The sequence below is a fragment of the Natrialba aegyptia DSM 13077 genome, assembly GCF_000337535.1.
Lineage (GTDB): Archaea > Halobacteriota > Halobacteria > Halobacteriales > Natrialbaceae > Natrialba > Natrialba aegyptia.
In genome coordinates this window covers 1-112218 of sequence record NZ_AOIP01000033.1, presented here as the reverse complement: position 1 = coordinate 112218, position 112218 = coordinate 1, and the positions used below count along the sequence as shown (strand labels likewise).

Here is a 112218-nt window from a genome sequence, read left to right as displayed (position 1 = left end):
CTAGTCTCTCGTGACGCTGCTGCCCTCGCCTTTCAACTCGTCCTAGACCGCCTCGGTTACAGAATTCGTCCTGCAGTCACAGGGGCCAGCTATTTACTTGCCGCCGGAGTGGCCAGTGTCTATGCAAGCCGTCGTTCTCGCGGCAGGAAAGGGGACTCGACTGCAGCCACTCACCGACGACAAGCCCAAGGCGCTCGTCGAAGTCGACGGTCGACCAATCATCGAAGACGTCTTCGACAACCTCCTGGCGGTCGGTGCCGAGGAGTTGATCGTCGTCGTCGGCCACCTGAAAGAGCAACTCATCAATCGCTACGGCGACGCTTACCGCGGCGTCCCGATCACCTACGCCCACCAGCGCGAACAACTTGGCCTCGCACACGCCATCTTGCAGGTTGAATCGCTCGTCGAGGACGAGTTCATGCTCATGCTCGGCGATAACGTGTTCCGAGCGAACCTCGGTGACGTCGTGTCCCGCCAGCGCGAGGACCGCGCCGACGCGGCGTTCCTCGTCGAACAAGTCCCGTACGACGAAGCCTCTCGGTACGGCGTGCTCGATACGAACGAGTACGGCGAGATCGTCGAAGTCGTCGAAAAACCCGACGACCCGCCGTCGAATCTCGTCATGACCGGATTCTACACGTTCACGCCGGCGATCTTCCACGCCTGCCGACTCGTCCAGCCGAGCGACCGCGGCGAGTACGAACTCTCGGATGCGATCGATCTCCTGATTCAATCGGGCCAGACGATCGATGCGATCCGCATGGAAGGCTGGCGCGTCGACGTTGGCTATCCAGCAGACCGAGACCGGGCGGAAGCGTTCTTGCAAGGAGAGGCCGTGCCGCCCGCCGAAGTCAGCGGACGCGCCGTTGACGCGCCCGAAGCGGAGATGGACTAAATCCGTGGCGATCCAGTCAATCGCCAATCCACCGACCTACTCGCGACACTGATCTAAGCTATAAGTCATTTCAACAGATACACATCTCATGGTCTCGGTTCGAAACGCGATTAAACGCGTTAATTCCCGCGTCGACGAGCGTCTCGCTCCCGCGCGTCCCGACAGATCCTCGATCTACCGGTCGTTACTCGCTGACGAGGACTTTTCTCGCGCATTACATTTCGGCTCGGGACGAGATAAAAACGGGGTAGCTGACCGACTCGACTCGGATAAAAACGAGATCGTCTCGATCGACCCTGATAGCAACGGATTAGAACAAAACCCGTCCGAATTGAAGGTGAAAGGGGACGGACAACGACTCCCCTTCGAGGAGAACTCGTTCGATCTGGTCTTTTCCGAGTACGTCTTCGAACATCTTCCAAAACCCAGGGCGGCGCTGGAAGAAATCGATCGAGTACTGCGACCCGCAGGATCGTTCGTTGTACTCGTCCCTAACCCCCGACACTACTACGCGCTCATTGCCGACCGCACTCCGTTCTGGTTCCACAGACTCTGGTTTCGATTTCAGGGCGTCGAATCCGCTGACGACGATCGGTTCCCGACCCAGTACGAGTGGGGAACGTTTTCTGATATTCACGCGACCCAATTCGACTGGTCGTTGGAACAGTTCTACAGTTTTCCCGGGCCTACCTCGTACACCAAACCGTTGCCGATTCATTTCGCATTTACGCTGCTCGACCGGTCAGTAGCCGACTATCCGCAGTTTCACGTCGCGTACATCGCCCAGTACCGGAAACGGGAACCCGTTGAGGCGCGTCAGACGACCGAGATCAACTGAACGCACTCTGCGCACTCGCAGTTTTTATCATATTACCCATAGACGTACACCTAATGGCCGATGAATCGGACCCCGCTGCCGTCGCCGATGCGACAGCTGCCTTCTGTGAAGACCACGACGGCGGTCGCGATGCGGTTGAGGCTGTTCTCGCGGTCGACACCGAACACGACACCTGGTCGTTCGATGACTTACCGCTCGATTCGGGGACGTTCGGTGAACTCGTCTCACGAGGAATCGTGACGAAAGACGGCGGTGAGTACCGTATTGCGAGCCGCAAAGGCGTAACAGCGGCTCTCGAGGGTAACGAGGTGTCGAGTGCGGATGATTCGAGTTCAGGGACGGATCGCTTTTCGGGCCTGCCCGGCGTCGATGTGCGTGCTATCGGGGCGCTTACCGGGGCGCTCGCACTCCTCGTCGTAATGCGGTTGCTCACCTATCGCTCGGTATTCCGCGATGGGCACGTCGTCTTGCGCGGAAACGATCCGTACTACTACCGGTACTGGATGGAGGAACTGCTCGCAGAGTCGGATGGACTCACGGATTGGAGCGTGGTCGGAACCCTCCCCCAGGGCGCAGTTGAACGGCGTCCGTTGACTCACGCGACGAACTGGTTTGTCGCCGAGTTACTCGGCGGCGATCAATGGGCAGCAGATATGGTCGCCGCGTGGTTACCCGTCGTTGCAACGCTCGCACTCGGGATCGTCCTCTACTGGCTCGCCGTCGTCATCACTGACGACGTTCGTGTCGGCGTCACGTCGGTTTTTCTGCTTGCGCTGACGCCAATCCACGCCGTGTACACCGGCGTTGGGTTTCTCGAGCATCGTCTTCATCAGTACTTCTGGCTCGGCGTGACGCTGCTTTCGATTGCCTGGATAGTGATGGATCTCAAGCGGCGGCGAGACTATCAACCGACGGTGGACCTGGCAATCCGACAACACTTATCGGATCCGCGCACGTGGATCGCCGTCGTTGCATTGGGGATTGCGCTCTCCTTCTCAATTTTCGCGTGGGGCGGCTCCGTACTGATGCTCGTTCCCGTGGCAGCGTACCTCGGACTGAAGGCGGCAATCGATGTCCGAGAGGGGATTCCGCCGGTACGAGCGAACGCGTCGCTGTTGGCCGGTGTAGGCGTCTGTAGCCTCATCTCGGTAGTTCTTCACTTTCGGTTAGGCTGGCACGAGGCATTTGCCGGGCTTGTCCCCCTGCTCGTGGTGATTGGCGGCGTTGCCGTAGTCGGACTCGGTGAGGTGTGGCGGCGTTTCGATCGGTCTAGTACGAGCCTCCTCGGCCTCGAGATTGCTATCGCCGGTCTCGGTACCGCTGCGTTTCGCTCCCTTCGACCCGACGACTGGGCGAGGCTTCTCGACCGTTCCGACGATCTGTTCTTCAGAGAGCACCACGATGCAACGGAACTCGGCTCGCTATTCACGACGGAAAATTCGGTGATATTCGAACCGATGGCGCAGATCGGACTTCACTTTTACATCGCGCTCGTCGTGTTAGGCTGGTGCTGTTGGAGCGCCTACAAACGATACGAGCCCGGATGGTTGTTGCTCGCTAGTTATGGACTCGTTTGGCTCGTCTTAGCGACGATTCAGATGCGTTTTGCGGCACAGCTGATGATCCCGTTGTCAGTTCTCGGCGGTATGGGTCTCGTGTACCTCTTTTCGTGGGTCGACCTCGCCCGCCTTCCGAAACCGCTCCGGGAGAGCGACGGGTCGCGTACAGAGCGTCCCGAGCCCGCGGCTGACGGAGGCGAGTACGCACCGAGCATCGTCGTCCCGCGGAACTGGCGAAAACTCGTCACGCTCGTCTGGGTCGCGCTGTTGATCTGCGGAATGAGCCTGATTTTCCTTCCGTCACTGAGCGCGCAGACGACGTACAGCGACACCGAATTCGAGGCGGCGATGGCTATCGACGAGCACGCCGAAACCGTCGATCGGGAATACCCGGAAAACTTCGTGTTGAGCACCTGGGGTGATAACCGGATGTACAACTACTTCGTCAATGGAGAGTCCCAGAGCTACGGATACGCTGCTAGTAATTTCGAGGAGTTCCAAACCGGGAGTGATCCGGACGGCTGGTACGACCAGTTCGGAGACCGTGTCGGCTACGTGGTTTTGACCGACCAGAGCAACGTATCCGCGGAGATGACTCAATCACGACTCCACGAGGAGTACGGTACGGGCGGATCCCAGACTGACCCGCTCACGCACTACCAGGCGATCTACCTCGACGAGGAGGTAACGGCGTTTGCCGTCGTCCCCGGCGCGACGATTACCGGTTCGGGCGAGGCCGGCGAAAACGTTACCGTCGAAACCGAGACCGACGTTTCCGGCGAAACACTCACGTACGAGCGATCGACGACCGTCGGCGATGACGGCACGTTCTCCGTCACCGTCCCGTATCCCGGAGAATACGATGTTGGCACGGCGTCGGTCGACGTTTCCCAGTCTGCAGTCGAGTCGAGGGAGTCGGTTCCGCTGAACTAACGTCGCTGTTCGATGCGAATACGTACCGTCTCAACTCACCGTGTGAGAGCGACCACGGTATTGACGGTTTAGAACCTGCATCTATTCTCCGAATCTCATACTATCTCTCGGACTCCGTGACGGTGCCAATCCGTGATAACACTGGGTGAGCGGAGTTCAACAGGCGAGTGAGTCTCTATGTTTCTATCTCAAATATACACTATCTAACATGAAATCTATTATACCATCCGTAGGTGTGGCATGGAACGAATGGTGACCGGCTGGCAGTATCGAATGGTAAGTGCTTTCGGTGCGATACTTGCCGTATTCGGCGCGCTGAGTGTTGCAAACCATCCGATGGCACAGTCGCTATTCACGACGCACGTGCCACTTTTCAACCGACTGGAGGTCACCGTCTTGGGCGGCGACTCTCTCGTCTGGGCGCTTACCCTCACCGTCCTCGCCATCACTACCAGCCTGTTTCCGCTTTACAAACCCCAGCCGCGGCGCGTTCTCGATACCGTCTTTCTCACTCAAAAGCGCGTCCTCGTCGGCGGCCTCGCGCTCGCCACACTCGGCTATTTCAAGTGGTCATACCGCCTTCCGCGTGCAACGCTCGTGATGACCGTCGGCGTGCTCGGGCTCGTCCTGCCGGCCTGGTTTGTCTGGATCCGACGCCGCCCGACCGACGATCCCGATCGCCTCCTGCTCGTCGGTGACGACCCCGAACAGTTGGCCCAGATCCCGACGACAACCTCGATGCCAATTCTCGGCTATCTCTGCCCGTCAGTTCTCTCCCCACGCGACAACGCCGAGCCCGCGGCCGACGGCGGGCTCTCAGTCTCTGCAAGTTCCCACTCCGAACTCGAGTCAGACTCGGCGGGGCAACCCGGGCTGGAGCGAATCGGCGGTCTCTCCCGGCTCGAAACCGTTCTGGTGGAGTACGACATCGACATCGTCGTCCTCGCGTTCCGCCACGCCGACCGCGCCGAGTTCTTCGGCGCACTCGATGCCTGTCACGCACACGGCGTCGACGCGAAGGTCCATCGCGAGTACGCCGATTGCGTACTGGCTACAGAAGGGACCGTCGGAACGCTCGTCGACGTAGACATCGAACCCTGGGATCCGCTCGATCACCTGTTCAAGCGCGTTTTCGATGTCGCCTTTGCGCTCGCCGGGCTGGTCCTGGCCGTACCGCTCGTGATCGGAATTGCGGTTGTAATCAAACTCGACAGTCCAGGTCCAGTGCTGTACAGTCAGGATCGAACCGCCGGCTTCGGCGACACGTTTTCCGTCTACAAGTTCCGAACGATGATTCCCAAAGGTGAGTCCGCGGCTCCTGCTTCGGATTCGGAAAACGACCGCATCACGCGCGTCGGCCGCCTGCTGCGGAAAACCCACCTGGACGAGTTACCCCAGCTGTGGTCGATTCTGATCGGGGATATGAGCGTGGTCGGCCCCCGTGCCGCCTGGACCGAAGAGGAGGTCCTGCTCGAAGCGGACGCGCCTGCATGGCGAAAACGCTGGTTCGTCAAACCCGGGCTGACCGGACTGGCGCAGATCAACGACGCGAAGAGTACCGATCCACGGCTGAAATTGCGCTACGACCTCGCGTACATTCGCCGCCAGTCGTTCTGGATGGATGTGAAGATCGTGATTCGGCAGGTGTGGACCGTCCTCACCGATCTGTGGGTCACGCTTCGTCGCGGCAACTGAACTCGTCCTGTGGCCCGTGGGCCGGTGTTTCGTCCGCCGGTTCACAGCCAGTATCGTTCGTAGAGGAACACGCTCCCGGCGATGATTCCTGTGAGGACAAGCACGGTAGGGTCCGATGAGACGTAGAGGTTCGGTGTCGGATGGCGGTACCACGTGATCGGATAGAGCCACGTCCCAGCTGCGCCATCGGCGTATGCTTTGAGCCCGTCGATGACGAGGTGTGAGAACGCTCCCGCAAGCAGGAATCCGAATGCTCGTCGATGACGCTCTGTGAGGACGACGGCACCGACACCGGCGAGCAGGCAGACGCCACCGATCGTCTGCATCGCGTCGAGACTAAACGGCACTCCGAGCACCGACTCGAGCGTTGCATCGATGACGAGCAGTCCGAGCCGGTTGAGGTCAGGAAGCAGTGCCCCGATCATCGCGATCGCCACCCAGCGTTTCGTGAACCACTCGAATCGCCAGCTCGCGACGGTGAAGAGCGTGTAGGCCGCAAGGACGTGGGTCAGGAGGTCAGCCATCGTTCGGTCCTGCTGTATCGCGTTCTGTCCGGCCCGTTCGCGGCTCGAATCCGAGTTTCTGCGGAAGGGGCTGCCAGTGTTTGCAAAAATAGCCGATTGCAAGGAGAGCTCCAGCGAGAGAGACGACGTATTTGTACGTCGATGCGCCGTCGCTTCGGTTGACGACAACTGTTTTCTCGGCCGTCATCGTCTGATCCGAGTCGAGCACACCGTACACCTGTACCATGCCACCTGGCTCGACTGATTTGTCGACGTTCGTCACCTCGAGTTCAGCCGCGATGTCGCCGGCGTCGTCGTGGACGTGGATGGCGATCGTGTCTTCGGCCGCGGTCTGGACCTCTCCGAACAGAAGGACCTGCTGGTCGGTGAACTGGCCAGGGTCGTCCTGCAGCTGATCCCCCGTCGGATGGGGCCAGTGCTCGTCGTAGGTTGCGCCGTAATGGACACAGAGCCCGGCGAGGGTTGTGAGGAGCAGTGTTGCAACGATGACTCTGACTGCCGGGCGCATTCGTTTTCGTGCTCTCGGATTCGGTACTTGGTCGTTATGCTTCGGATTGGTGTGATTGGTGTGGATTGTCTGTTTGGCTGCACTCGGGAATGAGGCCCGATTCCACCGGCAGTGATTGAGACGAACGATAACGCATTAGCCTCGTCGCTGTGAATGTCGGACGAATGCGAATTCTTCGGGTCGCACAGAAGGTCTATCCCGACGTGAAAGGGGGCGGACCGTACCACGTCCACGCGATGAGTCGCGACCAGGCGGCGATGGGACACGACGTGACCGTCCTGACGGTGCGGTACGATGACTCTCTCCCTCACGTTGAGGAACGCGACGGATACACGGTGGTTCGGTACGATCCCGCAGTGACGCTTCTGGGGAACGATATCAGCCCCGGACTCGCGCAGTATCTCTCCGCAGCCGAGGACTTCGACGTACTGCACGCGCACTCTCACCTGTACTTTTCGACGAACTTGGCCGCACTGAAGCGCTTCCTCGGGGATATTCCGCTCGCGATCACAAACCACGGACTGTACTCGCAGAACGCGCCGGAGTGGGTCTTCGATCTCTATCTGCGGTCGATCGGTCGATGGACGTTCAACCGGGCTGACGTCGTGTTTTGCTACACGGACACCGACAAGGAACGCGTGCGCGAGTTCGGCGTCTCGAGTCGGATCGAGGTGGTGTCGAACGGGATCGATACCGAACGGTTCACGCCTAACGGTTCAGAGAGTGAGTTGATCGAGAGTGATGGGCCTGTCGTGTTGTTCGTCGGACGGTTAGTCGAGGGAAAGCGACCGACGGTTGCCCTCGAAGCGTTTGCCGCTGTTGCTGAGGAGTTGCCGGATGCAACGCTGTACTTCTGTGGGGAGGGAACACTCAAAGACGAACTCGTGACTCGATCTGTAGAGTTAGGGATCGAGGATGCAGTAACCTTCCTCGGGCAACTTCCGTACGACGAGATGCCGACCGTTTATCGGGATGCAGATCTATTCGTGCTCTCGAGTCGAGCAGAAGGTGTCCCGCGGACGATTATGGAATCACTCTCAGCAGGTGTGCCAGTAGTGTGTTCCGAACTGCCACAGGTTCGGTCGGCTTTCGGCGATACGATCGCATACGAGTCGATCGATACTGTCGACGCATTCGGTGCACAAATACTCGAACTCCTGAAACAGTCACCGGACCCAGAGCTTGATTCACAGTTTCGGTGGGAACAGACGGTCGACGAGACAACAGCCGCACTAGAACGTATTGCTCACTCCTAGTCCACGCTAGTGCTTACTGGAGATAGCCGAGATCTTCGAGTCGTTCTTTCGTTTCATCACGCATCGATACGCTTCCGTCGTGCTCGGCGTGCTCGAACGAGTTCACCCACTCATCGAGTTCCGCCTGCAGATCGGCGACGACATCCGGATGTTGATCGGCGACGTTCGCAGATTCTTCCGGATCGGAACCAACGTCGTATAGTTCGAGCGATCCGTCTGAACCTCGAATGAGCTTCCATTCCTCCGTTCGAATCGTTCGGAGCGACCGGTCGTATTGATCGATCTCGTCCGGGAGGTCCCCGACACGCTTCTCCAGTGCGTCCATCGACGGCTGGGGTGCCATGTACTCCGCGATAATCCGTTCGCGCGGCTCCGTTTCGGCATCGGGATGGAACGAGCGACCCTGTATCTGCTCGCGGAACTCGGGCGCTTTGATCCCGACTTCATCGAGAAGCGTCGGTGCAACGTCCGTGAGTTGCACGAGTTCGTCAATCGTACCGTGATCCGTGAACGAGCCGCCGTGAATCACCAGCGGAACGTGTAACAGCGTATCGTACAGGCAGTACTGGTGGTCCATCAGGCCGTGATCGCCGATGTTTTCCCCGTGGTCTCCCGTCACCACGAAGATCGTGTCTTCCCACTCGTTGTGCTTCTCGAGGAGCGCTTTGAGTTCGCCGATCCGATGATCGAGATAGGCGATCTCGGCTCGATAGAGCCCGCGGAGTATCTCGAAGTCGCGGTCAGACAACTCGACTGTACCCGCAATGTATCCCCAGGCATCCTGCGGGATGTCCATCGCTTCGTCGTAGGACACGCCCGCCGGAAGGAACTGCTCGGCGAACTCTTCGGGTGGACGGTACTCGAGATGCGGTTCGAGGTAGTTGACAAAGAGGAAGAACGGATCGGAGTCGTCTCGGTCGGTGAGCCACCCGTCTATCCACTCGTTCGTGTGTTTCGCCCCGTCATCGTGGTGGTACCGGACGAACTTTCCGTAGATAGCGTTCACGAGATTGACGAGCGGATTCCCCGAAAACAGTTCCCGACCGAGTGTCGTGAGTTTGTCCGTCCCCTCCTCGGTCCGTGCGATTCGTCCAAGGTCGATGTCCGACTGGACGTACTGCCAACTCTTCTGGAAGGTCTGGAAGCCCCGCCCGAATCCGAACTCTTCGCTGATCCAGGTATTGTTCGAGACTGCAACGGTCTCGTAGCCGTTCTTTTGAAAGGCCTCCGGTAACGTTATGTGCGCCTCATTGAGGTGTTTGTATCCTGCATGCGCACCGTGTTTCGTGGAATACGCGCCAGTAAAGACCGATGCATGGGAGGGAAGCGACCACGGGGCAGATCCAAACGTGTTCGTATATTCGGTCCCTTGAGCTACGAGCTCGGTTAAGAACGTGTCCGTCTGTCCGCGAACTACCGTAACCGCTGGGAAATTAGCAGTATCCATCAGAACGACAATTACGTTCTGCTCTGTCATTCGATCATCTACTCAATCACCGGGTTGGACCGTTATACTTTTCCAACTCCCCAGCAACTACGAATTGATAAATGGGTGAACAGATCCGAGTCATTTTCTTTCATATCGGGTCAGACACATTTGGTGGCGGGTCGAAGATGCTATTACGGCTATTACAGTCGTTGGATCGAGATCACTTTGATCCAATTTTGCTTTCGAATACAACTGATGAACTCTGTGAGCGTGCTCGAAACCACGGCATAGCGGTCAAAATAATCCCGTTTCGCGGGGCTCTCGATACTTACAATCGAAAGCTGTTGGCGAATTCGTCTCTCCTCCCCCGAGCAGGCCTTCGTATTTTGCAATTCAATTGGAACGTCTATTCGGTTCTTTATAGTGCAGACATCATTTGGTGTAAAAATCTGCGAGCGGTTCTGACACTCCTCCCTTATATCTCAGTCACCTCTACACCGACTATCTGGAACATTGGACTTGGCCTCGAATCGAACGGGAAAGTGCGATACTTGAACTCGATCGCCTTGAGAGCAGTTGATCACGTTTTCATCGAATCGGAAGAACAAGCACAGCGGATCTTTTCTGCAACACAGTATGAGCGCTGTCGCGACCAATTCACGATCTTCCATAAAGGAATAGATACTAGTGAGTTTGATCCTCGACAATTCGAGGGCACTAGGGAAGAAGAGGAGTTCCGAATTGGTACTGCAGCATCGATCTCTCCCCGAAAGGGGCTTGGCTACCTTATTGATGCACTCCCTACCATCCTTGCAGAAAAGGAGAACGTTACACTCTCGATCGCCGGAAAACCCCCCGATGGTGGTAAAGAGTACAAAGAGCGTCTAAAAGAACGAGTTCATCGGCACAACATCGAAGATCACGTGGAGTTTATCGGATGGATCGATGACATGCCCCACTTCTTGAATACCTTAGATGTGTTTGTGCTTCCGTCGTTGAATGAAGGAATTCCTGGATCAGTACGAGAAGCACTTGCAATGGAGGTTCCTGTAGTTGCAACCGATGTTGGTGGCACATCAAACGTAGTAATCGATGGACAAAACGGGTACCTAATTGAACCTGAAGATACTACTGCTATTATCCAACCTGTGCTCTCGCTTTTAGATAATCCTAGTAAGCGATCGTCAATGGGGAAACGAGGGCGAGAGATAATACAGGAACTGTTCTCGATCGAGAATTACAATTCACAGTACGAGCAATTCTTTAGAAGAGTCAACGAGACTAGTGACTAACAGACGATACTCGCCACAATGGATAATCCACAACCAAATATTCTGTTGATTGTTATGGATACAGCGAGGGCACAAACGGTCCTCAACAGTGAAGAGATAATGCCGAATTTCCATCAACTGGCGAATGAGGGGTCTCTCTTCACCAATGCGTTTACTACAGCGCCGTGGACGCTCCCGTCACACGCCTCACTGTTTACGGGTCAATACACCTCGACTCATGCTACTCACGCCGGCTCGAAGTACTTCGATCCCGATGTCCCTCCCCTAGCAGAACAACTCAACGATTCTGGCTATCAAACTGTTGCTTTTTCGAACAATGTTTGGATTTCTCCCGAATTCGGATTTGATAGAGGTTTTGATCAATTTAAAACGAGCATGAGTTTGGTGGAGAGTGATACCGATCTCATCTCAATCGCTAAAGAAAAAGACGGTCTCCTCGAGCAATCTCAGGCGGTCGGAAAGGCGCTCTGTCGTCGCGACGGGCATCGAACGTTACTCAATGCGGTCTATGCGAAGTTTCTCCGAGAACGGTATGATAGCGGTGCATATCTCACCAATTGGCGAATTCGCCGCTGGCTCTCTTCGTCGCGGAATCCCGACCAGCCGTTCTTTATGTTTGTGAATTATCTCGAGCCGCATCTCGAATACGATCCGCCGAAGAAATTCAGAGACGAGTTCCTTCCAGAAGGAATGGATCCATCGTATGCGGAGGCGGTCAATCAGGATGCGTGGGCCTATATTTGCGGTCAAATCGAGATGAACGAGCGCGATTTTGAGGCACTATCCGCCTTATACAAGGCTGAACTTCGGTATCTCGACTATCGCATTGGGCAGGTCTACGAGTACCTCACGGAGCACGATCTGTTAGAAGAGACAATGATCGTGATTACTGGTGATCATGGGGAGAATATCGGTGATCATGGGTTGATGGACCACCAGTACTGTCTCTACGATACGCTCTTACATGTCCCTCTTCTCATTCGATACCCTGAACAATTCCCTGCCGGCAACACGTGTGACGAACTCGTTGAACTCAAAGACATATATCCCACACTCTTAGAAATAGTCAAGAATGAGGCAATTGAGAATTCCTCACACTCAGTACGAGGCCTGCAAGAACTAATGACAGAAGGCGGAAAAGAATATATCTTTAGTGAGTATATGAAACCTCAGCCGTCAATGAACGCATTGAAAACGCGAACCGGACACTTACCTACCGATATTCGAAAATACGACCGAACGCTTCACGCAATACGGGACACAGATTGGAAATTCATCAAAGGATCTGATGGTTCCTCAGAGTTATATAATATCTCTTCCGATCCATTTGAACAATGTGAAATATCGAACGAATATCCAGAGAAAGTTGACGAACTCACATTAGTTCTTGATAAACAACTCGGATTATTTGATAATGTTTCGGAATCACCTACTGTTGACATGTCCAGTTCAACCCAAGAGCGACTTGAGGATCTGGGTTATCTTCAATAAGAAGCAAAAATGAATCATAACCAGTCTATTCGGCGATGGCTCACACCAATGATTACCATCATTCTGTTCGGTTCAGTTATTGGGGTGACTTTCTTCTTCCTCGGGTTTCAAGGGACTCTCTTATCTATACTGTTTATTCTATGTTTCGTACCCGTAATTGTATCTCTTCAGAGAGGTTCTTTTGACCTCTTAGAGCCGATCATCGTCTACACAGCGTTTATGCTTATGTTTGCAATCGCAATTTTTGATCGTGTCTATCTACAAGATCCATTTCTCCGATATTCAGAGGTAGTTTCCACAGATTTCTCAACTGCATTCCTCCTAATTACGACACTTTATGTTATATTTTTCGCACTGGTTCTAGTGGGATATTATATAGATATCAGCCGATTCATAGCTATTCCCCAAATATATCCAACTAATGTTCAACACAATTCAAATATTCTGAGGAAGATGGGGTACCTCTATATGTTCTTGGGAAGTGTCTTCTATCTCGTATTGGTTTCTTCAGCCCTAGGTGGTAACCTGTTTCTTTTATTCACCTCTACACGCCCTCGTAGCTCGATTTTTGCAGGTTCTTATCATCTTCAGCTTGGCGCTCAGTTGTTACACCTTGGCTATACAGTTTGGTTTGTCTCAATATTGGCTGACAATAAAAAACCAAAAATAAGACATCTAGTTCCGGTCGGGCCTATCGTAGTTGCATTCTTCCTTCTTGGTGGTAGAGGTAGTGCATTAGGTATTATTGTGAATTTCATCGTGCTTATCTACTATTCAACAATATATGGTCTTCTGGATATCAAAACGAGTGGTCTCACGTTCGTTCAGGATAAATTCCATCAGTGGGTGAAAACACTCACAATACCTATCGCTGGGGCGGTGATCGCTGTTACTGTACTTCTCACCGGTTCCTTACGGCGAAATAGGACAATCACAGAAGCAATTGTCAACATGGACCTTGTCCGCCTCCTTACTGCAGGCATTCATAACGATACTTTAGACAGTCTGATCGCTACCCTAGAGGTTGTTCCGGAACAATTCGGGTTTTATTGGGGGACATTTGTTTTTCGTGTGCCGCTAAACTGGATCCCGCGATCGATCTGGTCTGAGAAACCAGTTCTCACTGTTGGCTCAAAATTCAGACGGGTGATCTTACCCAATCAAAGCGGAGGAAGACCTCCCGGGGAAATCGGTCGATTCTATGTGGATCTAGGATATCCTGGGATCGTTATTGGAGCTCTAGTGACGGGATTGGTACTGCGATACTTGTATGAATTGTTGAGGAAAAACGGTCATTCTCCAATGTTTTTATTTATCTACTCTACATCCCTTTTCTTAATCTCTATGAATGGGTTGACGAATAATGTATTATGGAATAGCATGAGTTCCATGATTCTTTTATTACCAATAATATTTTTAGATGGGATTTATTGGAAGTAAGGGCTGCTGACACGCAGTAAAGACTAATATATTGGCTATCACAAGCACAGTCCATGCCACCATTATCTGTATCAACAATACTTCCTACATATAATGATACAGAATATCTAGAACAGGCGATTGACAGTATCGTCAAACAAGATACAGATAGTATGGTAGAAGTGATTATAGTTGATTCTAGTGATCATAGTCAAGTTCAAGAAATAGCAGCCAATTATGGCGAAAATGTGGAATATACCTGGGTAGAACCAGATGGTGTTGCTGCTGCAAGAAATCAGGGAATTGATGCTGCTACGGGAGATGTCATTGGATTTTGTGATGCAGATGATTTCTGGAATCAGGATAAATTATCAAAACAACTACCTCTACTCAATGATGGTTATGACATTGTATACTCCGATGAGTATCTTATCTATGATGGGGCTATTTCGTATATCTCGTCGCCTCCAATTGACGATTATGAAAATCATCACATCAAATATTTCCGTGAAGGGGGAGTTGGATCAAGATCTGTTCTAACCCGAAAAGATGTACTTGATCAAGAACGGTTCGACAACCGATTCAGTGTTCGCGAAGATCCCCATCTTTGGACACGTATTTTCGCTGATTATACCCCGGCTCGAATTGGTGAACCACTATCATATAAACGGAAGCGTTCAGATTCGTTAACGGCAGACCGAGACCAAGCGTTTAAAATGCAATTGTTAGAGATCAATGACCTAGTTGAACGATACCCAGAGTTAGAACCATATCGTGAAGAGAGGGAATTAAAAGCCAAGCTCCTCTATGCAAAAACACTGATCTCTGATGAGAACAGAATCGGTGATGCAAGATCCGTTCTTCTCAATTTATTAAAGAACAAGAAAATAACTATAAGACTATTGATTTTACTTTTCATCTCAACCCTTCCTATTGGAAATAGATGGTTATTAAAATATGTACAAAATAATAAATAATTTGATATCTAAGTATTCATCCGTGACTCTTTTATTGCAACATATATTTGATGCCAGTCCGTGGATTACCAGATGAATGGTTCTTGAAAAAAAGCTCTCCTCTGATATTGTTGTATCAACCTTAATCAATCTCTCACAGAAAGTCCGTGGCCTCGTTTTTATCCCGGTTATTACAAAATCGCTTGGTACGGCCTCCTATGGCGCTTTCACACAACTACTAGTCATCTCCACATTATTTGCTACATTTTCTCGATTAGGTTTTGAACGAGCCTTGATTCGATACGCACAAGAACGTAACACGGCAGATCGTGGTTCTCTTTATATTTCGCTCACATTTGCTGCCCTTGGACTCAGTAGTCTGTTTGCAACTATTGTTTTTGCACTGGCTGCACCTTTTTCAGAACTCTTCTTAGGATCAGATCGCTATACAGAATTATTTCGTATTGGATCACTTCTGATTCCTATTTATGCTTCTCAAGTCATGGCTCAAAATTGGTATCGTGTAGATATGAATGTAAAATTATATTCTGTCTTAGAAGGTGTCAAAACATATATAAATGTTTTCACAGTAATCTTTGTGGTTTTTGTTGCTGGGTGGGGCTTACGCGGGCTAATAATAGCCATCGTTGCTGTTGAAGCGCTTTTTGCAGTTGTTATTCAAATGACTGTGATTCGTGCAACTGGAATCCATCAACCAACTATTTCCGGTTTTAATACCTATCTTCGTTATTCAATCCCGATTTCAGTGACTGATCTACTGGGCATGTTCCAAGACCGTATTGATCGTCTACTTATTGGTTTCTTTCTCGGTGCGAATTTTGTAGGTATCTACTCAGTCGCATATTCTGTTGCCAAACTCCTACGAATGTATATTCTACCCCTTCGACTCACCTTCTTTCCTGAATTTAGCCGTCTGTGGATGGAAGGAAATCAAGCTGATTGCTATCGTTTTCTGTCAAACGGGTCACGATATCTCATAGGGCTTGCTATTCCTTCCATCGTTGGCCTTTATCTAATTGGAAATCAACTGCTTGAATTATTGTCGACAGGCAAGATTGCAGGACAGGCAGTACTACTCCTTCCAATTATCGCTCTTGGAATTCTCTTTATTGGTCTGGAAACTCTTTATCGCCAATTATTCTATGCTGCTGAAGAAACTAAACTCGTATCGATAATACGTATCATAAGCGTTGCCGCGAATATATTATTCAATATAGTTTTGATTCCAATATATGGAATAATAGGTGCGGCACTTGCAACATTAATCGCAAACCTTTTCGCATTCGTTATGATTTACTCATTATCACGTCGAAGATATCAAATTAACTTTGAGAAGGTTTTCACTATCAAGTCATCTCTGGCAGCGATGATAATGTATAGCATTGCAATATTATCTGGATACCAAAATATATTTCTATTGGTTATAATATCTGTTTTTGTATATGCACTTGTTCTTATTCTGTCTCGTGGCATTCGTATAGATGAGATCTTATTCCTAATCCATTCTGTAAAATCCACTTTCACACGATAGCTTAGCTCACGGATTGATACAGAATAATCTCTCTTTTTAGGAATGCTGGTGTACTCTTCTAAGATACAGATCAGATATTGGCGCTTTAATAACTATTCTGGGTTATGATATACATAATTCGAACAACTAACTAATTTCACCACTCATATTAATATATTGTTGTAGTTAGTGTAAAACCTGAATGTCCGATCTAGAGGCGGTTGGATCAGTCCTTATTGACGGGTTCTACGGACATAGGAATGCTGGCGATGAAGCGATTTTAGCAGCCCTCATTCAGCAAATCCGATCATATGATCCAGATGCGGATATTATTGTCTCCAGTTCAGATCCAATATATACTAAAACACTCCATGATGTTGATGGCTGCATAACTCGATATCAACCCCAAAATGGATTCCCGTCAAGAAAGTGGTTATCAACCGTTTGCAATGTCGATCAAGTCTGGATTGGTGGGGGAGGACTTTTTGGTCATCGAAAGATGCTCAAATATTCTATCTTAATTGCAATTGCCCGAGCGGTTGGGGCACGCGTGGCAACAGTGAGTGTTGGATCAGGTCCGTTTGCAAATCAGAGTAATAAATTAGCGCAACCTATGTTATCCCATGCTGCTGCTGTCACTGTTCGAGATAAACAGACAGCTAGTAGACTTCGGAATGTGGGCGTCTCTGGACCTATTGATGTCTGTGTTGATCCTGTCTTTGGATATGAATTTGATGTAGAACGCATCACACTCTCAACATCACTATCTAAGTGTGTTGGTTCAAAAACAATTGTTGTATCAGTTCGAGAGCCATCTGATAGAGAGGTTGATGAGCCTGCTCTCGCAAATGCATTAACGATTGTTGCCAAGAACCAAGATTGCAAAATTATATTTATACCCTTCCACGTTCAGCGGGGAGGGGCCACCTCGGACATTGACATAGCACAACGAATTGCAACTCGAATGCTGGATGTTGAGACAATTGTTTGGGACGACGAACTAACATATGAGGAAATAATAGCAGTGATTGATCGTTCACGATTGGTTGTTGGGATGCGCCTTCACAGCATTATCTTTGCAGCTCTGGTTAGAACTCCATTTGTTGGAATACCGTATGCACCAAAATGTATTGCTCATCTTCAACGCTTACACGCGCCAACATCCCTTAATTGTGATGATCTTGATTCCGCTTCGTTAGCGTCCGAAATAGAAGCCCAATGGGAGACCGGACTTAGTGCAAAGACAAAAAATGCAATTGAAGACTGCGAAATGGCAGCGCAGAATATTATACCAAGGGTACAGTCTAAATCAACTAACTGTTCACGAACTCGAGTACCGCTATTATTTGCCAAAACAGGTATTACTGGTTTTAGAAGGATGATCTAGTTGGTAGTCCGTGGAGAAGAATATCCACTAATAGTTGAAGAGACAGGACTTCATTAGTGCCGTTTCATCGGAGACTACCTTACTCACTTGTTCCGAGCTCACTCACATCAAGCTCCCCCTCAAGATACTCCTCCCCGGTCTCTGTAAGTTGATAGAGTCCAGTATCGACAGCTTCTAACAACCCTGATTCAGAGAGTATCCGACAGCGCTTGCTTACATACTGACGATCGTACTCGATGTTCGCTGCAAGAACCCGCGGGGAAACCTGGATCGCATGCTCATCGAAGAAGAGCATAATTTCGTAGTCGACAGGAGCCATCCAAGGTACCCGGTCAACCATCTATTCACGATATCCCGCTAGCAGAACGGAAAAATCAGTACTATCTGAGAGGAGAAAACCATTTTCGTAGCATTAACAAAACCACGTTCGTAGTCAAGATTTATGTCAGTGGAGCATATGATGTTCAATACGGAAGCTGCACGTGACTCTTAATCTCAGAGTTGCAAAATAGCGGACTGGTGTTAGCGGCACCGAGTCCGCGAGAAGCTCCCGTAATTCCCCTACGGAAGCCATGTCAAACGACGAGACACGGGGTAATGAAAGCCCCGACCGGCAGTACGCGATCGACCCGAACGACCCACTCGAGACCCACCTCGAAGCAATCGACCGGCTCACGAGGGCGCTCCTCGTCAAGACGACGCCACCGGACGCGCCGGCGCTCGACGACCTCGACGCGACACAGCGCCGGGAGGTCCGCCGGCGACTTCGCGAGATCAGAGCCGAGACCAGTCGGATCGGCCTGCTCCTGATCGGCCCCGAGGCGGCGATTCCCTATCGGCCCGAGGGCGTGACGACCTACTCCGGCCCGGACCCGGACCGGTTCGAGGACGACTCGCGACGGACCGACACCCAGGAGGAGCGAGATGACTGACACCCTTCGCGAGCGCGTCGAAACACTGGAGGCCGAACTCCGGCGCAAGGACGATCGGATCGCCACCCTCGAAGCCCGACTCGAAACGGCGATAGACCGCCTCGATACCCTCGAGCCGCGTCTCGCCAACCACGACGACCGCCTGGAGACGCACGAGAACGCCTGCCACGATCACGCCACCCGCCTCGACGCCCACGACGACCGCCTCCAACAAATCGACGCGCTCGCCGACGCCACGCGCAACCGTACCGGCGCAAACAAGGCCCGCATCGAAGAACTCCAGGCGCGCGAACTCGAGAAGGGAGCTCACCTCGAAACCGCCACCGTCGACGAACACGAACTCGAGGTGCAGGGTGATCGGCTCGAACGGATCACCAAGGACGACGGCCGTTCATATTTTCGCGTTCCGGACAGCGCCGACCCGCTCGATTCGGGGCACGTCTCGCTCGCCTACGGTGACTTGCTGCCGATCCAGCAACTCGCCAGGATGGACACGGACAGACGCCGGGCAGCCGCCAACACGGTCCCGACCAGACTCGCGGCCGCACTCTGGCAGGCACGTACCGACCCGAGCATCGGCGACGATCCCTGGGAGCCCGGCTGCAAGAACGTTCGCGCGTTCGTCACGGCGAGCGATCTGAAACACTGGATTCGACGACAGGAACCCGGGACGAGCGAGACCTACGCGAAGAAACTCGTCTCGCGGACCATTGACGCCCTGCTCGATCTTTCGAAGCACCGACTCGCGGTTCGGCGGACGACCCAGCGCAAGAACGGCCTCGAGTACACCGAACGACGGCTGATCCTCCCCGCCGATGCCGCGATTCCGGGCGAAACCGGTCGAACACGGAGCAACCCAAACCGAGACCGGCAGTCGAACGGGACGGACGAAGACGCGTCACCCGAGTCGTCTCCACCGACAACTGATGTCCACGGATAACAGCGTCCATCCGCCGGTTTCGCTCTCGAGTTCACGCTGACTCCTTGGCGAGAGCCGCGCTCTCCACGCGAACACCGACGCCACGGTTCACGAGCGGCTGTCTGCACTGGCGGTAGCTGCGGGTCTCCCTGCGAGCAGTCCGCGGCAGTCCACACGGGAGACGGCTGCCCGTGGCGCTCCGAAGACGACGGCTGTCCACGGGATCGGTTGCTGTCGCCGCTCGAAATCGCACGCCGAGTCGTATCGACGACTCGTTCGAGTGGTATCCAAAGCCGCCGAGAAGACATCGAGTAATCGAGTGCAGCGAGCGGGTGCGATTACCGCTCGTGCTGTTCCGGTGGGGATTCCGTGCCGGACTGGTGGTCGTGCTCCCCTCGCTGTTGCGAGTTCGCTCGGGCCGGCGGCGCCGGCGGTTCGAACGCCGCGACGAGCACCTGCCCGGCGCGGGTATCCAGCAGGGCAGCCAGGCTTCGCCGGGAGCGAGTGCCGACCGCCGCCAGGCCGGCGACGAGCAGGTGGCCGACGACGACGGGCGTCGATATCGATCCCCCGCTCCCGGTGACGATCGACGCGAGCAGCGACACAGCAACCGCCGGAAGAACGACCAGACTCGTCACGCGGATCGGCCGTGCACGAATTGCGTCCCGCAGGTCCCGTCCCCGCCGAGCAACGCCGGACGTTTCCAGTGCGGTCGCGAGTTCGCCCACCACGCGATCGACGAGCCGGATGATCGGGCCGACCGCTCGCGTCTCGCGGAGGTCGATGACGATGACCTCGGGCTCCGGCTCCGTCGTCAGCCAGCGATAGCAGTACGTGGACTCGAGGTGACCCTTCCAGGTCGCGCCGACGGCGGCCAGCCGGGAGTTCGCGACACCGCTCCGAAGCGTGGATCCGCGCCGCGAGAGCGACGAGCCGATGGCAGCGAGCCGGGAGTTCGCGATCCCGTTCCGTACCCGCGAACCGACTCGTACCAGCGACGAGCCGATGGTTGTGAGTCGCGAGCTCGCGACGACTGTCTCGACGTGGTCGCGAACGGACGGCTGCTCATCCTCCGCTCGGGAATCCGCCGGTGGCTCGTCTGATGACTTAGCCACGGATTTCCTCCCGCTCCCGGCGATGTGAACTGGTCAGTGATCGGTGCGAGCGTTCGACTGGCTCCGGAGACCCGATTTCTGAGTCGACCATAGACGACGCACAGACACCGGCGTCACTCGATACCGGTAACGGTTCCGCTGACAGTCGTCGTGTCGAGGTCCAGTGCAATAGTGGTTCCGGCCTCGAGCCGTTCACCCCGGAATCGGGTGCCGGTTTCGCGTTCGTGCTCGGTGGTCCGTAACTCGACCGTGAGGGTGACGCGCTCGTTCCGCGGGTGTTCACGCTCGTAGATGTTCCCGTCGTCGCTTTCGATGATCACGGTCGCCGGTTCGCGCTCGACGGATGTGACGGTCGCGATCGTCTCGCCGCGGGCGGTTTCGCTCGCGTTTTCGACGAGTTCGTCCGCGACGTCGGGATCGACGTTGTCGAGTTCGACATCGACAACGGTCGTTGTCGGTTCGATTGCGAGCGTCTCGCCCTCGGTGCTGAGATCGGTGACGGTGCCGTTCGTGGCGTGCCAGCCCAGATCGAGGCGGAGGTCGTCACCGAGCCGGAGCGGGTCGCCGCCGACGCGGAAGTGGTCGCGATCGTGGGCGTCGTCGTCGGCCAGGCCCTCGACCGCTGCGCGGACGTGAATGGTCTGGGTCTCATTGACCGTCGGCGCGGTCATGAAGACATCGGTGAGGGTGACGTTGTCGTCGGTACCAGCGATGGCAGCGGTTTCGTTCTCGTCGAGTCGGTCCGCGACGTAGTCGGGTTGGGAACCCAACTCGAGCGTGACGTATCGCGTCTCCGGGTCACCGTTCGGACCACCCGCTGCGGCCGGCTCCCCGTCCGAATTTACGCTCATGACGAGGCCGACGCCGGCGGCGACGACCACGAGCAACAGTACGACGACGAGTGCGTCGATGACGTTGATGACGCCGAGGAGGTCGCCGTCGTCGTCAATTAGTGGCATAGATCGGGTCCGCATGTTGCATGTCGTCGCCGGTCACGAGTCGTCGCTGTCTTTCCGACCGATTCGACCGTTCTCATACTCACGCTGGTGAGCGAAACTCGCGGGCGAGCACCGCTTGTTACGGACGTGTGGACGTTCATAGCACAGGTCTGTATGTACGATACTAAATAAGTTATCCTTCGACAATAAGTATTCACAGTCAAACGGCGTGCGGTAGCCAGCGATACAGCCGGCGGGGGGATTGACATCTTATCGACTCTCACACGGTCTGACGAATCAAGTAAAGAATAATCGGTTAGACATCCTCAAGGACGATCCATTTCAACACGAGATCGACGTGTCCGTTTCGATGCCGCCGGTTCCGATGGTCAGCTCCGTTGTCCCGGTCTTGCAATCGTCGGGCGACCAGGTGGTGGTCGTTTCGCTCTCCAGTCCGTCAGCTTCGATCGCCATGTCGTAGGTGCCGCCACCGGACAGTTCGATCACGAGTTCACTTGCGGCCGGGATGGTGACGTCCTGATCGAGGACCGGGTCGCTGTCGTAGTCGAGTCGAAGCGTAATCGGGAGATCCTCGTCGGTCGTGTTTTCGATGCGAATGCCGTATGCACCATCCGCGACGGTCCAGTCGTCGTTGCTGGATCGGCGTTCGAATCGATCGATCACGTCGGAGTCGTCGGAGATCGAGTCGAGGTCGCCTGCCGTCTGGGAGTCCGACGGGGTGTCATTCGATGAGCCATCGCCATCGGGCCATGTGGTGCCGCTGAGACAGCCGGCGAGGGCGGCGAGACCTCCCGTCGCGCTGAGCGTGATGAATGTGCGTCGGTTTAGCTCATGATCATCCGGGTGCAGGGCCATATCGCCAGCACACGAGCGCGCGTAATGGCCTTTTCTCACGGGAGACGAACGGTCAGGACGGGGAAAGTGTCCAACGACGGCTTTCGCTTCGACAGGAGAGCAATTCTTGAGAGGCCGGTTCTGACGGCGCTCACCCAGCGCTGCTGGCTGCAAGATTGTACACAGTCGTTGAGTAGGGACGAATTACGCAGTTACGGCTGGTACAACGGTGCCGCGTTCGATGGTGTGGTCGGGGTAATTTCCGATGTCGACCGTCGGGAGTGGTGACTGCCACCAGCCGTCACAAATGTTCACCTATCGAGATGAAAGGTCACGATAGGCGTGCAACTGCCACGGACGACTATTATCATCGGTGGTGAGCCACGAGTGCCCCTCGGGCAGTATCATATTCATGAGTCAAACACACTGGTTCGCTTCGCGTTCGCGCACAGTTTCACTGGTACTCATCGTTGGTCTCCTTACGGTAGTGATCGGTGCCGGATTCACTGCGGCAGTTTCAGCCCAGTCGTCCTCGGACTCCGTCGAGGTCAACGAGACGATCACCAACGAGAGTTCACAGGAGATACTCGAGGAATCAATTGTCAACGAAACGTCTGAAACGGGAACGGACGTCCCGGAGATACCCGAGTCGATGTCTTCGGCGATCGCCGAGTTCGGTGACGGACTGTTCGATGAAGTGAACAGCGGCGATGAAGGTGGCGACGGCGTCGCTGACGACTGGTTCCCGTTCTGAACAGCCGCGACAACTACCAGTAGCGATCCGTCCTTTCTGGTTGCCGGTCCGGTACTGAATGCTTGAACTCGGGACCGAGATCGAGGCTGACGGTGTGGTGTCAGTTCCGTTATGCGGTATCGGGCTACGAACAGTTCCGCTGCGAGTCGGTTTCGCCGCTGATCAGTATTGTGGTGCTGTCACCGTCTCGCGCGTGCGCATACGCTGGCAGTCAATAACGAGTAGACGCCGACTTGTGACGACCGAGCGGCGGGAAAGAAACAGAAGAAACGATGCTGTTGAATAGTCGAGGTCGCGTTGAATGGGTGCTAACGTAGCGGATTACGCGCCGACCCAGACATTTGTTGCGGCGACAGCGCCGAACTGGACGTTTTCGTTCTCCTGGAGGGCTACCTGTGCGGAGTCAGCGGTGCCACCGTCTTCGGCGACGGCGATGGCGGCCTGCTGCTCGTTGATGTTCTCCTGGAGCACGTACTGGACCTGTTCGATCTGTGCACTCGCTTCCTGCTCGACCTCGTTGGTCTGCTGTGCGTCGTAGTCGAACGCGATACCCGGTGCACCTTCGACGTCGCCGCCGCCGAGGGTCATGCTCGTCGTGTCGGAGTAGATGACACTGTCGTGCATGTAGCCCGGGCCGGCGTAGACGTTCAGCGCGTCAGCGAACCCGACCTGCGTGTTGATGTTCTGCTGGTGGGCCAGCTGGACTGCGGTGGCTTCGCTGCCGTTGGTCGCGATCGCCATCGCAGTGCTCTGGAGGTTGACGTTCATCTGTTCGACTTCCTGCGTCTGGCTGACGCCGGAGGTCGCCGTCTGAGCGGTCTTGTCGCCTTTCTTGTGGTGGTCGTCGTCCTTCTTGTCCGACTCTTCACCGAGCGTCTCGGCCGCCTGTGCGGCTTCGTCCATCATCTCGGGGTTGTCGACGCCCGCGGTGGCGATGGCCATGCCGGGCATCGACGAGAGGATGTTTTCGGCGTCCGCTTCGCCGATCTGCTCGTTGAAGTTGGTCTGTTCGGTGAGCTGGATCGCCGTCGCGGTGCTGTTGTTGCCGACGGCGATTGCGACCGCGCTGTCTTGCTCGTTGTAGTTCATCTGATCGGCGTTCTGGCCCTGCTCGACTGTGGCCTCGGCCGATTGGTCGAGGAACTCGCCGCCGCCAGCGTAGACGTTCGTGGCGTTTGCGACTCCCTGCTGGAGGTTCTGGTTGGTCTGTTGGGACTGCTGGATCGAGAGCGCTTCGCTGTTGTTCGCCGCGAGGGCGAACGCGGTGCTTTGCTCGTTGTAGTTCAGCTGTCCAACGAGCTGGCTCTGGGTGACTTCGGCTTCGGCAGCCTGGTCGGGGTCGACTTCACCCTTGTCGCCTTTCTTGTCGGCGATACCCCAGCCGTCGAACTGCTTGCCGTCACCGTTCCCGATGACGACGTTGACAGTTCCGACGTCCTCGAAGGAGGTCGATTCACCAATCCCGGATCCGGCGAGCGCCTCGCCGAACTGTTCGTTGTCGTTGTACTGGTTCGCCTCTTGGACCGCGGTTGCCTCGCCGCCGTCGATCGAGATGGACGTCGCGTTCGATTGCTGGTTGATGTTAACCTGGTCGACATCCTGGTACTGGCTCACTTCGGCATCGGTCTCCCCCGACGCGTGGGTCTCGATGTATTCGTCGAGTGTCATCCCGTCGAGGTCGGCACCGAAGACGAGATACAGTTCCTCACCATTGTCGAGCGTGTGTACGCCGTTCGAACTCGGTGTAGTGTCCTCACCGGCTGCGGCTGCGGGGGCGCCCACAGCGAGCATCGATAGGGCGACGATACACGCCATCAGGACGGTCGTACATCGTGACCGTCTCGTCGTTGTGGTACTCATGTTTCGTTTGATCTGTGCCGTGAGAGTCTTTTGTTTCTGTACCTCCACGGCGCAAAACGTCGTATCCCGATGATAGACTTTGTTATCTGGTAGTTGCCGGGTCGATGGAAGTCCCTACTGCGTGGAAGCGGGTGGCTTATTAGCCGAAGGAGCAGACTTCGAGCGCAAGAAACTGGACGTGTGTTGTGATAAACCCTCTTTCGAAGCCATCTTGCCAAACAACGCGCGTTCACCGGTACTAAATCGACCCGACGGTTCGAGTTCAGTAACTGTTTCAGCCGGCAAAGTCGGTCGTTAGCGGCGCTGGAACCGTACGACCGCGTTACAGTCAGAAGCGGGTGAGTGATTGTCTCGTGTGGCTGTGTCTGCCGACCGACTCGGGCGTATCACCCCCTCAATCCGCCGAATTACCGGTTTCTAAGGATGTGTAGGTCCAGACACACGACGATAGGTCCGGCTTCAGCGGGCCTAATCGAAGTATTCACCGTGAAACCGTTGTTCGGGTTCAAGTTCCCCTCGATAGTGCGTTGGAACCGGGCAACGCGTCACACCGAGTGGAGGTCGTCACTTACGACCGGAGTCCACCGTGTGTTGCGTGCCTCAGGAACACCAACTACCAACTATGAAGCGAACACTCGCAATTACACTGACGGTAGCGCTCATCGGCGGACTCATGTTTATGGGATTCGCCGGGACTGCCGCAGCACAGAACGACGTTGATCAGGAGACGGGAGACGCAACGGTTGACATCGATGTCGACCAGGAGAACAACAACGCGCAAGTAGGCGTTGCTGAGTCATCATCCAGTCCGTTCTCCGTCGGTTACCACAGCTCCACGTTCAGTTATTCGGATGCTGAAGTGAACCAGGTGCAGCTCGTCGAACAGACGAACGAAAACGAGATCGAAGACGTATCCGCCGAATCCGGTGACAACATCAACGTCGATGTCGGAGACATCGCCGTTGACGGACTTGACGGGCTGTAATCGTATTCAGAAGCCCTGACGTCGACCACACTTCTTCCAATTTTTACCGGCCATAGCTGCGCTTCGTCTCCGCCCTCGTCGTCCGAGTTCACGAGGCGACCGTGCTCACAGCGTCTCCAGCACGGACCGTTCGGTCCGCTCGACAACTGTCCGAATCGCTACTCCCGCCTCCTCGGCGACCGCTGCCGCGTCGTCGTACTCCGCGCTCACGTCGTAGATCTCGCCGTCGCTGTCGCTTGCAACCTTCACCGTCACCTCGTAGGTGTCGCCCGCGAGTTCGACGGCGGCCGTTCTGAACTCGCGCTGGGCGATCCAGCGGTGGGTTGCGCCGGCGTCGCGAACTCCCAGCGTTCCGGTCTCCTCGGCCAGTCGCCTGGCGACCCGCCGTCTGTCTTCGGGTTTGCAGATCACCTTCACGAGGTGGCCGGGACGGGATTTCTTCATCGTGACCGGAACGATTGAGACGTCGCGCGCGCCCGCATCGGCCAGGGTTTCCTGCAGGCCGCCCAGAACCTCGGGCGCGGCGTCGTCGAGGTTCGTCTCGAGGACGGCGATATCGTCTTTCACCAGTCCGCCGCCACCCTCGCCGACCAGGACGCGGAGCACGTTCGGGTGGGGGTCGAGGTCGTAGCCGCCGGCTCCGTAGCCTGCGCTTGTGAGTTCGAGTTCGGGGAGCGAGTCGACGCCGTCGGCGACGTGGGCGAGGATGGCAGCACCGGTGGGGGTGAGCAGTTCGGCGTCGACGGGGCCGCCTCGGAGTGCCCAGTCGGCGTCCGCCGCGAGTTCGACGACGGCGGGTGTGGGGACGGGATACTCGCCGTGGGCCATTGAAGCGGAGCCGCCGCCGGTCGCGAGGGGTGTCGTCACGACGCGGTCCGGGTCCAGATCGTGGAGGAGGACGACTGTCCCGACGATATCCGCGATGGCGTCGTCGGCACCGACCTCGTGGAAGTGGATGTCTTCGAGGGCCGTGCCGTGAACGCTGGCTTCGGCCTCGCCGAGGCGTTCGAAGATGGCGAGGGCATCGCGCTCGACGGGTTCGGGGAGCCCCATCGCGTCGACGATAGCACGGACTTCCCGATAGCTGCGATAGGGGCCGTGACCTTCGGCGTGCGTGTGGTCGTCGTGGCTAGGGTGGCCGTCGTGGCTGTGTTGTCCCTGCGTGTGCTCGTGTGCGTGTTCGTGTCCGCGCTTCTGGTTGTCCTCGGCTGCCTCCGCAGCCGTCTCCGCCGAATCCGCATCAGTATCGGCGTCCGCATCAGCATCCGCGTTCGTCGCACTGTCGGACTCGGACCGTTCGTCGGTGAGAACCACATCGACCGTCGTCCCCGTGATCCCGCACTTGTCCGTCTCGGCGATGCGGTATTCGACCGCGAGTTCGTCCGCGATGAACTCGAGGCGGTCGGGATCAGCGCCGGCATCGAGGAGGGCGGCGAGGAGCATGTCGCCGCTTGCACCCATGCGGCCGTCGAAGGCGAGTAGCGTCATCGTGATATACGTATGGAGTCGGTGCCGAGCGCAAAAAGCCATCTTCTCGAGACCGCCCGGTGACTGCGGGCGCGAGTCCGCGACCGTGAGTCTTTCTCCGATTCTCTCAAAACCCACCGCCGTCGACACTTCTATGTAGCTTCCAGCCAAACATAGATTTGGTAGCACCTAGCAAACTCAGATGAGCAAAAAACCTATCCGATCCGGAATCGGAGTCACAGACATTGCCGTGGATCCTGAATCATGAATGAAGTTCAACTGGAGGTTGCGAAGGCGTACCCGAACGACTCGGGTCGTGGTATCGCCCGGCTCGACCCGGACACGCTGTTGCATTTGAAGCTGAGTCCGGGCGACATCATCGAAATCGAAGGCGCAGATACGACCGCTGCGAAGGTGTGGCGTGCGGACCGGCAGGACTGGAACACGGATACCGTCCGAATCGACGGGTTCACGCGACAGAACGCCGACGTGGGTATCGGCGAGCGAGTGACGATTCGCAAGGCGGAGGCGACCAAGGCCGATAGCCTCGTCCTCGCCCCGCCCGAGGAGGCGTCGGTGCAGTTCGGCTCCGACGCTGCGGGCATGGTCAAACGCCAGATTCTGAAACGGCCGGTCGTCGGTCGCGATATCGTCCCCGTCATGTCCTCGACGAACCACCCGTTCATGCGGTCGCCCGGCCAGGCGATCCCGCTGATCGCAGTCGAAACCGAACCCGAAGGGGTGGTCCTCATCACTGAAGACACCGACGTCGAACTCCGCGAAGAACCCATCTCCGGCTTCGAGAAGACCGGCGGCGGGATCACCTACGAAGACATCGGCGGACTCCAGAGCGAGATCCAGCGGGTCCGGGAGATGGTCGAACTCCCGATGAAACACCCCCAGATATTCAAGAAATTGGGGATCGAACCCCCGCAGGGCGTCCTCCTACACGGTCCGCCCGGCACCGGGAAGACCCTGCTCGCGAAGGCCGTCGCCAACGAAACCTCGGCGTCGTTCTTCTCGATCGCCGGCCCGGAGATCATCTCGAAGTACTACGGCGAGTCCGAACAGCAGTTACGCGAGATCTTCGAGGACGCGAGCGAGGAGTCTCCCGCCATCATCTTCATCGATGAACTCGACTCCATCGCGCCCAAACGCGAGGACGTGACCGGCGAGGTCGAACGCCGCGTCGTCGCCCAACTGCTGACGATGATGGACGGCCTCGAAACGCGCGGCCAGGTCATCGTCATCGCGGCGACCAACCGCGTCGACAGCGTCGATCCCGCACTGCGCCGCCCCGGCCGCTTCGACCGCGAGATCGAAATCGGCGTCCCCGACGAAACCGGCCGCGAAGAGATCCTGCAGATTCACACGCGCGGCATGCCCCTCTCGGACGACGTCAACCTCTCGCACCTGGCCGACGAAACACACGGCTTCGTCGGTGCGGACATCGAGAGCCTGACCAAAGAGGCCGCGATGAAGGCGCTGCGGCGCTACCTCCCGGAAATCGACTTAGACGAGGAGGACATCCCGCCCAGCCTGATCGACCGGATGATCGTCAAACGCGAGGACTTCCGCGGTGCGCTCAACGAAGTCGAACCCTCCGCGATGCGGGAAGTCCTCGTCGAACTCCCGAAGATTACCTGGGACGACGTCGGCGGCCTTCACGACGCCAAAGATCAAGTCAAAGAGTCGGTCGAGTGGCCGCTCAACAACCCCGAACGGTTCACCCGACTCGGAATCGATCCGCCCGCCGGCGTCTTGCTGTACGGCCCACCCGGAACCGGGAAGACGCTCATGGCGAAAGCCGTCGCCAACGAGACCAACGCCAACTTCATCTCCGTGCGCGGGCCGCAACTCCTCAGCAAATGGGTCGGCGAATCGGAAAAGGCCATCCGCCAGACCTTCCGGAAGGCCCGGCAGGTCTCGCCCACGGTGATCTTCTTCGACGAACTCGACGCCCTCGCCCCCGGCCGCGGCGGCGAAACCGGATCGAACGTCTCCGAACGCGTCGTCAACCAACTCCTGACCGAACTCGACGGGCTGGAGGACATGGAGGACGTGATGGTCATCGGCGCGACGAACCGCCCGGACATGATCGATCCCGCGCTCTTGCGCTCGGGTCGCTTCGACCGCCTCGTCATGATCGGCGAACCCGATATCGAGGGCCGCGAACGCATCCTCGATATCCACACCCAGGAGACGCCGCTGGCCGCGGACGTAACCCTCCGCGAAATCGCCGAGATCACCGACGGCTACGTCGGCAGCGATCTCGAATCGATCGCCCGCGAGGCCGCGATCGAAGCGCTGCGCGAGGACCACGAGGCCAACGTCGTCGAGATGCGCCACTTCCGGCAGGCGATGGAGAACGTCCGCCCGACGATCACCGACGACATCCTCGACTACTACGAACAGATCGAAGACGAGTTCAAGGGCGGCTCGGCCGGCCCGGATCCGACAGGCCGCCGTGGCAGCCGGATCGGATTCCAGTAACGGTCTGCCCGTTTCGTCTGTTCTCTGGTGTCCGCTCTCCGGTCTCGTTTTCCTCGGCCACATCATCCGCGGTTCCCCGACCGGTCTCCGTCTCCCCTGCGTACTCCCTCCAATCGCGTTCGGGCGGTAGCTGTGGTGTCCGCTACTCGCGGGCTGTCGTCCGTCTTCGCGGTCGATTGGCCCCGGGCCCCGAGTTCCGGCCACCGTCCCGCGTCGACACCACCGTAATCACTGCTTACTGCAACCACGGATTGCTTACGCCGATCTTACCGACAGGCCACGGCCCGTGGCGCTCGCCTGAACTCGAGTGGGGAGACGAAGATTCGCATGAATTCCGACCAACGATTCGAAACAGTCGCGCTGCTATATGCCGGCCGCAATCAAGAATTGGACCAACGGTGTCTCGATGTCGGAATCTGCATCTCCCCGAGAGTCGTCCGCTGCATCGAACGAGACAACGTCCGGTTCGACGGCGTCGAACGAATCGGCGTCACCACCAGCCACAACGACGGATACGACGCCACCGACGATAGCGGACCCCACAGCAGCAACGACCGTCCGTGCGGACGCGTCACCCACTACCGACTCGGCTTCGTCCGCGTCGCCTTCTTCGTCAACTCGTTCGTCGTCCGCGTCCTCGTCGCTCTCTTCTTCCACTGGATCGGCTTCCGAGTCACCACCACCCTCGTCCTCGCCGGCCGACCCTACCCCCCTGCACACACTCACTTCGTATCTCCGCGTCACGGGATTCTGGGCCGCGATCGTCCTCCCGTTCATCTATATCCCGATCCTGCTTACCGGACTCTCCACGCGCGTCCAGACGACCGCGTTCCTCCTCCTGTTCCTCCTCAACCTCCTCGCCCTCTACGTCGGGCACACCCACCAGCAGGACGACCGGCAAAACGGTACCGGTCCCACCCCGCGCCGTCGCTAGCTCGCTACTCTCGGCTCCGAGCTGCCAACGACCACACGTGACTGAACTCGTCGCGGATCGCCTGGCGTTTGACGAGGACGAATCCGAGTGCGATGAGCCCGAATCCGGCGACCGTCGTGGCGTCGACGACCTGATCGAGGTAGAGCCAGCCGACGACGGCGGTGAAGATCGGCGCGACGTACGAGACCATGTTTATCTCGACGGCACCCAGGCGCTCGAGCAGATCGAAGTAAAGCAGGAAGCCGAGCGCGCTCGCGATCAGTGAGAGGTACGCGAGCGCACCGATCGCTTGCGGGTCGGTCCAGGCCGCCGGGTCGATCGGCTCTCGCAGGCCGAGGCTGACGAGATGCATCAGTACCGCCCCGCCGAGCATCGACCAGGCCTCCATCGTTTCGATCGGGAGCGTCGCCTCGATCCGACGGGTGAGAACGCTTCCGAGGGCGAAGGCGGTCGCCGCACAGAAGACGAGTGCCTTCGCGACGGCGTCCGTTGCGAACAGGTTCGAGGGATTGGGCTGGACGATAACGGCGACGCCGACCAGTCCGAACACCACACCGACGATTCCGGCCCACGAGAGCGCATCGGATGGCAACAAGACGCGGCTAAAGCCCGTCGTCAGGATCGGCGAGAGACTTACCAGAATCGCGGCCGCAGCGGCAGTCGTGTTCAGTTGCCCCGTGAAGAGAAACACGTGATAGGCTGCGATCAGCAGGGTCGCACCGACGGCGGTGACAGCCCACTCGCCACGAGTTCGCGGATACCAGTCGTCGACGGTACTGGCTGCGTACGCGAGCATCACGAGGCCGGCGATATCGTAGCGAAACGCTGCAAAGAGAACGGGCGGGAAGTATTCGAGGCCGGCGCTGATCGCGACGAAGGCCGTTCCCCAGGCCGCTGCGAGCGTCAGGAAAAGTCCGAAGTTCCGGTAGCGACTCACACTCGATTCACAGCAGTGCTCTCGATTCTGAGACACTATGTGTTTCGATTCGAATGGGATAGCGCGAGTCGCTATGTCGCAGAAAGATCGGAACTGAGACGGGTAGCGAGTGGATAGCAGACGGCTAGCGCGCGACCGCCGGATAATTTGAAATCTGGCGTCTCCTGCTGTCTCGGCTGCTACAGCGTTGGCTGCTTGCGGAGCTCGGGGATCTCCTCGGTCTGTTTGAACTGCTCGAGGAGCGGTTTGATGTCTTCGAACCCTTCACTGAGTACGATATCGCCGCTTCGAAGGTCGTATTCGATGATATCGTAGTCAGCGAGCCGTGGCAGGTGGTTGTGTACCAGTGAGACGTACAGCTGTCGGCGGGTGTCGCCGTCAACGGTGTCGACCGTTTCGCCGCGTTTCCAGGCGACGATCTGCGTGAGCAGGTCATCGAGCGTCGTCCGACGGTCGTCCGCCAGCTGGTAGAGCAGGTAGCGACGTTCCGTTTTCGACAGCAGGTCGCAGGCTGCTTCCATCCGGGAGGCGGTCGCGCGGTCTGAGTAGGTCATATCTGTGTCAGGCCCTAGGCGGTATTACACCTGCTGCCAATACAGATTGGTTCTGCATGGTTCTACATGTAACAGATACCGATAATGGTGGCCAGACTCACCGTCCTGCCAATATTCACGCTAGATGATTGTTATAGCAGAGACATCAGCAAAACGGGTGAACCGTACCCTGTCCCTCCGGGAGCGAGTTCAGCCGCGCCACGAGTTCGGATCGACCGCGCTGTCGGAGTCGGCGGCCGTCCCGTAGAGGTGGCAGGCGACCGAATGTGTGTTGTTCCCGAGTCCTGGGTGATCGCGTTCGCAGACGCTCTCGTATTCCGTCCGGAGGATGGCCGCAGCGTCCTCCCAGTTCGAGGCGGCCAGTTCGGTGAGGGCCGTTTCGACGATTTCGTCGTGGTGCGGCGGAAGGGGTTCGTCGAACAGGCGACGCTTCAGGGCCGCCACGAACGCCGGGATGTCGGCCTCGGGAACGGAACCGTCCTCGACGGAGAACTGATCGTCGTCACCGACGGTCTCGAGCGAGATATCGCGGCTCTCGATGCGCTCTCGAACCGTCATAAGTTCGCGGTATGTCTCCTGGTCGATGTCGAGTTCTTCGGGCGGAATCACCATCGGACAGCGCGTCCGGAACCGGCAGCCACTCGGGGGATCGCGCGGCGAAGGCACGTCACCCGCGAGGGTCTCCCGATCGCGCTCTCGCTCGTCCGTCGTCGCCCGGGGGACGCTCTCGAGCAGCGCCTTCGTGTAGGGGTGTTTCGGGTCCTCGAACAACTCTTCGACGGGACCGATTTCGACGATTTCGCCCAGGTACATCACCGCGACCCGATCGCAGATATGACGAATCACGGAGAGGTCGTGACTGATGAGCAGGTAGGTCAGATCGAACTCCGCCTGGAGATCCTCCAAGAGGTTCAAGACCTGTGCCTGCACCGATACGTCGAGTGCGCTCGTCGGTTCGTCTAACACCAGAAACTCCGGTTCGAGCGCGAGCGCTCGCGCGATTCCAATGCGCTGGCGCTGCCCGCCGGAGAACTCGTGTGGATACCGATCGAGCTGGTCCACCGAGAGGCCGACCCGTTCGAGGAGATTACGGACGCGTTCGCGGCGCTCTTCGTCCGCTCCGACATCGTGAATGTCGAGCGGCTGCTGGACGATATCGCCGATCGTCATTCGGGGATCGAGACTCGAAAACGGGTCCTGAAAGACGACCTGCGCTTCCCGTCGGAACGCGGTAAGGTCGCTGCCCTCCATTTCATAGACGTTCGTTCCGGCGAACTCGACGCGTCCGTCGGTCGGCTCCTGGAGTCGCAGTAGCGTCTCACCCGTCGTCGACTTCCCACAGCCGGATTCGCCGACGAGACCGAGCGTCTCGCCCTCGCGGATCTCAAAGCTCACGCCGTCGACGGCCTGCACGGCGACCGGTTCGTCACCGAGCAGGCGGTCGAGTAGCGAGTCGTTCTCCCAGAAGTACTTCTTGAGGTTCTCGACGCGGACGAGTGGCTCCCCCTCGGGTGTGTCCGTCTCGATCCCGGTGGCGAGTTCAGCGGACGCCGAACTCGTCGCACGGTTGTCGTCGGAACTCATCGTGACTCACCTCCCGAGTCACTGATCGTCGTCCGTGTTCGCTCCGCCGGCTGTTCGCCGTCGGAATGCGCCGGCTCAGCGTGTTTCTCCCCGGCCGGTCGCTCCGCGTCGCCGAAGTAGTTCGGCGGCAACGCCTCGCGTTCGGTATAGGACTGCGTCGCTAGCACACAGCGAACGGTGTGGTCCTCGCTGCCCGCCGCGTCGAACTCGGGCGGATGGTCGAGACAGTCCTCCATCGCCATCGGACATCGATCGGCGAAGTGACAGCGGTCCTCCATCTCGTGATCGAGCAGGCTCGGCACGTTGCCGCCGATCGGTTCGAGTTGTCCGTTCGCCCCCCCGAGTTCGGGAATCGATCCCAGCAGCCCCTCGGTGTAGGGGTGGACGTGATCGTCGAAGACGTCCTCGAGCGTGCCGCGCTCGACGATCTCGCCGGCGTACATGACGCCGACGCGATCGCACATCCGCGCGACGACGCCCAAATTGTGCGTGATCAGCAGGATCGTCATCCCCGTTTCGGTCTGGAGATCGTCGAGCAGATCCAGAATCTGGGCCTGGATCGTCACGTCCAGGGCCGTCGTCGGCTCGTCCGCGATCAACACGTCGGGCTCGCCGGCGAGGGCCTGGGCGATCATCGCTCGCTGGAGCATCCCGCCGGAGTACTCGTGGGGGTACTCGTCGGCGCGTTCGACCGGGTCGGGAATGCCGACGAGTTCGAGGAGTTCGATCGCGCGCTCGCGGCTCTCCTCGGTGACGAACTGCTGTGAGGGGAGCACCGTCGACAGCAGGAGATTTCCGAAGGAATACTCGGCGGAGTCCGTTTTGGCCTTCGTCGAGCGCGGGTTCGCGCTGGCCCGCCGTTGGACCTCGACGGCCTCGGCGAGCTGTTCGCCGACCGTGAGACTCGGGTTGAAACTGCTCTCGGGGTCCTGAAAGATCATGCTGAAGGACGTGCCCCGAAGGGATTGGCGAACCGCGGATGATACCGACAGCAGGTCGACGAACGAGCCGTCGACGGCGTCGGGTGCATCCTCGCGAACCCTCTCGGCCAACTCGGCGTCGTCGAACCAGATCTCGCCGTCGACGATCTCGCCGGGAGCGTCGATCAGGTCGATCACCGATCGGGCGGTGACGCTCTTGCCGCTGCCGCTCTCGCCGACGATGCCGAAGACCTCGCCGCGTTCGATCCGCAACTCGAGTTCGTCGACGGCGTTTACCTGTCCCTGTTCCGTGAAGAACCGCGTCGAGAGGTCGTTGACTCGCAAGATATCGTCAGTGTCTGTCATGGTCGCTTAGGCACCTCCACCTTCGCCCTCGATGTTCGGATCCAGTGCGTCGCGAAGCCAGTCGCCGAGGAGGTTGACGGCGATGACCGCGAAGACGATGCCGAGTCCCGGCACCATCGAGATCCACCAGCTCGTTCGCTGGTACCCCTGACCTCGCGAGATGTCGTAGCCCCACGAGAGCGTTGTCCCGGAGAACCCGAGGAACGACAGCGAACTCTCGAGGAGGATGACTGCGGCGACCTGAATCGTCGCCAGGACGATCACCGGGGTGAGGCTGTTCGGCAGAACGTGTTTGAACAGGATCGTCCAGTTGCTCGCGCCCATACTCCGCGCAGCCGTGACGTACTCTTCGTTGCGAACGCTCATCGCCTCGCCGCGGGCGACGCGGGCGAACCAAACCCACGTTACCAGCGCGACGACGACCGTGACCGTTCCGGGGAGCGTCGTACTTTCCGGCATACCATCGATGAGCCCGAATCGGGTGAGCGGATCGGGAATGCCGAACCCGGCCGAACCGAAGACGCCGATAAGCGCGAGCGCGAGGACGAGCGATGGAAACGCGAGCATGGTGTCGGCGATGCGCATCATCACGTCGTCGACCCGCCCGCCGTAGTAGCCGGAGACCAGTCCGAACGGAACGCCGATGAGGACGGCCAGTCCGGTTCCCAACAGCCCGACGAGCATCGACGTTCGTGCACCGTACACCAGTCGGGAGAACACGTCCTGACCGATGTCGTTCGTCCCGAGGAGGTGGTCGCTCGTCGACTCGACTTCGACCTCGACGAACTCGCCGTCCTGGCCGATCTCGGTGGTGTAACTCGTCCCGAGCGGCGGGTAACTGTTCCCGTTCTCGTCGAGGTAACCGGTCCGAGTCGGATTGTGCGTCGCGAGCACCGGCGCAAAGATCGCCATAATGAGGATGCTCGCCAGCAGAACGAGCCCCAGTTTCGGGAGTAAACTCTCGCGAAAGCCCTGCCGCAGATTCGATTCGAGTCTGTCCGGAATCATTCGTTGGTCACCCGTGGATCCAGTGTCGCATAGAGCGCGTCGACCGCGATGTTGATCAGGACGAATCCGAGCGCGATGAAGACGATAATGCCCTGCATGAGCGGCCAGTCGCGCGCGTTGAGCGCCTGAATCAACCGATCACCGAGCCCGGGCCAGTTGAAGACGGTCTCCGTGATCACCGCCCCGCCGATCAGCGTCCCCAGTTGGAGTCCGAGGACGGTGATGATCGGGATCATCGTGTTCCGCAGGACGTGTTTGTACCGGATCAACACGTACGGAATCCCCTTCGCCTCGGTCGCGGTCACGTAGGGTTTGCCGAACTCGTCGATCATGCCGCTTCGCGTCAACCGCGTGATCATCGCCGTGAAGTAGGTGCCGAGCGTGATCGCAGGCAGCGTAATGTGGCGCACCCAGGTGAGCAAATCGCCTGCGTAGCCGGTCGTCACAAGCGTCATCATCGCTTCACCGAAACCGACCGGCCGTCGCCCCTGTGGGATGGTAAATCCGAGGTAGGTTTCCATCGGGTCCTGCAGGAAAATGGCAAACAGCAAGATGAGCATCAATCCGAGCCAGAAGTTCGGCGTCGAGATGCCGAGCAACGAGAACAACGTTGCACCGTAATCGGCGGGCTCGTTCCGTCTCGAGGCGCTGATCACGCCGAGTGGCACCGCGATCACGATCGCGATGATCGTCGCCGCGATCGCCAACTCGAGGGTCGCCGGAACTCGTTCCAGAACCATGGTCGTCACCTCCCGACTCGACTGAAACGAGTAGCCGAAGTCGCCGGTGACCATTCCCTGCACGTAGTCTACATACTGGACGTAGATCGGTTCGTTTAATCCGTACTGTTCTCTGACCTGATCGCGGATCTCGGGATCGGCCGCCGGGCCGACGATCAGATTCGCCGGATCACCCGGCGAAACTGCCCGCAGCGCGAACATAATCGTAATCACTCCCCAGATGACGAGTACCCCCTGCAGGAGCCGTTTTACCAGAAACTTTCCAATAGACATGTACCCTCGTATGCGAAATTTCGTCTGCTCAGTGTGCGTGCATGCGTTTTATTGCCGATTCTTGTTCTTCGGAACCGGTCGGGCGGACTACGGATTCATCTCCCAGACCCAGATATTCTCGTCCTCGCGCGGCTCCCACTCGATGTCGTCGCGAATGCCGTAGATGCTCTCTTGTTGGTGGAGGAAGATCCACGGCGCTTTCTCGCGGGCCATCTCGTTGATGTCCTGGAGCGCCTGTTCGCGCTCGTCCGGCTCGTCGATGCCTTGGCTCTCGGTTATCGCCGAATCAAGCTCCTCGTCTCGGAACGTCTGGACACCGCCTCCCTCCTGGAAGAACCCGGAGACAGCGTAGTCGGTGTCACCCGTAATGACGCCCCACCCGATCAGGAAGAACGGAATCTCGTAGTTGTCCATTCCCGCCGAGTTCGCGTCCGAGACGACGCCGAAGTCGACGATGTTCGGTTCGCAACTGACGTTCTCGAGTTGATCTATCTGGTCGGCTACCCGCTCGGCGACGGCGGCGTCGTTGAGGTACCGGCCCTGCGGGGCGGTCAGTTCGATTTCGACGCCCGCGTAACCGCTCTCCTCGACGAGCTGTTCGGCCTGCTCGATGTCCTGCGAGTAGTACTCTAAGTCCGGGTTATGCCCGTTGACACCCGGCGGTGACGGCTGACTCATCGGGCTTCCGAACGAACTGAGCGAGCCGTCGATGATTGCCTGATTGTCGACCGCGTAGTTCATCGCCTGCCGGAACTCCTGGCTGTCGAAGGGTTCCGACTCGTTTTTCATCACGCAGAAGATGTTCCGGAAGCTGGTCACGCGCCGGACTTCGGTGCCGTCGTTGTCGTTTATCGTCTGTGTATCCTGCGGGAGGATGTTTATCGACATATCACTCGACCCCGTCTCGACCGCGGTGGTACGGCCGTTTGACTCCGTGTCGGAGTTGAACGTCACGCGTTCGAACGGGGCTTCGTCGCCCCAGTAATCGTCGAACCGCTCGAGAACGATTTCGGTATCGGGCGTGAAATCGACGACCTCGTAGGGCCCGGTTCCGTTGAAGATATCGGCCGAACTCCCCGCGATCGCATCCTCCTCGCCGCCCTGCTCGCGGGTCCACTCCGCGTTCATCGCGCGGGCGTAGTTTCCGAACTCGTACTCGGCGAGCGCCGCCGCCCCGCTGTACTGGAACTCAACCGTCGTCTCGTCGACTGCCTCCGCTCCTTCAATGGAGCCGAGTCCTGCGACCTGAGAGGAGGCCGGACCGAACTCGGCGTCGATCTGGCGTTGGAGCGTAAACGCCACGTCTTCTGCGGTCAGATCTTGCCCGTCGTGGAACTGCACGTCATCACGGAGCGTCATCTCGACGGCGCCATCACCGTGGTTCCAGTCCTCAACGACGCGACTTTCCGGTGCCTCGCCAGGTTGGACGTGGAACAGCGGTTCGTAGATGTGATCGAACACGTCGAAGTAGTCGCCGGTAATGTGATCGATCGGATCGACCGTATCCGGGAACTCCGAAAGCGTGATCGTGATCTCGTCGATCTCTTCGTCCCCGCCGTCTCCGAGACAGCCAGCAACCGCACTGAGACCGACCGTCGTCCCGGCAACACCGGTCACCTTCAGCAGCGTTCGGCGATCCATACTCGTATTGTCAGCACCCTGCATACCCTGGACATAGCAGGACTGTTATTTATATATGTTGGTGACCGGCCACACATCACACGGGTGACTGTCTTTCGCGCACGTGAACTGATGGACAAGCGTCCATTGCCAGCGACTCTTTTCGGTTGAAACGAACGTCTGATTTTCAACCAGCAGAACCAGTTTCTGAGTCGCGCCATAAGCTTAAGTTCCCTACAGTCCGTATCACAGATATGGCCGCTCACGGCCGGTCCGCACTGCGGGACCTGTTCGACGAGTCGCCCACACCTCATATTGCACACCCTCCTCGGACGCATCATCGCGACTTCTACGTCGCGACCGACGGCTCGTTCCGGGAGTCCGGTGGTGGATTGGGCGCTGTTATCGAAACGCGCGACGGCACCCGCGTCGCACGCATCGCGACGACGGATACGCCGCCGGACAACAACGTTGCCGAGTATCGCGCACTCCACCTCGGTCTCGATGTCCTCGCCGCACGAGCGCCGCGTGATGCCTCCGTCGGCGTCCTCATCGACCACGATGCCCTCGCGAGCAACGTCAACAACACTATTCTGGCAACGAGCCACCCCGACGGCAAGCCGCCACGGCCCGTCTCGATTCCGGCCGCAACGCGCTATCACTGGCGCGGCATCCAGGCTCGCCTTACCGGCTTCGGTGCCGTCCGCGCCGCACGGATCGATAGCGACCAGAATCCCGCTCATCCGCTCGCCAACACTCCCGGCCGATACCAGCACCTCTCTCACGAACCGGCGCGCTGTGTCCTGCCGGACCCGCCACAGTCTTCCAGTCCCGATCCCGGCGATCCGACGCCATCCGAGTTCCCGCCGCCATCGCGAGCCGACCGCAACAACAAGCAGGCGTCGGACTAACGCCTGATACGGTCTGCTGTCAGTCAGTTTCCTCGCCCCTGCGATCGGTCCTGCGAGTCGTCGGGAACTCGGTACAGCAGCCCGTCTGACACGGTCTTCGCGGCATCCGCGGTATCCAGATATCCGAACGGCTCTCGTTCAACACCCGGAATCGCCATCGTTATTTCACCGCTCCAGAGAGTCGTCCCCGATGAGCCTTCGCGTCGCCGCCGCCGCCCCCTTCGTTCAACACGGCACGAACCGCCTCGAGGAGAGCGAGTTCGTCGTCGCCCTCTCGCTCGACCGCGACTGGTTCTCCCCCGACCAGTCGAAACGCCTGATCGACGTCGCCACCAAGGACGGCCTCCTCGAACCCGACGGCACCGAACTCGTCGCCACCTTCGACCCGTCGTCGATCACGATCCCCGAGGACTTCGTGCCGGACGAGGACATTCTCACCGAACGATCCGCGTTCGAACGCGTCCTCGATGCCCTCGTCGCCGACGGCATGGCGAAACACGAGGCCGTCGGCGCGATTAACGCCCTCCAGAGCGATCTCGCCGTCACCATCGAAACCGCTGCCGTCGTCTACGCCCGCCGCGAGGGCGTCGACGTCAGCGACCTCGTTCCCACCGCCCGCGCCGAACTCGTCAGCGACGGTGGCGATGCCGATTCGAAATCGGAGTCAGAACACACATCAGGAGCCGGAACTGAAACTGAAACCGAAGCCAAAGCCACATCTGAAGCTGAAGCCGAAGTAGAAGCCGAAGAGCGTTAACCCTCGCTATCCCACCACCAGCATGGTCGAAGACCGGACCACCGACGGCACGCGAATCGCACAACTGCTCTCCTCCGAACTCGACGGCCGCGAGGACGGTGAACTCGCGGCTCTTGCCGTCACAAATGCCGATCGGGATATCGATCCGACGGTCGACGGTGTTCGCGCATACGACGTGACGATCACGGGCGACAGTGGAGACGATGACGGCGATATCACTACCGACAACCCCGCCGGTGAGCGACTCGCACAGGTGTTCGTCCACCCCGACCGTTCCCACCTCGAGTTCACTGCGGGACAGGACGTTGCGGCCGAGGCCGCTGCGGACGCCGGGCTCCGCGTTCGACCGAAGGCGACCCAGCCGCCGCGAACGCTGGTATTCGTCGAGAGCGGTGCCGAAGTCAAGCGCGCGACGGATGTCGTGCAGGCGGTCGTGCGCGCGGAGAGAGCGGACGGAGCGAGTACGTAGCGGTCAGGCGCTGGTGCTGGTCAATCGTCGCCCGGTTGCGGTGTCCCGTCGACGGCGTCTTCGAGTCGCGGCACGACGATCGCCTCGATTCGGCCGGAGTGTTGCATGAGCGTCGTCCCGAGCACGCTCATGACGAGTACGTACCCGATGGCGAAGGCGTAGATCGCGTCGGCAGTCCCCGCGGCGAGGCTGGTCCCGGCACCGCCGATGGCGAGACTCGCGATGATCAGCGAAAACTCGCCGCGGGTCGTCATTCCGAGCCCGACTCGGACCGACCGCTGAACATCGAGCTCGTAGAGACGCCCCCCGAGATAGCCGCTGACGAGTTTCGTCGGGGTCGTCAGCACGACGCCCGCAGCGATCGCTGCGAGGACGAACCCGTCGGCGAACAGCATCGGATCCGTCTGAATCCCGATCCAGACGAAAAACACCGCCGCGAAGGTATCCCGGAGCGGTTCGAGCAAGTTCTCCAGATCGTGGACGTGATCCGTCGAGGAGAACGCCATTCCGACGAAGAAGGCGGCGACCGCCTCGCTCACGCCGAGGGCCAGCGCCACACCGGATACGAATATCGTGATGCCGAGCGCACGCAAGACGAAGAACTCGTGAGAGTCCGTTTCGAGACTGCGCTGGATCCAGTCGGTTCCGAACGAGACGGCGAGCAACAAGACCAGGAGAAACCCGACTGCAATGCCGATCTGGCCGAGAGCCTCCCCGACATCGCCGCTACCGCCGACGAGCGCCGACGCGATCGCCAGGTAGACCGCGATAACGAGATCCTCGTAGACCAGCGTCCCGAGCAACGGCTCCGATTCGTCGTTTGCGATCCAGCCCAGATCGATGATCGACTTCGTAATGATCGCACTCGAGGAAATGTAGACGATCCCCGCCGTGAGAAACGCGGGCAGTACCCCGTCGAAAAGCAGCCAGCCGAGACCCAGTCCCGCGCCGAAGTTGATGGCGAAATCGACAGTCCCCGCCTTCCCGATCCGATCTCTCGCCTGGATCAGGCGGTCGAGATTGAACTCGAGGCCGAGAAAGAACAACAACAGGACGATCCCGACCTCGGCACTGACGTGAACGAAGTCCGTGTCGGCGAGTGCACCGTCACTGAGCGACGCGACCAGATCGACGCCACGGACCGTCCACTCCACGCCGAGTGCTCCCGGGAGTTCACCGAGGACGTGCGGACCCAGCAGTATACCGATGAGGATGTACCACGGAATCACCGATTGGTCGATCCGCTGGGCGACGAGTCCGGCGACTCCTGCCGCTCCGAACAGGACTCCCAAATCGATCAGTGCGGTCGATTCAGCCGCCACTCGAGTTCACCTCGGAAACTCCCGCCACCGGAGGCTCAATCCTCGTCTCCGGTCTGGGATTCGAGCAACGTTTCGAACTCGCGACAGTCCTCTCGGTCCCCGACGACGACGAGCGTGTCGTCGGCTTTGATCACCGTCTCGGGATCGGGTGGCGCGATTACCTCGCCCGCACGCTGGACCGCGACGATGGAGACGCCGGTTCGTTCTCTGATCCGTGCATCGGCGATACTCTGTCCGGCGAGTTCAGCGCCCTCACTCACGCTGTACCACTCGAGAAACGTATCGTCGGAGAGAATCGTCTCTACGCGTTCGGTCTGAACCGGCTGGAAGTACGCCCCTTCGAGGATCGTGCCGATCTTCCGCGCGAGCCGGTCCGACGCCTCGAACAGTTTCTCGCTGTCGGCGTCCGGATCCGGTTTTCGATACACCTCCCGCTTTCCCGTATTGTGGGTGACGATAACGAGTCGTTCGTCGTTTTCGAGTTCGACCTCGAACTTCTTTCCAACGCCGGGGAGGTCGCTCTCGTAGATGGTCATACACGAACCAAGCAGGCCGTGATATTAAAATCCGTGACACACCGGGGACGGGTCGATGGCGGGCGGGACAGTGGTGTATCATGGGATTGTCTCATCGGCGTGCTGAACCGTTGTGGTGGGGCGGGGAGGACGAGCGGACAGTCGAATACCGGCCGGATCCACACTTCTTCGGTGAGGTTCTGCGCGCAGTCAGCCGGTCTCTGTAAGTCCCTCGATGAGAAACGTCGCAGACGCGAGGTTCGTCGCCAGCGCCGTGTCGTGGACGTCACAGATCCGTAACAGCGCCGAGATATCCGGCTCGTGGGGCTGGGCGCGAAGCGGGTCGCGCAGGAAGATGACGCCGTCCATCATCCCCGCTGCGACCTCCGCGCCGATCATCAGATCACCGCCGTACGGGCCCGATTCCTTGCGTTCGACCTCGAGTTCAGTTTCCGTCTGGAGGCGCTTTCCGGTCGTTCCGGTCGCGACGAGGTCGCAGGTCGCAAGGGCATCCTCGTAGCGCTCGGCGAACTCGATCAAGGCCGGTTTCTCCTCGTCGTGGGCGATCAGTGCGAGGCGACTCATATCGGATTGTCGAGTGCGGTGACTGTAATAGTATCCCCGCCGTTTGCTTCGGTTCGGACGATGCCGACACCAGCCGCTGTCGTCAGGAACACGGGACGAACTCGTCGATCGAACCAATCCAGAGCCGAACGTTTTTTCGGCCGGGCTTCCGGACGTTCGCTATGCCACCGATCCGCTCCGACACGGACACTCACCACGTTGGGATTACCGTCAGTGACCTCGATACCGTCCTCCCGTTCTACCGCGATGTACTCGGCCTCTCGGTCGCCGACGAGTTCACCGTCGCCGGTCCCGAACTCGCCGACGCGATCGACGTCGACGGCGCGAGCGGGACGTTCGTGCATCTCGAGGGCTCTCGGAACTGCCGCGTCGAACTCGTCGAGTTCGAACCGGCGGTTCGCGAGGTGCCGGCCGCGGGGCTCAATCAGCCGGGTGCGACGCACGTCGGCCTCGAAGTCGGTGATCTCGCGGCGTTCGACGAGGCGTTGCCGGCGGATGTGACGACGTTGAGCGGGCCGCAAACGACGGAAAGCGGGACGACGATCATGTTTTTGCGCGACCCGGAAGGGAACCTCGTCGAGGTGCTCGAACCGTAGCGAACCGACGAACAGCCGTCTCGATACCGCGTTGGCTCCGGTCCCGAACAGCCGTGAGAACCATGCGCTTGCTTCCGATTCCCTCCGCGATTTCGATCGGTGGCGGTCGATTTGCTACCGTGGCTGCTCAGTCGAGAAACCGTTCCGTCCCGGGGATTTCGTCCGCCTCGGCCGGAAGGTCACCGAACCAGCCCGCATCCTCGACCGGGTCGCCCTCGGGGGTAGCCGCCTCGAGGTCGTAGCTACCGGAAACCGGCGAGGCGCTGAAGATGACGAACCCTCGAGACGCCGTTTTCGTCCCGTCTTCCGTCCGGAGGCGGATATCCCAGACGCCTTCGATCGCATCGAGTGCGACGGTGAAGCCGATGGTTTCCCGAATGTGCGTCGTAATTGCCGCGGCGAAGTCCTCCTCGGGGGCGACCGTTGCGACGGGAATTTTCCACGCGCACGTGTCGGTGAGCCGCCGCAAGAGCAGGTCACCATCGTGGTTCGTGATCCCTGCTCCGGCGAGATCAGCGAGGGCTGTGACTTGCTCGACGAGTTCCTCATCGACAACGTTCGTCCGTTCGTGAAACGGGACACCGTCGTGATTGCGCAGCGATTCGTAGTCGATAACTGGTCCGGCGGCTGTCGGTGGAGATTCGTCCCCCGTGTGGTGACGTGGCATTGTGCAGGTGACTGCAATCGATGTCGTTGCTGGTCGCCCCGTGCCGTCGATGGCTCCGTCTCCGTGGATCGTGAACTCGTCCGCTGAACAACGGCGGGATGAACACCGTAATCTCCCTCTACAAGTAGGAATAAAAATGCTTTCATCGAGCGCCGCAGTGGTTCCCTGTCAGTATCGAAACCAGCAGGCCGTGTGATCTCGACTTGGTCGTCGAACTGATACGGACTGCTGTAAGTGCGAGTCTCGGGACTGTTGGTGAACGAGGAGACTGCGCGTAGCTACTACCGCGCCCTATCGCGAAAACGTCGATCGAACCTGTTCGACCTCGGTATTGCACGAGGGACAGGTTTCCTTTTCGTCGTCAATGTAGACCGCATTGCAGGTCGAACACTGGAAGAGATTACCGGCGGCGTCCGACTGTGCCGCCGTCGAGTTCGTTGCCGCCCCGGGTTCATGGTCGCCGCTGTAGTCGGGGCCGTTCTCCTGGCCGCGACTGTCAGTCGGTTTCGGACCGTGAACGGTCGGCTGGCCGGGTTCTGTCGCTCCCCCGCTTGCCTGGGCCGTCCCCCGAAGTGTCGACTGGATCTGGTTGCGAACGCGTCCGAACTGCAATAGCGGCTTCACCTTCCCTCGGATGTCCATACAATGCCTATACGCCATTACCCCGAAGTAAATACCATCTAATATGTTTGGTATTGTCATCTGGTACCGTTCCGTACACTGGGGGGCGCACGCGCCACACCTCGTCCGTGCTCGCAGCGAAACGGAGGGCTATCGCGTCGGTTCGTTGCCGGCCTGCCGCGTTGCTATCGACACCTTCCAGACGACAGCCTGCAATTTGTCCCCGACTGCTCACTGAGTGCTGTCCAGCGGTATAGGAACCTTTTCGACCGTCCGGCGGTCACTCGCGTGCATGAACTTCTTCGATCGACTGCACGACCGCATCCGGACGGTCGACAGCGTCGTGAGCGTCGGCCTCGATCCCGACCCGTCTCGCATCCCCGAACACCTCCGCGAGTACGACCTCCCTCGGTGGGCGTTCAACCGCCGCATCATCGACGCAACCCACGAGCACGCCGCCGCCTACAAACCGAACGCCGCCTTCTACGAGGACCCCGACGGCTGGCGCGCACTCGAGGAGACGATCGCCTACGCCCACGGCAAGGACGTGCCGGTCCTACTCGACGCGAAGCGAGCGGACATCGGCAACACGACCCGCCAGTACGCCCAACTGCTCGAGCGCGCCGACGCGATCACCGTCAATCCTTACATGGGCCGGGACTCCCTCCAGCCGTTCCTCTCGAACGAGGACGCCGGCGTCTTCGTCCTCTGTCGCACCTCGAACCCCGGCGGCGCGGACATCCAGGATCTCGAACTCGACTCCGGCGAACCAGTCTACGAACGCGTCGCCGCCCTCGCCGATCTCTGGAACGAAAACGACAACGTCGGCCTCGTCGTCGGCGCAACCAAGCCCGAAGAACTCGAGGACCTCCGGGAGCAGGTCCCCGACCTCCCGTTTCTCGTCCCCGGCATCGGCGCACAGGGCGGCGACGCCGAAGCCGCCGTCGAGTTCGGCCTGGCCAACGGCGTCGGCTTGGTGAACTCGTCGCGCGGGATCATCTTCGCGGGGGAAAACGACGGCGAGGAGTTCGCCAACGCGAGCGGCCAGGCGGCAAAGCGCTTGCAGCGGCGACTCAATCAGTATCGGGACTGAAGCGAACGGAATCGGGCGCGAAATCGCCAGCCAAGTCTGAACTCGCGCGGGCGGTTTCTCACTGACGATCCTCTCGTGGATCGCGTTGAAGTCGACCGTGCCGTTGCGATGCAGGCTGCAACAACGGCTGCGCGATCGGTGTATAATTACAGGTACGATCGGCTCGGCGTCTGCTGTTTCCGACGAAACGAATCTCATCACCGGCCAGTCCAGAGCGAGGATACAACGGTAGATTGACCGGGTGACAACTTTTATGTGCATATGCGTTTTATTGGGAATATGCGCCGTCGTGCCCTCCTTACCGGTCTCACGGTTGGATCCGCTGCTATCGCAGGGTGGATGACTCGTGGGGCTAGCAGTATAACAGACTCCGTCGGAAGTATGGACGTTGGAGCCAGCACTGGAGCAGATTCCAGCAATACGGAACCCAAGTTCGAGGTGAATGAAGCCGAACCCGGTGCGTTCATTCTCCTGCGGAATCAACCACAGGATCCAAATGGCATTACCGTGGGTGATGAATTTGAAATCGGTATTCACCTTGGAAACCCTGGTGGTGAGCCAGCTACTGGTGAAGTGAGTGTCAAACTCACACCACCGAACGAGGACGAATCCGTGCAAACGGCCTCCACCAGTATTGACGGTGATGCGGAAATCCCGCCAGGAGAAGCGAGATTTTTCACGCTCGGTCGGTTCGATGCGACGGTAGCTGGCGACTGGGAACTCACCGCCGCTTCCGGAATCGAGCGGGTAAGCGATACATACGACAAAACAATCACGGTCGGAGAGCGATCTGATAACTAACGCTTGGCAGCACAGTTGCTCATCAGTCACCTTCATTTCTGAAGCCGGCCACGAACTCAGAGTTCAGTGTACACACACACACATAGCGGCTTATTCATTAGATTGTGAACGAAAATATCGTCCTCGGTCCAGCAACTAACCAAGACACACTTCCTGCAACTCATTCAATACCATCAATCTCTGAACGCGATAGGGTCAGCACATCGGAGAGTCCCACACTGTATCTGGGCTGACCAACCAGATATATTTATAACGATACAAGTAACCAGTACTGGTCCCTAGTCAGGAGCAGGAGGGGTATTAAAACCGCATTCAACCCTCTGTTACTAGATGTGTATAATCACCAATAGTAATTAGACATGTGCCAATTGTGTCCGAGATTATAGACGCTGCCCCAAATTCCTTCTGCTCGATCGGTGATCACCTTGTCCCGTATGATCCTTGGTCCGCGACGACGTGACTGCCGGGGTAGAACCATGATGTTCCATTCCTCGGGATGCCATAATGCCAATCGATACTTGGATCACTGTTGTCAAGCGATTGTTCCACGTCACCGGAGCCCCCAGCGTTCCAACTGAGAGAACCTCCTGCAGGATATCCTATTGAAACAGTGTATCCTTCATCATGCGTGGTGGTTGGACCGGCATTGTGGATTGATTCACTCCCGAGTTCGCTTTCACCCCAGTCATGCGTGGTATCTATCCAGCGGCTATATGGGTTAATGGTATCATCGCTACTCGCGATAAGACTTCGAAATGCATTACGGACTTCGTTATCCTCGAGAACGTAATACCATTCAATATTGTGGTTCAGTTCTCCCCAGTGCGCCGTCTCATTTGCCTGCCAGTCGTCGATAAAGTCCCATTCTGGGCCAGATTCGACGGGGGGTGAGGAGGTCGTCACTTCCGACGTTTGGAATTCGTCTTTTTTCCTTTTACCCTTCGCGTGGGCAGATGCCTCCGTGTCTTCTGATGAGCCACCATAGTACTGGCTGACACGACCGTTAGATCCTATCCGAGCAACGTATTCGACGGTTTCGGAGCCCTCTCGAAACTCCGAGACTCCTTCTGTATCAAGAGCCTTCGAATGAGCACTCGGACTTTTATCGACCAATCTTTCGAGAGCCTCTCGTGCTTCGCTGGACTTGATCGGACTGTTGTAACTACCTTTGAGCCGAATGACCTGCGGTTCATACTGTGACGCTCCGGCAGATGCCGTAGCGCCCAGTCCACCGAGAGCGGCTGCACTCGCGATTTTCAGCACTTTCCGCCGGTCAATTTTGTCACCACTGTGTTTGCCATTCTGTGGCATGACAATATAGGTAACATACACGATTATAAAACTATCGGATATAATTATAAGAACTCTGGTACAGTAGTTACTAGTGGTTTGTCAATGGCTATTTAGTTGAGTCAAGTTGCGAATCGAGAAGCAGTCACACTCTCAAATCCCGCTTGATCGTTTCCATAACTCGTAGATGGATAATAGTCGAGCGTCCGCGAGTAGCTTGAACGGTTCGAGCGCGATTACAACTAGCAGAGAGTCACATCAAGCTCCCACCGAAAGACATCAGTAGAGGGATGGAAACTAGACCCTTCCAGGAAAGAGTATCGCTGATACTCCAGAGCCTCATTCGTTCACACCCGGTATTGTGTAGTATGAACTCGATCGTACAGTGCTTTCCCGATTGAAGGGCTTTCTCACCGGCCGCAATATCCGATCGAGACTAGATGGACGAACGCACCTGATGGCTGTCGATCTACTCGAAGGCTTACGGAAGGTCGGGCGTCGAACAGTCGACTGCGACGAGTCGCCCGACGACGTAGTCCTCGACGATTCGGGGCTCGATTTCGACTTCGACCGGGGTAGCGGGGACCCCCTCAAGTTGGTCGATTCCCTCGACGACGGCGATGTCCAGTGGACTCCCCTCGCGCGGGTGCGTGGCGACGAGCGTTCCTTCGCACTGTGCTACCTCAACGCAGAATCGGTCGCCGACGCCGACGGCGATCGCGAGTTCATCGCGAATGGCGGTCATTTGGTGGAGTGGATGCGAGGGCGGAGAGAGCGGTCAGAACCGGTGTACGTCGACGTCGTCCGAGTTCGGGTCACGTCCCGGTTCGACCTGGGCCGCACAGTCGGCACAGAGCCCTTTCTCGCGGTCGTAGTGTTGCTCGCAGGCGAGCGTGCCGCAGTTGTCACAGCGTTCCTGGGCCGGCCGGGACTCACAGATCTGACAGAGGCCACTGACGCTCATACTGCATACAGGGGCTCGAGACCCTTGAAACCGGCCCCAGTATCTTCCGCCGGTCCATGGTAATTGATACCCATAGACGGGAAGGCTTTTGCCGTGTGGACCGCTATCAGTTGCTATGAGCCGTGACCGGGCTCTTCTCGAGCGAGCCCTGGACCGTGGCGAACAGGACGGTGGCAACGTCGAGTTCAAGGAACGGCTTTCACGCGATGTTCACCTCGAGAGTGGACGACGCGAGAGTCTGGCGGCCCAACTGCGTCACCGACTCCTTTCCGGCGACGGCGAGGCGACGTACGTCGTCGGCGTGACGGACGACGGCGGACTCGCCGGTGTCGATCCCGATACGTTCTCGGAGACGATGGACGTGCTCTCGCTGCTGGCCGAGGAAGCTGACGCACACATCGACGACGTACAGACCTGGGGAATCAACCAGGGGCTCGTCGGCGTCGCGACAATCAACGAAGGAAGCGTCCTTGAGACGGACGACGAACACGTCGTCGTCGGCACGGCGGGTCACGTCGACCACGGCAAGAGCACGCTCGTCGGCTCGCTCGTCACCGGCAACCCGGACGACGGCGACGGCGCGACGCGCTCCTATCTCGACGTCCAACCCCACGAGGTCGAACGCGGCCTCTCGGCGGATCTCTCCTACGCCGTCTACGGCTTCGACGACGACGGCCCGGTCCGCGTTCGCAACCCGAATCGCAAGGCGGACCGCGCCCAGGTCGTCGAGGAGGCCGATCGGCTCGTTTCCTTCGTCGACACCGTCGGCCACGAGCCGTGGCTCCGCACGACGATCCGCGGACTCGTCGGGCAGAAACTCGACTACGGCCTGCTCGTCGTCGCCGCCGACGACGGCCCCACGCGAACGACCCGCGAACATCTCGGCGTCCTCCTCGCGACCGATCTGCCGACTATCGTCGCGATCACGAAGACCGACGCCGTCGACGACGACCGCGTCGAGGAAGTCGAACGCGAGGTCGAACGCCTCCTCCGAGAGGTCGAAAAGTCGCCGCTTCGCGTCTCCCGCCACGGTATCGACACTGCAATCGACGAAATCAGCGAGCGCGTCGTCCCCATCGTCGAAACCAGCGCCATCACGATGGACGGACTCGAGACGCTCGATGAACTCTTCGACAGACTCCCGAAGACGTCTCAGGATACCGGCGAGTTCAGGATGTACGTCGATCGGAGCTACTCGGTAACTGGCGTCGGCGCGGTCGCCTCGGGAACCGTCAAATCCGGCGAGGTCGAGGCCGGCGACGAGCTCCTCATCGGGCCGATGCCCGACGGGCGATTTCAGGAGGTCGAGGTTCGCTCGATCGAGATGCACTACCATCGGGTCGATACGGCCCAGGCCGGCCGGATCGTCGGCATCGCGCTGAAGGGGATCAAGGAGAGCGCGATCGAGCGCGGCATGGTCCTGCTCCCGCGGGACGCCGATCCGGAACCGATTCGCGAGTTCGAGGCCGAGGTGATGGTACTCAACCATCCGACCCGGATCGGCGACGGCTACGAGCCGGTCGTCCACCTCGAGACGATCGGTGAGGCGGCGGCGTTTCACCCCGACGAGGGTCGCCTCCTCCCGGGCGACACGGGCGAGACAACCGTCCGGTTCAAGTTCCGCCCGTACCTCGTCGAGGAAGGCCAGAAGTTCGTCTTCCGCGAGGGTCGCAGCAAGGGCGTCGGCACGGTGACGGCCGTTCACCCCGCGAACGCGGAGTGAGTCGTGTCCACCGTCGACCTCTCGACCCATTTGTCGATACATCTATATGATACTTCAGAAGATTTTTATTGAAACTAACTAGTTATCCAGACGATATTTCCGCGCTCCCCGTCCGGCCGCCTCCGATGGGCGATCCGCGAAGCGCTCGTCTTCGCCGGCATCCTGCTGTTCTGGATCGCTCTCGCCACGGTCATCACGATCGTCTTGCAACTCCTCGTGCTGCCGTTCGAGTTTCTCGGACTCCGGCCCGGGCCGATGAGTGAACTCGTTTCGCTGGCGCGAGGATTTCAAGACCTGGCCGTTCCGATGACGGTGCTCACCTCGGGACTCTACACGCTCGTCCGCGCTGGCACGGTGCTCATCGATCACTACCGCCGGACGAGTTCGTGATCGCGACCGTCCCCAGCCCCACCGGGTGCTCGCCGGTCACCGTTCCGCCGAGGGTCACCGCATCCGGGTGCATGAACAGAATCACGTCGTCGGGCATCGACACGTCCGTCCAGAGCTGCCGCTCGAGAAACGGCATCGATTCGACCGCGAGTTCGTCTGCGAGCAATCGTCGCTCGAGTTCGCGACGCGCGTTTGGATGCAGATAGAACTCGCAGGTCGTCGGCTCGGTTCGCTCGGCGAGCGCACCGTAGAGTTGCTGGCAGACATCGATCACGTCGTCGCCGTCGACCGTGACGAGCGGTGCGTCGTCGGCCGTGCCGGTAGCAGGCCTGTCGTCGCCAGCGCCGTTCGAACCACCGGTTCGCCGAATCTCCGCGACGATCGACTGAAAATTGATCGCGTGGTCGGTCATCGACTCGCACGGACGGCCGTCGCGAGTAAAAGAAACCGGTCTCAGTCTACGCACACTTACAGACGCGCCAGCACGTGCGAACCATCACTATCACCATCACCAGGGCGGCGTCACCAGTTCCTCGAGCGACTCCAGCGTGTGCTCGGGCGCGGGAGTCGGTTGCTCGGGGACCGAATCCGTCGCGGGAATCCACACCGACCGGAGGCCGGCCGCGCTGGCACCCGCGACGTCCGACGCCAGCGAGTTCCCGACGTAGACCGCCCGGTCCGGCGTCGACTCGAGTCGCTCCAGCGCGAGATCGAACGGTTCTGCCGAGGGCTTCGCCGCCGCGTCGTAGCCGGCGCAGACGACCGTCTCGAATCGGTCCGCGAGGCCGATCGCCTCGAGTTTCGTCTGCTGCATTCCCGGCGGCCCGTTCGTGATGAGTCCGAGTCGGTACTCCTCGCCGAGTTGGTCGACGACCCGCCGTGCCCCCGGGAGTGGCTCGACGCTTTCCTGCGCTCGAACCTCGGCGAAGGCGTCCGCGACCGCCTCGCCGATCGAGCGGTCTTCGCCCGCGGCGACGGTCAGGTCGCCAAAACACCGCCGTCGAAGGTCACGAATATCCGTGCTGTCCTCGAGATAGTCGCGGTAGCGGTCGTAGTACGCGTCGATATCCCAGCACTGTGAGACGCCGGCGCGGTCGAACGCGGCTGCGAGGACCTCGTCACCGCCACGACTGTAGGTACACAGGGTATCGTCGAGGTCGAAACAGACGGTCTCGATCGTCTCAGTCACGGCCGCAAAACGGGAGCACGAGCCAATAAAACGACCGTTTCGGTTACGGACTACGATGACGTAGCGATTGCTCGATACCTGATCTCGTTCTCCCGCTCATGGCGCTCGGCGAGTCCGAGCAGGACGGCCCACTCGAGTACCCGCTCGACTCGGTCCGGTTGCACTCGCCGTCGGGACGACGACTGGGACTGGGACCGGGACTGGGGCTGATGCTGAGACTGCACTCGGTCGGCGACGGCTGTAGCAGAAAGCGGTTCTGCAGCGGCGTCCAGCGCCTCGAGTATCGACCCCACGCCGTAGACTCGCTTGCGAAATGCAGTCCGTACCGCTTCCCGCTCGAGTTCACGATCCGTCCGCCGATAGCCATCCTCGCCGTCGGTCGCGAGTTCGAGTGCGCGGAGGAAGGTCAGCCAGGTTGCGGCGTCGTCACGGTCCCGGATCAGTTCGGTTCCGTCCGCGCCCCTCCCGGTTCGCTCGAGAACTCGGACGCAGCAGTCGGCGGTCTCCGCGGCGGCGGCCTTCGTCGCCGGAACCGCGTTCCGAACGGCGGCGAGGGTGTCAAAATCGGCGGGTGGCTCCGGAACCGGCTTGAAGGTAAGGGACATGTACTGTGTGGCGATTACGGGGTGCAGTTACGGGTGTCGTTACAGGTCGAACGACCGTGCGACTAGCTCCTCGTCCGTCTCGCCGTGGACGTACGTCGGCCCGCCGAGCACGTCGATCGTGACCGACGCGGGCGCGAACAGATCCGACGGAACCTCCTCGAAGTCCCAGTCGAGTTCGTCGAAGATGTCGCCGAACGGGCGGCCGTGGTCCTCGGCGGCCACCGACGGTACCGCGTCGAAGATGTCCGCGTCCTCGCGAACCGTGAGGTGAGCCGTGCCGCCGTAGGCGATCGCATCGTTCGTCCGCGCGATCGCCGTCTGTTCGTCTGCGGCGACCGGCGCGACCGGTGCCCGGCCCGTCGCCGAGACGATATCGCGCAGGTCGTAGCCCAGTTCGGCGAGGCGGAACGTCGCGAGTTCCGCCGCTCGCGCGGCGTTCGTAATGCTTCCGGCGAGACTCGCCGTCCGGTAAGCCAGCAGGAAGACGCTACTCGGCTCGACCTCCGCGAGGTCGGCAACCTGTGCGGCCGCGCTCTCGGTCGGGATGGCCTCCGTCTCGACGGCCAGCGCCGTCAGATCGAACGCGTCCGTGTACCCGACGCGCCTGAACTCTTCTTCCTCGGCGACGAGCGCCCTGGCGGGACCGCTTCCGAGTCCCTCGAAGTCCTCGGTGACGAGTTCCCAGCCGGCTTTCTGGGAGCAAAGCAAAGAGAGTGCGGGCTGGTCGGTCGAGAGTTCGACGTAGGGAAGCGATGCCCCGTCGAGATCGCCGAGTTCGTAGCTCGGCGTCGCGAGCCCGGCGGTTTGGATTTCGGTCAGCAACAGTCCAGCTTCGATGCCGCCGTCGAACTCGACGCCGAAGTCGAGGACGGTCGCCTCGTTTTCGAGGTCGTAGCCGCCGACGTTCAACTCCTCGGCGTAGTCGAGGGCCTCGTCGACGAGCTCGATCGCCATGCGATTGAGACTTTCCATAGGCTACGCTTCAGGCTCCGCCGTAAAACAGTTTGCCAGATTCAGTCTGACCTGCGTCTGACACAGGGGTCGAGCACGCCGAACGTAGCGTTCGGCGCGGGTCGCTGCTAGCGGTTAGGCCGCCGGCTCGTAGCCGGCGTTTTCGATCGTCTCGGCGAGCGCCGCCTCGTCGACGGTTGCACCGTCGTGTTCGACGCGGACTTCGTCGGCTTCGTGATTCGCCGTCGCGGAGGCGACGCCGTCGAGCGCCTCGACGGCCTCGATGACGGTCGCTTCACAGCCGTTACAGGACATGCCGGTCACCTCGAGTGTGGTCTGGGTCTGCGCCATGGGCGGTGTAGTTGCGTCGAGCGGTTCAGTGTTCCGCTCAGCGGTCGGCGATCGCCTCGGCCGGTAGCGGTCAGCGCTGGCTCGTCGGCTCTCGGCCGAGTTCGTCCGCAACTGACTCGACTTTCGTCGCTGCGCTCGTCTCGCGCGTGCGCTTATCATCGATCTTGAGAACCGTACTGACTCGATCGCCGTCGACCGCGTCGTGGGCGGCCTGTGCGGCCGCGAACAGTTCGTCCGTGCTTTCGGCCTCGATCACGGTGCCCATCGGATTCGTTTCGTACTTGACGTCGTAGTTCTCGAGTTCGTCGACGGCCGCTGCGACTTCGCTTGCCATACTTCCCTCGATTACGGGGGCGACACTCAAGAGTGCAATCACCGTCATACCGGGTTCGAGGACTTCATCGGTGGTAAACCCGTCCCCTTCGACTTTCAGCCCGGCGTCGGTTACGCGACAGCCCGCCGACGCCTACTGTTGCTGGGCGTGAGGGAGGTGGGGCCGGTCCACACCGGGTCCTGATTCTGCCGGCGGATAGATGATCACGTCCCCGTTCGCGTACACGTAGACAGTATGTTCTAGCGCCGTGAAGGCGACGTGGCCACCGCTGCGTTCGGAACCGTCTGCCGTCGATCGGAACAGCCGATTGAGGGCGTCCGGATCGACGCTATCGTACAGGGAGAACTCGCCCTGAGAAACGTCGATATCCGTGACCGATGCCAGCGCGTGGACGATCGTCGTCGTCACCAGCGCGCTGCTCTCGGTATCGTGGTGGAAAACGTAGCGGTCGTTCGATTGGTCGTACTGGCGGTCAGCCGCGTCATCTGCGGGTGAACAGTCCGTTTGCATAGGAGACGTGATGCGGTCGTCTACACCTCCATATCCCGTTCCAGCATAAAACTCACTCGGTCGTGGTATCTGTTGTCGCTTGTGATGAACTCCCGCACTAACCAGTTGTCCGTCCGTGAACTCGGCGGACCAACAAGCGACGAGTTACCCCGAATTCGGCGCGTACTCACGCTCTATACTACTGGTACGGGCGGTGAGTATGCGCTACGCGGTGCATATCAACAGTGATCACCATAGCAGTACAGATCCGATCCCGTCGTTCACGAGTTCGGTCGTGATAGGAGTGCGCTGGCTGGGATTTGAACCACGCCCAGACGTGCTCGCTTCGCTGTGCGCGACTGGTCTGATTCAAATCCAGATACGATTTCAGTCGCTCACGAATTTGTTCGCGACAAAAGTGCGCTGGCTGGGATTTGAACCCAGGTTGTGACCATGGCAAGGTCACGTGATACCACTACACTACCAGCGCCCTGCTGCACTTACACCTACTGTCGGAGGGATGTATAAGGGTTGCGAATCGTTTTGTCTTCGCTATGTCTGCCCATGTCGGAATCTGTGTCCGTGCTCTTGTACACCGCATTCGATGCAGCAATACTTGCTTCGTTCGGCCGCTGACGGACGAACGGATCACTCCAAACGACTGTGTGCCCGTTCGGCACGAATTACTGGGTGTGAGGCGTTCACAGCCAGGATCGAATCCGCTATTCTTTTAAGACCTTGTCCGCAACACATCGCTACAGTCTAGTGACGCGGCGCCGAAGCGTCACGGCATGACCGTCAGCGTACTCGTGCCGTCGTCGCTCACTCGGGAGGCCGAGGACAAACGCGAGGCCACTCGCAAACTCGGATACGTCGCCCGCGCGGCGACGGTCTTCCGTGCTGACCGCCTCGTCGTCTATCCCGACCGGGATGGCGAAACGGGGCGATTCGACGGCGGGTTCGTAAGCACCGTCTTGCGATACGCCGCAACACCACCATACCTCCGCAACGAGGTCTGGGGGATGCGCAACGAACTGGAGTATGCGGGCGTCTTGCCGCCGCTCCGCGCCATGTCACAGACCGGCTCCGAATCTACCGGTTCGGGGTCGTTAAGACAAGGGATCGTGACCGAGGTCGGACCTGATCAACGCGTGCGGGTCAATTGCGGCTTGCAACACCCGATCTCCCTCAACGTGCCGCCGAAAATGGCGGTCGACGAGGGCGAGCGCGTGACTATCAGGATCTCTTCGCGACGACCGGTCCGGGCAAAGCTCGTCGACGACCCCCTTCCGGGGCTCTCCGTCGAGCGGACGGACCTACAGGCAGCACTCAGCCGTGAGGACGCCGGCGTTCGAATCGCCGCCTCCCGATACGGTACCGAACTTACCGTCGGGCGGCTCGGAACGCTGGCCGGACGCGTCGAGCGCGACGGGATGACCGTCGCCTTCGGCGCGCCCGAGAGAGGGCTGCCGGACATCCTCGAGTTCGAATCCGAGGACGCCGTCGACACGTTGTCGTCCTGGCCGCCGCGGTCAGACGACGCTGACGGAGTCGAACCCACATCTGGCGATGTCGATCCAGGACGAGGGTTCGACCTCTGGCTGAACACGGTTCCGTACCAGGGAAGCGATGTCGTGCGAACGGAGGAGGCTCTGTTCGCGACGCTCGCTCCCCTCTCACTCAGAGAGTGATAGAATGCCACAATCAAACGCACCACGCAAAGGCTCACTCGGGTTCGGCCCACGAAAGCGGGCGACCAGCGAGGTCCCACGCTTTAATTCGTGGCCGGACGACGACGGACAGCCAACGCTCCAGGGCTTCGCGGGCTACAAGGCCGGCATGACCCACGTCGTAATGGTCGACGACAAAGCGAACTCGCCGACCGAGGGAATGGAAGAGACCGTTCCCGTCACGATCGTGGAGACGCCGCCAATGCGCGCCGTTGCTCTGCGTGCGTACGAAGACACGCCGTACGGAAAGAAGCCGCTCACCGAGGTCTGGACCGACGAGTTCGTTCCCGAACTCGATCGCGTGCTGGACCTTCCCGGTGACGACTACGACACTGACGCTGCCGCGGATGAACTCCGCGGCTTCCTCGAGGAAGGACGCGTCGACGACGTTCGCGTCATCACGCACACGGTTCCGGGGGACATTCCCTCGATGCCGAAGAAGAAACCGGACGTGATGGAGACGCGCGTCGGCGGCGGTTCCGTCGAGGACCGCGTCGACTACGCCCTCGAACTGCTCGAGGACGGCGGCGGCGAACACGTCATGAACGACGTGTTCCGCGCCGGCGAGTACGTCGACGCAAGCGGCGTCACGAAAGGAAAGGGGACACAGGGTCCCGTCAAGCGGTGGGGCGTCCAGAAACGCAAGGGCAAGCACGCCCGGCAGGGCTGGCGCCGCCGCATCGGGAACCTCGGTCCCTGGAATCCGTCCCGCGTCCGGTCGACGGTCCCACAGCAGGGACAGACCGGCTACCACCAGCGGACGGAACTGAACAAGCGCCTCGTCGACATCGGCGACGGCGCAGACGCGACGGTCGACGGCGGCTTCATCAACTACGGTGAAGTCGACGGACCGCACGTGCTGATCAAGGGCTCGCTCCCCGGACCGGAAAAGCGCCTCGTGCGCTTCCGCCCGGCGATCCGACCCGGAGACCAGCCGCGCCTCGACCCAGAGGTGCGCTACGTCTCCACCGCATCTAACCAGGGATAACACATGGACGCAACAGTACGCAACCTGGACGGCTCCGACGCGGGATCGGTCGACCTCCCGGCGGTCTTCGAGACGCAGTACCGCCCGGACCTGATCGCCCGCGCCGTCAACGTCGCCCAGGCAAACCGCAAACAGGACTACGGTGCCGACGAGTTCGCCGGCATGCGGACGCCGGCCGAATCGTTCGGTAGCGGCCGCGGGATGGCCCACGTCCCCAAACAGGACGGACGCGGTCGCCGCGTTCCCCAGACTGTCAAGGGACGCAAGGCCCACCCGCCGAAAGCCGAGAAGGACCAGTCCGAATCGATCAACACGAAAGCAAAGAAACTGGCCGTCCGCAGCGCCATCGCTGCGACGACCGACGCTGAACTCGTCGCCGAGCGCGGGCACGCGTTCGATGACGACGCCGAGATTCCGGTCGTCGTCACCGACGAGTTCGAAGACCTCCAGAAGACGAAGGAAGTCGTCGAGTTCCTCGAGGCAGCGGGCCTCGCCGAGGACATCCAGCGTGCGGACGAGGGTCGAAACGTTCGATCGGGTCGCGGGAAGACCCGTGGGCGCAAGTACAAAACGCCGACGTCGATCCTCTTCGTTACGTCGAGCGAGACGGGGCCGTCGCGAGCGGCTCGAAACCTCGCCGGTGCCGATGTCGCGACGGCTGCGGAGGTCAACGCGGAAGATCTCGCACCCGGCGCACAGCCGGGTCGACTGACCGTTTGGACCGAAAGTGCACTCGAGGAGGTGGCAGACCGATGAGCTCGGTTATCGAGCACCCGCTCGTGACGGAGAAGGCGATGAACGACATGGACTTCGAGAACAAGCTCCAGTTCGTCGTCAACCCGGACGCTGCCAAACCCGAGATTCGCGACGAGGTCGAAGAGCGCTTCGAGGTCTCGGTCACTGACATCAACACGCAGGTAACGATGAAGGGCAAGAAGAAAGCAACCGTCAAACTGTCCGAGGACAACGACGCACAGGAAGTTGCCTCGCGAATCGGGGTGTTCTGAGGATGGGACGACGAATTCTTGGACAGCGACGTGGACGCGGGACGCCCACGTTCCGCGCCCCGTCACACCGGTACAAGGCAAAGCTCGAGCACAAGAAGGAAGAAGACGACGACGTGATCCGCGGGACGGTCGTGGATATCGAACACGACCCGGCCCGTTCGGCACCCGTCGCTGCCGTCGAGTTCGAAGACGGCGACCAGCGGCTCGTCCTCGCCCCCGAGGGTATCGGGGTCGGCGAGGAGTTGCAGGTCGGTGTCTCGGCCGAGATCAAGCCCGGAAACACGCTTCCGCTCGCGGAGATTCCGGAGGGCGTGCCGGTCTGTAACGTCGAGGCGAATCAGGGCGACGGCGGCAAGTTCGCTCGCGCCTCGGGGACCAACGCGGACCTGATCACCCACGACCGCAACGCGGCGGTCGTCCAACTCCCAAGCGGCGAGGTCAAGCGCCTCGATCCGCAGTGTCGCGCCACCATCGGCGTCGTCGCCGGTGGCGGTCGCACGGAAAAGCCGATGGTCAAGGCAGGGAACAAGTACCACAAGATGAAAGCGCGGGGCACGAAGTGGCCTCGTGTCCGCGGTGTGGCGATGAACGCCGTCGACCACCCGTTCGGTGGTGGCGGTCGCCAGCACCCCGGCAAACCGAAGTCCGTCTCGCGGGATGCCCCGCCGGGACGGAAGGTCGGTGACATTTCCTCGCGCCGCACTGGTCGAGGTGGAAACAAATGAGTCAGGAGTACCGAACCGGCCGTGAGGGTGAGGAGTTCACCTACCGTGGCCACACGCTCGAGGAGCTGCAGGATCTGGAGCTCGACGAGGTTGCCGAACTGCTGCCCGCACGGAAGCGGCGAAGTATCGAACGCGGACTCTCCGTCGAGAAGCAGAAGCTCCTCGAGGAAGCCCGCGAGAAAGACGAGCAGGAGACGGCGAACGCGCCGATCCGAACGCACCTGCGCGACATGCCGGTGCTGCCGGAGTTCGTCGGGCTGACCTTCGAAGTCTACAACGGACAGTCCTTCGAGCGCGTTCGCGTCGAGCCCGAGATGATCGGACACTATCTCGGCGAGTTCCAACTGACCCGAACATCCGTCGAGCACGGACAGGCGGGGATCGGTGCGACTCGCTCGTCGAAGTTCGTCCCACTGAAGTGATCCACGCATGGGAATCAACTACTCAGTCGACGCGGATCCCGACTCCACCGCGAAAGCGATGCTTCGGGAGCGTCACATGAGCCACAAGCACAGCAAGGAGGTCGCTCGCGAGATCAAGGGCCGAACCGTCGCGGATGCCCAGGCGTATCTCCAGGACGTAATCGACGAAGAACAGTCGGTTCCGTTTAAGTCCCACAACGCCGGTGCGGGTCACCGCTCCGACGTCGACGGCTGGGACGCCGGCAAGTACCCCGAGAAGGTTTCCGGGGAGTTCCTCGACCTGCTCGAGAACGTCACGGCGAACGCGGACCATCAGGGTTTCGACGGCGAGTCGATGGAGATCGTCCACGTCGCCGCCCACAAGGTCGGCGAATCGGTCGGTCGCAAGCCCCGCGCGATGGGGCGTGCCTCGTCGTGGAATACGCCGCAGGTCGACGTCGAGATCGTCGTCGAAGAAGTCGACGAGGAGACAGGAACCGAGGACTCGGAGGGTAACAACTAATGGCTGACGAGCAACAGTTCATCGAAAACGGCCTGCAGCGGTCCCAAATAGACGAGTTCTTCCAGGAAGAACTCGGCCGCGCGGGCTACGGTGGCATGGACGTCGCCAAGACGCCGATGGGAACCCAAATCGTCCTCAAGGCCGAAAAGCCCGGGATGGTCATCGGCAAGGGCGGCGAGAACATCCGGAAGGTCACGACGGCGCTCGAAGAGCGCTTCGACCTCGAGGACCCGCAGATCGACGTGCAGGAGGTCGACGAACCCGATCTGAACGCACGCATCGTCGCGGATCGCCTCGCCAACGCCCTAGAGCGCGGGTGGTACTTCCGCAAGGCCGGTCACACGACGATCGACCGGATCATGGAAGCCGGCGCACTCGGTGCCGAGATCGTCCTCTCCGGGAAGGTCACGGGTGCACGCTCGCGCGTGGAGAAGTTCAACCGTGGCTACATCAAGCACAACGGCGAACCCGCCGCCGAAATCGTCGACGAAGGCCAGGGTGTCGCCGTCATGAAGCTCGGGACGATCGGCGTCACGGTCAAGATCATCCCGCCGAACGCCGAACTCCCCGACGACTTCGAGATCCACGAGGACGTCGATCCGGAAGAACTCGTCCCCGAGGCCGTCGAGGCCAACGAGGCCGACGGCGTCGAGGAACTTCTCGAAGGCGAACCCGAAGAGCCCGCGGATGCCGAGGCCGCTGACTCCGGCGTCGAAGCGGGAGCCGACGAGACGCTCGAAACCGCAGCCGACGACGACGCCGAACTCGACGAAGAAGTCGTCGAGGAAGTTATCGAAGCGGAAGTCGAAGCTGAAGACGAGTCCGAGACGGACGCTGACGCCGACGATGACACTGACACCGACGACACCGAGGACGATGATGACCTCGATGAACTCGAAGAAGACGTCGAGGCCGAAGCCGAAGAACTCGTCGAGGAGATGGAAGCCGACGCGGACGAAGACGAAGACGAGGGAGGTGACGCCTGATGGCAATCCTCCACGTCAAAGAGATCCGCGACATGACGCCCGCCGAACGCGCGGAAGAACTCGATGAACTCGAGACGGAACTGCTGAACCAGAAGTCAGTTCTCGCCGCCGGTGGTGCCCCGGAGAATCCGGGCCGCATCGGTGAACTCAGTCGCACGATTGCGCGGATCAAGACGATCCAGCGTGAGGAAGGCGACCTGGACGAGGAGTAATCGATTACAACGATGGCACTGACACCCGAGACACTCCCACGACACGAACTCAACGGACTGCCCGTCCGCATCGTCGAGAGTGACGACGCCGAACGGGTCGGCCTCGAGGGCCGCGTCGTCATCGAGACGACCAATACGCTCTCGATCGAGGTTCGAGACGACGGGGAGTCTCGGGTCGTCATGGTGCCAAAATCGGGCTCGGTGTTCGAGTTCACGATCACAGATGACGCCGCCGACCCCGCGAAGGAGTCGGGGACCGCGTCCAAACTGGCCGACACTCAACCTGGTGGAGTCGAGCAATCGGAGACACCAGACGGCGCTGGCGAGGATGTGGCCTACGTTACGGTCGATGGATCGCGACTGCTCTCACGACCCGCCCGACGCACGGAAACGAATGGTGACTCACCATGGCAATAGGACTAGACGTTGAAACCCCTCCGGAACCAGAAAACCCGGAGGAATACGACTACGAGAAGTGTCCGTTCTACGGCGAACTCTCCGTTCGAGGACAGATCCTCGAGGGGACCGTCGTTTCGACGGACATGGACAAGACCGTAGTCGTCGAACGAGAGTACGACGTAGCGGTTCCGAAATACGACCGCTCTATGAAACGTCGCTCGCGCATTCCGGCACACGTGCCGGGCGTGCTCGAGCCGCTCTCGGTCGGTGACACGGTCAAGATCGCAGAGACCCGACCACTGTCGAAGACCAAATCGCACGTGGTTGTCGAAGTAACCGAAGAAGCGACTGCGGCGGATATCGCCGAGTTGACCCGCCAGGCAGAGCCCGATCGGGAACTCTCGAGCGGCGATGTCACGCAGGGCGCAGAACCCGAGGCAACCGAGGGTGAGCAGTGATGGAGGCGCTCAAAGCCGACGTCACGCAAGGCCTGAAGAAGGGCTCGCTGGTCACGTGTGCCGACAACTCCGGCGCACGCGAACTCAAAGTCATTAGCGTCTCGGGCTACCACGGCACCAAGAACCGCCAGCCGAAGGCGGGTCTCGGTGACAAGGTAACCGTCTCCGTCACGAAGGGGACTCCCGAGATGCGCCGCCAGGTTCTCGAGGCCGTCATCGTCCGCCAGCGGAAGTCGATCCGCCGACCGGACGGCACGCGGCTGAAGTTCGAGGACAACGCGGCGGTCATCATCGACGAGAACGAAGAGCCCCGCGGGACGGAGATCAAGGGACCGATCGCCCGCGAGGTCGCAGAGCGCTTCGGAGCAATCGCGTCCACCGCGACGATGATCGTATAGAACCATGAGCAAGCAACCACACAAACAGCGAACGCAGACCGAGCGTGCACCGCTGCACAAGCGACAGAAGCAGCTTCACGCGACGCTCTCCGAGGACCTCCGCGAGGAGTATGACACCCGTCGCACCCGCGTCAACGCGGGCGACACCGTCGAGGTCATGCGCGGCGACTACGCCGGCGACGAAGGCGAAGTCATCCGTGCGATCCTCGAAGACGGCGTCATCCACGTCGAGGACGTGACGGTCGAGACGGCAGACGGCGAGGAAGTTCCGCGCCCGCTCGACCCATCGAACGTTCGTATCACTGAACTCGATCTGGAGGACGAGCGTCGCGAGGCACGCCTCGAAGGCGATACAGAAGGTGATAGTGAATGACGAAACACCAGAAGCGACTGTCAGTACCGAAGTCCTGGCCGGTCGAGCGCAAGACCGAGGTCTTCACGGTCAAGGCTGACGCGGGTCCGCATGGCGAGGAGGGTGTTCCCCTCGTCGTCCTCCTGCGGGACGTGCTCGGCTACGTGGACTCGGCGAAGGAAGCGCGGTACGCCCTGTCGGAGGACTCGATCATCGTCAACGGCGAACCGATCAACGACGAGCAGCGACCGATCGGAATCTTCGACATTCTCGCGTTCCCCGGTCGTGGCGAGTTCTACCGCGTCTTCCCCGACGAGGGTGGCCGTCTCGCCCTTACCGAAATCGACGAGGAGTCGGCGGATAGCCGACTCGGCAAAATCGACGGGAAACAGCAGGTTCCGGGCGGCGACACGCAGCTGACGCTGCACGACGGGACGACCGTCCTCGTCGATGACGAGTTCAGTGCGAAGGACTCGGTCGTCGTCGATAACGAAGACAAGTCGATCGTGGCCCACTTCCCCTACGAGGAGGGCGCGCTCGTGACGGCTATCCGTGGCAACCACGGTGGCAAGATCGGCGAGGTCGAATCGATCGACGTCACGCCCGGAAGCGGCTCGAACACCGTTACCGTCTCGACGGACGACGGTGCGTTCGAGACCGTCGAGGAGTACGTCGTCGTCATCGACGAGAACTTCACGGGTGAGGACTCCGACGCGGAGTCCGAGGAACGTCAGGCCGCGTCTGATGGCGGTGATGACGAATGAGCGACGCTGAGACCAGCGAGTTCCACGAGATGCGCGAACCCACCGTCGAGAAGGTCGTCGTCCACATGGGCGTCGGACAGGGTGGTCGCGAACTCGGTCGAGCGGAGGACATCATCGAGGAAGTTACCGAACAGGAGAGCGTCCGCACGCAGGCAAAGCGGACCGAACCCGACTTTGGGATTCGACAGGGTGATCCGATCGGTACGAAGGTTACCCTTCGTGGCGACGACGCCTACGAGTTCCTCGAGAAGTCGCTGCCGCTTGCGGAGCTGTCGGCGACGCAGTTCGACGATACGGGTAACTTCAGCTTCGGGGTCGAGGAGCACACCGAATTCCCGAGCCAGGAGTACGACCCGAACGTCGGCATCTACGGGCTGGACGTGACCGTCAACCTGGTTCGTCCGGGCTACCGCGTGACCAAGCGGGATAAGGCGACGCGGCCGATCCCGTCGAATCACCGACTCACCCCCGAGGACGCCATCGCGTACCTCGAGGCGAACTTCGACGTAACCGTCTCCGCGGAGGAGGAAGACGATGAGTGAAAGCGAACAGGAACCGGAACCAGAACCGGACGAAGACGTCGCAAGCGAGCGTACAGGCGAGCACGCGGCAAAACGCACTGGCCAGATCGAAGAGTGCCAGCGCTGTGGCCGCAAGCAGGGGTTAGTCGGCAAGTACGACATCAATCTCTGTCGGCAGTGCTTCCGTGAGATCGCCCGCGACATGGGATTCAAGAAGTATCGATAATATGACTGGAAACGATCCACTCAGCAACGCGCTCTCGGGACTCGATAACGCCGAGAGCGTGGGGCATCTCACCCACGAGGTAACACCCGCCTCGAACGAGATCGGCAGCGTGCTCGAGGTCTTCTACGACCGCGGGTACATCGACGGCTTCGAGTTCGTCGACGACGGCAAGGCCGGTCAGTTCGAGGTCGAATTGAAAGGAGCGATCAACGAGTGTGGCCCCGTCAAGCCCCGCTACAGCGTCGGTTCCGAGGACTTCGAGAAGTGGGAGAAGCGATTCCTCCCGGCTCGAGACTTCGGTGCGCTGGTCGTCACGACGAGTGACGGCATCATGAGCCATTACGAGGCTCGTGAGAAGGGGATCGGTGGCCAGGTGATCGCATACGTCTACTAACCATGCGAGTCGAACTGGACATCCCTGACAACGTAACCGTCGAGATCGACCACCTCGATGTGACCGTCGATGGACCGGAAGGCACCGTTTCCCGGCGTCTCTGGTACCCCGACGTGACCGTCGACGTGGAGGATGACACCGTGGTCATCGAGAGCGAGGCCGAGGACGCAAAGACGAACGCGACCGTCGGCACCTTCGAGAGCCACGTTTCGAACGCTTTCCACGGCGTGACCGAGGGCTGGGAGTACAAGATGGAAGTCTTCTACTCTCACTTCCCGATGCAGGTCCGCGCGGAGGGCGAGGAGGTCGTCATCGAGAACTTCCTCGGCGAGAAGGCAGCGCGACGTACGACTATCCACGGTGAGACCACCGTCTCCGTCGACGACGAACGAATCGTCCTCACTGGCCCCGACAAGGAAGATGTCGGCCAGACGGCGGCGGACATCGAGCAGCTGACGAAGGTCAGCGGCAAGGACACCCGCGTCTTCCAGGACGGGGTCTACATCACCGAAAAACCCGCCACCGAAACCGGAGGTGCCTGATAGATGGCAGACGAACAACCACAGGAACTCGAAGACATCAGTGGCGTCGGTGCGAGCAAGGCAGACGCCCTTCGCGAGGCCGGCTTCGAGTCCATCGCGGACGTCAAGGAAGCCGACCAGGACGACCTGGCCGAAGCCGACGGCGTCGGCAACGCGCTCGCAGCGCGTATCAAGGCCGACGTCGGCGATCTCGAGGTCTCCGAGGAGACCGAGGCCGAGATCGAAGACGAAAGTGCCGAGGACGAAGCGGAACCTGCCGAAGACGTCGAAACCGAACTGCAGGCCCGCGGTCTAACCGAGAAGACGCCGGACCTCTCCGACGATGAACAGCGCCTTCTCAACCGTCGCAAGAGCGAAGGCAAGCCGCAGTTCAACCGGCAGGACTACCACATGAAAAAGCGAACGCCGGAGTCCTGGCGACGCCCGCGCGGTCAGCTCTCGAAGCAGCGCAAGGGCATCAAGGGCAAAGGCCCGAAAGTCGAAGCCGGCTACCGCACGCCCACCGACGTTCGGGGGAAACACCCGAGCGGCTTCGAAGAGGTCTACGTCGAGAACGTCGACGACCTCGAGGGTGTCGACGGCGACACGGAAGCGGTCCGTATTGCCTCCGCCGTTGGCGCACGCAAGCGCGAACGCATCGAGGAGGTCGCCGAAGACGAGGGCGTTCGCGTCCTGAACCCAACCTACGAAGAGGTCGAGGTGGAATCCAATGACTGATCTTTCCGCACAGAAACGACTCGCTGCCGACGTCTTAGACGTGGGCAAGAATCGTGTCTGGCTCGACCCCGAAGCCCAGGCCGACATCGCCGAGGCCATCACCCGCGACGAAATCCGTGAACTCGTCGACGAAGGCCGCATTCAGGCTGACGACGCCAAAGGGAATTCCCGAGGTCGTGCACGCGAACGGAACGAAAAGCGTGCCTACGGCCACCAGAAGGGCCCGGGCAAGCGCCGCGGCAAGAAAGGTGCACGCCAGAACGAGAAAGAAGAGTGGCAAAACCAGATTCGCGCACAGCGACGGAAGCTGCGTGAACTCCGCGACAAGGGCGAACTGACGCCCACGCAGTACCGCGAGCTCTACAAGAAGGCTGGCGGTGGCGAGTTCCGTAGCGTCCGGTACCTGTTGAACTACATCGACGAGAACTACGGTGACCAATAATGGCGACAGGACCACGATATAAAGTGCCAATGCGGCGTCGCCGTGAGGTCCGGACGGATTACCATCAGAGGTTGCGCCTGCTGAAATCGGGCAAGCCCCGCCTCGTTGCTCGCAAGAGTAACAAGCACACTACGGCGCAGCTGATCGTTCCCGGACCTCAGGGGGACGAGACGCTCGCAAGTGCACACTCGAGCGATCTCGAGGAGTACGGTTGGGACGCGCCCACGAGTAACATCTCTGCAGCCTACCTGACCGGCCTGCTGGCCGGCAAACGGGCAGTCGAAGCCGACATTGAGGAGGCAGTCCTCGACATCGGCCTCAACACAGCAACGCCCGGAAACAAGGTGTTCGCAGTGCAGGAGGGCGCAATCGACGCCGGCCTCGAAATCCCGCACAACGACAGCGTGCTCGCGGACTGGTCGCGTACTCGCGGCGAACACATCGCCGAGTACGCCGAACAGTTAGACGAGCCGCTGTACAGCGGTGACTTCGACGCAACCGAACTCCCAGAACACTTCGACGAGGTACGAGAGGCGATTCTCGAATGAGTGGAAACAACTACAACGACAACGGATGGGAACCCGTTACCCGTCTCGGCCGGAAGGTCCAGGAGGGCGACATCGATACGATGGAGGCCGCCCTCAACTCGGGACTCCCGCTCAAGGAACCCGAACTCGTCGACCAGCTCCTCCCCGGGCTGGACGACGAAGTGCTTGACATCAACATGGTCCAGCGCATGACCGACTCCGGGCGACGCGTGAAGTTCCGTTGTGTCGTCGCCGTCGGCAACCGCGACGGCTACATCGGCTATGCGGAAGGTCGAGACGACCAGGTCGGGTCTGCTATCCAGAAGGCAATCGGTATCGCGAAACTGAACATCATCAAGGTCCCGCGCGGCTCCGGTTCGTGGGAGGACCGCTCGGACCGTCCACACTCGCTGACCCGACAGACGACCGGCAAAGCCGGCTCCGTCGAGGTCGAGGTCATTCCGGCCCCCGAAGGACTCGGGCTCGCCGCGAGTGACACGGTCCGTGCCGTCCTCGAACTGGCCGGCATCGAAAACGCCTGGACCAAGAGCCACGGCAACACGCGAACGACCGTCAACCTCGCGAAAGCGACGTTCAACGCTCTCGAGAACGCCTCGCAGTCGCGACACCCGCGGGCACGCGAGACCACCCGTGACGAAGCGGAGGTGACCGAGTGATGAAGGCAGTCGTTCAGGTCCGTGGCGAAGTGAATCGCCAGCAGACCGTCCAGGACACCCTGGAAATGCTCAACATTCACGGCGTCAACCACTGCGCACTCATCCCCGAAACCGACACCTACCGTGGCATGATCACGAAGGTTAACGACTACGTCGCCCACGGGGAACCCGACGCTGACGTGCTCGAAACGGTGCTCGCAAAGCGAGCGGAACCGCTCGAGGGCCGCCAGTCCGACGTCGACGAGGAGTGGCTCAGCGAGAACACCGAGTTCAGCGACTTCGCTGCACTCGCCGAGGCGCTACTCGACGAGGAAACGACGCTTCGCGAGGAGGGACTGTCGCCGACGCTGCGACTGCACCCGCCACGTGGCGGTCACAATGGGATCAAAAAGCCAACCGCGGAGGGCGGCCAACTCGGAAAACATACAACCGAGGACATTAACGTCCTGTTAGAATCGATGCGATAACAATGACGAGCAAAAAACGACGCCAGCGTGGATCGCGAACCCACAGCGGTGGCTCCCACAAAAACCGACGTGGGGCCGGACACCGTGGTGGACGCGGCCGCGCCGGGCGAAGCAAACACGAGTTCCACAACTACGAACCGAAGGGGAAACACGGCTTCAAGCGACCGCAGGGCATCCGCGAAGATGTCGCCGAAATCGACGTTCAGAAGTTAGACGAGGACGCGATCCTGTACGTCGCAGACGACCTTGCCGAGGAAACCGACGACGGATATGAACTCGACGCTCGCGATATCGTCGAGGACGGCCACGAGGTCGATGTCGTCAAGGTCCTCGGATCGGGGCAGGTACGCAACGCACTCGACGTTACTGCAGATGCGTTCTCGGAAGCAGCTCGCGAGAAGATCGAGACGGCCGGCGGTGAGGCGATCGTCTCGGAGCGAGGACAAGAGCGGGCGGAAGCTGACGAAACTGCGTCCGATCAGGAAGCCGAAGAACAGGACGAGGAGTAACATATGGGATGGAAGGAAGCTGCTGAACCGGTCTTAACGCGGATGCCCGCAGTCCGCCGTCCGGAGGGGCACGTTCCCTTTAAACGCAAGCTTGCGTGGACGGCTGGCATCCTGATGTTGTACTTCTTCCTGACGAACATCTCGCTGCTCGGGGTGCAGTCCGGTGGCGCAACCGACCTCTTCGGTGAGTTCCGTGCGATTCTGGCCGGTTCACAGGGGTCGCTGTTGCAGGTCGGTATTGGACCGATCGTCACCGCGAGCATCGTCTTGCAACTGCTTGGCGGTGCGAACCTACTCGGTCTCGACACCGACGACCCGCGCGATCAGGTCCTCTATCAGGGCCTGCAGAAGCTGCTGGTCGTCGTTATGGTGGTGCTGACCGGGCTGCCGATAGTGTTCGCCAGCGGCTTCCTGCCAGCTCAGTCGTCACTGCAGTTCGGGGGACTCACCCTCGACCATATGCAGGTCCAGCTTCTGATGTTCGCCCAGATCTTCGCCGGCGGTATCCTCATCCTCTACATGGACGAGGTCGTCAGCAAGTGGGGCGTCGGGAGCGGGATCGGGCTGTTCATCATCGCCGGCGTGAGCCAGCGACTCGTTACCGGACTCATCCAGCCAACTGCGGGTGGGTTCTTCTACGACTGGTATCAGATCATCACCGGGCAGGTGGCCGTCGGCTCGGTCTTCGCTGGCGATGGACTGTACACCATCCTGTTTCAGGAGGGGCACATCATCGCGCTGCTAACGACGGTCTTGATCTTCGCGATCGTCGTCTACGCGGAATCGGTTCGCGTGGAAATTCCACTCAGCCACGCCCGCGTCAAAGGTGCTCGCGGTCGCTTCCCAGTGAAGCTCATCTACGCGAGCGTCCTGCCGATGATCCTCGTCCGGGCGCTACAGGCGAACGTCCAGTTTATCGGACAGATCATGTCTTCGCAACTGGGAGCCAACATGCCCGAGTTCCTCGGGACCTACAACGCTAATGGACAACCCGTGAGCGGGTTCTTCTACTACGTCGCGCCGATCTACTCACCAAACGACTGGATGTGGTGGACCGGCGAAGTCTCCCAGGCGGCGTGGATGGTGATGATCCGCGTCTCCATCGACCTGGTATTCATGATCGCCGGCGGTGCGATCTTCGCCGTCTTCTGGGTCGAAACCACCGACATGGGCCCAGAATCCACAGCCAAGCAGATCCAGAACTCGGGGATGCAGATCCCCGGTTTCCGCCAGAACGTCGGCGTCATCGAGAAGGTCATGGAACGGTACATCCCGCAAGTGACTATCATCGGTGGTGCACTCGTCGGCTTGCTCGCCGTCTGGGCGAACATGCTCGGCACAATCGGGTCCATCAGTGGAACCGGTCTACTGCTGGCTGTCTCCATCACCTACAAGCTCTACGAAGAGATTGCCGAAGAGCAGATGATGGAGATGCATCCGATGATGCGCCAGATGTTCGGCAAGGAATAGCTGCTGTCGCCGATCTCCGGTTTTTCTTTCTCGCAGTCGTGATCGGACCCGTAGTAACAACTGCAACGATTTACACACTACTCACACAACCGTCGTGCGTCGTGCGACCGGGTATGCGAACTTGCAGTGGCTACTCGTTCCCTCCGATGGCCGTGGAGGTGAGTTCGAGTGTGAACTCTATCCACCGGCTGTCGAGAACAGTGTGCCTGAGTTGTTTATCCATCCCAGCGATAAACGCGAACTGTGCACGCACCTCTACTTGAATTGGAGATTCAGTTACGTTCGGAGACCGTTCGTCATCCCATGGTACCTGAGAGAAGCCGAACCCGGTAGTCTCTACCAACCTGTTTCGCTTTACTCTCCTTTCGCCTCGTCCCACGACCCGACCTCGTACACGTCCGTCTGTTCGTCGACGATGGGAAGGTCCGCAAGCGCCTCCCTATCGAAAGCATCAGCGTTTTCCGTAGCTACATCTCCAAGATCGTCGACAGCGACGTACGTTTTTCCGACACCGTCGTCCTGCTTCGTCGTCGGTATCAGCTGATCGAGCAGTCCACCGAGATCTTCGAACGTTGCGCCCCCGTGAACGCGTATCGTCTCCCCGTCGAGTTCAACGTTCGTCCGCGTGAGATCGAGATTCCACTCGTCGAGAGCGGAAACGAAGGCAGCCCCGTCCGAACCACCGAGCGGATCGAACTGGACCGACTTGGCCAGATAGTCCGCAGTCCGATTAGCAACGGTTTCCCGTGGCAACTCGAACTCTCCTTCGAGATCGACGGTGCTGCGATCGGTTGTGATCTCGAGATCAAAGGCGGTATCCGGTCGTGAACCGAGTCCGCGTGCAGCGCGTTCGTCAACGTAGTCGGACCAATTCTCGGTCGCACCGGTTATAGTCGCTGTAACACTGTAGCGCCGATCGGACTGTCCCTGCGTGCCCGTGTCGTGTGCTTGATTCGGTGTCGTCTCTCCCTCCGCGTTCCATTCGAGCACCGTTTGGAGGTCCGCCTCCCGCTGCGCATCGAGTCTCGCCTGGAGGTTCGTCTCGGTGTCAGTTCCGTTCGCGTTCGGGGACGCCCTCTCGAGGCGTTCCGGTTCGATAATCGCCCGAAGTGCCCGCTCGTAGTTTGCCAGTTTCACGTTCCAGTCAGTCCGGGTCGTCTGTCCCATCCCCTGGCCCGTCTGTTTCGGCGTCGTCTCCTGGGTGAACTCGGCAGTCTCGATCTCGAGTTCAGAGAGCGCCGTCGTAAGGACACGCTCGTTTTCCGGGGTGGATTGCTGTACAGTACTTCCCTCCGTCGTGGCTCCGTCACTTCCTGTTAATGTCGTCGACAGCGCGCGTTCGATTCCCTCGTTGAGTCCCGTGTAGGTTACTGTGAACTCGAGGTCGAGTTCGTAGTCCGATTGTGCAGCCGTTGAAGCGGCCGTCTGATTCGAGTCCGTTGTATTCGATGCTGTCTCTTCCGCAACCAGTGCGTACTGCTCGAGTTCGACGCTGCTCTCGCCGCCGAACCTAGCCGCAATCGAGCCGAACTCCGTCTCGAGGGTATCACTGGCGTTTGCACGTGTCTGCCAGCGGGAGACGGCACTCGAATCAATCTGGGTACGGCGCTCGATGTGCATCCTGTACTCTCCGTCGGTACTCCCGCTGTCGGCGACAGAAACTGACAGATATCGCGGTGTCTCTGTCTCTGTCCCCGTCGTCGAGGACGTGCTCGTGGCCGTCCCGGTCGTTGTGATCGCATCCGGCGTGAGACGGATCTCACCGGTTGTTGATCCCGAAAGGCGCTCTTCCATATGCTCTGTCGGCCCTGTCGCCGAGAGTGCGGCCTCGAACTCGTTTGTATCCCGACTGGACTCGCCGGACACATCGAGGTCGAGCGTCGATCCAGGGGTTGGCTGGTCGAGAACCTGCTCACCGTCGGCGAGCTGTGCCGGCGTCACCGGTATCTCTGTGCCCGCTGTTTCGCGGTCCTGTCCGGCGAGTTCAGTGGTGAGTTCAGTAAGCGCAGTCGTTGCAGTAACGCTCCGCCGAACCGGGCTCTGCGTGTCGTTGAGTGTGTTCTCGTAGACGAGGATGGCCCCGCCGTCGGCTGTGAGATAGACGTCATCCGCTGTGCCGTGTCTAGCGCCGGCCTCGGCAGGCGTGTCGTAGGTTGGTATGTCGTCCGGTAGCTGTGGACCGTTCTCGGAGAGAAGCGAGTCCTGCGGCGTTGAACCGTACATATATGTCAGTCCGAGACTGAACACAGCGAGACAGGCGAGCCCGATAACGAGGAGGGCTGCAATCGTATTACTGGCCTGTGTCGGTTCGGTGTCTGACCATGGCCAGAGGTCCATGTCAGATGCTACTGGCTAGATGCGTATAAAGTTCAACAATTAGATGCGAGTCGACTCTCCCGCGACCGTTGGCTCACTGGATCGAGTATCCAGCGGCGATGACGAGCAGGAACACCATGAATACGGCCGTTGCCATCATGTAACTGATCGCTCGTGGCTCTTCGATCAGGTGCTGATAGTAGCCGGCGATCAGCAGGATCTTCGTGACTGCCAAGACGATCGTCCCGCCGATGGCCGTTGCGTACGCGAAGTTGAACTCGAAGAAGACGAACTTCCCCGTCGCCAGTGCCACCAGGAGGATGTAGATCAGGGTGTACGTTCGAAGGTTGGCCATTAGTGTGGAATGTGGGTGACGGATACTTATACCTTCCTCATACGTACTGCCGTTCCTCCTACGGTGGTTTTATCCACCGAATCGGTTCCGCTCGGGGAGACCAAATCAGGCGTCGAGTTCGCGACTGGGCCACGCAACGGTTCGAACGAAGACGGCGCCACAGCGACTCAAAACAGGCAGAAAGAAAGCAGTTTCACATCGCATGCAGACCGGAATCAAGCGGTGTGACCGCTTGAGTGGTCTACATCAGGTAGAACAGTGGGAACAGGAGCACCCACACGATGTCCACGAAGTGCCAGTAGAGTCCGAAGAACTCCACCGGCCGATGGTCCTCGAGGTACGCGTCGATGCTGATGATCCGATAGATCATAAACAGCGCGACGAGGACGCCGAGGATCACGTGTAAGGCGTGGAGGCCGGTCGTCACGTAGTAGATCGAGTACTCGATACTGTACCACCAGTAGTGGCCGTCGCCCATCTTCTGGGTGTACTCGAAGGCCTTGACGCCCATGAACGCCAGTGCGAGCAACACCGTCGCACCCATCGCACCGAGGAGCCCGCTCTTGTTCTTTCGCTCGGCCATCACCAGCGCGATGATGACGGTGAAACTCGAGGTGAGCAGGATGTACGTGTTGACCAACCCGGCCATCGTGATCGGGTCGAACTCCCAGTCCATCCAGCCCATGTGGAGGCGCATGAAGATGTACGCACCGATCGCAGCGCCGAAGACGATGACGTCCGACGCGAGGAACACCCAGATACCGAACTTCGTGTTTCCAATGCCGCCGAACGGCCAGCGCTCGGCGATGTTCATCACGGGTGCATCGAACTTCTCGCGACCGAACTGGAACAGCGTGATCCCCATAATCGCCATCCCGAGCGCGATCAGCACTGGATACATGATATCCGGCTGGGTCTCGAAGCCGACCAGTCCTTCCGGCGGTTCGGCCGTCCCCTCGGCGAAGTTGGCGACGAACGGCGTCAGCCCGGACAGTCCGAGGAAGAACACGAACATTCCGACGCCGATTCCGAACGGCCAGATACTGGCGTGGTCTGCGTGTTCGGCTTCGTGCTCGACACTCGCTTCAGCCGTGTTGCCCTGTCCGTGTGCAACACCGCCGTCGGTTGCAGCCGGCGAGTCGTCGACGAACTCGAGTCGACCGCTGGCGTAACTCGGCCGTCCGTCCCAGTTCTCGAGCGGTGGCGGCGAGGGGATTGCCCACTCGGCCGTCCGGGAGTACTCCCACGGATTGTCGGGAGCCTTGGGTCCGGAGATCCAACTCTTCGCGAACGTGAAGAACATAATCAGGAACGAGAGCCCGAGGACGAACGCCCCGACAGTTGCGATCTGGTGGTAGATCTGGGCGCTCTCGCCGTAGTGGAAGACGCGCCGTGGCGTTTCCCAGGCGAGGAACATCGGGAAGTACAGCATGTTGAACCCGATGAAATAGACTGCGAAGTTTAACTTCCCGAGCGCCTCCGAGTACATCTTTCCAGTTATCTTCGGCCACCAGTAGTAGAGGCCGGCGACCAGCGCCGTCACTCCGGAGACCATCACGTAGTGGAAGTGAGCGACGACCCAGTAGGTGCCACGGAACTCGTAGTCGAGCACGACGGCACCGAGGAAGACCCCCGTAATGCCACCGAGGATGAACAACACGAGCGCGCCGAGGCTAAAGAGGAACGGCGTCGTGAACCGAACCCGTCCCTTGACCATCGTGTAGATCAACGAGAAGACCATCAGGTCGAACGGGAGCGAAATCCCGATCGTCGTGGCCATGTACAGCGTCTTGATCTCCAGATTGATCGTCGTCAGGAACATGTGGTGCATCCAGACGAGGAACGACTGGACCGCCACGAGAACCATCGCGATGATGACCCATTTGCGGCCGACGAGGCGCCGTCCAGTAAAGGTCTGGAACGTCTCGAACATGATCCCTAACGCCGGGAAGAAGACGATATACACCTCTGGATGGCCGAAGAACCAGAACAGGTGCGCCCACAACAGGCTCGACCCCTGATCCGTCATGAAGTACTCGGTCAGGAACAACCGGTCGATCGAGAGCAACAACAGTGCTGCGAGCAACGCCGCGAAGGCAAACAGCATCATCCAGACCGTCAGGAGCCACGACCAGGTGAACATCGGCATGTTCCAGAGGCCAAGTCCTTCGGCCCGTGAGCGGTGAATCGTCGTCAGGAAGTTCACCGACCCGATCGTGATCGACATGACGAACAACGTCAGTGCGAGTATCGCTGCGTTATTGCCTGCCGTCGCGTCCATTGCAGGCGTGTACATCGGCACGTTCAGCGGCGCGTACAACGTCCACCCGCCGGCGTACGTCTGCCCCTGGAAGAACGAGAGGACGAACAGGATCCCCGAGAACAGGTAAAACCAGTAACTCAGGGCGTTCAGTCGTGGGAACGCGAGATCCTTCGCACCGATCTGGAGCGGCACCAGATAGTTCGCGAACCCGGATGCGATCGGTGAGAGGAACCAGAAAACCATCAACAGTCCGTGCGTCGAAACTGCCTGGTTGAACTGGACTGGTTCGAGAATGCCGAGTCCACCCGGTTCCCAGAGCTGCACCCGGAACAGCAGCGCCATCGCGCCCCCCAGCAGGAGGAAAAACAGCGCTGTCGTGATGTACAGAATCCCAACGTCCTTGTGGTTCGTCGTGACGAGCCAGCGTTTGACGGACGTCATCGGCGGTAGATCACTCATTCGCCGTCACCCCCCGTGTCGTCTTGCTGTTGGTCGGTTTCGTTTCCGGCACCGTCTTCGCCACCGTTTCCGCCATCAGCGTCGTTTGTTCCGTCGTCATTACTCTCTTCACCCTCCTCACCGGAACTCGCCGTTTCGAACGTATAGGTCTCGTCGACTGGTCCGGTGAAATCGACGCTCTCTTCGATCGGTTCGTACTGATCGTCAGTCGGCGTGATCGTCAGGTTGTACTGGCCGCCCTGTTCGATCTCGTCGATGGTGATCGATCCGTTCTCGAACTCATCGGCCGAGTACGTGTAGGTCAGATCCTGCTCGTACTGGTCGTTCTCCTCGTGGACGAGTTCAAGTTCGTAGCCGTCGGTCACGCGCGACTCGTTTTCGTCCTCGACCGTGATCGTCATCGTGAGCTGGTCGTCGACCCACTGTTCGAACTCGTCTTCCGAGAGCACGGTAACGTCGGAGTTCATCCCGGAGTGACCGAAGCCACACAGTTCGAAGCACTCGACCGTGTAGTTCCCGCCTTCGTCCGCCTGGAACCAGGTTTCGTCGGTTTCACCGGGGATCGCGTCGGCTTTGACGCGTAAGTCTGAGATGCCGAACGTGTGCCAGACGTCCTGTGATGTTGTCTCTATCCAGATGGGCGTATCGGCAGGGATGACGAGTCCTTCATTAAGACCGTTAGTCTCGATACCGTTCTCGTAGTTAAAGTCCCAACCGAACGCGTATCCTTCGACATCGATCTCGAGCGCGTCCTCGTCGGGGGTGTCCGGGCCGTCTTCGACGACAAGTAGCATGCCGTACGACCAGACGACCAGCGAAATGACGATGATCGCGCTCAGTCCGAACGAGAGGAATAACTTCTTGCCGCCCTGTCCGCCTGTCGGGAGTTCCCCAAGCGTTGGCAGATCCTCATCGGCTTTCGTCTCGCCGTCATCACGATACTTGTACGCGTTGTACAAGGTGTAGGAGATAACGACGACGCCGACGAGTGTCCCGAGACCGAGGAACACGAGGAAGATCTCATCGAAGATATCGACTCGGGTCTGCGCCTGCATCGGGGTCGTGTATGCGTTGAAGATCGTATTCACCTCTGTTGAAGCCGTCTATATGTCGGACCGTGGTTTCCGGGACCACTTATCTATTTGGAAACGGGCCGGGGTGCGCTCTTTCCCGTCGTAAACGGGCTCTCTGTGTCCGTCGATGGCTGGCGTCGATCCGGCCGCCCGTGACAGACCCAACGAGCCCGTTGACATGGTCCTCGGGACTCTTGTTGGAGTCAGTCCTTTTCTTTCTGTCGCTAATTCGCCGCGAGTTCAGTTGCAAAGACGAACGCTCACGCGCACGCGAGTGCATCATCCGAACAGGTTCGGTGTGGCGGGCGTGGTAGAGACAGCGAGCCGAGGGGTTTGCACTGCTATGGCGGCGATTTCCGCTCGCGCGCGGTTGGTGTGAGAGGAGAGACGAGTGCGAGTGGGACTGCAATCGCTCTCGAGTGGTCGCTAGTAGAGATAGTAGTCTAGAGATCGACCACCCAGACGCGGCCGTCCGACGGAAGGTGATACACGGTCTGAAAGACGGCGTCGATAAACTGCGCGATCCGATTTGGATCTGCCTTCGCGCTCACCCGGACGTTGATGCCGGCCGCGTCTTCGGATCGCGTGAGATCGTCGATCTTGAAGACGGGAAAGTCGTCGAGAAGCCCCTTGAGTCGGTCGAGTTCGTCGTCGGTGCAGTCGACGTTGATCGTGCCGTCGCTGAACTGGAGCCACGGGATGCCGAGAGCGGGATCGAGGTCGTTGGTAGGGGATGGGTCAGGATCGCGTTCCGATTCGGTGTCGCGGTCGGATTGGAACTCAGATTCGGCGTCGGATGTCGACTCGAATACGTCTGGATCGGCTTCGAACGTCACGAACCCGCTGCCGCGAGTTCGGTGTGCCGTAATCGCATCGCCGTAGAGTTCCTGGCGCGCTTTCGGTGTGGTCGCATCGAACCGGGTCATACCGGGATAGATGTGCCCGTTTCTTTAAGCCTTTATGCGCCGCCGCTGAACGGTGGGATATGGTACAGCCACGAATTTTGATTCTCGGGGCACCCGGGGCGGGCAAAGGGACACAAAGTGCAAATATCGTCGACGAGTTCGACGTCGATCACATCACCACCGGCGATGCACTTCGGGCCAACAAGGGGATGGATCTCTCCGATATGGACACCGAGTACGACACCCCCGGCGAGTACATGGACCAAGGTGAACTCGTTCCCGACAAAGTCGTCAACGCAATCGTCGACGAGGCGCTCTCACAGGCGGACGGCTTCGTTCTCGACGGCTACCCGCGCAATCTGGACCAGGCCGAAGAGCTCGAGGACATGACCGAGCTCGATGTCGTTCTCTATCTCGATGTCGACGAGGAAGAACTCGTACACCGGCTCACCGGTCGCCGTCTGGACCCGGAAACGGGCGATATATACCACGTCGAGTACAACCCGCCGGAGGACCCGGAAGTCGAAGCGCGACTCGAGCAGCGCGAGGACGACACGGAAGAGACCGTTCGCGAGCGACTCCGGGTGTACGAAGAGAATACGGAACCGGTCGTTGAATACTACGAGGAGAAGGGAACGCTCGAGCGGATCGATGGGAATCAGGCACCGGCTGCAGTTTGGGAGTCCGTCAAGGAGACGATTTCGGACGCAGCCTAACGTCGTCAGTTGTTTTCGACGTCGATTTCGTATTCTGCAATATTGAGATAGGTAAGCTGTGGTGCCGGCTCGTATCCGGGCGGGATCACCTCGATTTCAGAACTATTCATCGGCTGCTCGTTGACGTTTTTGAAGTTGCTTCGCTCGGAAATGGAGTGTGCGATAATCGAGCCGTCGAACTCCGGGCTCCCCTGCAGGTGGATCTGGTACTCCTCGTCGTTGTTCGAGTTCACTTGCCAGCCGTCGAACCCGTCCTCACCGGGCGTTTTGTCGCTGGCAGCATACAACAGCCCTTCGACGTAGCCGTTACCGAAATCGACGCCCATCTCCGAGGTGCCGTAGAGTTGGAGATTCGATTCGTCATCGCCACACGTCTGGGTGAACTCGTTGGTATCGACGTCTATATCGCCGGTCGCGTAGATCTTTGCCTGGTTCGATCCATCGGGGCCACACGCGTCGACTGTGATATCGTAGCCGGAGATATCATCGTCGACTACGAGTACCGCATTCCCGTCTTCGAGCGAGAAGGTGAGTTCGTCGGCAGCATCTAACGATCCTTCCGCAGCGAAATACGTTCCAGCGGTGATTTCGGACCAGTCGCCGGTGTCAATGTGTGATTCGTTCTCTCTGAAATCGGCTTTCATCTCGGAGATGATACCATCTAACGGTTTGAACTGCTCGCTCCCGATATCATCGAATTCGCCGCCGGATTGGTGGGCGTCGTAGTTGGATTCGTCGCCGAGAGCGACGCCTTTAGAGAACGCGTTATCGATGTCTTCGTAGCCGAGCCGAACCTTCAGCGTTCCATCGTCGTTTGCAGCGTCATAACAGCCCTGTTGTAGCGACGTATCGCCTGCTTCGCTCGTAAAGTGCTGTTCCCATCCCAGACAGTATTCGCTCTCGATTTCGATGAATACGTGGTCGTCCTTGATGTAGTTCATCGAATTAGCGTGCGCACTGGCCTGTTCAATCGCGATATCGCCCGAGTCGATCGTCTTGTTCTCGGTTAGTTCGACGACCGGAAACGAGAGCGTATTCGTCCGATGGTCGTAATTGATCGGTGGAGCCGACAGTACCCGTGTTTGCGTGCCGGTTTCACGGAATACAGCACCGCCCTCATAGGCGAGTCGCGTTCCGTCATCGGCGTCGTATTCGATGGTTCCGATCGTTCCGTTCGCGATCGGGGTGGTCGTCCCGCTATTGTTTTCCGCCCAGATTTCGTACGTTGCGGAGTCGTGGTGGGCGATGGCACCGTGTTCACCGGCTTCCAGATTGGAGCCGTGGGTAACGTCGTTGTTCGTCGTCGCCGTCGAAATCTGTTGGCTCAACTCGACGAACGCCTGCTCGACTCGTTCCTGTTCGGACTGTTGTTCCGTCTGCCCGATTCCCTCGCCGGCGACAAGCAAGACACCGATACTACCGGCTGCCACCATCCCGATCAGGAGGACGATTCCAAGCACGGACGATTGTGCCCGGCTTGATCCCCCCACCGACCGCTCCCTTCGTCGAACCCTCATAGAGACGCAACTCGTGAACGCGAGTATAATACAATCGACCGATCAAATACTTCAATTCCGTTTATATCCTCCATCTGTGGAATTATAATAAGGGTCCAGTAGAAGGATATCGGGACAGAGACATCTCCTGTTGATTTCTACCGGCACGAGTAGCTGGCTTCCGAAGATAAACACTTGTATACCGAACCTGCCCTAGCCCTAGTATACCCAGATGACACGGACAGTCGAGAAGATCAATTCCCTCGTCCACGAGGATTCCTCGATGAATGAGGCACTCGAGTCTATCCGCGAGGAAGCCGATGAAAACGGCGGCGAGGTCCAGTGGGGCGATGTTAGCGACGAGCTGACGAGCGGACAGTGGGGACGACTGATCGAGAAAGGGATACTGGTCGATGGCGACGACGGCTTCGAGATCGCCGATCGGGATGCCTACGATGAGGCACTCGACGGTGATGGTTCCAGTAGCGGAGTCAGTACCGATGTCGATATCGATGCCGAGGCATCCAAGTGGTCTCAATGGGACAAAATAGCCGGAGCCGCCTCGCTGCTTTTGATGTTTGGCTACTGGCTCAACCCGATCAAACAGATCGTCGGCAGTACACTCAACAATGCGCTCGGCCCACTCGATGCCGCGTTACCGTTCTACGCCGTTATCCTCTCTATTGCCCTGATAACCGGCCTGTACTCGACGCTGTTGCAAGCGAACCTCATGAACCCCGAGATCATGAGCAAGTACCAAGAGCGAATGCAGGCGATGCAGGACAAACAGCAAGACGTTCGCGAACGCAAGGAAGAAGCCGAAGAACGCGGCGCAAGCGAGGCCGAAATCGAACGGCTCGAAGATGAACTCGAAGACGTTCGCGAGGAGCAGATGGAAGCGATGGCGGAGAATATGGGCATGTTCAAAGAGCAGATCCGGCCGATGGTCTGGATTATGCTGTTGACCATTCCGCTGTTCCTCTGGATGCACTGGAAGATCAACGGCGTCGGACTGACCGGAACCGAGGCGACCGTCGTCATGCCGATCGCCGGGGAAGTCCAGTGGACCGACTCTATCGCCGGTCCGATGCAGGCCTGGATCGTCTGGTACTTCCTGTGCTCGGTCGGCTTCCAGCAACTTCTCCGCAAGTCGCTGAACATCGACATGACGCCATCGGGCACCTGAACGGTCCGTCCACTCACCGACTGTCGCCATCGTTCTCACGATTCAAAACCCATTTTACCGACCACACCGCAGATCGGATATGTTACTCACCGTCTCTGGTCCGCCAGGAAGCGGAAAGAGCACAACTGCAGCGTTACTCGCCGATGCGTTCGACCTGGAACACGTCAGCGGTGGCGACATCTTTCGCCAGCTCGCGGACGAACGCGGGTACACCCCCCTCGAGTTCAACAAACTCGCCGAGGAGAACGACCAGATCGATCGCGATCTCGACCGGCGACTTCGGGAGATCGCGGTGGATGAGGACGATCTCGTGCTCGAATCTCGGCTCGCGGGGTGGCTTGCGGCCGAGCAGGCGGACTTTCGGTTCTGGCTCGATGCGCCCCCCCGCGTCCGAGGACAGCGGATCGCAGAGCGCGAGGAAAAAGCGCCCGAGCGGGCGACGGAGGAGACCCAGGCGCGCGAGGCGAGCGAAGCACAGCGGTACGAGGAGTATTACGGCATCGATATCCGGGATTTGACGATCTACGACCTCTCGGTCAATACGGCGCGTTGGGATCCGGATTCCGTGCTCGATATGCTCGTGACTGCCGTCGAGGAGTACGATGCAGCGGCTGACGAGGGACAGGCACAGATCGATCTCGACGACGGGTTCTAGGGATGACACGACGCCTTCGCGGTCCACCCGCCGATCGCTCGCCGGCCGAACTGCTCACCTTCGGTGTCATCAATCTCGATAAGCCGCCGGGACCGTCCTCGCATCAGGTCAGCGGCTGGTTGCGCGACGCTGTCGCCGAGACGCTTGCCGAACGCGATACCGGCGAAGCTATCGATCAGGCTGCTCACGCCGGCACGCTCGATCCCAAGGTGACGGGCTGTCTCCCGACGATGCTGGGGGAGGCGACCCGCCTCGCGCAGGTCTTCCTCGAGGGCGAGAAAGAATACGTCGCCGTCCTCGAGTGCCACGGGACGATACCGACTGACGCGAAGTCGATTCTCGACGAGTTCGAAGGGCCGATTTACCAGAAGCCACCCCGGAAGAGCGCCGTCTCGCGCCGGCTTCGCGTTCGCGAGATTTACGACCTCGATGTGCTCGAACGAGACGGTCGCCAACTTCTCCTGCGGATTCGCTGTGAAAGTGGGACGTACGTCCGCAAACTCTGTCACGACCTCGGACTCGCACTCGGCACCGGCGGGCACATGGGCCATCTGCGTCGCACTGCGACGACGCCGTTCGACGACACGGATCTGTACACGGCCACCGAGTTCCTCGACGCGCTCGCGTTCTGGATCGAGGACGCCGACCCCGAACCGCTTCGGGCCGTCGTCGACCCTGCAGAGCGAATTCTCGAGGGGATTCCACGACTCACTATCGCAGACAGCGCCGCACGCGAGGTCGCAAACGGTGCACCGGTCTACGCGCCGGGCGTCCTCGATAGCGACGTTTCCCCCGACGATCCGTCGACCGATCGACCGCTCGTTGCCTGCTACACGCCGAACGGTGCCGCCGTCTGTCTCGGTGAACTCGTCGGTGACCCCGAGGCTACATCGGGCGTTGTCGTCGATCTAGAACGAGTACTCGTCTGATTGATGGAGTTACGGCCCGGTAGTCGCGCGGACATCGTCGTCACTGGCAGTCGCTCTTCGATCGACAGCCTCGATCGCCGGCTGTGATGTATTGTCCGTCCTGGTTTCACGGCGCCTTCTTTCCACTCGGTGTACCGTGGCGAGTTGTGGTATCGGGTTAAAACGACACTCTTAAACGGTAGACACTCGTCCTACCACGTGCGGGACCGTGGGGTAGTGGTATCCTCTGCGGATGGGGTCCGTAGGACCCGAGTTCAATTCTCGGCGGTCCCACTCGAAATTTCGTAACTCGCCAACTTCTGGCCCCGAACCCCCTCAGACGGCCGGAAATTCAATTCTCTCTTTCGGTATATTTCTACATAGCAGACAATACAAGTGGCGTGACCATTGCGCCGTAACTAATCGACTGCTGCTCCCCTGTGACTTGATTAGAAACCCCATTCCGCCGCTCTATCACTCCTGCAAACGCAACTGGTGAACGGTTCGTCTAGTCGCTGTTATCATAAGTTCCTTCGACGTTCCATCCGTAGACGCTCCATGGCACAGGACGTATTAGATGAGACTGACCGCGGCATTCTGTATCTGCTCCAGCAGAACGCACGGGAGACGACGGCAGCTGAAATCGCTGAAGCAGTCGGGGTCTCTGCGGGGACCGTTCGAAATCGAATCGATCGACTCGAAGAACAGGGGGTTCTCGAGGGGTATATTCCGGATATCGATTACGAAACGGCGGGCTTCGAGCTCCACATTTTGTTTACGTGCACGTCCGAAACCCAGCCGACGACCGAGTTCGTCGAGGAGGTGCTCGATCAGCATGGAGTCGTAACTGTTCGCAAACTGCTTGCCGGGGACCAAAACCTCCACGTTGAGGCCGTTGGGACAAGTACAGGTGATATCTCTCAGATTGCAAAGACGCTACAAGAGTGCGGGCTCGATATCAGCCGATCGGAGGTTCTCGAGGCGGAGTTTCGCCAACCGTTCAATCACTTTGGACAGAAGCTTGCGGACAAGAAGTGAGACGCGATGTCTGTACCGGCACTATCTCTTCGTCGCGTTGCTTTCGACGGTCTTGTCTAACAGACCTATTTGATCCTTTCCTTCGAAAAGCGCAGTAATAACCATTTCAGGACAGGCTATCGAGAATGCTGGGATCATTCTTATGACCGTCGAGTTCTGGTATCCAGCTATGGCATCCCGTCCTGAGACTCATCCCCCAGAGACAGACGAACTCTGTACGAAAATCGTCGAGGCGGTCGCTGAACGAGAACAGTGTGATGCGACCGAGTTGCCGCCGCTGTATGAGACCATCGATCCCGCTGCGATCACTGGTCTCTTCGGATTGACACCGACACACTCACGTCCCACCGGACGGCTCACGTTCGAATACTGCGAGTACCGCGTCGCGGTCGATGCGGGAGGGTCGGTTTCGATTACACCGTGTGAGTGACTGACCTGTCAGTAGCGGGGTCGTGGCTGTTTTCTCGCTTCCGCGTGGTCGTTCACTCGGAAATATCCCCCTCGTCCATCGCTCGCGTTTCCGAGGCGACGAATTTTGCGAGTTTTCGTTTCGTGTGGGCTGAGACGAGATGTTCCTCGAGTTCTTGCTCTTGCACCGGAGATTCACGGCACAGTGGACATTCGATGGGCGTTCTGGACGCCATAGAATAGACACGGTCGTCTACAGGAAAAGCGTTCGCCGGTAGTGTGGATCGAGTAATTTAATCAGTCACTGCTCGTATTGAGAGGAACTGATGACAGTCGTACTCGCTGGGATCGGGGCCGACAGCACGAATCTCGGTGCACTTGGGCCGCTGTACGACGATGGCCGCTTCGAATACGTTCCGATTCCGGAGAAGACCCGTAAAACGAGCGAGACGGCGACGCTTGGATCGTGGACCCTCCGCTACGATGATCGGGCCGCCGCAGACCTGACGACTCGGATCGAGCCACAACCGATCCGAAACGGTGTTGACTCGGTCTCTGGCGCTGCACTTGCGGAGTGGCCGCTGCACCGTGATCCGAACTTCGAGGCGCTAACCTACGGTGAACATCGATCCAATGGCTACGTCTCCCGTCTTCGATCGCTCGAACCGGGCGATATCGTCGGCTTCTACGCCGGCCTCCGTCGACCGGAGGGAGACCGGGCACACCGGTACTTGATCGGATACTTCACCGTCGATAGCGTCGCCGTTATTACCCCCGAAATGTGCGAGACGGATCGCGAGGCGATTCTCGCAGCCAACCCGGAGAACGCACACGTAAAACGCGCACGGGAACGAGACGGTGAACTCTATCGGCAGGACAAACCGGTTGTGATCGTCGCCGGCCGCGAACCAGGTGGTCTCTTCGACCGCTATCCCATCCGTCTCAGCGAGTACTACGTCAAACCGGGCAACGTACAAGCACAGTATTATCTTCGTGAGGAAATCGAAACGGAATGGAACGTCCGCGCGGGTGGGCAGAACATGCTCTTCAAGCCGGCCTACCGATGTGAACTCTCGAGCGAGGCGTTCCGGAACCTAGTTGGCCCCCGTACTGATCGAACGCCAGCCGACGCGATGGATGACAGTCCGGCCAGTACGCAACCCGACAGCGGCCGGTGAGCGACTCGTGTGAGGATCGGTCAGTTTCTTGTAGTACTTGACCGACAACCCAGACGTGACCGCCGATAACTCCCGTTCCCGTCACGACCGCATTCGACGCCACCCCACGCCCGGCGTTCGGAACTCGCTCGCTCACTGGACGAGCGCAAAGCACCCGCTTCGGGTTGCGCTCAACTACCTCTTCGTCTGGTTCGCTCGCATTTCTCCGAGCCTCCGCCTGCGGCGGTGGTGCTTGCGTCGACTCGGTGTCACCGTTGAGCCCGGTGTTTCCTGGGGACTCGAGGCGACGCCCGACGTCTTCTGGCCGGAACTGATCACGATGGAGAAACACGCAATCGTCGGCTACGACGCAACGCTGCTCTGTCACGAGTTCTTGCAGGACGAGTATCGGACGGGTGAAATCGTCGTCGGCGAGCGAGCGATGATCGGTGCTGGAGCGATCGTGTTGCCGGGCGTCGAGATCGGTGCGGGTGCAAGCGTCGCGGCGAACTCGCTGGTGACGAGGGATGTCGAACCGGGGACCACCGTCGCGGGTGTACCGGCGCGGAAGATGGGGGGTGGGAGTGAGAGTCGGGGTGAGACTCAGACTCAGAGCCAGAGTTGGAGTCAGGGTCAGACAGAGTGCACGGCAGACCAAAAGCGAACGGAGTGGGGACAAACGGGTGGTGTGGACGGAGATCACGGAAACGGCGATGGATCTGGAGACGCCGAAGAGAACGAGGAATCAAGCAACGCGTAATCGGCCGTATCGAATTCGACGCGGGTGGTGATGTGTGCTGGGTAGCGGGTGACGGGTTGCGAGTGACGAGTAGCGAGTGTTCGTCGCCTACAGCGCCGACCAGGATTTACGGGCTTCGTTCCAGGAGGTGATATCGGCGATCCAGCGGGCAGCGATCATCTTCTTCAGGTTCTTTGCGGGGATGCCACCGAAGGTGTCGACGGGCAGTGAGATGCCAAGGGCCGGTTTGACTTCGTGAGCGACTGCCTTCTCGCCGACGGAGATGACAGTACCCTTGTCGTCGTATTCCCAGGTTTTGAGCGGGCGGTTTTCGATCGCTCGGGAGATGTTTTCGCCGACGATCTCGGCGGCCTGCCAGGCGGCCTGTGCGGTCGGCGGCGCGGGCTGGTCGCCTTGGTCGATGAGCGCCGAGTCGCCGATCGCGAAGACGTTGTCGACGGAGGTCTGGAAGTTCGCCGCAACGTTGACGCGGTTGTGTTCCTTTTCGAGTGCAGCGTCGTCGAGTGCGTCGCGGCCGGTAATGCCGCCGGTCCAGATGAGTACGTCGTGGTCGAGTGGCTCGCCTTCGTCGAACTCGATGACCTCGTCGGTTGCTTCGGTAATCGGGTCGTCCGTGTGGATGCGAACGCCGGCGTCTTCGAGAAGGTCCCGGAGGGCCTGCTGGATTTCCGGGTCGTTACCGGGGAAAATTTCGTCGAGCGCTTCGACGAGGTGGATTTCGATCGGCGCGCGGTGGGCGTCGCGGAACTCGGCGATCTCGCCGGCGGTCTGGATGCCGGAGAGTCCGGCACCGCCGACGACGATCTGTGCGGGTTCGCCGCGGGTGGCGTCCTGGCTTGCCTCTTTGACGGCATCGTGGATCTCCAGGGCGTCGTCGAGATTTTTCAGCGTAAGCGAGTGCTCCTCGAGCCCGGGGATGCCGTAGTAGGCGGTCTGGCTGCCCAGTGCGACGAGGACGTAGTCGTATTCGACGGGATCGCTGTCCGCGAGTTCGACGAGTTGGTCGTCAGTATCCAGGCCGACGACTTCGTCTTGAATGAACCGGGTCGACGGATCGGCAACCTGGGTAACGGGGAACGTGATGTCGGATTGCACGTCCGGGTCGCGGATCACGCGGTGGGCCTCGTGTAAGACGAGGTGGTAGTCGACATCAGCGATCCAGGTCAACCGTGCGTTGCCGCCGAGTTCCGACTGGAGCTTGCTGATCGCGCCGGTACCAGCGTACCCGGCACCGAGCACGACGACGTTTTCAGTCATACCTCACAATCTAAAACACTACGATACAAAGGTGTTGGAACTCGTATCAGTGTGTTTCTCGTTGTCATGGTGTGGTGACGGAACCGTGCCGGCCGTGATGGCCGGTCCATCCCGAACTCGACGAGGGAGCTGTCGTCGACAGGTTTAGGGTTAGATGGATCTAAATCGGTGTACGATGATGCTGAGCGACGTGATGGAGGATTACCTCAAGGCGATCTATCAGCTCCAGGGTGAGCACGAGGAACGGATCAAGACCTCTGCGATCGCCGATGCGCTCGAGGTCACGTCGCCGACCGTTACTAGCATGCTCGAGAAATTAGAAGAGCGCGGGCTGGTCGACCGCGAGAAGTACCGCGGCGTCACGCTCACGGACGAAGGTGAAACCGTCGCTCTCGAAGTCGTCCGTCACCACCGCTTGCTCGAGGCCTACCTCACCGAACATCTCGACTACGATTGGTCCGAAGTCCACGCCGAGGCGGATCGTCTCGAACACCACATCAGCGAGGACTTCGAGGCCCGCGTCGCAGATGCCCTCGACGAACCGGAGGTCGATCCGCACGGCTCGCCGATTCCGAGTGCCGATCTCGAACCACCCGACCGCTCGGCGGGCAAGTCAGTTACCGAGTTCGCAGAGGGCGATGTCGTCGTCGTCGAAGAGGTAGCCGACCACGACCCGGAAGTCCTGTCGTATCTCGCAACTCACGGTGTCGAACCCGGCGTCGAACTCGAGATTCTCGAAGTCGCTCCCTTCGGAATGGTTACTGCACGGTCGAGCGAGACTGTCGACGACGTTTCGTTACCGGAGGGTGTCGCCCATCACGTCCGCGTTACACCCCTTCCGCAAGCGGAGTCGTAACGACCCCTGCAGCCGAGTTGGTTTCTCGACATCCTATCGAATGTCCACTGTGCGTTCGTTCGAGGCTGTACTGGTATGCTTTTGCACGTCAAAATCGACTCAACGGCCGACCGTACCCGCCGGGTTTAAGGAATTCAACTACGAATAATCCGCTATGTCATCAATCGAGCTGACCCCCAGTCAGAAGAAAATCCTGCGCGCACTGACGAATCTCCACAAAGAATCCGAAGACGCCATCAAAGGCGAGGACATCGCCGAACAGGTAGACCGAAACCCGGGGACCATCCGCAACCAGATGCAGAGTCTCAAAGCGCTCCAGCTCGTCGAAGGTGTCCCCGGCCCCAAGGGTGGCTACAAGCCGACCGCTGCCGCCTTCGAAGCACTCGAAATCCAGCAGATGGACGATCCGGCCTCGGTGCCGATCAAACACGAGGGCGAACCGATCACCGATGTCATCGTCGAAGAAATCGACCTCTCGAGCGTCCACCATCCTGAACTCTGTCGCGCGGAGATCCACCTGCAGGGCGCTATCAGCGGTATTCACGAGGACGACGCCGTCACCGTCGGCCCGACGCCGCTCTCGAAGCTCCTCATCGACGGCCGTGTCGACGGCAAAGACGACACGAACAACATCCTCATTCTGCGTATCGAAGACATGGTTGCTCCCGCCGAAGAAGCCGCACACTGAGGGGTCACGGAGCGAACTCGTTCTCTCATCTGCCGTTTCCCGTCCCGTACAGCGACGCGACTGCTACTGTGTTTCGTCTGCGGACGCCACGTCCAATAGCGGTCTCCAATCCAAACGCCGAGTCGAACGAGCCGTCGGGTGCGGCTCAGTTCGGCGCGTCCGCTTCGGCCTCCTCGGTTGCGTCGTCCACCTCGCCCACCGACGCCGGAATCACGTCGACGCTCGCGACCGCATCGTCGGCCTCGACGTCCATCACGATCACGCCCATCGTGTTGCGCCCGACTTCCGAAACTTCGTCGACGCGCGTGCGGACGATCTGCCCGCGCTCGCTCATCATCACCAGCTGGTCGTCCGCCGACACCGCTTTCGCGGCCGTCACGGGACCGTTTCGGTCGCCGGTCTTGATGTCGATCAGCCCCTTGCCGTACCGCGACTGGGTGCGATACTCCGACAGCGGCGTCCGCTTGCCGTAGCCGTTGCGCGTGACGGTCAGCAGATCCTGCTCGTCGCCCTCATCGGTCGCGACCAAGCCGGCAACGGCATCGTCGCCCTCGAGTTCGATGCCGTTGACGCCGCGGGCGTTGCGCCCCATCGACCGGACTTCGTCCTCGTCGAACCGGATCGTCATGCCGCCTTCAGTGGCGATGACGAGGTCCTGGCTGCCGTCGGTCACCTCGACGTCGACGAGTTCGTCGTCCTCCTGCAGGTCGGCTGCGATGATCCCGGTCGAGCGGATGTTGTCGAACTCCGAGCCGGCGGTCCGCTTGACGTAGCCGTGCCGGGTCGCCATCGTGACGAACTCGTCGTCGCCGAAGGCCTCGGTGTCGACGATCGCCGTGATGTCCTCGCCCGGATCGAGATCGAGAATGTTGACCGCCGATTTCCCGCGTGCGGTGCGGCCCATCTCGGGGATTTCGTAGGTTTTGAGCTGGTAGACTTTGCCCTGATTCGTAAAGCAGAGCAGGTAGTCGTGGGTATTCGCGCGGAAGACGGTCGAAACGCGGTCGTCCTCTTTGACATCCGCGCCGATGATCCCTTTGCCGCCTCGACCCTGGGGGTCGAAGGTCTCGATCGGCATCCGCTTGACGTAGTCGTCTTCGGTCATGACGACGACGACCTCTTCTTCGGGGATGAGGTCCTCGTGGGTAACTGTGCCCTGATCCTCGATGATCGAGGTGCGCCGATCGTCGCCGTACTCGGCTTTGATCTCGCGGAGTTCGTCTTTGATGACGCCCAGCAATTCGGACTCGCTCTCGAGGATCGTCGTCAGGCGTTCGATCTCGGCCTGCACGTCTTCGTACTCGTCCTCGATCTCGGCGGCTTCCATCGAGGTGAGACTGCCGAGTTGCATCCGAACGATGTGGGTCGCCTGCTCTTCGGAGAACTCGTAGGCCTCCTGCAGCGCCGCCTTCGCGTCGTCGCGCGTCTCGCTGTTTCTGATCAGGTCGACGACATCCTCGGCGTTCTCGACTGCCGTCAGCCGTCCTTCGAGGATGTGGGCGCGATCCTCGGCTTCGGCGAGGTCGTACTCGCTGCGTCGGCGCACGACTTCGCGGCGGTGGGCGATGTACTCCTCTAAGGTTTCCTTGAGCGAGAGCACTTGTGGCTGGCCGTCGACCAGCGCGAGATTGATAACGCCGAAGGTCTTCTCCAAGTGGTTCTCGAGGAGTTTGTTCTTGACGACGTCGACGTTCGCGCCGCGGTTGCACTCGACGACGATGCGGACGCCGTCGCGGTCGGACTCGTCGCGCAGGTCCGAAATTCCCTCGATATCGCCCTCGTTGACGTCCTCGGCGATGCGCTCGACGAGGCGGGCCTTGTTGGTCTGGAAGGGAAGTTCGGTGATGACGATGCGCTCGCGGCCCGACTGCCACTCCTCGACTTCGAACTCGGCCCGGACGCGGATGCGCCCGCGGCCGGTCTTGTAGGCGGAATAAATGGCGTCTCGGCCGACGATGTTCGCGCCGGTCGGAAAGTCCGGCCCCTTCACGTGGTCCATCAGGTCCTCGACCGTCGCCTCGGGGTCGTCGATCAACTCGATCGTCGCGTCGATGACCTCTCCGAGGTTGTGCGGCGGAATATTCGTCGACATCCCGACGGCGATCCCCGAGGAGCCGTTGACCAGCAGGTTCGGGAACGCCGAGGGCAACACCTCGGGCTCTTGCAGGCGATCGTCGTAGTTCGCGGAGAAGTCGACCGTGTCCTTGTCGATGTCGGCGAGTAGTTCCTCGGAAATCGGGGACATCCGCGCCTCGGTGTACCGCTGAGCGGCCGGCGGATCGCCGTCCATCGAGCCGAAGTTGCCCTGGCCGTCGACCAGCGGGTAGCGCATCGAGAAGTCCTGGGACATCCGGACCATCGCGTCGTAGATCGGGCTGTCGCCGTGAGGGTGGTAATCACCCATCGTCTCCCCGACGATCGAGGAAGATTTGCGGTGGGAAGAACCCGAGGTGACGCCCATTTCGTGCATCGCGTACAAGATGCGCCGGTGGACGGGCTTGAGACCGTCCTCGACGCGCGGGAGCGCACGACCCGCGATGACGGACATCGCGTAGTCGATGTAGCTCTGCTCCATCTCGTCTTCGATGCGGATGTTTTCGACCGAACGAGCCTCTACGTCTGTCGGATCGGGTACGTCTGAACTCATGTTTGTCTCACCCTATATATCGATCCACTCTGCTTCCGGTGCGTTCTCCTTGATGAACTGCTTTCGCGGTTCGACCGCGTCACCCATCAGCACCGAGAACATCTTGTCCGCGGCAGCCGCGTCCTCGATCGTGATCTGCTTTAAGATGCGGTTGTCCGGGTTCATCGTCGTCTCCCAGAGCTGTTCGGGATTCATCTCGCCCAGCCCCTTGAACCGCTGGACCTGCGAGGGATTGCCGTTGCACTTCTCCTCGACGATTTCGTCGCGTTCCGCGTCCGTCATCGCGTCGTAGGTCTCGCCGCGATAGCGGATGCGATAGAGCGGCGGCTGGGTCGCGTAGACGTACCCACCCTCGAGCAGTGGCCGCATATGTCGGTAGAAGAACGTCAACAGGAGCGTCCGGATGTGCGCGCCGTCAACGTCGGCGTCCGTCGCCATGATGATTTTCTTGTAGCGGACGTCGTCGACATTGAACTCGTCGCCGATCCCCGCGCCGATCCCGGTGATCATGTTCCGGATTTCGTCGTTCTCCAGTATCCGATCCAGACGGTGTTTCTCGACGTTCAGGATCTTCCCTTTGATCGGGAGGACAGCCTGGAATTCCGGATTCCGTGCCTGCTTTGCACTGCCGCCGGCGGAATCACCCTCCGCGATGAACAACTCCGCCTTTTCCGGATCTTTCGTCTGACAGTCCGCGAGTTTCCCCGGCAAGGACGTGGAATCGAGAGCGGATTTCCGACGTGTCAGCTCTTCTGCCTTCTGGGCCGCCTTGCGTGCCTTCGCGGCCTCGACGGCCTTCATCACGATCGCCTGGGCTGTATCGGGATGTTCCTCGAAGTACGTGCCGAGACCGTCGTGCATCGCGCCCTCGACCACGCCGCGAACCTCCGAGTTCCCTAGTTTCGTCTTCGTCTGGCCTTCGAACTGCGGATCGGGGTGTTTGACCGAAATAACGGCCGTCAGCCCCTCGCGGATATCCTCGCCTTTGAGGTTCTCCTCTATGTCCGAGAGCAGATCGTTCTCGTTCGCGTAGTCGTTCACGACGCGCGTGAGCGCTGTTTTGAACCCGGTCAGGTGAGTCCCGCCCTCGCGCGTGTTGATATTGTTCGCGAAGGCGTGAATCGACCCCTGTAGCTCCTGGGTCGCCTGCATCGCCACCTCGACGCGGACGTTCTGGTCTTCGTCCTCGAAGTAGATGACGTCCTCGTGCATCGCCGACCGAGTTTCGTTCAGATACTCGACGAACTCGCGGATGCCGCCCTGGTACTCGTACGTTTCCGCGAGTTCATCGCCGTCTTCGGTCGCGGACTCTCGTTCGTCACGCAGCGTAATCCGGACGCCCGAGTTCAGGAAGGCGAGTTCGCGAAGCCGGTTCGACAGCGTCGAGAAGGCCATGTCGGTCGTCTCGAAGATGTCGGTGTCCGGCCAGAAGCGGATCGTCGTCCCGGTTGCCTCGCCGGGTTCCATGTCGCGGACGCGTTCCATGTCGCCGGCGGGTTCGCCGGTCTCGAAGGTGTGTTCGTAGACACCCCCGTCGCGTTTGACCTCGGTCTCGAGACGAGCGGAGAGGGCGTTGACGACGCTCACGCCGACGCCGTGGAGGCCGCCGGAGACCTGGTAGGACTTGTTGTCGAACTTGCCGCCGGCGTGGAGGACGGTGAGGATCACCTCGAGTGCGGGGCGGTCGTACTCCTCGTGCGTGTCGACGGGGATTCCCCGGCCGTCGTCCGCGACGCTGACCGAGCCGTCTTCGTGGATCGTGACGGTAATCTCGTCGCAGTACCCGGCCAGTGCCTCGTCGATCGAGTTGTCCACCACTTCGTAGACGAGATGGTGGAGGCCTCGAGAGTCGGTAGAACCGATGTACATTGCCGGCCGTTTTCGTACGGCTTCCAGGCCTTCGAGGACCTGGATCTGTCCGGCACCGTACTCGCTTTCCTGGGACATATAACTCTAAAACCTGCTTTCGCATAGCGGCCGGTCACTAATAAAACTCACGTACGCGCGCGAGCGCGACCGCCACGCACGGTTCGTCTCTGTCGGCGGAGCAGCTGTTTCCAGTCCCCAGTGTGGCGGTGCTTCACCGCTCCAGTGGCCCGATTCGAGTACGGTGAGTTGGTTGGCGGTGCGGTGTGTCTGACTGGTTCCGGGCTCGTTCTACGCGGGCCTGCAGCCGTGGGCAGCAGACTCTTTTCGACCACGGAGTGAGCCAGGTACGGACAATGACCAGACCGACCCGGGATGCAAGTGAGCACGAGCAGACTGCAAAACACGACGAGCGCGGCCGGAATGCTGACGCCGTCGCCACTCGAGACGTGATCGAACACGAACCGGACTCGGAACGACGAGGAACGTGGCTTTCGGCGAGTATCGTCCTCCTGGGAGCCATCGTGATCGGAAGCTATAGCACGGTTGTGACCCGCAAACGCCGCCGGAACGCCGAGATGCGCCGGACGGCAGTGTACGATCGGCGGAGGCAGTGAGTTTGTGCGGTGAGTGCCACGCAGAATCGGTGGAGGCTGCGGTCGCCAACGGTTCGAGACGGCAAAACTGCGCAGTGTCGGTGGTTGACAGTGGTCTCGTGCGGGTACTGGTCAGCGGGACGGTCCCGATAAAAGTGGTAGTGGTAGTGACTGGTGAGCGAACGGTATTACCCGTGGATTCCCATCGCTTCGATCTGTTCCTGGTACCGGTTGCGGATGGTGACTTCGGTCACCTGGGCCACGTCTGCGACCTCGCGCTGGGTCTTCTTTTCGTTACAGAGCAGTGACGCAGCGTAGATCGCAGCGGCGGCGTAGCCGGTCGGTGATTTCCCGGAAAGGAGTCCTTCTTCGGCCGTCTTCTCGATGATTTCGTTGGCCTTGGTCTGGACTTCTTCGGAGAGTTCGAGTTCAGAACAGAAGCGGGGGACGTATTTTTTCGGGTCGACGGGTCGCATCTCGAGGCCGAGTTCCTGCGAGATATAGCGATACGTGCGACCGATTTCCTTGCGTTCGACGCGTGAGACTTCCGAGATTTCTTCGAGACTGCGCGGGATCCCTTCCTTTCGACAGGCGGCATACAGCGCCGAGGTGGCGACGCCCTCGATCGACCGGCCGCGGATGAGGTCTTCTTTGAGTGCGCGTCGGTAGATGACCGAAGCGACTTCGCGGACCGACCGCGGGACACCCAGTGCGGACGCCATCCGATCGATTTCGCTGAGTGCGAACTGTAGATTTCGTTCGCCAGCGTCCTTGGTGCGGATCCGTTCTTGCCACTTGCGCAGCCGGTGCATCTGACTGCGTTTTTTGGATGAAATAGAGCGCCCGTAGGCGTCTTTGTCCTTCCAGTCGATCGTCGTCGTCAGTCCCTTGTCGTGCATCGTCTGGGTCGTCGGCGCACCGACGCGGGACTTCTCCTGTCGTTCCTGGTGGTTAAACGCCCGCCACTCAGGACCGGGATCGATTTTCTCCTCTTCCACGACGAGCCCACAATCCTCACAGATGAGCTCACCCCGGTCGGAGTCCTTTACGAGATTGTCCGATTCACACTCGGGGCAGGCACGTACCCCCTCCTGATCCTCGGTCTCGTCCGTCTCACGCGTTCGCTCCCGCTGGCGGGTGGACCGTGTCATCGCACTTTTATAGTAGTATCACGATAGTACATAAACCTTTGGTAATCTGTTTCGACTATTGACGGAAAACGCGGAATATCACCCGATATAGCGCGTCAGCACCGTAGTTTGTGATTTGAAACCGGAAAACCTTTATCCGGAACTGGCCGATCACAGGACCGAATGCCGGTTCTCGAGTGTGACGTCGACGCCGCGCGTGACCGCCTCACAGACGCCGGTGTCGCCGTCGAATCCGGAAACACGGATCACGAACGCTGGCGTGCGAGTCGCGGCGGCGCGACGGCCGTCGCCTACGACGACAAAATCGTCATCCAGGGCAGCGATCCGCGCGAACTCGAAGCCCTGCTCCGCGAGGGCGGTGGACGCGCCCACGTCTACTTCGACGGCGGCGCGCGCGGTAATCCCGGCCCCGCCGGAATCGGCTGGGTGATCGTCACGGGAGATGGTATCGTCGCCGAGGGCAGTAAACGGATCGGTCGTGCGACGAACAACCAGGCCGAATACGAGGCACTCATCGCCGCTCTCGAGGCCGCTCGCGACTACGGTTACGACGAACTCCACGTCCGCGGCGACTCCGAACTCATCGTCAAACAGGTCCGCGGCGAGTACAATACGAACGATCCGGACCTCCGCGAGAAACGCGTCACCGTCCACGAACTCTTGACCGAGTTCGACGAGTGGACCCTCGAACACGTCCCCCGCGAAGTCAACAGTCGCGCGGACGAACTCGCAAACGAAGCGCTCGATCAGGGCTGACTCTGTTTCGTCTCTCGATGGCCGCGCGTCGTACCTGACGGCGAATCGACGGCAGGGAGACCAGCAAGCGGAAATCCCTCCACCGCGAACGGCTCGATATGAGCGATCCGAACGGAACCGAACGCGATGGAGCGTCGTCCCGGAGTGACGACACCGCCGCGGCTAACGCTGCTTCCACCGCAGCCGACACCGATCCCGCCGCGGCAGAAACCGACGACGAACTCCCCGCCGATGTCGTCGACGAAGCCGAACGCCTCACGCGACTCGCGCGCAAGACCCCCGACGAGAACGAGGCTGCAGCCTACGAGAACCGACGCGCCGACCTGCTCGCCGACCACAACTTTAGCGCGCGCGTTCGTGAGGAAGGCGATGCAGTGCTCGTCTGCCACCCCGAGGAGTGGCACGACGACGATGCCGGCGTTATCAGGACCGATCGAATCGACGACCTCTCGCGCGCGATCGAAATCCCGCTCGAGGGGACCGGCGATCCGGACGACTGGGACGCGGTCGACGCACAGAATCGTGACCTCGTCGCGCAGGTCCGTGCCGCCCACGGTGACACCCACGGCGAGAACGCACGTCGCCTCGCCGATTTCGCGGGCAACCACTACGCCAAGCCGATCCAGTCGCTGACGGCCGCTGAACTCGAGGAGTTCCTGACGGAGTACGTCGTCCGCAACGCCTGGCCCTCGGACGCACAGCAGGCCGTTCTCTGGGAGTCAGTCGAACTGGCTTTCGAGACCGCTGGCGAGTCCGTGACGATCGATGGAGCCGTCTCGGATGACGCAAGCGGTGTGCAGGTGACGCGCGAGGAGAACTCGTAGGATTTGTCCGCCGTTTTCGCCGTTCTCCCACGTTGTAACTCGTCGCCGTTGCTGGCCGTCGCTTTCGTCGACGACAAAAGGGTTCAGTACCGAACGCGGCGGCGTTCAGTAACTGCTCTCGATGATGTCTCGGATCTCGTCGGCGCGGTCGTCGCCGGTGACGACTTTCGAGAGCGTCCAGTTGATGCCGTCGAGGACGGCCTCGTAGCCGTCGTCGGTCAGCGAGTACTGGTTGGTTCGCTTGTCGAGTTCGCTCTTTTCGACCAGCCCGAGGTCGACGAGTTCGTCGAGGTTGGGGTAGAGACGGCCGTGGTTGACTTCGGTGCCGTAGTAGTCCTCGAGTTCGCGCTTGATCGCCAGGCCGTACATCGGTTCCTTGGCGAGGATGACGAGGATGTTGTTCTGGAACGCCGTAAGTTCTCGTGCGATACTCTGTTCGCCGGTGATTGATTGTGCCTCTGACATACCTGTGCAAATGTCACCAGACTATTTAAGGCTTGCCAACTATTCGGCGATCCCGCCGGTTTCGGCGTGATTTAGGGGTTGGCGGCGAATGCGGATGGATCCACATCTGGTGCCCGTGTGTCGGCTGTCTGGCAACCGTCACGTAGAATGTGAAACGTGATTAGGAAAGTACTTTTTGATCCACCGTAGAGTGTGCGGTGCATGGTCAATCTCTGGGAAGATGTAGAGACCGGACCGAATCCGCCCGAAGAGATCTACGCCGTCGTCGAGTGTCTCAAGGGCGAGCGGAACAAGTACGAGTACGACAAGGACGTCCCGGGCGTCGTCCTGGACCGCGTGCTCCACAGCAACGTCCACTATCCCAGCGACTACGGTTTCATCCCGCAGTCGTACTACGACGACGAAGATCCGTTCGACGTGCTCGTGCTCGTCGAGGATCAGACGTTCCCCGGCTGCGTCATCGAAGCGCGCCCCGTCGCGCTGATGAAGATGGACGACGACGGTGAGCAGGACGACAAGGTCATCGCCGTCCCCACCGAGGACCCGCGCTACGATCACATCGAGGATCTCGACGATATCCCGCAGCAGCAACTCGACGAGATCGACGAGTTCTTCTCGACCTACAAGAACCTGGAGGCGGGCAAGGAAGTCGAGACGCAGGGCTGGGAGGACAAACAGGCCGCCTACGACGCGATCGAACACGCACAGGACCTCTACGAAGAGCACTTCGAGTAAGCGTTCTCGCAGCGGCGGCGTTCACACCTCACCATCTCTTTGTCGGGCGTCGATTCATCCGAGTTATGCGGCGCTATCCGACTCATGCATTATGAGCATGGGTAATTTTAACCAGGTATAGGTCGTAGGTCGAATCGTCATGGCAGCAACGAACCCGTCCCCGCGCGAGTCAGTGCCGGCCGACGATCAGTCCAGTGCCGGCGTCGGAATGCGCCACCTGACGGTGGTTCCGACGAACTTCGAACCCGAGCCGGCCGACCGCGACGACGAGCACTGATCGTGGATCCGCAGTTACCTGGTCCCCGCTCGGCCCCGCTCGTTCTATCCGCTCCACTCGCCCCCATCAACCGGTATTTTTCTCCCGGTAGCGTCGGCTGCAGATGAGAGGAGGTGCGACTGAATCCGTGCAGGAGCTATCCCCCTTCTCAAAAGAGTGTCTCGAAACGAACCTTCTTGTATGCGGTCGAACTACGTCCGCCTATGGGTCTCTTCGATCGACTGCGGGGCGACGAATCCCCCCGTGTCGCCTTTATCGGAATCGACGGTGTGCCGTATAGTCTCCTCTCGGAGAACGAGGACCTGTTCCCCAACATGGCCGAACTCGCGGCCGACGGCACCGCGAGCGAAATCTCGAGCATCGTGCCGCCCGAATCGAGCGCCTGCTGGCCGTCGCTCACGACCGGCGTCAATCCCGGCGAAACGGGCGTCTACGGCTTTCAGGATCGCGAAGTCGGAACCTACGACACCTACGTTCCGATGGGCAGCGAAGTCCAGGCCACCCGCGTCTGGGACCGCGTCCAAGAGGACGGACGCAAGGCGACCGTCATGAACGTCCCCGTCACGTTCCCGCCACAGCGAAACGTCCAGCGGATGGTCTCCGGATTCCTCTCGCCAGGCCTCGAAAAGGCCGCCTACCCCGACGACGTGCGGGACTATCTCGACTCGCTCGACTACCGAATCGACGTCAACCCGAAACTGGGACACGACGAGGACAAGGAAGCGTTCATCGAGGACGCCCACGAGACGATCGACGCCCGATTCGAGGCGTTCAAACACTACCTCGAGGAGGACGACTGGGACCTCTTCTTCGGCGTCTTCATGACGACCGACCGAGTCAACCACTTCCTCTTCAAAGACTACGAGCGCGACGGCCAGTACAAAGACGAGTTCATCGAGTTCTACCAGGCGGTCGACGACTACATCGGTCGCCTGCGCGAGACGCTGCCGGAGGACGTGACCCTCATCGTCGCCTCGGACCACGGCTTTACCAGCCTCGACTACGAGGTCCACTTCAACGAGTGGCTTCGGGAGAACGGCTGGCTCTCCTTCAACACCGACGAGCCGGAAGAACTGGGCGATATCGCCGACGAAACGAGAGCCTACTCGTTCATCCCCGGCCGGTTCTACATCAATCTCGAGGGCCGCGAGCCCCGCGGCTCGGTCCCCGAAGACGAGTACGATGCGGTCCGCGACGAGTTGAAAGCCGAACTCGAGGCGCTCGAGGGGCCCGAGGGACGGCCGGTCGTCGACCGCGTCGTCGAGAAGGAAGACGCCTTCCGCGGCGACCACGACGACATCGCGCCGGATCTGGTCGCGATCCCGAGCAACGGGTTCGACCTGAAGTCCGGGTTCAAAGCGGATTCGGAAGTGTTCACGACCGGGCCGCGAAACGGCATGCACAACTTCGACGATACCTCGCTGTACATCGACGATCCGGACGCCTCCATCGGCGACGCCGACCTCTTCGATATCGCGCCGACCATTCTCGATCTGATGGACATCGAGTTCAACCGGAGCGAGTTCGACGGCGCGAGTTTGCTGTAGTTTCGCGCGACGTCGATTGCTCGCAGGTCGCCGGGAACGATCGAAGTCGCACCTGTTTTCTGCACCAGGGCCCGTCGCTCGGGTATGACCGGCGATTCGGACGCGATGGACGAGATAGACGAGACGGACGACGACGCCGACAAATACACCGAAGTCATTCACGCAACGGGGCACGAACACGTCAGCGCCGCCCACGCGAGCACCTTCGAGATAACGACCGACGACTACCTGACCCCCGCGGGCGACTGCATCCTCGCGATCGACGCCGACCGCGCGCCCGCGGACTTCGATCCCGAGTTCGTCGCCGCGTGCCGGGACGCGGACGCGACGATTACCGTCACCGTCGAGGCCGACGGCCACCGCGAGTCGGTCACGGGCCGCGGCCATCCCGACCTCGAGTTCACCAACGAGCGCAGCGCGGTCGGGCGGACCAGCGACTACGTCGACGATCGAACGGTCGTGGTCGGGGCTTCGTTCGCCGCCGAGGGATTCGATCGCGAACTCGTCGCGGCGCTTGCTTCGGGTGCCGAGACGACGGTGACGCTGACGGTCGAGTAGCGCCTCGGCGGACGGCCAGAACACCAATATGGGAGAGCGCTCATCGATCAGTATGTCACAACGCGTTATCTGTCCGTACTGCGAGACGAAAGTCGGTGTTGACATCAAGCGCACGGTCCTTCGAACGCGCGAACGGACCGGTTCGCTGGCCGACGGCTACGATCGGTCGGCGACGTGTGGCGAGTGCGGAGAGAAATTCGCCTGCAAGGTCGAAGATCCGCTCAGCCACTGATCTGTGCTGCGTTCCGTGTTGCAGTCCAGGAGAGAAAGACCGATAGTCATTGCTCGCTGAAACTGACCTATGAGCGACGAGTCGACTCCGAACCCGGACCCGGAGCCAGCCGTCAATATCAGCGGCGGAACGACGGGCGGCGGCATCGACGCCGAGTTCAACCCTGCAAGCGCGGATACCCGGGCGGAACGCGTCGTCGATCGGCTCGGCGAACGATACTGGCAAAAGACCTACGGCGGGCAGGATGCCTTTCCCTGTCTCGTCCGCACCATCCTGAGTCAGAACACGAGCGACAAGGCGAGCCAACCCGCTCATGACGCCCTGATCGACCGCTACGGCGGTTCCGATGTCGATCTCGCCGCTGAACTCGCCGCTGCGGAGCAGTCGCAACTCGCCGAAACGATCAGCTCCGCCGGGCTCTACAACCAGAAATCCGAGATGATAATCGGTGCCGCTGAGTGGGTTTGTGACGAGTTCGGCTCGGCGGCTGCGTTCGACGCCTTCGTCGCGGACGAAGCGCCCGGTGAGGTCCGCGAGACGCTGCTTGACGTTCGCGGTGTCGGCCCGAAGACGGCCGACTGCGTGTTGCTCTTCGCTGGCGGTCGCGGCGGCGTCTTCCCGGTCGATACCCACGTGCACCGGATCTATCGGCGGCTGGGGATCGCGCCGCCGGACGCGGATCACGAGGACGTGCGCGAGGTGGTAGAAGACGAGGTGCCGACCGCGAAGTGCGGGTTCGGCCACACCGCGACGATCCAGTTCGGTCGGGAGCTCTGTACGGCGCGGAAGCCGGCCTGTCTCGACGATCCGGAGGCGTGTCCGATGGCCGATATCTGCGACCAGGTCGGCGTTTACCCCGCAACCGGCGAGGTTATTGACCCGGCGGAAACGATTGAGTGAGACGCCGAGCGTCACCGAGGTGACGAACTATCGTCGGATACGCGCGGCGGACACCGCTGTAACCGACGAGTACGTCTTCACCCTTCGAACCGTCTTGTCGGACATGGCTCGATCGTTCGCTCTCCTGAAAACGGCCGTCTTCACCGCTATCGTTCCGGGTACCGTCGCCGGACTGATCCCGTGGCTGCTCGGTCGGAACGACCTCGAGTACCAGTCCTTCAACTCGCCTCTCGTACGGCGGCTCGGCCACCTCTCGCTCGTCAGCGGCGCACTCTTGTACTGTCACACCGCGTTTCGGTTCGCGGACGAAGACGGGACGCCCTCGCCGCGCGACGAACCGGCCGAACTCGTCACTGGCGGCGTCTACGCCGACACCCGTAATCCGATGTACATCGGCGTCGTGCTAGTCGTCCTCGGCCAGGCGGTCCGCTTCCGGTCGGCGCTCGTTCTCTGGTGGGCCGTCGGCTGTGCACTTGGTTTCCAGAGACGGATCGTCAGCTACGAGGAGCCGAACCTGGCGGCGAAACACGGCGAGGCATACGCCGAGTACGCGGCGCGGGTTCCGCGCTGGCTTCCACGAGTTCAGCGCACGGACGGGTGAGCGATTCTGTTCGGAGCTGCAGTCCGTATAACTGAGATGTTTTTCGGACATCACAACGGTTTTATGTCGCAACCGGGGTAGAACCGGGGCACCAATGGCTGCAGGCCCAGAACGGGATGCAGAGACCAGTAAAACAAAGTCAGCGATTGAGTCGAGAACTGAATCTGTGGGCAAATCGACATCGAGACGCCGGCTACTGTCCGCAACGGCAGTGGGATCCGTTACCGCACTCGCCGGATGTGCCAAATTGCTCGGGCACGGAGATCCATTGCGCGTGAGTATCTGGAGCGGAAATTATGCGGATCGCTTCGAAGAGGGGGTCGTCGGGCGGTACGAAGACGAGTTCGAAACGCCGATCGAGATCTATCCCGGCTGGAACAACATCCTCACGGATATCCAGACGGCACCAGCGGACGACCCGCCGTTCGACGTGACCGTCGCCGAGGGAAATTTCTACTACTACGGTCGCCAGGACGATCTCTTCGAGCCGATCCGGACGGAGAACGTTCCCAACGCCGAGGAGATCATCGACTTCTATCGGGAGATGCGCAATACGGAGTACGGGCTGCCGGTCGACGGCGCACCCTGTACGATCATCCATCGGGAGGACGCGGATATCGATCCCGAAACCTGGGGCGACCTCTCGTCAACCGCCATCGAATCGAGTTCGGGGATCGGCGTCGATACCGGGTTCTGGTGGTATCCCCTCTACGCTGCGGCGATCGGCATGGACGAGGAAGACGGCGCCGGGGAGATGCACGATACGGCGTACCACGAGGATGTGCTCGCCCAGGTCGCAGACTGGAACGTCCAGAGCTGGGCGAGTTCGGGCGAGGACATCTGGCAAGCGTTTGAGAACGGCGTCATCGATGCGGCCCAGTGGTACTACGACCAGACGGCCTACGACATCGAGGACTACGACGGGCTGACTCACACGATGCCGGAGCAGACGACGGGCTGGCTCAACAACTGGTGTGTCGTCCGCGGAACCGACAAGCGAGACGAGGCCGAGCAGTTCATCAATTTCCTGCTCGACGCCGACGTGCAGTCTTCGTGGTCCGAGAGCCACCCCATGGTGTTTAGCAACGAGAACATCGAGTACGCCAGGGGGCTGGAAGAAGACCTTCCGACGACGACCGAGGAAGCACAGAACATCGCGTTCCCCGATTGGGAGTTCCTCTCCGAACACAACGCGGCCCTCTCCGACGAGTTCACGAGTATCCAACAGCGTTCCTGATTGCACCAGCGAAAGACCACACACGAGTGTCCGAGTTCTGAGTGAACACGATACCAATACGAATGTCAGAGATCACGCTACACGACCTCGAAAAGCAGTATGGCGAAACGACCGCCGTCGAAGACGTTTCGGTCGAGATTCGAGACGGCGAACTGTTGTGCCTGCTCGGCCCGAGCGGAAGCGGAAAGTCCACGACGCTCCGCATGATCGCCGGGCTCGAGACACCGACGAGCGGCACCATCTCGATCGAGGCGGACGACGTTACCGACCAGCCAGCCTACGAACGCAACACCTCGACCGTCTTCCAGGACTGGGCGTTGTTCCCGCACAAGTCCGTCCTCGAGAACGTCGCGTTCGGACTGAAGATGCGCGGCATGTCGAAAGACGACCGTCAAAAACGAGCGCGGTCGATGCTCGAACGCGTCCAGATGGGCGGCTACGGCGACGACGACCCGACGAACCTGAGCGGCGGCCAGAAACAACGCGTCGCCCTCGCTCGCTCGCTCGCGGTCAATCCCGATGTCCTCTTGCTCGACGAGCCGCTGTCGAACCTCGACAAACGGCTCCGCGAGGACATGCAGATCGAACTTCGCGAGATCCACGAGGACTTAGAGGAAACGTTCGTCCACGTTACGCACGACCAGGACGAGGCGTTCACGCTCGCCGACCGGATCGGCATCATGAACGAAGGCGAACTCGTCCAGGTCGGCGACCCCGACGAGGTCTACGAGAACCCGAAGAACCGCTTTATCGAGGCCTTCCTCGGTGACACCAACTTCGTCGACGCCGTCGTCACGCGCACGAGTTCGGACGCCGTTCACGTCGATACCGAACTCGGTACTGAACTCGTCTTACCGACGGACGGCGAACCGGACGTCGACGAGGGAACCGGGCTCACGCTGTCGCTGCGTCCCGAAATCCTCTCGATCGACGGCGAGACCGGCCGCCCCGAGGCGGCCGGCAAACAGCCGGTCGCCACGGATGGAAGCGCACACAACGCCGTCACCGGCACGGTCGAAAACGTCATCTACCGCGGGTCGACCGTACGCTACTCCGTCTCGATCAACGGATCGTCCATGTTCGCCGAACGAACCGACGCGAGCACCGGCGCTCACGCGTCCGGTGACGACATTCGACTCGAGTGGGACGGCGAGGACGTGCTCGCGTTCCGTGACGATGGCACACGCGTTACCCTATAACACCTGAAATAACAATGACTACTACGAACACGCGCGACCCGAGTTCATTCGACCGAATTCGAGATGCGGTCGTCGGCCAGTCGAACTCGCGGCGGGCGCTGGTGTTGATGGCACCGCTGATCGCGTTCGAGTTGCTGGTCTTCGTGATTCCGTTCTTCATCCTGCTGCGGATTAGCGTCGCATCCGGCTCGGCCGATCTCCCCTACGAATCGGGGACGTGGTCGCTCGATGCGTATTCGTCGGTGATCGAGAACATCCTCTCGTTCGATCTCTTCTGGAGTATTCTCGTCTACTCGTTCGTCTTGGGCGGAGCCGTGACGATCGTAACCGTCGGTATCGCCCTGTTCTACGCGTACGCGATCTGGCGCTCTAGCGGCCTCGTCAAGTCGCTCCTGTTGTTCTCGGTTATCCTGCCGCTGCTTACGACGTTGGTCATCCGGACCTACGCGTTCACGCCGCTGCTCTCGCCGACGGGCACGGTAAACGACGTTCTGCTCTCGTTGAACCTCGTCTCGGAACCGATTCAGTTCGTGCCGGGTATAGTCGGTGCCGGGATCGGCCAACTCTACATCGTCCTTCCGTACGCTGTCCTGGCGATTTACAGCGTGATGGCGACGATCGACTGGGACATCGTCGAGGCGGCGCGCGACCTCGGCGCAAGTCGACCGCGGTCGGTGGTCGAAGTCGTCGTCCCCCAGGTGATGCCGGGCGTGATTGTCGCGACCGTCATTTCCTTCGCCTGGAGCGTCGGCTCGTACGCGGCGCCGGGGCTGCTCTCAGAGAATCTCACGTTCGCGATCTACATCGAAACGCTCTTGCTGACCGATCAGCGCTATCCCGTCGCGGCCGCCTTTTCGGTCATCATGCTCGTCCTGATGCTCATCAGCACGGGCGTGCTCTTTGCGATCCTCAACCGCTTCGGAGGTGACTTCGACCTTGCATAGAGAAACCGTCGAAAACCGCGTGTTCCAAGCCAGCTACCTGGCGCTGCTGGTGTTCATGCTGTTGCCGCTGTTCGTCGTCGTCGTCACGTCGTTCTCGCAGGCGGGCCGACTCGCCTTCCCGCCCGAGAGCTACTCGCTCGCCTGGTACGGCGAGTTCTTCGAGAGCACGCGCTGGCTCAGAGCCTTCACGAACAGTATTCTCATCGGCGTCGGGACGGCGCTGCTCGCGTCGTTCCTCGGCGTGACCGGGGCCTTCGGGCAGGAACTCGACACTGACGACTCCCTCGGGGCGATACTGCAACCGCTCGTGCTGATCCCGCTGTTGATCCCGCCGGTGGTCCTCGGCATCACGCTGTTGATGTACTTCAGCGAGGTCGGCCTGCGCGGCTCCTACGCGAGTATCATCCTGGCGCACACGCTCTGGGCGACGCCGCTCGTCTACTTCGTCATGCGATCGGTCTTTAGCCGGTTCGACTGGCAGCAACTCGACGCGGCCCACGACCTCGGTGCGGGACCGGTGCGCTCGTTCGTTCACGTCGTCCTGCCGAACGTGAAACACGGAATCCTCGTCGGGGCACTGCTCGCGTTCATCATCAGCCTTCAGGAGTTCGTGATGGCGCTGTTCCTCTCGACGCCGAGCACGACGACGATTCCGGTGCTCGCCTGGACGCAGATCCGCCAGGCGCTCGATCCGATGGTGAGCGTCGTCTCGACGTTCCTCATTCTGATCTCCCTCGGGGCGATCGTTATCGCGGCGATCGCGACGAACCTAAAGTGGCTGTCGAAGCAACTCTCCTGAACTCGGCGTTTCCGAGCGCAACGGCCGTTTTCCGCGTTTCTCTCGGCGCTTTCGGGACCGCGTGCTGTCGATAGTGATGAATCGTCTCGTGAGGAGTTACGAGTTCAGTGAAGCGCGTGCGAGTGCACCCGGGCGTCGCGTTTGCAGGCCGAGTTGTGCGGTGGTGTCGGTAGCTGTCGCCGTGGTTCCGATGGCTGTGGTGGTGATGGTGATGGTGATGGTGATAGTGGTCGTCTCGAACACCCCCGCCAACTCGGCTGCCCGCCGCGACCCGAGTTCACCGACGCGGCTGGGACGTGGCTGAACTCGGTTCGCGAGGATCAGTCGGACCCGGATCGGTCGGGGTCCGGCGGGGCGACGCGACAGCCACAGGGGCCGGCGATGGCCTCGCCCGGACCGATCATGGAGGTCTGCGTGATGGGTGTCCCACAGTGGGGACAGCGCGGGAGGCTGACGGTCTCCGGATCGTCCGTCGTCCCGGTGTCGCCGCTTTGCGCATCGCTCGCGCCGGTGTCGTCGGTCATGCCGACCGGCACCTCGTTTCTCCCGTCCTCTCGACAGAACGCGTTGCTACTGATCGAATCGAACGATGCGTCAGTCGTGCGGGATGTTTATATCCCGTGAGAATGTACGCAAACATGGCTTCGAGCTGCATGGTAGAAGCCACGTCTCGGGTGTTACAGCACCCGGGGCACTTTCGTACCCGGCGTCGTGGCTTCCGTTCTAATTGTTGATCGGTAGTGACTTATATCTACCGTTGGCCAACGGGAACGAGTTCGTGCGGACGGCGCGTCGACCGGTGGGAGCCAAGCGGAATTCTCATCGGGCTGGGGGACCAACCGACGGGCAATGCGAATCGAACTCCGCGTCTGTCAGCACTGTCTCGACGGCGATCACGCGAGCGCCCAGAAGTCGGCACTCCTCCAGGACATGGTCGACTGCGCCGAGAAGATTCAGGAGTACAAGGAGGTGCTCGATCTCGACGCCGTCCACATCCGTCGCGTCCGCGACGACGAACCCGGCAAGCCCGAGGCGCTGCCGGTCGTCGCCGCGACGATTCAGAACGACCAGATCGTCCTGAACGACACGCAACTCGTCGCCGAGGGACAGGACGGAAACATGCTCCTGTACGCAAACCCCGACGACATCCTGACGGTGCTTGCGGGCAATATCGACGAAATCAGCAAGGCCGTCACCGAAGACGTTACCGTCGACCTCTCCGACCGCGGCGCACAGATCGTCTCCCAGGCCGACCTGGGTGCCAACCGCGACCGGCAACCCGACCCGTGACGTAACTGCCTCTCGAGACCGGCTGCTCTCGCTGCGATGGGGTTATTTCCCCGTTCGACCCCTACACTCTCCATGGCCACGGCCACCTCCGGCGGGGCGTTCAAACAGCGGTTCGTCCTCGATACCTCGCTGTTTCTCACCGAGGAAATCCGACGCGACGACGAGTCACTCGAACCGGCCATCCTTCGACTCCTCGAGCTGATCGCGAACGCCCGACTCAACCTCGGCATCTCGTGTTACGTCCCGCCGACGATCCACGACGAGCTCACGACGATGCTCGCGGACCGCGAGGTCGACGATGCGGTCTTCTCCCGGCTCAACACCTGGGTTATCCGCAAACATCCCGACCGGTACGCGGTCACGATCCCCGCCCACGTCGTCTACAGTTTCGTCGACGAGATGAGCGGCCGCGTCGACCGCGGCCTCCGCGTCTCCGAAACCGCAGTCCGTCGCGCCGAAACCGCAACCGACGAGACGGTTCCGGACCACGACCACAAGACCGAAACCGACGCGATCATCTCCGACCTCCGCCAGAAGTACCGCAGCGCCATGCGAACCGGCGTGCTCGACTCCCGGGAGGACTTCGACCTCCTGATCCTCGCTCGTGAACTCGATGCCGGCGTCGTCACCGAGGACACGGGTATCATCGACTGGACCGAGGACTTCGGCCTGCGCTACATCAGGGGCCGAGAGTTCCCGGACCTCCTCGAACAGTACCTCACGGCGATCGATTCCGACGCCAAACGAACCGTCGACTAACCGAACCAACACTCTCACGAAAAGCAATCCGCAATCTGCAGTAGCGCGTTATATCCGACCGACGTTGTCGACATCGACGCTTTCGACGCCGTCAACGCCAGTGAAGTTCTCCTCGACGGTCTCCGTGCCGCCCGCACCGTCGGGGACGATCACGGTCGGGTACAGTGCGACGAGACCGAACGCGACCTCCTCACGTTCGACACCGTTGATCTTGGCACCCTCCGGAAGGGCGGTCTCGAGGCGCTCCTGGAGCGCGTCCAGGTCGATCTCCGGGCTGTCCGGCATGACCTTGATTTTGGCAGCTACTTTTCCCATCGTAACACCTCAGGGTCCCATAAACCCGCAGTCGGGGCACTCGTACAGGTTGCTCTGCTTTCGACACTTGGCACAGCGGTAAATCTGCTGGCCGCACTCCGGGCACTTGAACGCGGCTGCGTTCGTGCCGGCGATGTTGATCCCACAGGAGACGCAGGACCGTGTCTGACGATCGTCCGTCGTACTCATACCCCTCCTTTTCCGCCCGCCGTTTTTAACGGTTGTCTTTTGCGCGTTCGAACACGACCGAACTCGATCCGGATTTGGATTCGGGTCGTGGACTCGGACGTGCACGTGCACCCGATTCGGCAGTCACCGAATCGACTCCTTGCCGTCCCCTCCCTCTCTTCGAGGATTCTCTGACTCAGAAAACGCCCGAGAGGTTACTTTATGTCCCGGGAGAAAGCAGTGAGTGCGGCCTGGTGCCCGCTGTCTGCTAGCCACTGGCTGCTGGCTGATTGGCGATGGTCGATTCGCGGTGCCCGATACTCGACCACCTCGCCCACCTGCCGGGCCGCTGCCTCTGACATTTCGCCTGGGGTCCACCGAGCACGATACCTCTAGTGATTGCTCGCGTGGGCCACCCGGCAACTCAACATTCAAACCCCAGCGCTCCCTATAGCGAGTGAATGCGCCTCGACGACTACATCGAGGAACTCGAACCCGACGAGGAAGCAAAACGCCGCCGCCTCGCAAAGGAAAAGTCCTACGCGATTACGGACCACCTGGAAGAGTTCGAACAGCGGTTTGACGACGCCCTCAGCGGCGACACCCTCGTCGGATCGACGGCACCCTCCATCTTCGTCGGTCGATCGAACTACCCCGACATTCCGATCGGCGTACTCTCGCCCGTCGGCGACGAGGACGCCGCCGAGGAGTACGTCACCGACGGCAACTGGTACCAGCAGGGGTACGCCATCGACGACGTACTCCAGCGCCGGACCGGCCTGCTGAACTCGAACAAGCGCGCGAACGTGGAATCGCCGAGCATCGCGAGCCGGCTCACCCCCTCGGTCCACGATAGCTGGGACGGCTTCGTCGGCGTCCAGCGCGAGGTCGCCATCGCGGATCGACCGGTCGACCTGGAGATCGGACTCGACGACACGCCCGACCTCAGTCTCAATGCGGGGACGGACGTTGCGACGCCACGGGGCCCACGTGCCAACGCTCGCAACGCCGAACTCCGGGAGAACCCTTACGTCCCGAAACCGGTCAAGAAGACCTTGGAGGACGACGACTGGCAGGCCCAGGGCGCGATGACCTACCTCTACCGGCGCGGCTTCGACGTCTACGACATCAACTCGATCCTCTCGGCCGGCGCGCTCGGCGAGACCAAACAGCGCCGGCTCGTCCCGACGCGGTGGTCGATCACCGCCGTCGACGACACCGTCGGCCAGTTCCTCCGCGGCCGTATCCGGTCCGAGCCGAGCATCGACGAGGTGCAGGTCAGAGTCAACGAGTACATGGGCAACCGCTACTGGATCGTCCTCGCCCCCGGCAACTGGGAGTTCGAACTCGTCGAGATGAAAGCGCCGGGCAGCATTTGGAACCCGAACCAGAACGGCGACATCTGGCTCCAGAGTGCGAACGAGGGCTACGACGGCCGCACGAGCTACGTCGAAGAAACCGCCGGCGCGTACTACGCCGCGCGACTCGGCGTCCTCGAATACCTCGAGTCGATCGGCCGCCAGGCGAAGTGTCTCGTCCTCCGCGAGGTATCGGACGACTACTGGGCCCCCGTCGGCGTCTGGCAGGTCCGCGAAAGCGTCCGCAACGCCTTCGACGGCACGCCCGGCAGCGCGAGCACCCAGCCAGCCAGCAAGCGAGAATCGCTCGCGGGCGAGTACGGCGAAGCCGAAACCTTCCACCAGGCGGTAGCGGCAATCGCACCGCAGTTACCGGTCTCCTACGCCCGACTCCAGCGCAAATCCGAACTCGCGGCGGGACTGCAGACGAACCTGAGCGCCTTCTCACACTGACTCCTGCTCGTCCCAACGTCGATACGAACCGGCGAGGTGATGGGACGACACAGCCGAAACGGGGGAACGCCTTTGACCGCACGGCGTCTCGATACCGGTATGCTCACACCGACTCCTGGGGCTCTCCCGCCCGACATCGGGACCGCACTGGCCGCCCTTTTTCTCCTGTTCGGCGTCCCCGCGCTCATCTTTGGCTTCATCTTCCTCTACACCGGGTACGTCCGCTACGATGCCGAACAATACCTCGCTGAACTCGACGCGACCGAGGACGACCCGGACACAGCACTGAGCTCAGACCGTGCGCACACGAGTTCACAGTCACAATCACGCTCGGACGGCACGAAATCGTCACAAACCGACGGCGAATAACCGATTTTCGCTCGAGCAACGGCCAGAACGCGGACGCTGATCGCTGAGACGCGGCGATTCATCGTTGGCTGCCCAACTTCCTGAACGGTAGGGAGACTGTGAGACGTGCATCCGTGGCGCTCGGTACCAGATTGCATGCTTAGAAGTAATAAACCATTGTTCTTTTATTCTCGTGCTGCATATCACGGCCAATGGCACTCGACTTTACGCCCACGTCGATCGACGAACTCGACCCAGAGCGCCGGCCCTCGTTCAGGCTGGCGCTCGTTCCGGTCTTGCTGATCGTCGTCTTCCTCGGCATCGGTTCGGCCGTGCTCGGGCTCGATCCGCACGCGCCGTTGCTCTGGAGTATCGTCGCAACAGGGGCCTACGGGTACTACCTCGGCTACTCATGGGATGAACTCTACGAGGGGATTTCGAACGCCCTCATGATGGGGCTGCAGGCGCTTTTGATTATTTTCACCATCTACGCGCTCATCGCCACCTGGATCGACGCCGGGACGATTCCCGCGATGATGTACTACGGCCTCGAGTTGCTGTCGCCGTCGGTGTTCCTCCCCGTTGCGACGATCCTCGCCGCCGTCGTCGCGTTCGCGATCGGCTCCTCGTGGACGACGGTCGGGACCCTGTCTCTTATACACATCTCTGAGC

124 protein-coding genes, 2 tRNA genes and 1 pseudogene are annotated in these 112218 nt (G+C 60.0%); 79 read left to right on the top strand and 48 right to left on the bottom strand.

The genetic code is table 11. The features are described from left to right. The first annotated feature begins 121 nt into the window (after positions 1-121). From aglF to C480_RS16270, 4 genes are all read left to right on the top strand, one after another. On the top strand, positions 122-895 hold the full coding sequence (aglF, locus tag C480_RS16285) for a UTP--glucose-1-phosphate uridylyltransferase AglF (protein ID WP_006666712.1): 774 nt from the start codon (positions 122-124) through the stop codon (positions 893-895). Between the two features lie 88 nt (positions 896-983). Next, entirely contained in the window at positions 984-1733 is a 750-nt protein-coding gene (locus C480_RS16280; RefSeq protein ID WP_006666711.1) for a class I SAM-dependent methyltransferase, read from the top strand. Between the two features lie 53 nt (positions 1734-1786). Beyond that, complete coding sequence (locus tag C480_RS16275; RefSeq protein ID WP_006666710.1) at positions 1787-4225, top strand: hypothetical protein; 2439 nt, start codon at positions 1787-1789, stop codon at positions 4223-4225. Between the two features lie 249 nt (positions 4226-4474). Then, entirely contained in the window at positions 4475-5920 is a 1446-nt protein-coding gene (locus C480_RS16270) for a sugar transferase (protein ID WP_049903831.1), read from the top strand. 41 nt (positions 5921-5961) lie between these two features. Here the strand turns inward: C480_RS16270 and C480_RS16265 are convergent, their stop codons facing one another. Continuing rightward, positions 5962-6444 (bottom strand): metal-dependent hydrolase, encoded by a 483-nt coding sequence (locus C480_RS16265; protein WP_006666708.1) that lies wholly within the window; start codon positions 6442-6444, stop codon positions 5962-5964. Next, positions 6437-6952 carry a single stranded DNA-binding domain-containing protein gene (locus C480_RS16260; protein ID WP_006666707.1) on the bottom strand — a complete coding sequence of 172 codons (516 nt, stop codon included), beginning with the start codon at positions 6950-6952 and terminating at the stop codon, positions 6437-6439. Before C480_RS16260 ends, C480_RS16265 begins: the two co-directional genes overlap by 8 nt. Before the next feature lie 164 nt (positions 6953-7116). Between C480_RS16260 and C480_RS16255 the strand changes: the two genes are divergently transcribed. Further along, entirely contained in the window at positions 7117-8208 is a 1092-nt protein-coding gene (locus C480_RS16255; protein ID WP_006666706.1) for a glycosyltransferase family 4 protein, read from the top strand. A 13-nt stretch (positions 8209-8221) separates the two neighbouring features. Here the strand turns inward: C480_RS16255 and C480_RS16250 are convergent, their stop codons facing one another. Further along, positions 8222-9685: a sulfatase gene (locus C480_RS16250; protein WP_049903815.1), complete on the bottom strand. Its 1464-nt coding sequence runs from the start codon at positions 9683-9685 to the stop codon at positions 8222-8224. Positions 9686-10179: 494 nt separating this feature from the next. Here C480_RS16250 and C480_RS16245 point away from each other — a divergent pair, with 494 nt between their 5' ends. The 6 genes from C480_RS16245 to C480_RS22305 all read left to right on the top strand — a co-directional run bounded on the left by C480_RS16245 (position 10180) and on the right by C480_RS22305 (position 17713). Continuing rightward, positions 10180-10929 (top strand): glycosyltransferase family 4 protein, encoded by a 750-nt coding sequence (locus C480_RS16245; RefSeq protein ID WP_394296354.1) that lies wholly within the window; start codon positions 10180-10182, stop codon positions 10927-10929. A gap of 18 nt (positions 10930-10947) precedes the next feature. After that, the gene (locus C480_RS16240) at positions 10948-12420 is read left to right on the top strand and encodes a sulfatase-like hydrolase/transferase (RefSeq protein ID WP_049903813.1); all 1473 of its coding nucleotides are present in this window, start codon (positions 10948-10950) and stop codon (positions 12418-12420) included. 9 nt (positions 12421-12429) lie between these two features. Further along, positions 12430-13860 (top strand): oligosaccharide repeat unit polymerase, encoded by a 1431-nt coding sequence (locus C480_RS16235; protein WP_083873395.1) that lies wholly within the window; start codon positions 12430-12432, stop codon positions 13858-13860. 53 nt (positions 13861-13913) lie between these two features. Beyond that, the gene (locus C480_RS22315) at positions 13914-14816 is read left to right on the top strand and encodes a glycosyltransferase family 2 protein (RefSeq protein WP_083873394.1); all 903 of its coding nucleotides are present in this window, start codon (positions 13914-13916) and stop codon (positions 14814-14816) included. Between the two features lie 76 nt (positions 14817-14892). Next, positions 14893-16347: a lipopolysaccharide biosynthesis protein gene (locus C480_RS22310; RefSeq protein WP_083873393.1), complete on the top strand. Its 1455-nt coding sequence runs from the start codon at positions 14893-14895 to the stop codon at positions 16345-16347. A gap of 181 nt (positions 16348-16528) precedes the next feature. Beyond that, positions 16529-17713 (top strand): polysaccharide pyruvyl transferase family protein, encoded by a 1185-nt coding sequence (locus C480_RS22305; protein WP_006666700.1) that lies wholly within the window; start codon positions 16529-16531, stop codon positions 17711-17713. Between the two features lie 79 nt (positions 17714-17792). Here C480_RS22305 and C480_RS16225 read toward each other — a convergent pair whose 3' ends face one another. Then, positions 17793-18053 carry a MarR family transcriptional regulator gene (locus C480_RS16225; protein ID WP_006666699.1) on the bottom strand — a complete coding sequence of 87 codons (261 nt, stop codon included), beginning with the start codon at positions 18051-18053 and terminating at the stop codon, positions 17793-17795. Between the two features lie 232 nt (positions 18054-18285). Here C480_RS16225 and C480_RS16220 point away from each other — a divergent pair, with 232 nt between their 5' ends. Both C480_RS16220 and C480_RS16215 read left to right on the top strand, forming a co-directional pair. Beyond that, positions 18286-18645, top strand: coding sequence for a hypothetical protein (locus C480_RS16220; RefSeq protein WP_006666698.1), 360 nt, complete (start codon positions 18286-18288; stop codon positions 18643-18645). Continuing rightward, on the top strand, positions 18638-19585 hold the full coding sequence (locus tag C480_RS16215) for a hypothetical protein (RefSeq protein WP_006666697.1): 948 nt from the start codon (positions 18638-18640) through the stop codon (positions 19583-19585). The genes C480_RS16220 and C480_RS16215 overlap by 8 nt, the downstream gene beginning before the upstream one ends. 317 nt (positions 19586-19902) lie before the next feature. Here C480_RS16215 and C480_RS16210 read toward each other — a convergent pair whose 3' ends face one another. From C480_RS16210 to C480_RS16200, 3 genes are all read right to left on the bottom strand, one after another. Beyond that, positions 19903-20679, bottom strand: coding sequence for a hypothetical protein (locus C480_RS16210; RefSeq protein WP_006666696.1), 777 nt, complete (start codon positions 20677-20679; stop codon positions 19903-19905). Between the two features lie 113 nt (positions 20680-20792). Continuing rightward, positions 20793-21638 (bottom strand): DUF4330 family protein, encoded by an 846-nt coding sequence (locus C480_RS16205; protein ID WP_006666695.1) that lies wholly within the window; start codon positions 21636-21638, stop codon positions 20793-20795. Positions 21639-21959: 321 nt separating this feature from the next. Continuing rightward, positions 21960-22493: a hypothetical protein gene (locus C480_RS16200; RefSeq protein ID WP_006666694.1), complete on the bottom strand. Its 534-nt coding sequence runs from the start codon at positions 22491-22493 to the stop codon at positions 21960-21962. 466 nt (positions 22494-22959) lie between these two features. On the opposite strand from C480_RS16200, the gene C480_RS16195 reads away from it, so the two are divergent. Continuing rightward, positions 22960-23226 (top strand): hypothetical protein, encoded by a 267-nt coding sequence (locus tag C480_RS16195; protein ID WP_006666692.1) that lies wholly within the window; start codon positions 22960-22962, stop codon positions 23224-23226. A gap of 321 nt (positions 23227-23547) precedes the next feature. Here C480_RS16195 and C480_RS16190 read toward each other — a convergent pair whose 3' ends face one another. Next, entirely contained in the window at positions 23548-25041 is a 1494-nt protein-coding gene (locus C480_RS16190) for a hypothetical protein (RefSeq protein ID WP_006666691.1), read from the bottom strand. Positions 25042-25708: 667 nt separating this feature from the next. On the opposite strand from C480_RS16190, the gene C480_RS16185 reads away from it, so the two are divergent. Continuing rightward, positions 25709-26071, top strand: a complete 363-nt coding sequence (locus C480_RS16185) for a hypothetical protein (protein ID WP_006666690.1) — start codon at positions 25709-25711, stop codon at positions 26069-26071. Positions 26072-26176: 105 nt separating this feature from the next. On the opposite strand, the gene larC is transcribed toward C480_RS16185, so the two are convergent. Then, the gene (gene larC, locus C480_RS16180) at positions 26177-27559 is read right to left on the bottom strand and encodes a nickel pincer cofactor biosynthesis protein LarC (protein ID WP_006666689.1); all 1383 of its coding nucleotides are present in this window, start codon (positions 27557-27559) and stop codon (positions 26177-26179) included. 243 nt (positions 27560-27802) lie between these two features. Between larC and C480_RS16175 the strand changes: the two genes are divergently transcribed. Continuing rightward, a complete protein-coding gene (locus C480_RS16175; protein WP_006666688.1) occupies positions 27803-30031 on the top strand; it encodes a CDC48 family AAA ATPase in 2229 nt (742 codons plus the stop codon). Between the two features lie 363 nt (positions 30032-30394). Here C480_RS16175 and C480_RS16170 read toward each other — a convergent pair whose 3' ends face one another. From C480_RS16170 to C480_RS16130, 8 genes are all read right to left on the bottom strand, one after another. After that, positions 30395-30751, bottom strand: coding sequence for a hypothetical protein (locus tag C480_RS16170; RefSeq protein WP_241433840.1), 357 nt, complete (start codon positions 30749-30751; stop codon positions 30395-30397). 218 nt (positions 30752-30969) lie between these two features. Then, positions 30970-31902: a DMT family transporter gene (locus tag C480_RS16160; RefSeq protein ID WP_006666686.1), complete on the bottom strand. Its 933-nt coding sequence runs from the start codon at positions 31900-31902 to the stop codon at positions 30970-30972. 179 nt (positions 31903-32081) lie between these two features. Then, positions 32082-32456: a DUF7344 domain-containing protein gene (locus C480_RS16155; protein WP_006666685.1), complete on the bottom strand. Its 375-nt coding sequence runs from the start codon at positions 32454-32456 to the stop codon at positions 32082-32084. A 189-nt stretch (positions 32457-32645) separates the two neighbouring features. Next, positions 32646-34040, bottom strand: a complete 1395-nt coding sequence (locus C480_RS16150) for an ABC transporter ATP-binding protein (RefSeq protein ID WP_006666684.1) — start codon at positions 34038-34040, stop codon at positions 32646-32648. Then, complete coding sequence (locus C480_RS16145; protein WP_006666683.1) at positions 34037-35326, bottom strand: ABC transporter ATP-binding protein; 1290 nt, start codon at positions 35324-35326, stop codon at positions 34037-34039. Before C480_RS16145 ends, C480_RS16150 begins: the two co-directional genes overlap by 4 nt. Positions 35327-35332: 6 nt before the next feature. Further along, entirely contained in the window at positions 35333-36334 is a 1002-nt protein-coding gene (locus C480_RS16140; RefSeq protein ID WP_006666682.1) for an ABC transporter permease, read from the bottom strand. After that, positions 36331-37347 carry an ABC transporter permease gene (locus tag C480_RS16135; RefSeq protein WP_049903809.1) on the bottom strand — a complete coding sequence of 339 codons (1017 nt, stop codon included), beginning with the start codon at positions 37345-37347 and terminating at the stop codon, positions 36331-36333. The genes C480_RS16140 and C480_RS16135 overlap by 4 nt, the downstream gene beginning before the upstream one ends. Before the next feature lie 87 nt (positions 37348-37434). After that, on the bottom strand, positions 37435-38988 hold the full coding sequence (locus C480_RS16130) for an ABC transporter substrate-binding protein (protein WP_006666680.1): 1554 nt from the start codon (positions 38986-38988) through the stop codon (positions 37435-37437). 233 nt (positions 38989-39221) lie between these two features. Here C480_RS16130 and C480_RS16125 point away from each other — a divergent pair, with 233 nt between their 5' ends. Beyond that, complete coding sequence (locus C480_RS16125) at positions 39222-39878, top strand: ribonuclease H family protein (protein WP_006666679.1); 657 nt, start codon at positions 39222-39224, stop codon at positions 39876-39878. A gap of 23 nt (positions 39879-39901) precedes the next feature. Here the strand turns inward: C480_RS16125 and C480_RS24565 are convergent, their stop codons facing one another. Then, the gene (locus C480_RS24565; RefSeq protein ID WP_275040281.1) at positions 39902-40036 is read right to left on the bottom strand and encodes a hypothetical protein; all 135 of its coding nucleotides are present in this window, start codon (positions 40034-40036) and stop codon (positions 39902-39904) included. Positions 40037-40068: 32 nt separating this feature from the next. Here C480_RS24565 and C480_RS16120 point away from each other — a divergent pair, with 32 nt between their 5' ends. Both C480_RS16120 and C480_RS16115 read left to right on the top strand, forming a co-directional pair. Further along, complete coding sequence (locus tag C480_RS16120; RefSeq protein WP_006666678.1) at positions 40069-40635, top strand: DUF2240 family protein; 567 nt, start codon at positions 40069-40071, stop codon at positions 40633-40635. A 22-nt stretch (positions 40636-40657) separates the two neighbouring features. Further along, positions 40658-41104 carry a hypothetical protein gene (locus tag C480_RS16115; protein ID WP_006666677.1) on the top strand — a complete coding sequence of 149 codons (447 nt, stop codon included), beginning with the start codon at positions 40658-40660 and terminating at the stop codon, positions 41102-41104. A gap of 20 nt (positions 41105-41124) precedes the next feature. On the opposite strand, the gene C480_RS16110 is transcribed toward C480_RS16115, so the two are convergent. The 3 genes from C480_RS16110 to C480_RS16100 form a co-directional block, all read right to left on the bottom strand. After that, on the bottom strand, positions 41125-42426 hold the full coding sequence (locus C480_RS16110; RefSeq protein WP_006666676.1) for a cation:proton antiporter: 1302 nt from the start codon (positions 42424-42426) through the stop codon (positions 41125-41127). Positions 42427-42461: 35 nt separating this feature from the next. Next, complete coding sequence (locus C480_RS16105; protein WP_006666675.1) at positions 42462-42962, bottom strand: cation:proton antiporter regulatory subunit; 501 nt, start codon at positions 42960-42962, stop codon at positions 42462-42464. A 189-nt stretch (positions 42963-43151) separates the two neighbouring features. After that, positions 43152-43526, bottom strand: coding sequence for a methylglyoxal synthase (locus C480_RS16100; protein ID WP_006666674.1), 375 nt, complete (start codon positions 43524-43526; stop codon positions 43152-43154). 161 nt (positions 43527-43687) lie between these two features. Here C480_RS16100 and C480_RS16095 point away from each other — a divergent pair, with 161 nt between their 5' ends. Beyond that, positions 43688-44122 carry a VOC family protein gene (locus C480_RS16095; protein ID WP_006666673.1) on the top strand — a complete coding sequence of 145 codons (435 nt, stop codon included), beginning with the start codon at positions 43688-43690 and terminating at the stop codon, positions 44120-44122. A 127-nt stretch (positions 44123-44249) separates the two neighbouring features. Here C480_RS16095 and C480_RS16090 read toward each other — a convergent pair whose 3' ends face one another. Both C480_RS16090 and C480_RS16085 read right to left on the bottom strand, forming a co-directional pair. Continuing rightward, positions 44250-44789, bottom strand: a complete 540-nt coding sequence (locus tag C480_RS16090) for an NUDIX hydrolase (protein WP_006666672.1) — start codon at positions 44787-44789, stop codon at positions 44250-44252. Positions 44790-45080: 291 nt separating this feature from the next. Further along, positions 45081-45431, bottom strand: a complete 351-nt coding sequence (locus C480_RS16085) for a hypothetical protein (protein ID WP_241433839.1) — start codon at positions 45429-45431, stop codon at positions 45081-45083. Positions 45432-45702: 271 nt separating this feature from the next. Here C480_RS16085 and pyrF point away from each other — a divergent pair, with 271 nt between their 5' ends. Continuing rightward, positions 45703-46503 carry an orotidine-5'-phosphate decarboxylase gene (gene pyrF, locus C480_RS16080; RefSeq protein WP_006666670.1) on the top strand — a complete coding sequence of 267 codons (801 nt, stop codon included), beginning with the start codon at positions 45703-45705 and terminating at the stop codon, positions 46501-46503. 381 nt (positions 46504-46884) lie between these two features. Further along, positions 46885-47304: a hypothetical protein gene (locus tag C480_RS16075; RefSeq protein ID WP_049903826.1), complete on the top strand. Its 420-nt coding sequence runs from the start codon at positions 46885-46887 to the stop codon at positions 47302-47304. A 420-nt stretch (positions 47305-47724) separates the two neighbouring features. Here C480_RS16075 and C480_RS23100 read toward each other — a convergent pair whose 3' ends face one another. The 3 genes from C480_RS23100 to C480_RS16065 all read right to left on the bottom strand — a co-directional run bounded on the left by C480_RS23100 (position 47725) and on the right by C480_RS16065 (position 49558). After that, positions 47725-48615 carry a hypothetical protein gene (locus C480_RS23100; RefSeq protein WP_152424070.1) on the bottom strand — a complete coding sequence of 297 codons (891 nt, stop codon included), beginning with the start codon at positions 48613-48615 and terminating at the stop codon, positions 47725-47727. A gap of 460 nt (positions 48616-49075) precedes the next feature. Continuing rightward, positions 49076-49339, bottom strand: a complete 264-nt coding sequence (locus C480_RS16070; RefSeq protein WP_006666668.1) for a hypothetical protein — start codon at positions 49337-49339, stop codon at positions 49076-49078. Between the two features lie 33 nt (positions 49340-49372). After that, a complete protein-coding gene (locus C480_RS16065; RefSeq protein ID WP_006666667.1) occupies positions 49373-49558 on the bottom strand; it encodes a hypothetical protein in 186 nt (61 codons plus the stop codon). 115 nt (positions 49559-49673) lie between these two features. Between C480_RS16065 and C480_RS16060 the strand changes: the two genes are divergently transcribed. Then, entirely contained in the window at positions 49674-51281 is a 1608-nt protein-coding gene (locus C480_RS16060) for a GTPBP1 family GTP-binding protein (RefSeq protein WP_006666666.1), read from the top strand. A 204-nt stretch (positions 51282-51485) separates the two neighbouring features. Next, positions 51486-51671: a hypothetical protein gene (locus C480_RS22295; RefSeq protein ID WP_006666665.1), complete on the top strand. Its 186-nt coding sequence runs from the start codon at positions 51486-51488 to the stop codon at positions 51669-51671. On the opposite strand, the gene C480_RS16050 is transcribed toward C480_RS22295, so the two are convergent. The 8 genes from C480_RS16050 to C480_RS16015 form a co-directional block, all read right to left on the bottom strand. Next, the gene (locus tag C480_RS16050; RefSeq protein WP_006666664.1) at positions 51640-52083 is read right to left on the bottom strand and encodes a hypothetical protein; all 444 of its coding nucleotides are present in this window, start codon (positions 52081-52083) and stop codon (positions 51640-51642) included. The genes C480_RS22295 and C480_RS16050 overlap by 32 nt on opposite strands. Before the next feature lie 96 nt (positions 52084-52179). Then, entirely contained in the window at positions 52180-52860 is a 681-nt protein-coding gene (locus C480_RS16045) for an HAD family hydrolase (RefSeq protein WP_006666663.1), read from the bottom strand. 50 nt (positions 52861-52910) lie between these two features. Continuing rightward, positions 52911-53465 (bottom strand): hypothetical protein, encoded by a 555-nt coding sequence (locus C480_RS16040; RefSeq protein ID WP_006666662.1) that lies wholly within the window; start codon positions 53463-53465, stop codon positions 52911-52913. Positions 53466-53504: 39 nt separating this feature from the next. After that, a complete protein-coding gene (gene mch / locus C480_RS16035; protein ID WP_006666661.1) occupies positions 53505-54437 on the bottom strand; it encodes a methenyltetrahydromethanopterin cyclohydrolase in 933 nt (310 codons plus the stop codon). 114 nt (positions 54438-54551) lie between these two features. Further along, the gene (locus C480_RS16030; protein WP_006666660.1) at positions 54552-54767 is read right to left on the bottom strand and encodes a heavy-metal-associated domain-containing protein; all 216 of its coding nucleotides are present in this window, start codon (positions 54765-54767) and stop codon (positions 54552-54554) included. 70 nt (positions 54768-54837) lie between these two features. Beyond that, the gene (locus C480_RS16025) at positions 54838-55149 is read right to left on the bottom strand and encodes an MTH1187 family thiamine-binding protein (protein WP_049903803.1); all 312 of its coding nucleotides are present in this window, start codon (positions 55147-55149) and stop codon (positions 54838-54840) included. Positions 55150-55233: 84 nt separating this feature from the next. After that, entirely contained in the window at positions 55234-55611 is a 378-nt protein-coding gene (locus tag C480_RS16020; protein ID WP_006666658.1) for a HalOD1 output domain-containing protein, read from the bottom strand. A 398-nt stretch (positions 55612-56009) separates the two neighbouring features. Continuing rightward, positions 56010-56080, bottom strand: a tRNA-Gly gene (locus C480_RS16015). 301 nt (positions 56081-56381) lie between these two features. On the opposite strand from C480_RS16015, the gene C480_RS16010 reads away from it, so the two are divergent. From C480_RS16010 to secY, 25 genes are read left to right on the top strand one after another with little or no spacing between them, the layout of a single operon-like run. Further along, positions 56382-57281 (top strand): putative RNA uridine N3 methyltransferase, encoded by a 900-nt coding sequence (locus tag C480_RS16010; RefSeq protein ID WP_006666657.1) that lies wholly within the window; start codon positions 56382-56384, stop codon positions 57279-57281. 4 nt (positions 57282-57285) lie between these two features. Then, positions 57286-58308, top strand: coding sequence for a 50S ribosomal protein L3 (locus C480_RS16005; RefSeq protein WP_006666656.1), 1023 nt, complete (start codon positions 57286-57288; stop codon positions 58306-58308). A gap of 3 nt (positions 58309-58311) precedes the next feature. After that, positions 58312-59064: a 50S ribosomal protein L4 gene (rpl4p, locus tag C480_RS16000; protein ID WP_006666655.1), complete on the top strand. Its 753-nt coding sequence runs from the start codon at positions 58312-58314 to the stop codon at positions 59062-59064. After that, entirely contained in the window at positions 59061-59315 is a 255-nt protein-coding gene (locus tag C480_RS15995; RefSeq protein ID WP_006108961.1) for a 50S ribosomal protein L23, read from the top strand. The genes rpl4p and C480_RS15995 overlap by 4 nt, the downstream gene beginning before the upstream one ends. Positions 59316-59317: 2 nt before the next feature. Then, positions 59318-60040 carry a 50S ribosomal protein L2 gene (locus C480_RS15990; protein ID WP_006108960.1) on the top strand — a complete coding sequence of 241 codons (723 nt, stop codon included), beginning with the start codon at positions 59318-59320 and terminating at the stop codon, positions 60038-60040. Next, positions 60037-60462: a 30S ribosomal protein S19 gene (locus C480_RS15985; RefSeq protein ID WP_006666654.1), complete on the top strand. Its 426-nt coding sequence runs from the start codon at positions 60037-60039 to the stop codon at positions 60460-60462. The genes C480_RS15990 and C480_RS15985 overlap by 4 nt, the downstream gene beginning before the upstream one ends. A 7-nt stretch (positions 60463-60469) precedes the next feature. Continuing rightward, a complete protein-coding gene (locus tag C480_RS15980) occupies positions 60470-60964 on the top strand; it encodes a 50S ribosomal protein L22 (RefSeq protein ID WP_006666653.1) in 495 nt (164 codons plus the stop codon). Next, a complete protein-coding gene (locus tag C480_RS15975) occupies positions 60964-61950 on the top strand; it encodes a 30S ribosomal protein S3 (protein ID WP_006666652.1) in 987 nt (328 codons plus the stop codon). Before C480_RS15980 ends, C480_RS15975 begins: the two co-directional genes overlap by 1 nt. Beyond that, a complete protein-coding gene (gene rpmC / locus C480_RS15970; RefSeq protein ID WP_006666651.1) occupies positions 61950-62162 on the top strand; it encodes a 50S ribosomal protein L29 in 213 nt (70 codons plus the stop codon). The genes C480_RS15975 and rpmC overlap by 1 nt, the downstream gene beginning before the upstream one ends. 12 nt (positions 62163-62174) lie before the next feature. Beyond that, entirely contained in the window at positions 62175-62579 is a 405-nt protein-coding gene (locus C480_RS15965) for a ribonuclease P protein component 1 (protein WP_006666650.1), read from the top strand. Next, entirely contained in the window at positions 62570-63019 is a 450-nt protein-coding gene (locus tag C480_RS15960) for a 30S ribosomal protein S17 (RefSeq protein ID WP_006666649.1), read from the top strand. The genes C480_RS15965 and C480_RS15960 overlap by 10 nt, the downstream gene beginning before the upstream one ends. After that, positions 63019-63417: a 50S ribosomal protein L14 gene (locus C480_RS15955; RefSeq protein WP_006666648.1), complete on the top strand. Its 399-nt coding sequence runs from the start codon at positions 63019-63021 to the stop codon at positions 63415-63417. The genes C480_RS15960 and C480_RS15955 overlap by 1 nt, the downstream gene beginning before the upstream one ends. A 4-nt stretch (positions 63418-63421) precedes the next feature. Then, positions 63422-63790, top strand: coding sequence for a 50S ribosomal protein L24 (gene rplX, locus C480_RS15950; RefSeq protein WP_006108952.1), 369 nt, complete (start codon positions 63422-63424; stop codon positions 63788-63790). Further along, on the top strand, positions 63787-64533 hold the full coding sequence (locus C480_RS15945; protein WP_006666647.1) for a 30S ribosomal protein S4e: 747 nt from the start codon (positions 63787-63789) through the stop codon (positions 64531-64533). Before rplX ends, C480_RS15945 begins: the two co-directional genes overlap by 4 nt. After that, positions 64530-65075 carry a 50S ribosomal protein L5 gene (locus C480_RS15940; protein WP_006666646.1) on the top strand — a complete coding sequence of 182 codons (546 nt, stop codon included), beginning with the start codon at positions 64530-64532 and terminating at the stop codon, positions 65073-65075. Before C480_RS15945 ends, C480_RS15940 begins: the two co-directional genes overlap by 4 nt. Then, the gene (locus tag C480_RS15935; RefSeq protein ID WP_006108949.1) at positions 65068-65280 is read left to right on the top strand and encodes a 30S ribosomal protein S14; all 213 of its coding nucleotides are present in this window, start codon (positions 65068-65070) and stop codon (positions 65278-65280) included. The genes C480_RS15940 and C480_RS15935 overlap by 8 nt, the downstream gene beginning before the upstream one ends. 1 nt (position 65281) lies before the next feature. Then, positions 65282-65674, top strand: coding sequence for a 30S ribosomal protein S8 (locus tag C480_RS15930; RefSeq protein ID WP_006108948.1), 393 nt, complete (start codon positions 65282-65284; stop codon positions 65672-65674). Positions 65675-65676: 2 nt separating this feature from the next. Continuing rightward, positions 65677-66216, top strand: a complete 540-nt coding sequence (locus C480_RS15925; RefSeq protein ID WP_006666645.1) for a 50S ribosomal protein L6 — start codon at positions 65677-65679, stop codon at positions 66214-66216. Between the two features lie 3 nt (positions 66217-66219). Further along, positions 66220-66933: a 50S ribosomal protein L32e gene (locus C480_RS15920; RefSeq protein WP_006666644.1), complete on the top strand. Its 714-nt coding sequence runs from the start codon at positions 66220-66222 to the stop codon at positions 66931-66933. Further along, a complete protein-coding gene (locus C480_RS15915; RefSeq protein ID WP_006666643.1) occupies positions 66926-67375 on the top strand; it encodes a 50S ribosomal protein L19e in 450 nt (149 codons plus the stop codon). The genes C480_RS15920 and C480_RS15915 overlap by 8 nt, the downstream gene beginning before the upstream one ends. Beyond that, the gene (locus C480_RS15910) at positions 67375-67923 is read left to right on the top strand and encodes a 50S ribosomal protein L18 (RefSeq protein WP_006108944.1); all 549 of its coding nucleotides are present in this window, start codon (positions 67375-67377) and stop codon (positions 67921-67923) included. Before C480_RS15915 ends, C480_RS15910 begins: the two co-directional genes overlap by 1 nt. Continuing rightward, positions 67920-68579, top strand: coding sequence for a 30S ribosomal protein S5 (locus C480_RS15905; RefSeq protein WP_006666642.1), 660 nt, complete (start codon positions 67920-67922; stop codon positions 68577-68579). The genes C480_RS15910 and C480_RS15905 overlap by 4 nt, the downstream gene beginning before the upstream one ends. Continuing rightward, complete coding sequence (locus tag C480_RS15900; RefSeq protein WP_006666641.1) at positions 68579-69046, top strand: 50S ribosomal protein L30; 468 nt, start codon at positions 68579-68581, stop codon at positions 69044-69046. Before C480_RS15905 ends, C480_RS15900 begins: the two co-directional genes overlap by 1 nt. A gap of 2 nt (positions 69047-69048) precedes the next feature. Further along, on the top strand, positions 69049-69555 hold the full coding sequence (locus C480_RS15895) for an uL15m family ribosomal protein (protein ID WP_006666640.1): 507 nt from the start codon (positions 69049-69051) through the stop codon (positions 69553-69555). A gap of 3 nt (positions 69556-69558) precedes the next feature. Continuing rightward, positions 69559-71025 (top strand): preprotein translocase subunit SecY, encoded by a 1467-nt coding sequence (secY, locus tag C480_RS15890; RefSeq protein ID WP_006666639.1) that lies wholly within the window; start codon positions 69559-69561, stop codon positions 71023-71025. A gap of 354 nt (positions 71026-71379) precedes the next feature. Here the strand turns inward: secY and C480_RS15885 are convergent, their stop codons facing one another. The 5 genes from C480_RS15885 to C480_RS15865 all read right to left on the bottom strand — a co-directional run bounded on the left by C480_RS15885 (position 71380) and on the right by C480_RS15865 (position 78417). Further along, positions 71380-73362 (bottom strand): hypothetical protein, encoded by a 1983-nt coding sequence (locus tag C480_RS15885; RefSeq protein ID WP_006666638.1) that lies wholly within the window; start codon positions 73360-73362, stop codon positions 71380-71382. Between the two features lie 73 nt (positions 73363-73435). Then, positions 73436-73696 carry a cytochrome C oxidase subunit IV family protein gene (locus tag C480_RS15880; RefSeq protein ID WP_006666637.1) on the bottom strand — a complete coding sequence of 87 codons (261 nt, stop codon included), beginning with the start codon at positions 73694-73696 and terminating at the stop codon, positions 73436-73438. 241 nt (positions 73697-73937) lie between these two features. Then, a complete protein-coding gene (locus C480_RS15875; RefSeq protein ID WP_006666636.1) occupies positions 73938-76418 on the bottom strand; it encodes a cbb3-type cytochrome c oxidase subunit I in 2481 nt (826 codons plus the stop codon). Continuing rightward, positions 76415-77473 carry a cytochrome c oxidase subunit II gene (gene coxB / locus C480_RS15870; RefSeq protein WP_049903824.1) on the bottom strand — a complete coding sequence of 353 codons (1059 nt, stop codon included), beginning with the start codon at positions 77471-77473 and terminating at the stop codon, positions 76415-76417. Before coxB ends, C480_RS15875 begins: the two co-directional genes overlap by 4 nt. 461 nt (positions 77474-77934) lie before the next feature. After that, complete coding sequence (locus C480_RS15865) at positions 77935-78417, bottom strand: hypothetical protein (protein ID WP_006666634.1); 483 nt, start codon at positions 78415-78417, stop codon at positions 77935-77937. Between the two features lie 59 nt (positions 78418-78476). On the opposite strand from C480_RS15865, the gene C480_RS15860 reads away from it, so the two are divergent. Beyond that, positions 78477-79112, top strand: coding sequence for an adenylate kinase (locus C480_RS15860; RefSeq protein WP_006666633.1), 636 nt, complete (start codon positions 78477-78479; stop codon positions 79110-79112). Between the two features lie 5 nt (positions 79113-79117). Here the strand turns inward: C480_RS15860 and C480_RS15855 are convergent, their stop codons facing one another. Continuing rightward, complete coding sequence (locus C480_RS15855; protein WP_444993535.1) at positions 79118-80629, bottom strand: DUF7289 family protein; 1512 nt, start codon at positions 80627-80629, stop codon at positions 79118-79120. Between the two features lie 211 nt (positions 80630-80840). On the opposite strand from C480_RS15855, the gene C480_RS15850 reads away from it, so the two are divergent. From C480_RS15850 to C480_RS15815, 8 genes are all read left to right on the top strand, one after another. Beyond that, on the top strand, positions 80841-81794 hold the full coding sequence (locus C480_RS15850) for a DUF106 domain-containing protein (RefSeq protein ID WP_006666631.1): 954 nt from the start codon (positions 80841-80843) through the stop codon (positions 81792-81794). Between the two features lie 79 nt (positions 81795-81873). Beyond that, positions 81874-82449, top strand: a complete 576-nt coding sequence (gene cmk / locus C480_RS15845) for a (d)CMP kinase (protein ID WP_006666630.1) — start codon at positions 81874-81876, stop codon at positions 82447-82449. 2 nt (positions 82450-82451) lie between these two features. Then, positions 82452-83378, top strand: coding sequence for an RNA-guided pseudouridylation complex pseudouridine synthase subunit Cbf5 (locus tag C480_RS15840; protein ID WP_006666629.1), 927 nt, complete (start codon positions 82452-82454; stop codon positions 83376-83378). A gap of 202 nt (positions 83379-83580) precedes the next feature. Beyond that, positions 83581-83651: transfer RNA gene (locus tag C480_RS15835), tRNA-Pro, on the top strand. A 264-nt stretch (positions 83652-83915) separates the two neighbouring features. Further along, complete coding sequence (locus C480_RS15830; protein ID WP_006666628.1) at positions 83916-84395, top strand: Lrp/AsnC family transcriptional regulator; 480 nt, start codon at positions 83916-83918, stop codon at positions 84393-84395. Between the two features lie 169 nt (positions 84396-84564). Then, positions 84565-84825 (top strand): HalOD1 output domain-containing protein, encoded by a 261-nt coding sequence (locus tag C480_RS15825; protein WP_049903823.1) that lies wholly within the window; start codon positions 84565-84567, stop codon positions 84823-84825. 304 nt (positions 84826-85129) lie between these two features. After that, positions 85130-85981, top strand: coding sequence for an Nmad3 family putative nucleotide modification protein (locus C480_RS15820; RefSeq protein ID WP_006666625.1), 852 nt, complete (start codon positions 85130-85132; stop codon positions 85979-85981). A gap of 55 nt (positions 85982-86036) precedes the next feature. After that, positions 86037-86720, top strand: a complete 684-nt coding sequence (locus C480_RS15815) for an acyltransferase (RefSeq protein WP_049903821.1) — start codon at positions 86037-86039, stop codon at positions 86718-86720. A gap of 87 nt (positions 86721-86807) precedes the next feature. Here the strand turns inward: C480_RS15815 and C480_RS15810 are convergent, their stop codons facing one another. After that, on the bottom strand, positions 86808-87977 hold the full coding sequence (locus C480_RS15810; protein ID WP_006666623.1) for an NAD(P)/FAD-dependent oxidoreductase: 1170 nt from the start codon (positions 87975-87977) through the stop codon (positions 86808-86810). Positions 87978-88152: 175 nt separating this feature from the next. Here C480_RS15810 and C480_RS15805 point away from each other — a divergent pair, with 175 nt between their 5' ends. Both C480_RS15805 and C480_RS15800 read left to right on the top strand, forming a co-directional pair. After that, on the top strand, positions 88153-88833 hold the full coding sequence (locus tag C480_RS15805) for a metal-dependent transcriptional regulator (RefSeq protein WP_006666622.1): 681 nt from the start codon (positions 88153-88155) through the stop codon (positions 88831-88833). 154 nt (positions 88834-88987) lie between these two features. Further along, positions 88988-89521: an Rrf2 family transcriptional regulator gene (locus tag C480_RS15800; protein WP_006108918.1), complete on the top strand. Its 534-nt coding sequence runs from the start codon at positions 88988-88990 to the stop codon at positions 89519-89521. 145 nt (positions 89522-89666) lie between these two features. On the opposite strand, the gene gyrA is transcribed toward C480_RS15800, so the two are convergent. Both gyrA and gyrB read right to left on the bottom strand, forming a co-directional pair. Continuing rightward, positions 89667-92168, bottom strand: a complete 2502-nt coding sequence (gyrA, locus tag C480_RS15795) for a DNA gyrase subunit A (protein WP_006666621.1) — start codon at positions 92166-92168, stop codon at positions 89667-89669. 12 nt (positions 92169-92180) lie between these two features. Next, on the bottom strand, positions 92181-94115 hold the full coding sequence (gyrB, locus tag C480_RS15790) for a DNA topoisomerase (ATP-hydrolyzing) subunit B (RefSeq protein WP_006666620.1): 1935 nt from the start codon (positions 94113-94115) through the stop codon (positions 92181-92183). 275 nt (positions 94116-94390) lie between these two features. Between gyrB and C480_RS15785 the strand changes: the two genes are divergently transcribed. Beyond that, the gene (locus C480_RS15785; RefSeq protein WP_006666619.1) at positions 94391-94651 is read left to right on the top strand and encodes a hypothetical protein; all 261 of its coding nucleotides are present in this window, start codon (positions 94391-94393) and stop codon (positions 94649-94651) included. A gap of 167 nt (positions 94652-94818) precedes the next feature. On the opposite strand, the gene C480_RS15780 is transcribed toward C480_RS15785, so the two are convergent. Then, positions 94819-95781, bottom strand: coding sequence for a transcription initiation factor IIB (locus C480_RS15780; protein ID WP_006108914.1), 963 nt, complete (start codon positions 95779-95781; stop codon positions 94819-94821). 162 nt (positions 95782-95943) lie between these two features. Here C480_RS15780 and rnhA point away from each other — a divergent pair, with 162 nt between their 5' ends. Together rnhA and C480_RS15770 are read left to right on the top strand one after the other, a co-directional pair. After that, positions 95944-96537: a ribonuclease HI gene (gene rnhA, locus C480_RS15775; protein ID WP_006666618.1), complete on the top strand. Its 594-nt coding sequence runs from the start codon at positions 95944-95946 to the stop codon at positions 96535-96537. 98 nt (positions 96538-96635) lie between these two features. Then, positions 96636-97361, top strand: a complete 726-nt coding sequence (locus C480_RS15770) for a DUF7108 family protein (RefSeq protein ID WP_006666617.1) — start codon at positions 96636-96638, stop codon at positions 97359-97361. 105 nt (positions 97362-97466) lie between these two features. Here C480_RS15770 and C480_RS15765 read toward each other — a convergent pair whose 3' ends face one another. Further along, the gene (locus tag C480_RS15765) at positions 97467-97826 is read right to left on the bottom strand and encodes a PadR family transcriptional regulator (protein ID WP_006666616.1); all 360 of its coding nucleotides are present in this window, start codon (positions 97824-97826) and stop codon (positions 97467-97469) included. A gap of 201 nt (positions 97827-98027) precedes the next feature. Between C480_RS15765 and C480_RS15760 the strand changes: the two genes are divergently transcribed. From C480_RS15760 to C480_RS15710, 11 genes are all read left to right on the top strand, one after another. Further along, positions 98028-98561: an inorganic diphosphatase gene (locus C480_RS15760; protein WP_006666615.1), complete on the top strand. Its 534-nt coding sequence runs from the start codon at positions 98028-98030 to the stop codon at positions 98559-98561. Positions 98562-98700: 139 nt separating this feature from the next. Continuing rightward, positions 98701-98838: a hypothetical protein gene (locus C480_RS23890; RefSeq protein ID WP_006666614.1), complete on the top strand. Its 138-nt coding sequence runs from the start codon at positions 98701-98703 to the stop codon at positions 98836-98838. A 203-nt stretch (positions 98839-99041) separates the two neighbouring features. Further along, entirely contained in the window at positions 99042-100385 is a 1344-nt protein-coding gene (locus C480_RS15750) for an alkaline phosphatase family protein (RefSeq protein WP_006666613.1), read from the top strand. Between the two features lie 105 nt (positions 100386-100490). Further along, on the top strand, positions 100491-100943 hold the full coding sequence (locus C480_RS15745; RefSeq protein ID WP_049903819.1) for a DUF371 domain-containing protein: 453 nt from the start codon (positions 100491-100493) through the stop codon (positions 100941-100943). A 52-nt stretch (positions 100944-100995) separates the two neighbouring features. After that, positions 100996-101175 (top strand): hypothetical protein, encoded by a 180-nt coding sequence (locus tag C480_RS15740; protein WP_006666611.1) that lies wholly within the window; start codon positions 100996-100998, stop codon positions 101173-101175. A gap of 69 nt (positions 101176-101244) precedes the next feature. Beyond that, the gene (locus C480_RS15735; RefSeq protein WP_006666610.1) at positions 101245-102075 is read left to right on the top strand and encodes an endonuclease III domain-containing protein; all 831 of its coding nucleotides are present in this window, start codon (positions 101245-101247) and stop codon (positions 102073-102075) included. A 103-nt stretch (positions 102076-102178) separates the two neighbouring features. Then, positions 102179-102676 carry a methyltransferase family protein gene (locus tag C480_RS15730; RefSeq protein WP_049903817.1) on the top strand — a complete coding sequence of 166 codons (498 nt, stop codon included), beginning with the start codon at positions 102179-102181 and terminating at the stop codon, positions 102674-102676. 94 nt (positions 102677-102770) lie between these two features. Next, entirely contained in the window at positions 102771-103913 is a 1143-nt protein-coding gene (locus tag C480_RS15725; protein ID WP_049903800.1) for an ABC transporter substrate-binding protein, read from the top strand. Between the two features lie 62 nt (positions 103914-103975). Beyond that, a complete protein-coding gene (locus C480_RS15720; protein ID WP_006666607.1) occupies positions 103976-105112 on the top strand; it encodes an ABC transporter ATP-binding protein in 1137 nt (378 codons plus the stop codon). Positions 105113-105126: 14 nt separating this feature from the next. Continuing rightward, a complete protein-coding gene (locus C480_RS15715; RefSeq protein ID WP_006666606.1) occupies positions 105127-106056 on the top strand; it encodes an ABC transporter permease in 930 nt (309 codons plus the stop codon). Continuing rightward, positions 106049-106855 carry an ABC transporter permease gene (locus C480_RS15710; RefSeq protein WP_006666605.1) on the top strand — a complete coding sequence of 269 codons (807 nt, stop codon included), beginning with the start codon at positions 106049-106051 and terminating at the stop codon, positions 106853-106855. The genes C480_RS15715 and C480_RS15710 overlap by 8 nt, the downstream gene beginning before the upstream one ends. Before the next feature lie 320 nt (positions 106856-107175). Here C480_RS15710 and C480_RS15705 read toward each other — a convergent pair whose 3' ends face one another. Beyond that, positions 107176-107379: a hypothetical protein gene (locus C480_RS15705; RefSeq protein WP_006666604.1), complete on the bottom strand. Its 204-nt coding sequence runs from the start codon at positions 107377-107379 to the stop codon at positions 107176-107178. 325 nt (positions 107380-107704) lie between these two features. Here C480_RS15705 and C480_RS15700 point away from each other — a divergent pair, with 325 nt between their 5' ends. After that, positions 107705-108145 carry a hypothetical protein gene (locus tag C480_RS15700; RefSeq protein ID WP_006666603.1) on the top strand — a complete coding sequence of 147 codons (441 nt, stop codon included), beginning with the start codon at positions 107705-107707 and terminating at the stop codon, positions 108143-108145. A 72-nt stretch (positions 108146-108217) separates the two neighbouring features. Continuing rightward, on the top strand, positions 108218-108904 hold the full coding sequence (locus C480_RS15695) for an RNA ligase partner protein (protein WP_006666602.1): 687 nt from the start codon (positions 108218-108220) through the stop codon (positions 108902-108904). A gap of 48 nt (positions 108905-108952) precedes the next feature. Here C480_RS15695 and C480_RS15690 read toward each other — a convergent pair whose 3' ends face one another. Continuing rightward, positions 108953-109219, bottom strand: a complete 267-nt coding sequence (locus C480_RS15690; protein WP_006108897.1) for an elongation factor 1-beta — start codon at positions 109217-109219, stop codon at positions 108953-108955. 9 nt (positions 109220-109228) lie between these two features. Continuing rightward, a complete protein-coding gene (locus C480_RS22290) occupies positions 109229-109408 on the bottom strand; it encodes an HVO_2753 family zinc finger protein (protein WP_006666601.1) in 180 nt (59 codons plus the stop codon). Between the two features lie 440 nt (positions 109409-109848). On the opposite strand from C480_RS22290, the gene C480_RS15685 reads away from it, so the two are divergent. The 3 genes and pseudogenes from C480_RS15685 to C480_RS15675 all read left to right on the top strand — a co-directional run. Continuing rightward, positions 109849-111198 carry an Nre family DNA repair protein gene (locus C480_RS15685; RefSeq protein WP_006666600.1) on the top strand — a complete coding sequence of 450 codons (1350 nt, stop codon included), beginning with the start codon at positions 109849-109851 and terminating at the stop codon, positions 111196-111198. A gap of 99 nt (positions 111199-111297) precedes the next feature. Beyond that, positions 111298-111567: a hypothetical protein gene (locus C480_RS15680; RefSeq protein WP_006666599.1), complete on the top strand. Its 270-nt coding sequence runs from the start codon at positions 111298-111300 to the stop codon at positions 111565-111567. A 191-nt stretch (positions 111568-111758) separates the two neighbouring features. Next, positions 111759-112218 (top strand): annotated as a pseudogene (locus tag C480_RS15675) (arginine:ornithine antiporter); the annotation flags it as partial.

Coding starts and splice junctions, on each gene's coding strand:
- aglF (WP_006666712.1), top strand. CDS start 122: ATGCAAGCCGTCGTTCTCGCGGCAGGAAAGGGGACTCGACTGCAGCCA.
- C480_RS16280 (WP_006666711.1), top strand. CDS start 984: ATGGTCTCGGTTCGAAACGCGATTAAACGCGTTAATTCCCGCGTCGAC.
- C480_RS16275 (WP_006666710.1), top strand. CDS start 1,787: ATGGCCGATGAATCGGACCCCGCTGCCGTCGCCGATGCGACAGCTGCC.
- C480_RS16270 (WP_049903831.1), top strand. CDS start 4,475: ATGGTGACCGGCTGGCAGTATCGAATGGTAAGTGCTTTCGGTGCGATA.
- C480_RS16265 (WP_006666708.1), bottom strand. CDS start 6,444: ATGGCTGACCTCCTGACCCACGTCCTTGCGGCCTACACGCTCTTCACC.
- C480_RS16260 (WP_006666707.1), bottom strand. CDS start 6,952: ATGCGCCCGGCAGTCAGAGTCATCGTTGCAACACTGCTCCTCACAACC.
- C480_RS16255 (WP_006666706.1), top strand. CDS start 7,117: ATGCGAATTCTTCGGGTCGCACAGAAGGTCTATCCCGACGTGAAAGGG.
- C480_RS16250 (WP_049903815.1), bottom strand. CDS start 9,685: ATGACAGAGCAGAACGTAATTGTCGTTCTGATGGATACTGCTAATTTC.
- C480_RS16240 (WP_049903813.1), top strand. CDS start 10,948: ATGGATAATCCACAACCAAATATTCTGTTGATTGTTATGGATACAGCG.
- C480_RS16235 (WP_083873395.1), top strand. CDS start 12,430: ATGAATCATAACCAGTCTATTCGGCGATGGCTCACACCAATGATTACC.
- C480_RS22315 (WP_083873394.1), top strand. CDS start 13,914: ATGCCACCATTATCTGTATCAACAATACTTCCTACATATAATGATACA.
- C480_RS22310 (WP_083873393.1), top strand. CDS start 14,893: ATGGTTCTTGAAAAAAAGCTCTCCTCTGATATTGTTGTATCAACCTTA.
- C480_RS22305 (WP_006666700.1), top strand. CDS start 16,529: ATGTCCGATCTAGAGGCGGTTGGATCAGTCCTTATTGACGGGTTCTAC.
- C480_RS16225 (WP_006666699.1), bottom strand. CDS start 18,053: ATGGTTGACCGGGTACCTTGGATGGCTCCTGTCGACTACGAAATTATG.
- C480_RS16220 (WP_006666698.1), top strand. CDS start 18,286: ATGTCAAACGACGAGACACGGGGTAATGAAAGCCCCGACCGGCAGTAC.
- C480_RS16215 (WP_006666697.1), top strand. CDS start 18,638: ATGACTGACACCCTTCGCGAGCGCGTCGAAACACTGGAGGCCGAACTC.
- C480_RS16205 (WP_006666695.1), bottom strand. CDS start 21,638: ATGCCACTAATTGACGACGACGGCGACCTCCTCGGCGTCATCAACGTC.
- C480_RS16200 (WP_006666694.1), bottom strand. CDS start 22,493: ATGGCCCTGCACCCGGATGATCATGAGCTAAACCGACGCACATTCATC.
- C480_RS16190 (WP_006666691.1), bottom strand. CDS start 25,041: ATGGCGTGTATCGTCGCCCTATCGATGCTCGCTGTGGGCGCCCCCGCA.
- C480_RS16185 (WP_006666690.1), top strand. CDS start 25,709: ATGAAGCGAACACTCGCAATTACACTGACGGTAGCGCTCATCGGCGGA.
- larC (WP_006666689.1), bottom strand. CDS start 27,559: ATGACGCTACTCGCCTTCGACGGCCGCATGGGTGCAAGCGGCGACATG.
- C480_RS16175 (WP_006666688.1), top strand. CDS start 27,803: ATGAATGAAGTTCAACTGGAGGTTGCGAAGGCGTACCCGAACGACTCG.
- C480_RS16155 (WP_006666685.1), bottom strand. CDS start 32,456: ATGACCTACTCAGACCGCGCGACCGCCTCCCGGATGGAAGCAGCCTGC.
- C480_RS16150 (WP_006666684.1), bottom strand. CDS start 34,040: ATGAGTTCCGACGACAACCGTGCGACGAGTTCGGCGTCCGCTGAACTC.
- C480_RS16145 (WP_006666683.1), bottom strand. CDS start 35,326: ATGACAGACACTGACGATATCTTGCGAGTCAACGACCTCTCGACGCGG.
- C480_RS16140 (WP_006666682.1), bottom strand. CDS start 36,334: ATGATTCCGGACAGACTCGAATCGAATCTGCGGCAGGGCTTTCGCGAG.
- C480_RS16135 (WP_049903809.1), bottom strand. CDS start 37,347: ATGTCTATTGGAAAGTTTCTGGTAAAACGGCTCCTGCAGGGGGTACTC.
- C480_RS16130 (WP_006666680.1), bottom strand. CDS start 38,988: ATGGATCGCCGAACGCTGCTGAAGGTGACCGGTGTTGCCGGGACGACG.
- C480_RS16125 (WP_006666679.1), top strand. CDS start 39,222: ATGGCCGCTCACGGCCGGTCCGCACTGCGGGACCTGTTCGACGAGTCG.
- C480_RS24565 (WP_275040281.1), bottom strand. CDS start 40,036: ATGGCGATTCCGGGTGTTGAACGAGAGCCGTTCGGATATCTGGATACC.
- C480_RS16120 (WP_006666678.1), top strand. CDS start 40,069: ATGAGCCTTCGCGTCGCCGCCGCCGCCCCCTTCGTTCAACACGGCACG.
- C480_RS16115 (WP_006666677.1), top strand. CDS start 40,658: ATGGTCGAAGACCGGACCACCGACGGCACGCGAATCGCACAACTGCTC.
- C480_RS16105 (WP_006666675.1), bottom strand. CDS start 42,962: ATGACCATCTACGAGAGCGACCTCCCCGGCGTTGGAAAGAAGTTCGAG.
- C480_RS16100 (WP_006666674.1), bottom strand. CDS start 43,526: ATGAGTCGCCTCGCACTGATCGCCCACGACGAGGAGAAACCGGCCTTG.
- C480_RS16095 (WP_006666673.1), top strand. CDS start 43,688: ATGCCACCGATCCGCTCCGACACGGACACTCACCACGTTGGGATTACC.
- C480_RS16090 (WP_006666672.1), bottom strand. CDS start 44,789: ATGCCACGTCACCACACGGGGGACGAATCTCCACCGACAGCCGCCGGA.
- C480_RS16085 (WP_241433839.1), bottom strand. CDS start 45,431: ATGGACATCCGAGGGAAGGTGAAGCCGCTATTGCAGTTCGGACGCGTT.
- pyrF (WP_006666670.1), top strand. CDS start 45,703: ATGAACTTCTTCGATCGACTGCACGACCGCATCCGGACGGTCGACAGC.
- C480_RS16075 (WP_049903826.1), top strand. CDS start 46,885: ATGGACGTTGGAGCCAGCACTGGAGCAGATTCCAGCAATACGGAACCC.
- C480_RS23100 (WP_152424070.1), bottom strand. CDS start 48,615: ATGCCACAGAATGGCAAACACAGTGGTGACAAAATTGACCGGCGGAAA.
- C480_RS16070 (WP_006666668.1), bottom strand. CDS start 49,339: ATGACCGCCATTCGCGATGAACTCGCGATCGCCGTCGGCGTCGGCGAC.
- C480_RS16065 (WP_006666667.1), bottom strand. CDS start 49,558: ATGAGCGTCAGTGGCCTCTGTCAGATCTGTGAGTCCCGGCCGGCCCAG.
- C480_RS16060 (WP_006666666.1), top strand. CDS start 49,674: ATGAGCCGTGACCGGGCTCTTCTCGAGCGAGCCCTGGACCGTGGCGAA.
- C480_RS16050 (WP_006666664.1), bottom strand. CDS start 52,083: ATGACCGACCACGCGATCAATTTTCAGTCGATCGTCGCGGAGATTCGG.
- C480_RS16040 (WP_006666662.1), bottom strand. CDS start 53,465: ATGTCCCTTACCTTCAAGCCGGTTCCGGAGCCACCCGCCGATTTTGAC.
- mch (WP_006666661.1), bottom strand. CDS start 54,437: ATGGAAAGTCTCAATCGCATGGCGATCGAGCTCGTCGACGAGGCCCTC.
- C480_RS16030 (WP_006666660.1), bottom strand. CDS start 54,767: ATGGCGCAGACCCAGACCACACTCGAGGTGACCGGCATGTCCTGTAAC.
- C480_RS16025 (WP_049903803.1), bottom strand. CDS start 55,149: ATGACGGTGATTGCACTCTTGAGTGTCGCCCCCGTAATCGAGGGAAGT.
- C480_RS16020 (WP_006666658.1), bottom strand. CDS start 55,611: ATGCAAACGGACTGTTCACCCGCAGATGACGCGGCTGACCGCCAGTAC.
- C480_RS16010 (WP_006666657.1), top strand. CDS start 56,382: ATGACCGTCAGCGTACTCGTGCCGTCGTCGCTCACTCGGGAGGCCGAG.
- C480_RS16005 (WP_006666656.1), top strand. CDS start 57,286: ATGCCACAATCAAACGCACCACGCAAAGGCTCACTCGGGTTCGGCCCA.
- rpl4p (WP_006666655.1), top strand. CDS start 58,312: ATGGACGCAACAGTACGCAACCTGGACGGCTCCGACGCGGGATCGGTC.
- C480_RS15995 (WP_006108961.1), top strand. CDS start 59,061: ATGAGCTCGGTTATCGAGCACCCGCTCGTGACGGAGAAGGCGATGAAC.
- C480_RS15990 (WP_006108960.1), top strand. CDS start 59,318: ATGGGACGACGAATTCTTGGACAGCGACGTGGACGCGGGACGCCCACG.
- C480_RS15985 (WP_006666654.1), top strand. CDS start 60,037: ATGAGTCAGGAGTACCGAACCGGCCGTGAGGGTGAGGAGTTCACCTAC.
- C480_RS15980 (WP_006666653.1), top strand. CDS start 60,470: ATGGGAATCAACTACTCAGTCGACGCGGATCCCGACTCCACCGCGAAA.
- C480_RS15975 (WP_006666652.1), top strand. CDS start 60,964: ATGGCTGACGAGCAACAGTTCATCGAAAACGGCCTGCAGCGGTCCCAA.
- rpmC (WP_006666651.1), top strand. CDS start 61,950: ATGGCAATCCTCCACGTCAAAGAGATCCGCGACATGACGCCCGCCGAA.
- C480_RS15965 (WP_006666650.1), top strand. CDS start 62,175: ATGGCACTGACACCCGAGACACTCCCACGACACGAACTCAACGGACTG.
- C480_RS15960 (WP_006666649.1), top strand. CDS start 62,570: ATGGCAATAGGACTAGACGTTGAAACCCCTCCGGAACCAGAAAACCCG.
- C480_RS15955 (WP_006666648.1), top strand. CDS start 63,019: ATGGAGGCGCTCAAAGCCGACGTCACGCAAGGCCTGAAGAAGGGCTCG.
- rplX (WP_006108952.1), top strand. CDS start 63,422: ATGAGCAAGCAACCACACAAACAGCGAACGCAGACCGAGCGTGCACCG.
- C480_RS15945 (WP_006666647.1), top strand. CDS start 63,787: ATGACGAAACACCAGAAGCGACTGTCAGTACCGAAGTCCTGGCCGGTC.
- C480_RS15940 (WP_006666646.1), top strand. CDS start 64,530: ATGAGCGACGCTGAGACCAGCGAGTTCCACGAGATGCGCGAACCCACC.
- C480_RS15935 (WP_006108949.1), top strand. CDS start 65,068: ATGAGTGAAAGCGAACAGGAACCGGAACCAGAACCGGACGAAGACGTC.
- C480_RS15930 (WP_006108948.1), top strand. CDS start 65,282: ATGACTGGAAACGATCCACTCAGCAACGCGCTCTCGGGACTCGATAAC.
- C480_RS15925 (WP_006666645.1), top strand. CDS start 65,677: ATGCGAGTCGAACTGGACATCCCTGACAACGTAACCGTCGAGATCGAC.
- C480_RS15920 (WP_006666644.1), top strand. CDS start 66,220: ATGGCAGACGAACAACCACAGGAACTCGAAGACATCAGTGGCGTCGGT.
- C480_RS15915 (WP_006666643.1), top strand. CDS start 66,926: ATGACTGATCTTTCCGCACAGAAACGACTCGCTGCCGACGTCTTAGAC.
- C480_RS15910 (WP_006108944.1), top strand. CDS start 67,375: ATGGCGACAGGACCACGATATAAAGTGCCAATGCGGCGTCGCCGTGAG.
- C480_RS15905 (WP_006666642.1), top strand. CDS start 67,920: ATGAGTGGAAACAACTACAACGACAACGGATGGGAACCCGTTACCCGT.
- C480_RS15900 (WP_006666641.1), top strand. CDS start 68,579: ATGAAGGCAGTCGTTCAGGTCCGTGGCGAAGTGAATCGCCAGCAGACC.
- C480_RS15895 (WP_006666640.1), top strand. CDS start 69,049: ATGACGAGCAAAAAACGACGCCAGCGTGGATCGCGAACCCACAGCGGT.
- secY (WP_006666639.1), top strand. CDS start 69,559: ATGGGATGGAAGGAAGCTGCTGAACCGGTCTTAACGCGGATGCCCGCA.
- C480_RS15885 (WP_006666638.1), bottom strand. CDS start 73,362: ATGGACCTCTGGCCATGGTCAGACACCGAACCGACACAGGCCAGTAAT.
- C480_RS15880 (WP_006666637.1), bottom strand. CDS start 73,696: ATGGCCAACCTTCGAACGTACACCCTGATCTACATCCTCCTGGTGGCA.
- C480_RS15875 (WP_006666636.1), bottom strand. CDS start 76,418: ATGAGTGATCTACCGCCGATGACGTCCGTCAAACGCTGGCTCGTCACG.
- coxB (WP_049903824.1), bottom strand. CDS start 77,473: ATGCAGGCGCAGACCCGAGTCGATATCTTCGATGAGATCTTCCTCGTG.
- C480_RS15865 (WP_006666634.1), bottom strand. CDS start 78,417: ATGACCCGGTTCGATGCGACCACACCGAAAGCGCGCCAGGAACTCTAC.
- C480_RS15860 (WP_006666633.1), top strand. CDS start 78,477: ATGGTACAGCCACGAATTTTGATTCTCGGGGCACCCGGGGCGGGCAAA.
- C480_RS15855 (WP_444993535.1), bottom strand. CDS start 80,629: ATGAGGGTTCGACGAAGGGAGCGGTCGGTGGGGGGATCAAGCCGGGCA.
- C480_RS15850 (WP_006666631.1), top strand. CDS start 80,841: ATGACACGGACAGTCGAGAAGATCAATTCCCTCGTCCACGAGGATTCC.
- cmk (WP_006666630.1), top strand. CDS start 81,874: ATGTTACTCACCGTCTCTGGTCCGCCAGGAAGCGGAAAGAGCACAACT.
- C480_RS15840 (WP_006666629.1), top strand. CDS start 82,452: ATGACACGACGCCTTCGCGGTCCACCCGCCGATCGCTCGCCGGCCGAA.
- C480_RS15830 (WP_006666628.1), top strand. CDS start 83,916: ATGGCACAGGACGTATTAGATGAGACTGACCGCGGCATTCTGTATCTG.
- C480_RS15825 (WP_049903823.1), top strand. CDS start 84,565: ATGGCATCCCGTCCTGAGACTCATCCCCCAGAGACAGACGAACTCTGT.
- C480_RS15820 (WP_006666625.1), top strand. CDS start 85,130: ATGACAGTCGTACTCGCTGGGATCGGGGCCGACAGCACGAATCTCGGT.
- C480_RS15810 (WP_006666623.1), bottom strand. CDS start 87,977: ATGACTGAAAACGTCGTCGTGCTCGGTGCCGGGTACGCTGGTACCGGC.
- C480_RS15805 (WP_006666622.1), top strand. CDS start 88,153: ATGATGCTGAGCGACGTGATGGAGGATTACCTCAAGGCGATCTATCAG.
- C480_RS15800 (WP_006108918.1), top strand. CDS start 88,988: ATGTCATCAATCGAGCTGACCCCCAGTCAGAAGAAAATCCTGCGCGCA.
- gyrA (WP_006666621.1), bottom strand. CDS start 92,168: ATGAGTTCAGACGTACCCGATCCGACAGACGTAGAGGCTCGTTCGGTC.
- gyrB (WP_006666620.1), bottom strand. CDS start 94,115: ATGTCCCAGGAAAGCGAGTACGGTGCCGGACAGATCCAGGTCCTCGAA.
- C480_RS15785 (WP_006666619.1), top strand. CDS start 94,391: ATGACCAGACCGACCCGGGATGCAAGTGAGCACGAGCAGACTGCAAAA.
- C480_RS15780 (WP_006108914.1), bottom strand. CDS start 95,781: ATGACACGGTCCACCCGCCAGCGGGAGCGAACGCGTGAGACGGACGAG.
- rnhA (WP_006666618.1), top strand. CDS start 95,944: ATGCCGGTTCTCGAGTGTGACGTCGACGCCGCGCGTGACCGCCTCACA.
- C480_RS15770 (WP_006666617.1), top strand. CDS start 96,636: ATGAGCGATCCGAACGGAACCGAACGCGATGGAGCGTCGTCCCGGAGT.
- C480_RS15765 (WP_006666616.1), bottom strand. CDS start 97,826: ATGTCAGAGGCACAATCAATCACCGGCGAACAGAGTATCGCACGAGAA.
- C480_RS15760 (WP_006666615.1), top strand. CDS start 98,028: ATGGTCAATCTCTGGGAAGATGTAGAGACCGGACCGAATCCGCCCGAA.
- C480_RS23890 (WP_006666614.1), top strand. CDS start 98,701: ATGGCAGCAACGAACCCGTCCCCGCGCGAGTCAGTGCCGGCCGACGAT.
- C480_RS15750 (WP_006666613.1), top strand. CDS start 99,042: ATGGGTCTCTTCGATCGACTGCGGGGCGACGAATCCCCCCGTGTCGCC.
- C480_RS15745 (WP_049903819.1), top strand. CDS start 100,491: ATGGACGAGATAGACGAGACGGACGACGACGCCGACAAATACACCGAA.
- C480_RS15740 (WP_006666611.1), top strand. CDS start 100,996: ATGTCACAACGCGTTATCTGTCCGTACTGCGAGACGAAAGTCGGTGTT.
- C480_RS15735 (WP_006666610.1), top strand. CDS start 101,245: ATGAGCGACGAGTCGACTCCGAACCCGGACCCGGAGCCAGCCGTCAAT.
- C480_RS15730 (WP_049903817.1), top strand. CDS start 102,179: ATGGCTCGATCGTTCGCTCTCCTGAAAACGGCCGTCTTCACCGCTATC.
- C480_RS15725 (WP_049903800.1), top strand. CDS start 102,771: ATGGCTGCAGGCCCAGAACGGGATGCAGAGACCAGTAAAACAAAGTCA.
- C480_RS15720 (WP_006666607.1), top strand. CDS start 103,976: ATGTCAGAGATCACGCTACACGACCTCGAAAAGCAGTATGGCGAAACG.
- C480_RS15715 (WP_006666606.1), top strand. CDS start 105,127: ATGACTACTACGAACACGCGCGACCCGAGTTCATTCGACCGAATTCGA.
- C480_RS15705 (WP_006666604.1), bottom strand. CDS start 107,379: ATGACCGACGACACCGGCGCGAGCGATGCGCAAAGCGGCGACACCGGG.
- C480_RS15700 (WP_006666603.1), top strand. CDS start 107,705: ATGCGAATCGAACTCCGCGTCTGTCAGCACTGTCTCGACGGCGATCAC.
- C480_RS15695 (WP_006666602.1), top strand. CDS start 108,218: ATGGCCACGGCCACCTCCGGCGGGGCGTTCAAACAGCGGTTCGTCCTC.
- C480_RS15690 (WP_006108897.1), bottom strand. CDS start 109,219: ATGGGAAAAGTAGCTGCCAAAATCAAGGTCATGCCGGACAGCCCGGAG.
- C480_RS22290 (WP_006666601.1), bottom strand. CDS start 109,408: ATGAGTACGACGGACGATCGTCAGACACGGTCCTGCGTCTCCTGTGGG.
- C480_RS15685 (WP_006666600.1), top strand. CDS start 109,849: ATGCGCCTCGACGACTACATCGAGGAACTCGAACCCGACGAGGAAGCA.
- C480_RS15680 (WP_006666599.1), top strand. CDS start 111,298: ATGCTCACACCGACTCCTGGGGCTCTCCCGCCCGACATCGGGACCGCA.